This is a genomic window from Pseudomonas sp. AO-1 (assembly GCF_019775695.1).
In the GTDB taxonomy this organism is placed as follows: domain Bacteria; phylum Pseudomonadota; class Gammaproteobacteria; order Pseudomonadales; family Pseudomonadaceae; genus Aquipseudomonas; species Aquipseudomonas parakoreensis.
Genome location: NZ_CP079947.1, coordinates 5,539,658 through 5,651,794, shown reverse-complemented (window position 1 = coordinate 5,651,794; position 112,137 = coordinate 5,539,658). Strand labels below are relative to the sequence as shown.

Genomic DNA, 112,137 nt, shown 5'->3' with positions numbered 1-112,137 from the left:
CTTCGTAGGTGTTGCGCACAATTGGCAACAGGGAAGCGAGGAACAAAGCGAAGATCGCCGGACCACTGCCGATGCCGAGAATCCCCAGGGCAATCGCCAGTACCGCCAGCGGTGGCACGGTGTTGCCGATATTGAAGATCTGCATGAAGCGTTCAGCGCGGCCGACCATGCTCGGGCGGCTGAGAAAGATACCGGCGGGGATGCCCACGACCAGGGCGGCCAGCATTGAAGCGAGGACGAGAATCAGATGAGCTTGCAGGTAAAACAACAAATCGTCGCGGTAGTGTTCGATCGTGTTGATGCCGATCCAGTGAACCAGCAGGGCCAGGAGCGCGATCACCACCGCACCTCCCATCAGCCCTTTGCCATAGCGGATAGCCACAGGCGGACTCCTTTTTTTGTAGTCGGCGAACGCAGCTCCGTGTGGCAAGGCCATTCCTGGCTGCCGAAGTCAGCGTTCGCGAAAAGTAGCCGTTTTTCAGAACCGGCAAAGCGATCTGAAAGCGAGCCATGAGCGCAGCCTCGTCAGGCTAACTTGCTGATTTTTCAGCCCCTGACGAAATGTCGTAACAGGGGATGGACGTCTCCGTGCTTTAAAAGGTTCCCACGTCAGACACTGTTTGGCCACCTGTAGGAGCAACCGCAGGCTGCGATCTTTTGATTTTGTTCTTGAGAGCAAGATCAAAAGATCGCAGCCTGCGGCAGCTCCTACAGGGTTTTGCGCGGCCGAGGGACGGTGGTTCGGCGGTTACTTTTTAAGCTATACTCGCCGCCCTTTTTTGAATCACCGCCAGGCGATTTCCCATGACCAACCAGGCCGCCGAAGTCGCGAAACGCCGCACTTTCGCCATTATTTCCCACCCCGATGCCGGTAAAACCACGATCACCGAAAAGCTCCTGTTGATGGGCAAGGCGATTGCAGTGGCCGGCACGGTGAAATCCCGTAAATCCGACCGCCATGCGACATCCGACTGGATGGAGATGGAGAAGCAGCGGGGTATTTCCATTACCACGTCGGTCATGCAGTTCCCGTATCGCGAACACATGATCAACCTGCTCGACACCCCGGGCCACGAAGACTTCTCCGAAGACACCTACCGCACCCTGACGGCGGTCGACTCGGCATTGATGGTCCTCGACGGCGGTAAAGGCGTTGAGCCACGGACTATCGCCCTGATGGACGTTTGCCGTCTGCGTGACACGCCGATCGTCAGCTTCATCAACAAACTCGACCGTGACATCCGCGACCCGATCGAACTGCTCGACGAAATCGAAGCCGTTCTGAAGATCAAGGCAGCGCCGATCACCTGGCCGATCGGTTGCTACCGCGACTTCAAGGGCGTGTACCACCTGGCCGACGACTACATCATTGTCTACACCGCCGGTCACGGTCACGAACGCACTGAAACCAAGATCATCGAGAAACTCGACTCCGACGAGGCGCGCGCGCACTTGGGCGACGAGTACGAGCGCTTCCTCGAACAGCTGGAACTGGTGCAGGGCGCCTGCCATGAGTTCAACCAGCAGGAGTTCCTCGACGGTCAACTGACTCCGGTGTTCTTCGGTACTGCACTGGGCAACTTCGGTGTCGACCACGTGCTCGACGCCGTTGTGGACTGGGCGCCGCGTCCGCTGGCCCGTGTCGCTAACGAGCGCACCGTCGAGCCGGTGGAAGAGAAGTTCTCGGGCTTCATCTTCAAGATCCAGGCGAACATGGACCCGAAACACCGCGACCGTATCGCTTTCATGCGTATCTGCTCCGGCAAGTACGAGAAAGGCATGAAGATGCGCCACGTGCGTACCGGCAAGGACGTGCGCATCGGCGACGCTTTGACGTTCTTCTCTTCCGAGCGTGAGCAACTGGAAGAGGCGTACGCCGGCGACATTATCGGTCTGCATAACCACGGCACGATCCAGATCGGCGACACCTTCAGCGAAGGCGAAGTCCTCGGTTTCACTGGTATCCCGCACTTCGCCCCGGAGCTGTTCCGTCGCGTACGTCTGCGTGATCCGCTGAAATCCAAGCAATTGCGTCAGGGTCTGCAGCAGTTGGCTGAAGAGGGCGCGACTCAGGTGTTCTTCCCGGAGCGCAGTAACGACATCATTCTTGGCGCCGTCGGTGTGCTGCAGTTCGATGTGGTCGCCAGTCGTTTGAAGGAGGAATACAAGGTTGAGTGCTCTTACGAGCCGATCACTGTGTATTCCGCGCGCTGGATTGAATGCAGCGACAAGAAGAAGCTTGAGGAGTTTTCCAACAAGGCGGTGGAGAACCTCGCGCTGGATGGCGGTGGGCACCTGACCTACCTGGCGCCGACGCGGGTTAACCTGGCGTTGATGGAAGAGCGGTGGCCGGATGTGAAGTTCCGTGCGACGCGTGAGCATCATTAAGCGCTGAGCTGGGTTGTTCGAAAGCCCCTGAGGTGTAGGCCTTGGGGGCTTTTTTTGGGCTTTGTCTTGGCGGCCTTTGGGCCGACCAGGCTTCGGGTGGTTTTGGGTGTATATCCGTTTTTTCGGTGATGGCGGCTTAGGGTTTCGCCCTGACGGCGACTCACTTTTTTTACAAACGCCTAAAAAAAGTAAGCAAAAAAACGCTTGCTCCTGCGTTCGGCCCGCTCGCTAAAGCTCGGGGTCCCTTCGCTCCGGGATTGATCCGGGCGCAGCGCCTACGGTTTGCTTCGCTGCACCTCCTCTCGCTGTGTTTGGCTGCGCCAAACGGTCGCTGCGCTCCCACCCCCGGATCAATCCCTCCACTCAGCCTTCCGATGTCGCCCGTGGATCAAGATCAAAAGCGGTACTCGAGCTAACGCTCATTGTGTTGAGTGGTGAGGAGCGAGAGCGGTGCGCGTTCTGCTCTTGCTCTTGTGTGGGAGCTGGCTTGCCAGCGATGGCGGCCTGCAAGCCGACCAATCGCCCACTGAAGTCACTCAATTTCCCTGTGGGAGCGAGCTTGCTCGCGAAGGCGCCCTGCCAGCCAACCGTTCTCCAAATGAATACCCCAATCCATTGTGGGAGCTGGCTTGCCAGCGATGGCGGCCTGCGAGCCGACCAATCTCCCACTGAAGTCACTCAATTTCCCTGTGGGAGCGAGCCTGCTCGCGAATGCGTCCTGCCAGCCAACCGTTCTCCAAATGAATACCCCAATCCATTGTGGGAGCTGGCTTGCCAGCGATGGCGGCCTGCGAGCCGACCATTTTCTAATCGAACTGAGCGACCGAAGGCTGCGATCTTTTGGACTTGAAGCGCGAAGTCAAAAGATCGCTGCCTACGACAGCTCCCACAGGGTTGTAGGGCGACTCTGTATTTTGAGATATCGATGTTCTTGAGCGCGACAACCGGTGTGCTGGGCGTTAGTGTTTCAGGTCCACGCCAGTCGCTTTGAGAGGTCAATGGAATGACGCGCAACCTCGTCCATCTGCTGCGCCCCAACGGCTATTTCAGCCTGATGGCCTGGGTGCTCGCGGCGCTGCTGTTCATCAATCGCTTGAGCAGCATGGTCAAGTTGTTCATGGCGCTGTATCTGCGCCAGGAGCTGGGGCTGGCGATCGAGACGGTGGGCTGGCTGTTGTCGGCCTACGGTGCCGGGTTGTTGATTGGTTCGATGCTCGGTGGTTTGCTCAGTGATCATGTGCGGACGGCGCGGCTGACCGCCGCGTTGTTCTTTGTTTCCATGTGGGTGTTGATCCTGTTGGGGCTGGTGACGCAGGTGGCGTTGCTGGCCGTGTTGCTGTTGCTCAGTGGTGCCGTCGACGGGGCGATTCGAACGCTGCATCAGCGACTGATCATGGAGTATTGCGAGCCTGCGCAGCGCTCCCGTGCCCAAGCCTTGAGCCGGGTGGCGCGAAACCTTGGCATGGCGGCTGCCGGGGTGGCCGGCGGGGTGTTGGCGCAGACGGATTTCCGTTGGGTGTTTTTTGTCAGTGCGGCGATGACGCTGCTCGCGTTGCTGTGGTTTGTGCGCACCACTTGGCGCCGCGCGGTACTCAAGCCCGATGAGGTGACCGAAGCTGGCACTCGTACACCGTTGCGCGACGCGGCATTCCTCTGGCTGCTCGGTGCGGCCGTGTTGCTGGGGATGGCCTTCGACACGGTTTACAGCACGCTGGGCAACTATCTGCGCGACTACTACCACTTGAGCACCGAGGCCATCGGCTGGCAGTTCGGGCTTAACGCGATGCTGGTGGTGGCGCTGCAGATCCCGCTCACGCACTGGTGCGAGCGGTGGGGCTTGCGTCGGCAATTGCTCGCGGGTTGTGTGTTGTTGGCGGTCGGGTTGGGGATGTTGCCGTTTGGCTCCGGCTTGCTTTACGTGTGTCTGTCGACGGTGATCTGGACCTTGGGTGAAGCTTTTTTCATGCCGCCGCTGAATGTGCTGGTCATGCGGCACGCGCAGGGCGGCAAAAGCGGCCAGTATTTCGGTCTGTTTTTCATGAGCTGGAGCGCCAGTGCATTGTTGTCGCCGGTGTTGAGTGGTCAGCTGTATGGGCACTTCGGCGGCCACAGTGTATGGCTTGCGAGCGCGACACTGGCGTTGTTGACCTTGCCGCTGATCTGCCTGGCGACGCGCTCATCGACCCAGGCCAAAGCGCTGGCCGCCAGCGAACGCACGGCCTCGCTTAGCTGATTCGGTTATAGCGGTTATTCACAAGTGATCTCTCGTCTCAGGGCATTTCCCGGGGTTGGTCAGCGTCCTATCTGGTGAACCGGACTGATCGGAACTAGATTTCATTCAGCGCCGGATCGGCACCCCAGGCTTCAACCACGAAAGGATGGAAATGGCTATGAGCATTTTTCAACGTATTGTGCTGTTGCTTAAGGTTTTGGTGATGTTGACGCTTGGCACTACGGCGGCGTGGGCAAGTTCTGCCACACCATCACAGGGGTTTAACGCAGCCCACGGACAAGCCGGTGTGGTCATGCTGGCCAAGTCTGAATCCGAACCGGGCGATCAGGACCAGGGCGGCAGCAAGGATGATGACGACTCGACCACTGACGAGCCGGACACTGACGATGACGAAGGCGACAGCCAGTCGTAAAGCGCCGGCAAAAGAAAACCCCTTCTTCCCCGACTGATGCGCAATCGGGGGAGAAGAGGTTTGGGTAAACACATTATTTCCGGATAAACACGATTCCTGCAGGAGCTGCGGCACGCTGCGATCTTTTGATCCTGATGCTGAAAATCAACAGATCGCAGCCTCGTTTCACTCGACAGCTCCTACAGGTTTTGTATCGGTCTCCGGTTTTGCTTACGCCGCGCCATCAAGGAACTGTTCGGCGTAGTGGCAAGCCACCTGCCGGTTGTCGAGCTGGCGCAGGGCCGGCTCTTCAGTGCTGCAACGCTCGGTCGCGTACGGGCAACGCTTGTGGAACGCGCAGCCCGGTGGCGGGTTCAGCGGGTTGGGCAGTTCGCCGACAATCTTGATTTTCGGCTTGTCCGGATCCGGGTGGATCGTGGGTGTCGCCGACAACAAGGCCTGAGTGTAAGGGTGCAGAGGTCGGGTGTAGATGTCCTCTTTCGGGCCCATTTCCACCGGACGGCCGAGGTACATCACCAGCACCGAGTCGGCGACGTGACGCACCACCGCCAGGTTGTGCGAGATGAACACGTAGGCGGTGTTGAACTCCTGCTGCAGGTCCATGAACAGGTTCAGCACCTGCGCCTGAATCGATACGTCGAGCGCCGAGGTCGGTTCGTCCGCCACCAGAACTTTCGGTTGCAGCATCATCGCCCGCGCCAAGGCAATACGCTGACGCTGACCGCCGGAGAACATGTGCGGATAGCGCTGGTAGTGCTCGGGACGCAAGCCGACCTGCTTCATCATCGCCTGGACTTTCTCGCGACGCTCGGTAGCACTCAGGTTGGTGTTGATCAGCAGAGGCTCGGCCAATTGATCACCGATTTTCTGCCGTGGGTTCAACGATGCGTACGGGCTCTGAAACACCATTTGCACGTCTTTGCGCAGTTGTTTGCGCTGGGCCTTGTCGGCGCCGGCGACTTCTTGCCCGGCGATTTTCAGCGAGCCGGAAGACGGCTCTTCAATCAGGGTCAGGGCGCGGGCGAGGGTGGATTTGCCGCAACCCGATTCGCCTACGACAGCGAGGGTCTTGCCGGCTTCCAGTTCGAACGACACGCCGTTGAGGGCGCGCACGGTCGCGTGGCCCTTGAACAGGCCACGGGAGACTTCGTAGTGACGGGTCAGGTCGCGGGCGGTAAGTACGACGGCCATTACGCCACCTCCTGGTTCAGCGGGTAGAAGCAACGGGCGAGGCTGTTGGCTTTCGGATCAAGGGCTGGACGCTGCACGCGGCAGCTGTCCTGCACGTACGGGCAGCGCGGCGACAGCAGGCAACCCTGCGGACGGTCGTAGCGGCCTGGAACGATGCCCGGCAGGGTCGACAGGCGCTCGGCGCCCAGACTGTGCTCGGGAATCGCCTTGAGCAGGGCTTCGCTGTAAGGGTGTGCCGGGATGTCGAACAGTTGCGGCACCTGACCGACTTCTACCGCTTGACCTGCGTACATCACACAGACGCGCTGGGCGGTTTCGGCCACGACCGCGAGGTCGTGAGTGATCAGCACCAGGCCCATGTTCTGTTCTTTCTGCAACGCCAGCAGCAGATCCATGATCTGCGCCTGAATCGTCACGTCCAGCGCCGTGGTCGGTTCGTCGGCGATCAGCAGTTTCGGCTCGCCGGCAATCGCCATGGCAATTGCCACACGCTGGCTCATGCCGCCGGACAGTTGGTGCGGGTAGGCGTCCATACGGCTGGCGGCGCCCGGGATTTCCACTTTCTCCAGCAATTCGATGGCGCGTTTGCGCGCTTGCTTGCCGGACATTTTCAGGTGCAGGCGCAGCACTTCTTCGATCTGGAAACCGACGGTGTAGCTCGGGTTGAGCGCGGTCATCGGATCCTGGAACACCATCGACAGGTCTTTGCCGACGATTTGCCGACGCTGACGATTGCTCAGCTTGAGCATGTCTTTGCCGTCGAAGCTGAGCGAGTCGGCAGTGACGATGCCGGGATGCTCGATCAGCCCCATCAGCGCCATCATGGTCACGGATTTACCCGACCCCGACTCGCCAACGATGGCCAGGACTTCGCCCTTGTCGACTTTCAGGTCGAGGCCATCGACCACGGGCGTCGCGTTCTTGTCGCCGAAGCGGACGTTGAGATTCTTGATTTCTAGCAGTGACATAGGAATCTCCTCAGGCGGCGTTCTTGAGTTTCGGGTCCAGCGCATCGCGCAGACCGTCGCCCATCAAGTTGATTGCCAGCACGCTGAGCAAAATGGTCAGACCCGGCAGGCTCACGACCCACCAGGCGCGTTCGATGTAGTCGCGGGCGGAGGCCAGCATGGTGCCCCACTCAGGGGTTGGCGGTTGTACGCCAAGGCCGAGGAAGCCCAGCGCCGCCGCGTCGAGAATCGCCGAAGAGAAACTCAGGGTGGCCTGTACGATCAGCGGTGCCATGCAGTTGGGCAGCACGGTGATGAACATCAGGCGCGGCAGACCGGCACCGGCCAGGCGCGCGGCGGTGACGTAGTCGCGGTTCAGTTCGCCCATCACGGCGGCACGGGTCAGACGCACGTAGGACGGCAGCGAAACCACGGCGATGGCGATCACGGTGTTGATCAGGCCAGGGCCGAGGATGGCGACAATCGCCACAGCCAGCAGCAGGGACGGCAGGGCCAGCATGATGTCCATCAGACGCATGATGGTCGGGCCGATCATCTTCGGGAAGAAACCGGCGAACAGACCCAGCAGGATCCCCGGGATCAACGACATCACCACCGACGACAGACCGATCAGCAGCGACAGGCGCGAACCCTGGATCAGCCGCGACAGCAGGTCGCGGCCCAGTTCATCGGTGCCGAGCAGGAACTGCATTTGCCCGCCTTCGAGCCACGCCGGTGGCGTCAGCAGGAAGTCACGGTATTGCTCGCTCGGGTTATGCGGCGCGACCCACGGCGCGAAGATCGCGCAGAAAATCACCAGCAGCATGAACAGCAGGCCGGCAACCGCGCCCTTGTTCTTCGCGAAGGCTTGCCAGAATTCTTTGTACGGTGACGGATACAGCAGGCTTTGATCCGCGCTTGGGGCGGAAGTGGCTACTGAGGATGTTGGAGTGCTCATGGTATGGACCTCAGCGCTGATGACGGATGCGTGGGTTGGCAAAGCCGTAGAGGATGTCCACTACGAAGTTGACCAGAATCACCAGGCAGGCGATTAACAGGATGCCGTTTTGCACAACCGGGTAGTCCCGGGCGCCGATGGCTTCGATCAGCCATTTACCGATGCCGGGCCAGGAGAAAATGGTTTCGGTCAGGACCGCGCCGGCCAGCAGGGTACCGACTTGCAGGCCGACCACGGTCAGAACCGGAATCAGCGCGTTACGCAGGCCGTGCACGAACACCACGCGCGACGGCGACAGGCCTTTGGCCTTGGCAGTGCGGATGTAGTCTTCACGCAGCACTTCGAGCATCGACGAACGGGTCATCCGCGCGATCACCGCCAGTGGAATGGTGCCGAGCACGATGGCCGGCAGAATCAGGTGATGCAGGGCATCGAAGAACGCGCCCGTGTCATCGGCCAGCAGTGTGTCGATCAGCATGAAACCGGTGCGCGGCTCGATGTCGTAGAGCAGGTCGATCCGCCCGGACACCGGGGTCCAGCCCAGGCTCACCGAGAAGAACATGATCAGGATCAGGCCCCACCAGAAGATCGGCATCGAATACCCCGCCAGGGAGATGCCCATCACCCCATGGTCGAACAGGGATCCTCGTTTGAGGGCCGCGATCACCCCGGCCAGAAGACCGAGAATGCCGGCGAACAGCAGGGCGGCCATGGACAGTTCCAGGGTCGCCGGGAAGAGGGAGGTGAACTCGGTCCATACGCTCTCACGCGTACGCAGGGATTCGCCGAGATCGCCGTGGGCCAGTTTGCCGATGTAGTCCAGGTACTGGGCATACAGCGGTTTGTTCAGACCAAGGCGTTCCATTGCCTGAGCGTGCATTTCGGGGTCGACCCGACGTTCGCCCATCATCACTTCCACGGGGTCGCCGGGAATCATGCGAATCAACGCGAAAGTCAGCAGGGTGATGCCGAAAAACGTGGGGATCAACAACCCCAGTCGGCGGGCAATAAAACTAAACATCTTGTGTGGTACCTCATCAGCCGGTTAGGCGTGCCCGGCGACCCTGGGGTCAGGGAGGCCGGGAGTTTCTTATCTACTTCACCTGGGTGGTGGCGAAGTTATTCGTGGTCAGAGGGCTGATGTGGTAACCCTCTACGTTATTGCGCATTGCGGTAAACATACGGGTGTGGGCCATGCTGATCCACGGTTGGTCCTGATTAAACAGCACCTGAGCCTGTTCGTAGAGCTTCGCGCGTTCGGCCGGATCTACTTTAGCCCGTGCTTCGTCGAGCAGTGCCTGGAATTTCTCGTTGCACCAGCGCGCGTAGTTTTCGCCGTTCTTGGCCGCTTCGCAACTGAGCATAGGCGTCAGGAAGTTATCCGGGTCGCCGTTGTCGCCCGCCCATCCGGCCGACACCATATCGTGTTCGCCGGCCTTGGCGCGCTTGAGCATCTCGCCCCATTCCATCACACGGATGTCGACCTTGATCCCGACTTTCGCCAGATCGGCCTGCATCATCTGTGCGCCGAGCATCGGATTGGGGTTGGTCGGGCCGCCGCCGTTACGGGTAAACAGAGTAAACACGGTGCCTTCCGGGACCCCGGCTTCCTTGAGCAGGGCGCGGGCCTTGTCGAGGTCACGTGGCGGGTTCTTCAGGTCGTGGTTGTAGCCCAGCAGTGTCGGCGGGTAGGGGTTGACCGCTACGGTCGCGTTGCCCTTGCCGAACAGGGCGTTGACGTAGGCTTCCTTGTCGAAAGCGATGTCGATCGCTTTGCGGACCCGCACGTCGCTCATGTATTTGTGCTGAGTGTTCATGGCGATGTACGAGACGGTCATCGCGTCCAGTTCATCGACCTTCAGGTTGCTGTCTTTCTTGATGCTCGGGATGTCATCCGGCTTCGGATACAGTGCGATCTGGCACTCGTTGGCCTTGAGCTTCTGCAGGCGCACGTTGTTGTCGGTGGCGATTGCCAGGATCAACGCATCGGCCGGTGGCTTGCCACGGAAGTAGTCCGGGTTGGCCTTGAAGCGCACCTGCGCATCCTTGGCGTAACGCTGGAAGATGAACGGGCCGGTGCCTACAGGCTTGTTGTTGAGGTCGGCGGTCTTGCCGGACTTGAGCAACTGGTCGGCGTATTCGGCCGGGTAAATCGAGGAAAACGCCATGGCGATGTCGGCCAGGAACGGCGCTTCGCGGCGGGTCAGGGTGAACTTGACCGTGTTGTCGTCGACTTTTTCGACGCTTTTGAGCAGTTCCTTGAAGCCCATGCTTTCAAAGTACGGGAAGCCCACGCTCGACAGTTTGTGCCACGGGTGATTCGGGTCCAGCTGACGCTGGAAGCTCCAGACCACGTCGTCGGCGTTCATGTCACGGGTCGGCTTGAAGTATTCGGTGGTGTGAAACTTGACGCCTTTGCGCAGGTGGAACGTGTACGTCAGGCCGTCTTCACTGATGTCCCAGGATTCGGCCAGTGCCGGAATCACTTCGGTGGTGCCGGGCTTGAAGTCCGCCAGACGGTTGAAGATCGTTTCGGCCACCGCATCGGCAGTGACTGCAGTTGTGTACTGGACCATATCGAAGCCTTCCGGGCTGGCTTCGGTGCAGACCACCAAGGGTTTGGCCGAGACGCCGATGGCGGCGCTCAACAACGCAGCCGCGACGGCCGCACGTAGGGGAAGCATTTTCATCGATAACCCTCTGCAATCGGTTGAAGACAAAAAACCGAACGGCCGACTCGTCATGAGTCAGCCGTCGGTCGGCGTTTTTACAGGATGTTGAACGGGATGGTGGTCACGAGACGGAACTCGTTGATGCTGCCGTCAGCCTGGTTTTCGCTGGCGCGGTGAGCGGTGTAGGTGCCACGGATGGTGGTCGCCTTGAGCGGGCCGCTCTGTACGGCGTAGGTTGCACCAATGCCGTATTCGTAGTGGTGCTCGCCGTCCATGTTGCGTACGTCATAGGCAGTGCCGGTGTAGTGAGTACCGTCGATACCCCAGCCGCGAGCCTGGTAGATGTTGAACTTCAGGCCTGGCACGCCATATTCGGCCATGTTCAGACCATAGGCGACCTGGAAGGATTTCTCGTTCGGGCCGTTGAAGTCGGACAGCAGGGAGTTGGCCAGGTAGATGCCGTTGGTTTCGTGCAGGTAGTCGAAGTACTCGTTACCGTTAATTTCCTGGTACGAGAAGGTCAGGCTATGAGCCTGGTGAGTCAGGCCGAACGACAGCGAGTAGGTGTCGTTGTCGATTTCGCCCATCTCTTTTTTGCCGGTATCGACGGTCTTGTAGTAGTTCAGGCCAGTGGTCAGGCTGACGACATTGCTGTCACCCAGTTCGTGGGTGGCGCCGAAGTAGTACTGGTTCCAGAAGTCTTCAACCTTGGAGGCGTACAGGCTGGTCTTCAGGCTTTTCAGCGGCTGATAGTTCAGGCCGACGATGCTGACGCGATCGGTTTCGGCGTTGTTGTTGGTGTACTCGGAACGGAATTTCGACAGGCTTTCTTCGGTACGTGGCGATACGCGGTCGAAGCTGCCGGCGTCGAACGACAGGTTGTTCAGTTCTTCGCTGTGCAGGCTCACACCTTCAAAGCTCGAAGGCAGCGCACGGTTGCCGATGGTGTCGACGATCGGGGTGCTGAAGTTCTGGCGACCGGCGGTCAGGGTGGTGTTCGACACGCGGAACTTGACGTTGGCCAGACCCAGTTTGCTCCACTGGCCTTCAGCGTCGCCGCCTTCTTTGGTCAGCGTACGGTTGTTGCCCGCGCCTGGACGCGAACCCGGTGCGCCACCGTTGTTGGAGGCCAGGTCCTTGCGATTACGCTCCAGCGCTACCGCGTTGTAAGCAGCGACTTCAGTGCTGACACCCACGGTGCCCTGAGTGAAACCGGAAGTGAAGTTGACGATGGTGCCCTGCACCCAGTTGATACGACGATCAGTCGGGGTGGCAACGCCGTCCTTGCGATAAGTGAACTTGCCGCCGCGCTTGAGTTGCTCGTTGGCGTACCAGTTACGGGTCGTGCCGCTGATGGTGGAACCTTCGAGGAAGCCGGTGGCATCAGCCTGGGCGCTTTTCTCGTTGACGGTCACCGGGGTGAACGCCTGGCTCTGTTCCTCGGCATAGGCCGTGGCGGTGATGCTGCTGATGGCCAAGGCCAGTATCGCGGTGCTGCTCAGTTTCATGGGTGAAGCTCCTTTACTTTCTTTTTATGCCGGCTTTTTTGGGTGGGCCGGTTATTGGTTTAGAACTCATTTCACACATCGCAAACGTTTGCAAAAGGCCGGATCGGCGAATTTCGGCAAAGCGCTTGCGTGAGGGGGATAGACAGCCCCCCTCAGCATTGCGGCTAATCGGTTGGGTTAATCGATACTGACGCCCGAGAACACATTGCGACCGAAGGGGCTGACCTTGAAGCCCTCAACCCGGGCGCTTAACGGCTGGTTGACCGTCGAGTGGGCGACAGGCGTGATCGGCACTTGCTGCTTGAGCAACTGCTGCGCCTGTTTGTAGAGCGTGGTGCGCTGGTCGCGGTCGGTGACGACCTTGGCCTCTTTGATCAGCTTGTCGTAAGCCGGATCGCACCACATGGAGTAGTTGTTGCCGCCGATGGCATCGCAGCTGTACAGGGTGCCCAGCCAGTTGTCCGGATCCCCGTTGTCGCCGGTCCAGCCAATCAGGCTGATGTCGTGCTCGCCATTCTTGGTGCGCTTGATGTACTCGCCCCATTCGTAGCTGACGATCTTCACTTTCAGACCGATTTTCGCCCAGTCAGCCTGGAGCATTTCGGCCATCAGTTTGGCGTTCGGGTTGTACGGACGCTGGACCGGCATCGCCCACAGCGTGATCTCGGTGCCTTCCTTGACGCCGGCGGCCTTGAGCAGCTCTTTGGCTTTTTCCGGGTTGTAGGCGGCATCCTTGATGCTGTCGTCGTAGGACCACTGGGTCGGCGGCATGCCGTTGACCGCCAGTTGTCCGGCACCTTGATAAACAGCGTTGAGAATCCCTTGTTTATTCACTGCCATGTCCAGCGCCTGACGCACTTCGAGCTGGTCGAAGGGCTTGTGACGGACGTTGTAGGCAATGTAACCGAGGTTGAAGCCGGGCTTGGAAATCAGCTGCAGTTTCGGGTCGGCCTTCAGCGCCTCAACGTCGGCAGGGCGCGGATGCAGAGTGATCTGGCATTCGCCGGCCTTGAGCTTCTGCACGCGCACCGAAGCGTCGGTGTTGATCGCGAAGATCAAATTCTTCAGCTTGACCCGGCTCGGGTCCCAGTAATGTTCGTTGCCGGTATAACGGATGTTCGAGTCCTTCTGATAGCTCTTGAACACGAACGGCCCGGTCCCGACCGGTTTCTGGTTGATGTCGCTTGGCTTGCCTTCAGCCAGCAGCTTGTCGGCGTATTCGGCGGACAGGATGGCGGCGAAGCTCATGGCAATGTTCTGGATGAACGCGGCGTCGACGCTGTTGAGCGTGAACTCCACGGTCAGCGGCCCGGTCTTTTCGACCTTGGCGATGTTCTTGTTCAGGCTCATCCCGTTGAAATACGGGAATTCGGTTGGATAAGCCTTACGGAATGGCTGCGCGGGATCGAGCATGCGGTTAAACGTGAACAGCACGTCGTCGGCGTTGAAATCGCGCGTCGGTTTGAAGTACGGCGTTGTATGAAATTTCACACCTTCACGCAGGTGAAAGGTGTACTTGAGTCCATCCTCGGAAATATCCCACTGGGTTGCCAGTCCCGGTACGACGTTGGTCGCGCCTTTTTCGAACTCGACCAGACGGTTGTACAGCGGCTCGGCGGCGTCGTTATCAGTCGCCGTCGTGTATTGCGCGGTATCAAAACCCGCCGGGCTGCCTTCGGAGCAGAACACCAGGCTCTTACTGGCGGCAAAACTGGCGGACGTGGCGGCCAACAGGCCGGCGCCCAGCAATGCGGAAAAAACCAAGGTATGGCGCATGACGCTCCCTCTTTTTGTCGTGTTGTTCAATGCACCGCGATCCCGTCCAGGGAAGTTGAGGTGGCATTGAGCTCAATCCAGTACGTACAGCAAGCCGATGGCCCACGCAGAAACTGGTCAGAACCCGACGGTAGGGGCCGTGGGTCTGGCAGTAAATGCGTAATTGCCTGAATGCTCGTAGGAAAAGTCGACACATCCCCTGCCGTTGCAGTCATCCGCAACGGAATTGGCTGTAGGCAAATTCCTGACTTCCGGCAGCTAAAGCAGCGGCGACGTCATGAACGTCGCCGCTGCGATGGCTTAATTGCTGACGCTGACGCCGTAGAAGGAATTCAAGCCGAATGGGCTGATCTTGAAGTCCTGCACGTTGGCGCGCATGGGTTGGAACACCGTCGAGTGAGCGATAGGTGTGTAGGGAACAGCATCTTTGAGGACGTGTTGCGCCTGTTTGTACAGTTCGGTGCGCTTGGCCTGATCGGTGGTGCGCTTGGCATCTTTGACGAGACCGTCGTACTTCTTGTCGCACCACTTGGAGAAGTTGTTGCCGTTGAGCGAGTCGCAGCCGAACAGCACGTTCAGCCAGTTGTCGGGATCACCATTGTCACCGCTCCAGCCAATCAGCATGGCCTGGTTCTCGCCACCTTTGGAGCGCTTGATGTACTCGCCCCATTCGTAGCTGGTGATCTTCACGTTCAGGCCGATTTTCTTCCAGTCGGACTGGAGCATTTCAGCCATCAGCTTGGCGTTCGGGTTGTACGGACGCTGTACCGGCATCGCCCACAGAACGATTTCGGTCCCTTCCTTGACGCCGGCTTCCTTGAGCAGCTGTTTGGCTTTCTCAGGATCGTATTTGGCGTCCTTGATGGTGGTGTCGTAGGACCACTGGGTCGGCGGCATGGCGTTGACGGCCAGCTGACCGGCGCCTTGGTAAACCGAATCGATGATCTGCGGCTTGTTCACCGCCATGTCCAGCGCCTGGCGCACGCGCAGGTCGGCCAGCGGGTTAGGCTCGTTGCTACCCTTGACCTTGTCCATCACGTTGTAGGCGATGTAGCCCAGGTTGAAACCGGCCTGGTCAGGCATCTTCAGGGTCTTGTCGGCCTTGAGCGCCGCGAGATCCGCCGGACGCGGGAACAGGGTGACCTGGCATTCGTTCTTTTTCAGCTTCTGGATGCGCACCGACGGGTCGGTGGTAATAGCGAAGATCAGGTTGTCGATCTTCACGTCCTCAGGCTTCCAGTAGTCCTTGTTGCCGGTGTAACGGATGTTCGAGTCTTTCTGGTAGCTCTTGAACACGAACGGACCAGTGCCGATCGGCTTCTGGTTGATGTCGGCAGCCTTGCCTTCCTTGAGCAGCTGGGCAGCGTACTCGGCGGACTGGATCGAGGCGAAGCTCATGGCCATGTTCTGGATGAACGCGGCGTCGACTTCTTTCAGCGTGAACTTGACGGTGTGGTCGTCGACTTTATCGATCTTGGTGATGTTGGTGTCCATCCCCATGTCGGTGAAGTACGGGAATTCGGTCGGGTAGGCCTTACGGAACGGGTCATCCTTGTTAATCATGCGATTGAAGGTGAACAGCACGTCGTCGGCGTTGAACTCACGAGTCGGCTTGAAATACGGGGTGGTGTGGAACTTGACGCCTTCACGCAGGTGGAAGGTGTAATTCAGGCCGTCCGGGGAAATGTCCCAGCTGGTGGCCAGGCCCGGGATAACGGCGGTGCCGCCACGCTCGAACTGGCTCAGACGGTTGAACATGGTTTCGGCTGAGGCGTCGAAGTCGGTTCCGGTGGTGTACTGGCCTGGATCAAAACCGGCCGGGCTCCCTTCGGAGCAGAACACCAGGTTAGTCGCAGCGGATGCGAAAGGTGCGGAGGCTAACAAGCCTGCGCCGACTAAAAACGGAATGACCGCGTGTTTAAGCATGTTGGCCTCATGATTTGTTGTCATTTTTTAATATTGAGGTACGACCTCGTGAGTCGTGCCTGCGGATACTTATGCAGGGGCCATACCCAATGCAAGATCCAGAGCGACTGCCGGCCTCAAAGCGTGGCACGAACGTACCTTAATGTCGCATTTGTATAAGAGTTGACGCATTTGACCGTTTGCGGCCGTTTTTTACGGTGCAAACGAGGCCCCAAAACGGTGCATTGGTCACGTTGTGCGCGCCGCCTTGGGGCTCGGTGTTACTTATTTATACCCACGCCGTAGAAGGGTGTAAGGCCAAACGGACTGATCTTGAAGTCGCTCACTTCCTTGCGCAGCGGCTGGAACACCGTGGAGTTGGCAATGGGCGTGATCGGCACCTGCTGTTTAAGGATCAGTTGCGCCTGTTGATACAGTTTTACCCGTTGCGCTTTATCCGTGGACACCTTGGCCTGCTGAATCAATTTGTCGTAGGCCGGATCGCACCACTTGGCGTAGTTGCTACCTTTGACTGCCGCGCAGCTGTAGAGCACGCCGAGCCAGTTGTCCGGGTCGCCGTTGTCTCCTGTCCAACCATAGATCATCGCGTCGTGTTCGCCATTTTTCGCGCGCTTGATGTACTCCCCCCATTCGTAGCTGACGATGTTGGCCTTGATCCCGATCTTGTCCCAATCCTGCTGGATCATCTGCGCCGACATCCGCGCATTCGGGTTGGAGGCGCGCTGCACGGTCATCGCCCAGAGATTGATGGTGGTACCCGGTGCAACCCCGGCTTCCTTGAGTAGCGCCTTGGCTTTCACCGGGTCGTACGGCGCGTCCTTGATGTTCGGGTCATACGACCATTGCGCAGGTGGCAAGGCGTTCTGCGCCAGTTGCCCGGCACTCTGGTAGACGGCTTTGATGATCGCCGGTTTGTCGATGGCCATGTCCAGCGCCTGACGGACCTTGAGCTGGTCCAGCGGCGGATGCGTGGTGTTGTAGGCGAGGAAGCCGAGGTTGAAACCGGCCTGCTTCAATACGCGCAGGTTCGGGTCTTGTTCCATCACTTCGATGTCGGCCGGGCGCGGGTAGCCGCTGACCTGGCATTCGCCGGTCTTGAGTTTCTGCAGGCGGACGGCGGCGTCCGGGGTGATCGAGAACACCAGGTTGTCGATCTTCACGTCCTCGGGTTTCCAGTAGTCCTTGTTTGCGGCGTAGCGGATCTGCGCGTCTTTCTGGTAACGCTTGAACACGAACGGGCCGGTGCCCACCGGTTTCTGATTGAGGTCGGCGGCTTTGCCTTCCTTTAACAGTTGGGCGGCGTATTCGGCCGACTGCACCGAGGCGAAGCTCATGGCGAGGTTTTGCACGAACGCGGCGTCGACGTTGTTCAGATTGAAGCGCACGGTGTTGTCGTCGATTTTATCTACCGATTTGATGGTGGTGTTCAAGCCCATGTCGGTGAAGTACGGGGACTCGGCGGGGTAGGCCTTGCGGAAGGCGTTGTCCGGGGCGAGCAGGCGCTGGAAGGTGAATAGCACGTCGTCGGCGTTGAAGTCGCGCGTAGGGGTGAAGTATTCCGTTGTGTGGAATTTCACGCCTTGGCGCAGGTGGAAGGTGTATTGCAGGCCGTCGTTGGAGACGTCCCATTTTATTGCCAGGCCGGGTTCGATGTCGGTGCCGCCGCGCTGGAATTGGGTGAGGCGGTTGAAGACGGTTTCGGCGGAGGCGTCGAAGTCGGTGCCGCTGGTGTATTGGCTGGGGTCGAAGCCGGCGGGGCTGGCTTCGGAGCAGTAGACCAGGGTTGTTGCTGCGTTTGCGATTGGGGCTATGGCGGTTAGTGCGAGAGTGATCAGGAGTGGTTTCAGGGTGAATCTTTCCATGGAGTCCCCGGGTCGATTGGAAGTGGTTGTGTTTTTAGGGTAGCGGGGATTTGGGGGGCTTCGGAAATATCGTTTTTCCTGTTGAGATGTCTGTCTCGGTATATGTGGCGGCTTTTGTCGGGTACATATCCGTTGCTGCGGTAACGGCTGCTTAGGGTTCCGCCCTGACGGCGGGTCACTTTGGCAAACGCCCCAAAGTAACCAAAGGGCTTTACCCTGACGTTCGGCCCTCGCCTAGGCTCGGGTTCCTTCGCTCCTGGATTCATCCGGGGGCAGCGCCTACGGTTTGCTTCGCTGCACCTCCTCTCGCTGTGTTTGGCTGCGCCAAACGGTCGCTGCGCTCCCACCCCCGGATAACCCCCTCCACTCAGCCTGCCGACGGGCCCTCAGATCAAAAGCGGTACTCGAGCTAACGCTCATCGTGTTGAGTGGTGAAAAGCGGTTGCGGCGACTTGCCAGCGATGGCGGCCTGACAGCCGACCTGACTTTAATTGAATACTTTGAGTTCCCCTGTAGGAGCTGCCGAAGGCTGCGATCTTTTGATCTTGCTTTTGAGTTGTGAGAGCCAAAGTCAAAAGATCGTCCGAACGCGGCCCGAGCCTTCGGCAGCTCCTACAGGGAGTGGAGTTGTGTTTAAAGGTGTGTGGGATAACCAGAACCTTCCCACAAGGTTTTCAGGTTGTCCCTCGGACGTCAGCTCTCTAGCCTTGAGCTGTCGCTGAAAACTCAGCGATCGGGTGTGAGAACCCGCAGGAACTGTTAATCCACAATCAGTACCACCATAATTGCCGCCGGCATTTCTGCTGCTGCAATATTCTATGGCGGCTGTGTGCGGGCGGGCTTCGGTCCGGCCGGGCTTGTTCCTACCGGTTTCTCACCCCGCACATTGCTGCCACCACTCCGCCGCGTGAGAACGGCGAGTGAATGGCTATTGATCAGGAACGCTATCAATGTCCAAACCGGTCCCAGATCCACCGCTCGAACCCACAACCCCACTCGCCGAAGCCCTTCACGCCGAAGACCTCGCAAAAAACCGCGAAGCGATCAAACGTGCCCTCGACTTCTACCTCAGCCCCGAAGCCACAAAACCGCGTCCACCCACTTCGATGTTCCTCGTCCATCCGGGCATCGACACGGAAAGTCTGTTGGCGCACGCCTGTGAGTCCCTGGCCTCGGCCAACACCATGGCCAGCGATTTCGCCGATCAGCTCAGTCGCCCGCAGCGCAATACGGCGTTGGCGATTCAGCAGATCATCATGCTCGCTGAGCTGGCGGTGAATCGGGCGCTGGATCGGGTTGATCCGCAGTCATAGACCTGTCAGGTCTGACAGTAGATATAGCTCGCGAATGGGATGAACATGATTGCAAGCGACTCGTCTGGCTAGTCTTGCCAAGCGAGTTGTATCCAAGCAAAAACTGATTGAGGTGAAACCATGGACATCACGGATGCAAAAAGACGCGGCTATGAAGCCAGGTTGGTCGCCAAGGGAAATCGTGGGTCTTTCTGGCAGGTTTATCTGGCGGGACAGCCAATTGATGATCAGGAGTTTGGAACGGAGACTGACGCGTGGACGCACGCGATAAATTTGATTAATGCAGGCGAATACAACCATTGATCTTCCGTTCAAGGTTGCGGCTGATTTGTAGAAAGAAGCGGTATGCCTGCAATGGCAGTTCATTCACTACAAAACCGGGCACAAAAAAACCGGCGATCATTCTCTGATCGCCGGTTTTTCATTCAGCCCACTTTAATTCACTGCATCAGCACTTCAATCGAGCCGTCCGCCGTCAGGCTGACCTGGCTGGTGCCGGCTTCGACTTCCGGTGTGACCGGTGCCGAATCCGCCATGCCGGCGGCTTTCATCATCATCGGGGCGCGCATGTACGGTTGTGGGTAGCCGTTGCTGTTGAGGTTCAGGTTGACGATTTTGTAGCCCTTGCCGCCCAGTGCGTCGGTGGCCAGTTGCGCGCGGGCCTTGAAGGCGCTGACGGCTTCTTTGAGCAGTTTGTCTTCGCTGGCCTTGCGGGTCGGCTCGGCGATGGCGAAGTCCATGCCGCCCATTTTCAGGTCGGTCAGCAGTTCGCCAGTGAGTTTGGACAGGGCGGCGAAGTCGGCGCTTTCCAGGCGCAGTTCGGCGCGTTCACGCCAGCCGGTGATTTTCTGGCCCTTGGTGTCGTAGATCGGGTAGCTGTTGCGGCTGCCCTGGCGCAGGGTGATGTCTTTGACTTGCTTGGCCTGGGCCAGTGCCTTGTTCATGGTGGTGCTGACGTCGGCGGCGAGTTTGGCCGGGTCGGTGTTTTGCGCTTCGGTGTAGAGCGTCACGATCATCAGGTCGCGGGCCACTTCCTGGCTGACTTCGGCGCGCAGGGAGATCTGGTTGTAGTGCAGCTCATCGGCGGCCAGCGCCGGAAGGCTGGCGATGCTGCCGACGGTCAGGGCGAGAAGGGCGGCGCTGCGGCGAAAGGTGTGCATGAAGGCTCCTTGAATAATGCGCAGGTGTTGGTTCGTCCCTGCGTGAAACCATCAGACTCTAGCTTCTGCGCTGCGGTTCGCCCAGTTACAACTTCTATACAGATGTCCCGGCTCACCGCAGATCCTGAGTCGAGTGCGCTCTTGTGGCGAGGGAGCTTGCTCCCGCTGGACTGCGAAGCAGTCCCAAACCCGGCAATCGTGATCTGCCAGAAATACCGGAGATACCGGATTTACGACTGCTTCGCAGCCGAGCGGGAGCAAGCTCCCTCGCCACAGTCGATCTCGGACAGCCATGCGCTGTAGCCCAATTTACCGCCAGCGCCATGTGGTCATTTGCCGCACTTTCGCCTCTCAAAGGCGCGGCTTGGTTATACTCCGTGCGATCCGCCTGGAGCGCTCATCAGGAGAGCTCATGCTCGCCCCCGTACAACTGACTTCCGCCACTCGCCAGAACCTCTGGCGGCTGACGTTCATCCGCACCCTGGTGCTCGCCGCGCAGGCCGGGTCCGTCGGCCTGGCCTACTGGCTGCAATTGTTGCCGTTGCCGTGGGTGCAACTGGCGATGACCCTCGGCTGCTCGATTCTGCTCTGCGTGTTCACCGCCGTGCGACTGCGTACGTCGTGGCCGGTGACCGAACTCGAATATGCGCTGCAACTGGCCTGCGATCTGGTGATCCACAGTGCGCTGCTGTATTTCTCCGGCGGTTCGACCAACCCGTTCGTTTCCTACTATCTGGTGCCACTGACCATCGCGGCGGTGACGCTGCCGTGGCGTTATTCGGTGATTCTGTCGGGTATTGCGCTGGCGCTGTACACCGTGATGCTCACGCGGTTCTACCCGCTGGAAACCCTGCCGGTGGCCCGCGAGAACCTGCAGATCTACGGCATGTGGCTGAGTTTTGCCCTCGCGGCTGCGGTCATCACGTTTTTCGCTGCGCGCATGGCCGAAGAGCTGCGCCGTCAGGAAGAATTGCGCGCGATTCGCCGCGAAGAAGGCCTGCGCGATCAGCAATTGCTGGCCGTCGCCACCCAGGCCGCTGGCGCCGCGCATGAACTCGGCACGCCGCTGGCGACCATGAGTGTGTTGCTCAAGGAGATGCAGCAGGACCACCCCGACGCGATGTTGCAGGACGATCTGAAGGTGCTGCAGGATCAGGTCAAGCTGTGCAAAGAAACGTTGCAACAACTGGTGCGCGCCGCCGAGGCCAACCGCCGTATGGCGGTGGAGATGCAGGACGTCACCCAATGGCTCGACGAAGCGCTGAACCGTTGGCACCTGATGCGTCCGGAGGCCAGTTATCGCTTCCAGCGTCTCGGCCAGGGCACCGTGCCGCGCATGGCACCGCCGCCTGATCTGACCCAGGCGCTGCTCAATCTGCTGAACAATGCCGCCGACGCCTGCCCGGAAAATCTTCAGGTGACGCTGGACTGGGACGCGGAAACCGTGACCATCAGCATTCGTGACCACGGTGCCGGTGTGCCGCTGGCCATCGCCGAGCAGATCGGCAAACCGTTTTTTACCACCAAGGGCAAAGGTTTCGGCCTGGGCCTGTTTTTGAGCAAGGCCAGCGTGACACGCGCCGGCGGCTCAGTGAAACTCTATAGTCATGAGGAAGGCGGCACGCTCACCGAGCTGCGCCTGCCCCACGGCGCCCGAGGAGACCAACATGAGTGACGAAATCCAAGTCGAAGGCGAAGAACTGCCGCATCTGCTGCTGGTCGACGACGACGCGACCTTCACCCGAGTAATGGCCCGTGCCATGGCCCGCCGTGGCTTTCGCGTGAGTACCGCAGGCTCCGCCGAAGAAGGCTTGACCATCGCCCAGGCCGACCTGCCGGACTACGCCGCGCTGGACCTGAAAATGGACGGCGACTCCGGTTTGGTGCTGCTGCCCAAGCTGCTGGAACTGGACCCGGAAATGCGCGTGGTGATCCTCACCGGTTATTCGAGCATTGCCACGGCGGTCGAAGCGATCAAGCGCGGCGCCTGCAACTACCTGTGCAAACCGGCCGACGCCGACGACGTGCTGGCTGCGCTGCTCTCCGAACACGCCGACCTCGACAGCCTGGTGCCGGAAAAACCGATGTCGGTCGACCGCCTGCAATGGGAGCACATCCAGCGCGTGCTCACCGAGCACGAAGGCAACATCTCCGCCACTGCCCGCGCCCTGGGCATGCACCGGCGCACCCTGCAGCGCAAACTGCAGAAGCGCCCGGTTCGTCGCTGAACCTGCGCTGAACGGCCATCGCCAGCCCTCGCGATAACGCGCACCGATCAACTATGATCGGTGCGTGTCTGTTCTTTTCTTTATCGAGCCTTTTCCATGAATCAGAACGCTGAATATTCCGCGGTCAACGATGCTGTGCGCGGGCAGTTTTTTCGCAAGGTGTGGGGGATCATCACGCCTTATTGGCGCAGCGAAGAGAAGGGCAAGGCCTGGACATTGCTGATTGCGGTGATTGCGCTGTCGTTGCTCAGCGTGGGGATCTCGGTGTGGTTCAACACCTGGTACAAGGATTTCTACAACGCGCTGCAGAAGAAAGATGAAGCGGCGTTCTGGCAGCTGATTCTGTATTTCTGCGCGATTGCAGCGGTGGCGATTGTCGGTGCGGTGTACCGGCTTTATCTGACCCAGATGCTGACGATTCGCTGGCGGGCCTGGCTCACCGAAAAGCATTTCTCCCGTTGGCTCGCCGACAAGAATTACTACCAGCTGGAGCAGGGCGGTTACACCGATAACCCGGACCAGCGGATTTCCGAAGACCTCAATAACTTCACCTCCAATACCCTTGAGCTGGGGATCGGCCTGCTGCGCAATATCGTCAGCCTGGTGTCGTTCTCGATCATTCTGTGGGGCGTGTCGGGCAGCATTGAGGTCTATGGCATCACCATTCCCGGCTACATGTTCTGGTGCGTGCTGGTCTATGCCGTGGTGGGCAGTTGGCTGACGCACTTGATCGGTCGCCGCTTGATCGGCCTGAACAACCAACAACAACGCTTCGAAGCCGACCTGCGTTTTTCCATGGTGCGGATTCGTGAAAATGCCGAGAGTATCGCGTTGTACAACGGCGAGCCGAACGAAAATCGTCGTTTGAGCGGTCGCTTCGGTAATGTCTGGCACAACTTCTGGGACATCATGAAAGTGTCCAAGCGCCTGACGTTCTTCACTGCCGGTTACAGCCAGGCTGCGATCATTTTCCCGTTTATCGTGGCGTCGCCGCGCTACCTCGCCGGCAAGATCGAGCTGGGTGAACTGATGCAGATCAGCTCGGCATTCGGCAACGTCCAGGAGAGTTTCAGCTGGTTCATCAGCGCCTATCAGAGCCTCGCGTCCTGGCGCGCCACCTGTGATCGTCTGCTGAGTTTCCGTCAGGCCATGACCGATAACGAACAGCGCCGCCCGGCCATCGACGTGCAAAACCAAGGCAGCGAATTGCAAGTGCACAACCTCGGCCTGGACCTGGCCGATGGTCGTCACCTGCTGACCAATGCCGACATGACGGTAGAGCCCGGCGAGCGGGTGATGCTCAGCGGTCGCTCCGGCAGCGGCAAGTCCACGCTGTTGCGGGCGATGGGGCACTTGTGGCCCTCGGGCCACGGTGCTATTCGTCTGCCGGCAGCGCGTTATCTGTTCCTGCCGCAGAAGCCGTATCTGCCGATCGGTACCCTGCGCGAAGCCTTGAGTTATCCACAACCGGGCGACACCTACGCGCCAGAGCGTTACGCGCAGGTGCTGGAGACTTGCCGTCTGCCGCATCTGGTCGCACGTCTGGACGAAGCCAATCACTGGCAGCGCATGCTGTCGCCGGGTGAACAGCAACGCCTGGCCTTCGCCCGCGCGATGCTTTACGCACCGCAATGGCTGTACATGGACGAGGCGACGTCGGCGATGGATGAAGAGGATGAGGCAACGTTGTATCAGGCGCTGATTGATCAGTTGCCGGGCCTGAGCATCGTCAGCGTCGGCCACCGCAGCAGCCTCAAGCGCTTCCACCCACGGCATGTACGGATCGACAGCGGGCATCTGGTGGAACAGGCCGTGACCGCCTGACCCACAGAAATCCCCCTGTAGGAGCTGCCGCAGGCTGCGATCTTTTGATGTTGTTTTTCAAGATCAAAAGATCGCAGCCTGCGGCAGCTCCTACAGGGGAAGTCTGTGACGAGTGATCGTACAACCCGCCTGCGCTATGATGCCCACCAAGCCGATTTTTCGAGACCAGACGTTGACCATGGAAAACCCGATCGACACCCCACGCCTCCCGCGCAAGCGCCGCAGCCTGGCCCAGGAGCTGGTGACGGTGCTGACCGAGCAGATCCGCGACGGTCTGCTCAAGCGCGGCGACAAACTGCCTACCGAGTCGGCGATCATGCAGGAGCATGGCGTCAGCCGCACGGTGGTGCGCGAGGCGATCTCCCGCTTGCAGGCTGCCGGCCAGGTGGAAACCCGCCACGGCATCGGCACCTTCGTGCTCGACACGCCGAGCCCCAGCGGTTTCCGCATCGACCCGGCGACCGTCGTCACTTTGCGTGACGTGCTGGCGATTCTGGAGTTGCGCATCAGCCTGGAAGTGGAGTCCGCCGGCCTCGCCGCGCAACGTCGCAGTCCCGAACAACTGGCGACCATGCGCGCCGCCCTCGATGCACTGAACGACAGCGTGGCCCACGCCAGCGATGCGGTAGCGTCGGACTTCGCCTTCCACCTGGAAATCGCACTGTCCACCGGCAACCGTTACTTCACCGACATCATGACCCACCTGGGCACCAGCATCATTCCGCGTACGCGGTTGAACTCGGCACGCCTGGCGCATGATGATCAGCAGCACTACATGAATCGCCTGAGCCGTGAGCACGAGGAAATCTACGAGGCGATTGCTCGCCAGGATGCCGATGCGGCGCGGGCGGCGATGCGCCTGCATTTGACCAACAGCCGTGAAAGGCTGCGCCAGGCCCATGAAGAGGCACAGGCGCAGCGCGGATGAGTGTCTGGCAGTTTATGTGCGCCTGACATACCGCTATCGCTGGCAAGCCAGCTCCCACAGGTTCCTATGTTGAAGCGGATCCCGTGTACGACATCGATCGCTGAGGGGAGCAGGCAAGCCAGCTCCCACAGGTTCCTATGTTGCAGCGGATTCCGTGTACGACATCAGTCACTGTGGGAGCTGGCTTGCCAGCGATGAGGCCGGTGAATTCAGCGCGGCAATATCGAGCGATCCACCCTCACTGCCAGTTTCGCGTTACCAGGCTTGGCAGCAAACGCCACCTCTCCCGATTTATCCACAACCCCCCGCGCAATCGGCTTGCCGTCCGCCAGCAGCTCCAGCGGCGCGCCCTGCAGCGACTGCCCCGACGTCAGTTCCAGTTTCAATGTGATCGTCATTGCTCATTCTCCTTGATTGACGTTGCCCGTCGGGTGGTAGTCCTTGAGCAGCAAGTAAGTGCTCCAGCCCCACCAGTCATCGATGGTGGCGGTGTCGTTGAGGTTGTTCACATCTTTGCGCCGCAGCACCTTGCCGCCCTCTACGCGGAACAGCGGCGAGAAGTTGCTGGAAAGATTCAGCACCGCCGTCAGATCCGGCAGGCATTGCAACGCGGCAAACGTTGAAGGGGCGGGCACGTTGCCGCTGAGGTAGGCGGCGAAGATTTCATCCGCCGAAGCCTGCACCGCCAGATTGACCTGGGTTCGGTTGTCCGCGTCGCTGGCGTCGAAGTAACGTTTGTCGCCGTAGGCGCGCCATTGATCGCCATGGGCGTTGCGCACCTTGAGGCCGAATTTGCTGTCCTCGTCGTGCATGAAACGGGTGACCAGCGAGCCGAGATCGCTCGGCGTGACCACCGCCGCCATCTCTTTGCGTGGCACACGCAGGTGGCCGGCAGAGAACAGGTCGGTGAGGAAGTGGTCGGCAAACGCGTTCATCGCGTAGGCCCGTTCCAGTTGCTGCTCATCGTGATTGGCGCGGGCTGCGACGGCGGTTTGCAGGGCGGCGGTGTGGCCGGCGATGTAGGCCAGTCTGGCCCATTCGCCAAAGTGGTCGGCGTTGTTCGCCGCCAGTTTCAGATAGCGCCCAAGCGGGAATAGCGCGGAGACGAAACTGCCGCCGCCGGTGAGCTTGTTCCACTCTTCGGACAACGTATCTCCGAGCGCGTCGTAGGCTTCGTGCGGTGATTTACCGTCCTTGATCGCCTGTTTGACCGCGTCGATCTCCTTTTGCATGACCGCGAGAATCTGCGTGGCCTCGGCGCGTGAGGCCGGCAGCACGGCGAGAGAATCAAATGCAGCGTGGAAGCGATTCAGGCGATCAGCCGGGGTCGCGCCTTCGTTGATCGGTCGATCGACCACGCCGTAGAAATCTCCAGCCAGCGCCACTACCTGGCCGTAGGTCAGCGCAAGGCCATTGGGCAAGTGCAAGGGCTTGTTTTGCGCGCGAATCGGCTCGGCGTTTTCACTGAAGCGCAGCAGGGTGTTATCGCCGATGGCCGTGTGTTCAGCGCCTTCGAAGCGCAGTGGCGGTCGAATGTTCAAGGCGTTGCCGGGGAGGGCGGCGGCCGGTACGACATCGCTATGGGCGTCGGCGATGTGCAGCAGCAGATGCGGATTGTCGGCGTTGAAGCGGATGCCTTTTACAGTGAAAAGATCATCGAGTCGAGCGACGACCGGGTTGGGTCGTTCCTGTGGTTTTGCATGCAGTCCGGACATTTCTGGCTCCTTGATATGTCGTCGGTGGATTTATTTTTAACTGTATGGATATACAGTTTAGTCGAGCCTAGACCAGATTTTTCCTACGTCAAGATCGAATCTTGTCCGACAAAAAGTGTGAGGCGACGATGAAATGCAGTTGACGGTTATCTTTTAAGTTGTACGATGACCTACAACTTCAGCGCTGGCTGAACCATAAAACTCACAAAAAATGTTGCTACCCAGGGTGTTCGAATAATGAATCCACAAGAACTGAAGTCCATCCTCTCCGCCGGTCTGCTGTCGTTCCCGGTGACCGATTTCAACGCGCAGGGCGATTTCAACCGCGCCGGCTACATCAAGCGTCTGGAATGGCTGGCTCCGTATGGCGCTTCAGCCTTGTTCGCCGCCGGCGGCACCGGTGAGTTCTTCTCCCTGGCCGCCAGCGAATACTCGGAAATCATCAAGACTGCCGTCGACACCTGCGCCAGCAGCGTGCCGATTCTGGCCGGTGTCGGCGGCTCGACCCGTCAAGCCATCGAGTACGCCCAGGAAGCTGAGCGTCTGGGCGCCAAAGGCCTGTTGCTGCTACCGCACTATCTGACCGAGGCCAGCCAGGACGGCGTCGCCGCCCACGTTGAAGCGGTGTGCAAATCGGTGAACATCGGCGTGGTGGTCTACAACCGCAACGTCTGCCGCCTGACCGCGCCACTTCTGGAACGTCTGGCCGAGCGCTGCCCGAACCTGATCGGCTACAAGGACGGTCTGGGCGATATCGAGTTGATGGTGTCGATCCGTCGCCGCCTCGGTGATCGCTTCAGCTATCTCGGCGGCCTGCCGACTGCGGAAGTCTACGCCGCTGCCTACAAGGCACTGGGCGTGCCGGTTTACTCCTCGGCAGTGTTCAACTTCATCCCGAAAACCGCGATGGACTTCTACCACGCGATTGCCCGCGACGATTACGCCACCGTCGCCAGGATCATCGACGACTTCTTCCTGCCGTACCTGGACATCCGCAACCGCAAGGCCGGTTACGCCGTGAGCATCGTCAAGGCAGGCGCGAAAATCGCCGGCTATGACGCAGGCCCGGTGCGTGCACCGCTGACCGACCTGACCGGCGAAGAATTCGAAATGCTCGCCGCGCTGATCGACAAGCAAGGCGCGCAATAAACACCGACCCACAAGGCCGCTGAGCAATCAGCGGCTTTTGCGTAGAGAGGAGAATTTTCTGTGGCTGATTCCAAGCGTTACGACAACTACATCAACGGTGAATGGGTCGCCGGTGCCGATTACTCGGCGAACATCAACCCGTCCGAGCTGAGCGACACCATCGGCGACTACGCCAAGGCTGACCTGACTCAGGTTAACGCCGCCATCGATGCGGCCCGCGCCGCGTTCCCGGCGTGGTCGACTTCGGGCATTCAGGCCCGTCACGATGCGCTGGATAAAGTCGGCACGGAAATCCTCGCCCGTCGCGAAGAACTCGGCACCCTGCTGGCCCGGGAAGAGGGCAAGACCCTGCCCGAAGCCATCGGCGAAGTGACCCGCGCCGGCAACATCTTCAAGTTCTTCGCCGGTGAATGCCTGCGTCTGTCCGGCGACTACGTGCCGTCGGTGCGCCCGGGCGTCAACGTTGAAGTGACCCGCGAAGCCCTCGGCGTGGTCGGTCTGATCACCCCATGGAACTTCCCGATTGCCATTCCGGCATGGAAGATTGCTCCGGCGCTGGCCTACGGCAACTGCGTGGTGCTGAAACCGGCGGATCTGGTGCCGGGTTGTGCCTGGGCGCTGGCGGAAATCATCTCCCGCGCAGGCTTCCCGGCCGGCGTGTTCAACCTGGTGATGGGCAGCGGTCGGGTGGTCGGCGAAGCGCTGGTCAACAGCCCGAAAGTCGATGGCATCAGCTTTACCGGTTCGGTGGGCGTGGGTCGGCAGATCGCTGTTAATTGCGTGTCGCGCCAGGCCAAGGTGCAGCTGGAAATGGGCGGCAAGAACCCGCAGATCATTCTCGACGACGCCGACCTCAAACAAGCGGTCGAGCTCTCGGTGCAGAGCGCGTTCTATTCCACCGGCCAGCGTTGCACGGCGTCGAGCCGCCTGATCGTCACCGCCGGGATTCACGACAAATTCGTCGAGGCCATGGCCGAGCGCATGCAGTCGATCAAGGTCGGCCACGCGCTGAAATCCGGCACCGACATCGGTCCGGTGGTTTCCCAGGCGCAGCTGGAACAGGACATGAAGTACATCGACATCGGCCAGTCCGAAGGTGCACGCCTGGTCAGCGGCGGTGGTCTGGTGACCTGCGACACCGAAGGCTACTTCCTCGCGCCAACGCTGTTTGCCGACAGCGCAGCGTCGATGCGCATCAGCCGTGAAGAGATTTTCGGCCCGGTGGCCAACGTCGTTCGCGTGGCCGATTACGAGGCGGCGCTGGCGATGGCCAACGACACCGAGTTCGGTCTGTCTGCCGGCATCGCCACCACGTCGCTGAAGTACGCCAACCACTTCAAGCGCCATTCGCAGGCCGGGATGGTGATGGTCAACCTGCCGACCGCCGGTGTCGATTACCACGTTCCGTTCGGGGGCCGTAAGGGTTCATCCTATGGCTCACGTGAGCAAGGCCGCTATGCGCAAGAGTTCTACACGGTCGTGAAGACCAGCTACATCGGCTCCTGAAGCAATACCCCTGTAGGAGCTGCCGAAGGCTGCGATCTTTTGATTTGTTTGAAGATCAAGATCAAAAGATCGCAGCCTTCGGCAGCTCCTACAGGGAATACATGCAGCACAACAGATTCACCCGCGCATAAAAATAATCAGTGGGAGTACATCTACATGCAATCGTCCAAGCCGACTCACGTCCGCTATTTGATCCTGCTCATGCTGTTTCTGGTGACTACGATCAACTACGCCGACCGCGCGACCATCGCCATCGCCGGTTCCAGCCTGCAAAAAGACCTCGGCATCGACGCGGTCACCCTCGGTTATATCTTCTCCGCTTTCGGGTGGGCCTACGTTGCCGGACAGATTCCCGGTGGCTGGCTGCTCGATCGCTTCGGCTCGAAAAAAGTCTACGCCCTGAGCATTTTCACCTGGTCGCTGTTCACCGTGCTGCAAGGCTTTGTCGGTGAATTCGGCATGTCCACGGCGATCGTTGCGCTGTTCATGCTGCGCTTTCTGGTCGGTCTGGCGGAGGCGCCATCCTTTCCCGGTAACGCACGGATTGTCGCGGCCTGGTTCCCGACCGCTGAACGCGGTACGGCCTCGGCGATCTTCAACTCGGCGCAATATTTCGCCACTGTGCTGTTCGCGCCGCTGATGGGCTGGATCGTGTATCGCTTCGGCTGGGAGCACGTGTTCATTGTCATGGGTATCCTTGGCATCATCTTCTCGCTGGTCTGGCTCAAGGTTATCCACAGCCCGCGTCAGCATCCGCTGGCCAACGAAGCCGAAGTGCAGTTCATCGCCGACAACGGCGGCATGGTCGACATGGACGTCAAGCAAGGCAAAAAATCCGACGGGCCGAAGTGGGATTACATCCGTCAGTTGCTGACCAACCGCATGATGCTCGGCGTGTATCTGGGCCAGTATTGCATCAACGGCATCACTTATTTCTTCCTGACCTGGTTCCCGGTGTACCTGGTGCAGGAGCGCGGCATGACCATCCTCAAGGCCGGTTTCATCGCCTCGTTGCCGGCGATCTGCGGTTTCATCGGTGGCGTGCTTGGCGGGGTGATTTCCGATTACCTGCTGCGCAAAGGGCATTCGCTGACCTTCGCCCGCAAGGCGCCGATCATTGCCGGCTTGCTGGTCTCGAGCAGTATCGTGGCCTGCAACTATGTTGACGTGGAATGGATGGTCGTTGGTTTCATGGCATTGGCCTTCTTCGGCAAAGGCGTAGGCGCGCTGGGTTGGGCGGTGGTGTCCGACACTTCGCCAAAACAGATCGCTGGCCTGAGCGGCGGGTTGTTCAACACCTTCGGCAACCTCGCTTCGATTACCACGCCGATCGTGATCGGCTACATCATCAGCTCCACCGGTTCGTTCAAGTGGGCGCTAGTGTTCGTCGGTGCCAACGCACTGGTCGCGGTGTTCAGCTACCTGGTGATCGTCGGCCCGATCAAACGTGTGGTGCTCAAAGAGCCGCCAACCAACGGTGGTTCTGAAATCACCGGCAAATTGTCTCAAGCGCATTCCTGAGGAGCGGCGTCATGCAGTTGATTGAACATTCCGACTCGCCGCGCTACATCCGCCTGCACGAGCGGGACAACGTAGTGATTGTGGTCAACGACCAGGGCGTGCCGGCCGGTACCGAGTTCCCGGACGGTCTGGTGACCGTGGACTTTGTGCCGCAGAGCCACAAGGTCACCCTCGAGGACATTCCCGAGGGCGGCCAGGTGATTCGCTACGGCCAGACCATCGGCTACGCGTTGCAGCCGATCCCGCGGGGCAGCTGGGTCAAGGAAGATCAACTGCGCATGCCGACCGCGCCGCCGCTGGACAGCCTGCCGCTGTCCACCGAAGTACCGGCCGCGCAGTCGCCGCTGGAAGGCTTCACGTTCGAGGGTTATCGCAACGCCGACGGCACCGTCGGCACGCGCAACATTCTCGGGATCACCACCACGGTGCAGTGCGTCACCGGCGTGCTCGATCACGCGGTGAAACGCATCAAGGACGAGTTGCTGCCGAAGTATCCGCACGTTGATGACGTGGTGGCGCTGACCCACAGTTACGGCTGCGGCGTGGCGATCACCGCCACTGACGCCTATATACCGATCCGCACCGTGCGCAACCTGGCGCGCAACCCGAACCTGGGTGGCGAAGCGCTGGTGATCAGTCTGGGCTGCGAGAAATTGCAGGCCGGGCAGGTGATGCACGAGGACGATGCCTCGGTCGATCTCAGTGAGCCATGGCTGTATCGCCTGCAGGATTCCAGTCACGGTTTCACCGAGATGATCGAGCAGATCATGGCGCTGGCCGAAGTGCGTTTGAAGAAGCTCGACCAGCGCCGCCGCGAAACCGTGCCGGCCTCCGAGCTGATCCTCGGCATGCAGTGCGGCGGCAGCGATGCGTTCTCCGGCATCACCGCCAACCCGGCGCTGGGTTATGCCTCGGACTTGCTGCTGCGCGCAGGGGCGACGGTGATGTTTTCCGAAGTCACCGAAGTGCGCGATGCGATTTATCTGCTGACTTCGCGTGCCGAAACCAAGACCGTGGCGCAGGAGCTGGTGCGCGAAATGGACTGGTACGATCGCTATCTGGCCAAGGGCGAAGCGGATCGCAGCGCCAATACCACGCCGGGCAACAAGAAAGGCGGGTTGTCGAACATTGTCGAGAAATCGCTGGGCTCGATCGTCAAATCCGGCAGCAGCGCGATCAATGGCGTGCTCGGCCCGGGCGAGCGGTTCAAGCAGAAGGGTTTGATCTTCTGCGCGACCCCGGCCAGTGATTTTGTCTGCGGCACCTTGCAGTTGGCCGCGGGGATGAACCTGCATGTGTTCACCACCGGGCGGGGCACGCCTTATGGCTTGGCCATGGCGCCGGTGGTCAAGGTCTCGACCCGGACCGAGCTGGCGCAACGCTGGCCGGATCTGATCGATATCGATGCCGGGCGGATTGCTACCGGTCGTGCGTCCATCGAGGAGTTGGGCTGGGAGTTGTTCCACTATTACCTGGATGTGGCGAGCGGCAAGCAGCAGACGTGGGCGGAGAAGCACAAGCTGCATAACGACATCACCCTGTTCAATCCGGCGCCGATTACCTGACCCTGTGGCGAGGGAGCTTGCTCCCGCTGGACTGCGTAGCAGTCCCATTTTTTGGGGCCGCTTCGCGACCCAGCGGGAGCAAGCTCCCTCGCCACAGGTGTGACCGCTCCCACATTGGATGTGTAGTGTTTCTGTGGGAGCGAGCCTGCTCGCGAAAGCGATCCAACAGACGCCAAAGGATCGGGTGGCTTATCATTAAGCCCTGACGACGCTCACCCAAAGGCTCCCCCGGCATGCTGGCAATCTTCCTCGAAACCCTGAATATCACCGCGCCGGTGTTCGCCATGCTGTTCCTCGGGGTGTTGCTCAAGCGCATCGACTGGATCAACGACAACTTCATCCACACCGCCTCGGCGCTGGTGTTCAACGTCAGCATGCCGGCGCTGTTGTTTCTCGGGATTCTGCATGCGGACCTGCATGCCGCGCTGCAACCGGCGCTGCTGATCTATTTTGCGATCGCGACGCTGGTGAGTTTTGCCCTGGCCTGGGGCTGGGCGATCATCAAGTGCCCGCGTGAAGATCGCGGCATCTACACCCAGGGCGCGTTTCGCGGCAACAACGGGGTGATTGGTCTGGCGCTGGCGGCGAGCATGTACGGCGACTACGGGATTTCCCTCGGGGCAATTCTCGCGGCGCTGGTGATCCTGTTCTATAACACGCTGTCGACCATCGTGCTTGCGGTGTACAGCCCGGTGATCAAGTCCGATCCGTGGAGCATCTGCAAAAGCGTTTTCAGCAATCCGCTGATCATCAGCGTGATTGCCGCCGCACCGTTCGCGTATTTCCAGATCAGCCTGCCAGGCTGGCTGGAAACCTCCGGCCAGTACCTGGCGCAAACCACCTTGCCGCTGGCGCTGATCTGCATTGGCGGCACGCTATCACTGGCGGCGCTGCGCAAGAGCGGGAGCATGGCGCTCAGTTCGAGTCTGGTGAAGATGATCGGTTTGCCGGTGCTGGCGACGCTCGGTGCGTGGCTGTGGGGCTTTCGCGGAGCGGAACTGGGGATTCTGTTTCTGTACTTCGGCAGCCCGACGGCGGCGGCGAGTTTCGTCATGGCCCGGGCAGCGCAGGGCAATCATGAGCTGGCAGCGGCGATCATTGTGCTGACCACGCTGATGGCGGCGGTGACCACCAATATCGGGATCTTTCTGTTGCAGTGGGGTGGGTGGATCTGAAGGGCAAGATCAAAAGATCGCAGCCTGCGGCAGCTCCTACATTGGAATGCGTTCTCCTGTAGGAGCTGCCGAAGGCTGCGATCTTTTAGTTTTTCTGATAACTGTCGATCACTTCCTGCGCCGCGCGAAACGCATCAATCGCCGCCGGCACCCCGGCATACACCGCGCAATGCAGCAGCGCCTCACGAATCTCCTCGACCGTGCAGCCATTGTTCAGCGCACCGCGCACGTGGCCCTTCAATTCCTGCGGGCACTTCAATGCGGTCAGCGCTGCAAGGGTAATCAGGCTGCGGGTTTTCAGCGGCAGACCTTCGCGATTCCACACGCCGCCCCAGGCGTGTTCATTGACGAAATCCTGCAGCGGCTGGGTGAACTCGGTGGCGTTGCCCAGCGCGCGATCAACGAACGCATCGCCCATTACCTGACGGCGGATTTCAACCCCGGTTTTCTGCGAATCGGTCATGGCACATCCCTCTTGTGGTGTTGGCGGCGCCAGGCGCGTACGGACGTGAACAACAGAAACGCCAGCAGCGTTGGCAGCACGTAAAACAGCATCAGCTTTTCCAGTTTGCCGGCCAGTGGCATGCCGGTGGTGAACGACACCACGTGCAGCCCGTAAACCGCGTACAACCCGAGCAACAACAAACCTTCAGCGCGGGTCACGCGATAGCCGGAATAGAACACCGGCAGGCACAGCGCGGCGACGCCGAGCATCACCGGCAGGTCGAAATCCAGTGCGTTGGGCGAGACCGACAACGGTGTCGGTGCGATCAGTGCGGTAACGCCGAGCACCCCGAGCAGGTTGAACAGATTGGCGCCGATCACGTTGCCCACGGCGATATCGCGCTGCCCGCGCAGTGCGGCGATCAGCGAGGTCGCGAGCTCCGGCAGCGAGGTGCCGACCGCGACCACGGTCAGGCCGATTACTCGTTCGGAGAAGCCCAGATCCGTCGCCACCGCCACCGCTGCGCCGAGCAGCAAATGCCCGGCGAACACCAGCAGCGCCAGACCGACGACGATCATCAACAGACTGCTGAACCACGGCACCTGCGGGGCTTGCGGCAATTGCGAATGCGGACGCGCCGAGTGCCGCGACTGGCGCAGCAACAAACTGAGGTACAACGCCAATGCCGCGAGCAGCAGCACGCCGTCGAAGCGACCGATCTGTTCGTTCCAGGCGAGGACAAACACCAGCAGGCTGGCGCCGATCATCAGAGGAATATCCAGGCGCACCAGTTGCCGCGAGACCCGCAGCGGAATAATCAGCGCCGACAGACCGAGGGTCACGAGGATGTTGAAGATGCTGCTGCCGATCACGCTGCCGACGGCGATGTCGGGGTTGTGCGTCAGGGTCGCTTGCAGGCTGACCACCATCTGCGGGGCGCTGCTGCCAAGGGCGACGATGGTCAGGCCGATGATCAGCGGGCGCACATGCAGGCGGGCGGCCAGACGCACCGCGGCGCGCACCATCAGTTCGGCGCCGAGGATCAACAGGATCAGGCCGCTGAGCAACTCGATCACGTTGATCAGCGGTAAATCGGCCAGAGCAAAAATGGTCAGCGCTCCATCAGTCGTCGAGGGCCTGTATGCGCACGCGTGCCGTGCCGCTGCCGAGCATGCCGAGGCGTTCGGCGGCTTCACGGGAGACATCGATCAAGCGGCCACGGGTGTGCGGGCCGCGATCGTTGATGCGCACAACGCAGGATTTGTCGTTTTTCAGGTTGGTGACCTTCACCCGCGTGCCGAACGGCAGTTGGCGATGGGCGGCGGTCAGGGAATTCTGGTTGAACGCTTCGCCGCTGGCGGTGCGTTTACCGTGGTGCTTGGCACCGTAATAGGAAGCGACGCCAGTCTGGTCGTAACCGTGCGGGTCGATGATGTCGTTGCTGGCGCAACCGGCGAGCAAGGAGAGCAGGGCGCAGGCGCCGAGCAGGCGTTTCATTCGAAAGCTCCCAGAATAATTGTGGCGAGGGAGCTTGCTCCCGCTCGGCCGCGAAGCGGTCGCAAAACCAGCAACCGCATTCTTTCCGAAAGAGTGCGATTGCCGACTTGGGTCTGCTGCGCAGACCAGCGGGAGCAAGCTCCCTCGCCACAGGGGATCAGAGCCAGTAACAAATGCTGGCTCCATTGTGGTCAGCCTTCGAGCTTGCTTTTCAGCAGTTCGTTCACTTGCTGCGGGTTGGCCTTGCCTTTCGAAGCCTTCATGGCCTGACCGACAAAGAAGCCGAACATCTTGCCGCGTTTCGCTTCGTCTGCCGCGCGGTATTGTTCGACCTGCTCGGCGTTGGCCGCGAGCATTTCGTCCAGAACCGCCGAGATCGCGCCGCTGTCGGTCACTTGCTTGAGGCCACGCTTGTCGATGATCTCGTCCGCCGAGCCTTCGCCGTTGGCCATCGCTTCGAACACCACTTTGGCGATCTTGCCGGAGATGGTGTTGTCCTTGATGCGCTGCAGCATGCCGCCCAATAGCTCGGCGGAGACCGGCGAGTCCTCGATGTCCAGGCCTTGCTTGTTGAGCAGGCTGCCCAACTCGACCATCACCCAGTTCGCCGCCAGTTTGGCGTCGCCACCGATGGCCGCGACTTTTTCGAAGTAGTCCGCTTGCTCACGGCTGGTGGCCAGCACGTTGGCGTCGTAGGCCGACAGACCGAACTGGCTCTGGAAGCGCTCGCGCTTTTGCGGTGGCAGTTCCGGCAGAGTGGCGCGCACCTCGCCGAGGAACGACTCTTCGATGACCACCGGCAGCAGGTCCGGATCGGGGAAGTAACGGTAGTCGTTGGCTTCCTCTTTGGAACGCATCGGACGGGTCTCGTCCTTGTTCGGATCGTACAGACGGGTCTGCTGGATCACTTTGCCGCCGTCTTCGATCAGCTCGATCTGCCGCTGGATCTCGGAGTTGATCGCCTTCTCGATGAAGCGGAACGAGTTGACGTTCTTGATCTCGCAGCGGGTGCCGAACTCGACCTGGCCTTTCGGGCGGACCGAGACGTTGCAGTCGCAACGCAGCGAGCCTTCGGCCATGTTGCCGTCGCAGATGCCCAGGTAACGCACCAGCGCGTGGATCGCCTTGACGTAAGCCACGGCTTCCTTGGCGCTGCGCATGTCCGGCTCGGAAACGATTTCCAGCAGCGGCGTGCCGGCACGGTTCAGGTCGATGCCGGTGGCACCGTTGAATTCTTCGTGCAGGCTCTTGCCAGCGTCTTCTTCCAGGTGCGCGCGGGTGATGCCGACGCGTTTGACGGTGCCGTCTTCCAGGGCGATGTCCAGGTGGCCCTTGCCGACGATCGGCAATTCCATCTGGCTGATCTGGTAGCCCTTCGGCAGGTCCGGGTAGAAGTAGTTTTTGCGGGCGAACACGTTGTGCTGACCGATCTCGGCGTCAATCGCCAGACCGAACATCACCGCCATGCGCACCGCTTCCTGGTTCAGCACCGGCAATACGCCGGGCATGCCCAGGTCGATCAGGCTGGCCTGGGTGTTCGGCTCGGAGCCGAACTGGGTGGAACTACCGGAAAAGATTTTCGACCGGGTAGTGAGCTGAGTGTGAATCTCCAGCCCGATCACGACTTCCCATTGCATGTGTGTCTCCTCAGAAGCCGGTTGGGGTGCGGGTGTGCCAGTCAGTGTTCAACTGATACTGGTGCGCAACGTTGAGCAAACGGCCTTCCTGGAAATACGGCGCAAGCAACTGCACGCCCACCGGCAGACCGTCGACAAAACCGGCCGGCATCGACAGGCCCGGCAGGCCCGCGAGGTTGGCGGTGATGGTGTAGACGTCTTCCAGATAGGCAGCGACCGGATCGCTGTTCTTTGCGCCGAGCTTCCAGGCCGGGTTCGGCGTAGTCGGGCCGAGGATGATGTCGACTTCATTAAAGGCCGCCATGAAGTCGTTTTTCACCAGGCGACGGATCTTCTGCGCTTTCAGGTAGTAGGCGTCGTAGTAACCGGCGGACAGCGCGTAGGCGCCGACCATGATCCGGCGCTGCACTTCAGGCCCGAAGCCTTCGCCACGCGAGCGCTTGTACAGGTCGATCAGGTTTTCCGGGTTCTCGCAGCGATGGCCGAAGCGCACGCCGTCGAAACGCGACAGGTTCGAAGAGGCTTCGGCCGGGGCGATCACGTAGTACGCAGGAATCGCGTGTTGCATGTTCGGCAGGCTGATTTCCTTGATCACGGCGCCGAGCTTCTGCAGCTCTTTGATACTGTTCTGGATCAGTTCGGCGATGCGCGGGTCGAGACCGGCGCTGAAGTATTCCTTCGGCACGCCGATGCGCAGGCCTTGCAGCGAAGTGTTGAGACCCGCGGAGTACTCCGGAACCGGCTCATCGATGCTGGTCGAATCGTTCTGATCGAACCCGGCCATACCTTGCAACAAAATCGCGCAGTCTTCGGCCGTGCGCGCCAATGGGCCGCCCTGATCGAGGCTGGAGGCGTAAGCGATCATGCCCCAGCGCGAAACACGACCGTACGTCGGTTTCAGGCCGGTGAGGTTGGTGAATGCAGCGGGTTGACGGATCGAACCACCGGTGTCGGTGGCCGTGGCCGCCGGTAACAGACGCGCGGCAACCGCGGCGGCCGAACCACCGGACGAACCGCCCGGTACGTGTTCCAGGTTCCACGGGTTTTTCACCGCGCCGTACCAACTCGACTCGTTGGCCGAACCCATGGCGAATTCGTCCATGTTGGTCTTGCCCAGGGTCACGGCGCCGGCAGCCGCGAGTTTCGCAACCACGGTGGCGTCGTACGGGGCCTTGAAGTTGTCGAGCATCTTCGAGCCGCAACTGGTGCGGATGCCCTGGGTGCAGAACAGGTCCTTGTGGGCGATCGGCGCACCGAGCAGGGCGCCGCTCTCACCGTTGGCCCGGCGCGCGTCGGCGGCTTTCGCCTGCGCAAGCGCCAGCTCTTCGGTGAGGCTGATGAAGCTGTTGAGCTGCGGATCGAGCTGGGTAATACGCGCCAGCAGGACTTTGGTCAGCTCTTCGGAGGAAAACTTTTTATCGGCGAGACCGCGGGCGATCTCGGCCAGAGTCATTTGATGCATTGCAGGCTCTTTCCCTTTAGTCGATGACTTTCGGAACCAGATACAGGCCGTTTTCGACCGCTGGTGCGATGGACTGGTAAGCCTCGCGGTGATTGGTCTCGGTCACGACGTCGGCGCGCAGGCGCTGACTGGCTTCCAGCGGGTGGGCCAAAGGCTCGATACCGTCGGTATCGACGGCCTGCATTTCGTCGACCAGCCCGAGAATGCTGTTGAGGGCGGAAGTAATGTGCGGAAGATCGGCATCATTCAGGCCAAGGCAGGCCAGATGCGCGATTTTTTCCACGTCGGAGCGTTCTAGCGCCATCGGGATTCTCCAGTGGAAAACAGAACGGACGGCGTCCGTGTGTTAGATTGTCGGAACACTACCGCACTTCTACGGTCATAAGGCCGCGATTGTGGGGCTTGGTGCACAGAAAAGCGGCCAATTTAACATATTGGCGCCTTGCCCAAAATCCCTGTCGTTGTTAGAGTTTGCCGCACTTTTTTACCCACGCGTTGCCTAGGGTCCCTTTCCCATGTTCAAGAAACTGCGTGGCATGTTTTCCAGCGATCTCTCCATTGACCTGGGCACTGCCAACACCCTTATTTACGTGCGCGAGCGCGGTATCGTCCTGAATGAGCCATCGGTTGTGGCCATTCGGACACACGGTAACCAGAAAAGTGTCGTCGCTGTCGGCACCGAAGCCAAGCGCATGCTCGGCCGTACGCCGGGCAACATTGCTGCCATTCGTCCGATGAAGGACGGCGTCATTGCCGACTTCAGCGTCTGCGAAAAGATGCTGCAATACTTTATCAACAAGGTTCACGAAAACAGCTTTCTGCAGCCCAGCCCTCGTGTGCTGATCTGCGTTCCATGCAAATCCACCCAGGTTGAGCGTCGTGCCATCCGTGAATCGGCCCTTGGTGCCGGTGCCCGTGAAGTGTTCCTGATCGAAGAGCCGATGGCCGCTGCGATCGGTGCCGGCCTGCCGGTTGAAGAAGCCCGTGGCTCGATGGTCGTCGATATCGGCGGTGGTACCACCGAAATCGCGCTGATCTCCCTGAACGGTGTGGTCTATGCCGAATCCGTCCGCGTGGGCGGCGACCGCTTCGACGAAGCGATCATCACCTACGTGCGCCGTAACTACGGCAGCCTGATCGGTGAATCGACTGCCGAGCGCATCAAGCAGGAAATCGGTACGGCCTACCCGGGCGGCGAAGTTCGCGAAGTCGACGTTCGCGGTCGCAACCTGGCCGAAGGCGTTCCACGCGCATTCACCCTGAACTCCAACGAAGTGCTGGAAGCTCTGCAAGAGTCTCTGGCAACCATCGTTCAGGCCGTGAAAAGCGCCCTGGAGCAATCGCCGCCGGAACTGGCTTCCGACATCGCCGAGCGTGGTCTGGTGCTGACCGGTGGTGGCGCGCTGCTGCGTGACCTCGACAAGTTGCTGGCCCAGGAAACCGGTCTGCCGGTGATCGTTGCCGAAGACCCGCTGACCTGCGTTGCTCGCGGCGGTGGCCGTGCATTGGAAATGATGGACAAGCACACCATGGACCTGCTCTCCAGCGAATAAGCGCTGGGTTGCAATACGTGGGTGAGCGCACAGGCAGCACTTTGCAGTGCTGCCTGTTGGCGTTTATCTTCTGTCAGTCTTCATCCAGGCCGGTTTGATGCCGTATGAATAAACAGAACATTTGCCTGGGAGGAGCGGCTTATTAAACCGCTTTTCGCCAAGGGCCCTTCGTTGGGCGTGCGCCTGTTGGTGCTGGCCGTGCTGTCGGTCGCGCTGATGGTGGTCGATGCCCGCTTCAGTCTGCTCAAACCTGCACGCAGCCAGATGTCGCTGGTGCTGATGGACGCCTACTGGATCACCGACCTGCCCGGCCGGTTGTGGGACGGTGTCGCCAGTCAGTTTGGCAGTCGCACCGAGCTGGTCGCCGAAAACGAAAAACTCAAGACCGAGAACCTGCTGTTGCAGGGCCGCATGCAAAAGCTCGCCGCTCTCACCGAGCAGAACGTGCGGCTGCGCGAGTTGCTCAATTCCTCCGCACTGGTCAACGAAAAGGTCGAAGTGGCCGAGTTGATTGGCATGGACCCCAATCCCTTCACCCATCGCATCATCATCAATAAGGGTGAGCGCGATGGCGTGGTGCTCGGTCAGCCGGTGCTCGATGCGCGCGGTCTGATGGGCCAGGTGGTCGAGTTGATGCCGTACACCTCCCGTGTGCTGCTGCTGACCGACACCACGCACAGCATTCCTGTCCAGGTGAACCGTAACGGTCTGCGGGCGATTGCCAGCGGTACCGGCAACCCGGAACGTCTGGAACTGCGGCACGTCGCCGATACCGCTGACATCAAGGAAGGCGATCTGCTGGTCAGCTCCGGCCTCGGGCAGCGCTTCCCGGCCGGTTATCCGGTGGCAACGGTCAAGGAAGTCATCCACGACTCCGGTCAGCCTTTCGCGATTGTCCGTGCGGTGCCGACCGCTGCGTTGAACCGCAGCCGTTATCTGCTGCTGGTATTCAGCGACAACCGCACCGCCGAAGAGCGCGCCAACGATGCGGCGCAGGCTCAGGAAAATCTTGATGCGCAGGGCGGTGGACCGGTGATTCCGGCCACGGTGCCGAAAACCGTGACACCGCCTGCAGCGGTGCCTGCGCCGGCCGCGACCGCCACGCCGGCAGTCAGTGCTACGCCGGCCAAACCGGTCGCCAGCAAGCCCCCTGCCAAACCAACTGCAGCCACGCCCGCGAATAGCCGGCCTGCAGCGTCCCAGCCGGCGGTTCGACCAGCGGCCAAACCGCCTGTCACCACGCCGGCCAACACCGGGAGACAAGAATAATGGTCGGGGCTACCGCTTCGCGTAACGGTTGGATGGTCTGGCTGACGTTTCTCATCGGCCTGCTGCTCAGTGTGTCGCCGATGCCGCAATTCATGGAGATCCTGCGCCCGCTGTGGCTGGCGCTGCTTCTGGCGTTCTGGGCTCTGGCCCTGCCGCAAACGGTCGGCATGGTGACCGCGTTTTGCCTGGGACTGGCCGAAGACGTGCTGTACGGCACGCTGCTTGGGCAGAACGCGTTGATCCTGACGCTGATCACCTTCCTGGTGCTGTCGTTGCAGCAGCGTCTGCGGATGTTCCCGATGTGGCAGCAATGCCTGGTGATCCTGGTGATCTTCGGCCTCGCTCAGCTGGTTCAACTGTGGCTCAGCGCGCTGACCGGCAACCGCCAGCCAACGCTGGCACTGGTGCTGCCGGCATTGACCAGCGCGTTGCTCTGGCCCTGGGTCAGCTTCGCTTTGCGTGGATTGCGCCGGCGCTACAAAATCAACTGATTCGGTCAGGCATGTGCCCGCACCTCGACAAGGGAGATGTCTTGATGAAGTCGCTTTACCTCGCCTCTGGTTCGCCGCGCCGGCGTGAATTGCTCACGCAGATCGGCGTGCCGTTCTCCGCCATCAGCGCGGATATCGACGAAACCCCGCTTGCCGAAGAATCGCCTTCGGCCTATGTCGAGCGCCTGGCGCGTGGCAAGGCCGAGGCCGGTCGACGCGCGCTCGCCTGCGACGCGGCGTTTTGCGTACTGGGGGCGGACACTGCCGTGGTCCTCGACGGTAAAATTCTTGGCAAACCGGTGGACGAAGTCGACGCATGCGCCATGCTGATGATGTTGTCCGGCAAAGAGCATGAAGTGCTGACCGCCATCGCTGTGCTGGAAGGCCAGCGTTGCGAGTCGCGCGTGGTGCGCAGTCTGGTGCGCTTCCGCCCGATCAGCCGCGAAGAGGCGGCGGCCTACTGGGCCAGTGGCGAACCTCGGGACAAGGCTGGCGGTTATGGCATTCAGGGCCTCGGCGCGGTGTTTGTCGCCGGGCTCAATGGCAGCTATTCGGCGGTGGTCGGGCTGCCGGTTTGCGAAACCGCAGAACTGTTGGGCCATTTCGGCATACCCTGTTGGCAAAACCTGAACGCGCAATGAGCGTCGTATGGATCAAGATGCGGCCATTATCGTGAACATGCCTGAACGAGACCCTGCCATGAGTGAAGAGATTCTGATCAACATCACGCCGATGGAATCGCGCGTGGCGGTGGTCGAAAACGGTGTGCTGCAAGAAGTCCACGTCGAGCGCACGCAAAAACGCGGGATCGTCGGCAACATCTATAAAGGCAAGATCGTCAGGGTGCTGCCGGGCATGCAGGCGGCATTTGTCGATATCGGTCTGGACCGTGCGGCATTCATTCACGCCTCGGAAATTTCCCTGCGCGAAGGCCCGGCGGTGGAAAGCATCAGCGCGCTGGTGCATGAAGGCCAGAGCCTGGTGGTGCAAGTCACCAAGGATCCGATCGGTTCGAAAGGCGCACGTTTGACCACCCAGCTGTCGATCCCGTCGCGCTATCTGGTGTACATGCCGCGCACCGCCCATGTCGGCATTTCCCTGAAGATCGAAGACGAAGCCGAGCGCGAGCGCCTCAAGCAGGTGGTCAGCGATTGCGTGGCCAAGGAAGGAATCAAGGAGGCCGGTGGCTTCATCCTGCGTACCGCCGCCGAAGGCGCCGGGGCCGATGAAATCCTCATGGACATCCGCTACCTGCGGCGCCTGTGGGACCAGATCAACGCGCAGATCCAGACCATCGGCGCACCGAGCGTGATCTACGAAGACCTCGGTCTGGCGCTGCGTACCCTGCGCGATCTGGTCAGCCCGAAGATCGAGAAGATCCGCATCGACTCCCGGGAAACCTTCCAGAAAACCACGCAGTTTGTCGCCGAACTGATGCCGGAAATCGCCGATCGTCTGGAACACTACCCGGGCGAGCGACCGATTTTCGACCTGTATGGCGTCGAAGACGAAATCCAGAAAGCCCTTGAGCGCAAAGTGCCGCTCAAGTCCGGTGGTTATCTGGTGGTCGATCCGGCGGAAGCCATGACCACCATCGACGTCAACACCGGGGCCTTCGTCGGTCATCGCAACCTTGAAGAAACCATCTTCAAGACCAACCTCGAAGCCGCCACCGCGATTGCCCGGCAGATGCGCCTGCGCAATCTGGGCGGGATCATCATCATCGACTTCATCGACATGGAAGATGAAGAGCACCAGCGCCAGGTGCTGCGTACCCTGGAAAAACAGCTGGAGCGCGATCACGCCAAGACCAACATCATCGGCATTACCGAGTTGGGCCTGGTGCAGATGACCCGCAAACGTACCCGCGAAAGTCTCGAGCAAGTGCTGTGCGAGCCGTGCAGCAGCTGTCAGGGGCGCGGCAAGCTGAAGACTCCGGAAACCATCTGTTACGAGATCTTCCGCGAAATTCTGCGCGAGGCCCGCGCCTATCAGGCCGAAGGGTACCGGGTGTTGGCGAACCAGAAAGTGGTGGATCGCCTGCTCGATGAAGAATCCGGTAACGTCGCCGAGCTTGAAGGTTTCATCGGTCGAACCATACGCTTTCAGGTCGAAACCATGTATTCCCAGGAACAATATGATGTGGTGCTGCTCTGATCCCCTGCAGCACATTTAATCCACAACGGCTGGCCTCAGCTTTTCGCAGTTTTTTCGCCATGGGAGCCAACTGACATGGAGCGTCTGACACGCATTTTGGCCGCACTCACCCGCTGGGGACTGGGCCTGTGCGCGTTGCTTCTGGTGTTGTTGGCGTTGTACGTCAGCCTCGGTCGGGAATTGACGCCGCTGGTGGCGGAGTACCGCACCGACATCGAAGACAAGGCCAGTGCCGCGCTCGGCATGCCGTTGCAGATCGGCGAACTGGAAGGTGACTGGAGTGGATTTGCACCGATCCTGCTGGCCCATGACGTGATGGTCGGTGACGGCGCGAATGCCTTGCGTCTGGACCGCGTACGTGTGGTGCCGGATCTCTGGGGCAGCCTGCTGGCGCGCGAAGTGCGTATCGCCCATCTGGAATTGAACGGTCTGAAAATCAGCGTCAAGGAAGCGCAGGACGGCACATGGTCGCTGGAAGGCCTGCCGGTGCAGAACGACCAGCCGCTGGATCCCGAACAACTGTTCAAGCGCTCGCAGATCGTTCAGCAATTGTCGGTGCTCGACAGTCAGGTGACCGTGCAGCCGCTGGACCATGCGCCGATGACCTTCACCTACGTCGGCCTCAATCTGAAAACCGGCAGCAGCCGGCAGCGCCTCGACGCTCGTCTGACTTTGCCCGACGGGCAGCCGATGGCGATGAGCCTGCGTACACGGATTCGCCCCTCCCGACTGCCGGACAGCTCGGTGGAAGGCTATGTCAGCCTGCCGCAAAGCGACTGGTCGAAGTGGTTGCCCGAGCGTTTGACCCAGCAATGGAATTTTTCCGAGATCAAGGCGGGCGGCGAGTTGTGGGTGAACTGGAACGACGGCGCCCTGCAAAGCGCCGCTGTCCGTTTGAACGCACCGCAGGTGACCGGCGCTTATGACGAGCGCAAGCCGATCAAGATCAGCAATCTGGCGCTCAATGGCTATTACCAGCGCGACGATGACGGCGCCACCGTTACGCTTGATTCGCTGGCGATGAGTTTTGGCGAAACCCGCTGGGAAACCCACGTGCAGCTCAAGCAGACGGCAGCCACTGATACAGTCGACGAGCTGTGGCATCTGCAGGCTGACCGCCTCGATTTGCAGCCGATCACCCCGTTGCTGAATGCACTGGGGCCGCTGCCTGAAGGCTTCGCCACGGTTGTCGACCACCTGAAAGTGACCGGCGGGTTGCGCAACGTGTTGCTGGATTTTCGCCCCAACGCTACCGATGGCTCGAAATTCGGCTTCGCGGCCAATCTGGATAAAGTCGGGTTCGACGCCTATCACGGCGCCCCGGCGGCCCGAAACGTCAGTGGCAGCCTCAGCGGCAACCTCGACGGCGGCGAGCTGCGCCTGGACAGCAAGGATTTCGTCCTGCACCTCGACCCGATCTTCGCCAAGCCATGGCAATACATTCAGGCCAATGCCCGACTGACCTGGAAGCTCGATAAAGAAGGTTTCACCCTGATCGCGCCTTACCTGAAAGTGCTGGGCGAGGAGGGCAAGATTGCCGGCGATTTCCTGATCCGCCTGCACTTTGACCATAGCCAGGAAGACTACATGGATCTGCGCGTCGGGCTGGTCGATGGCGACGGTCGCTACACCGCCAAATACCTGCCCGAAGTCTTGAGTCCGGCCCTCGACGAGTGGCTGCGCACGGCGATCCTCAAAGGCGCGGTGGACCAGGGTTTTTTCCAGTATCAGGGTTCGCTGAGCAAAAATGCCAAGGATGTCGATCGCAGCATCAGCCTGTTCTTCAAGGTGCATGACGCCGAGCTGGCGTTCCAGCCAGGCTGGCCGCACGTGAGCAAGGTCAGTGGCGACGTGTTCATCGAGGACAGCGGCGTGCGCATCGTGGCCGACAAGGGGCAGTTGCTCGACACTCAGGTCAGCGACGTTTTCGTCAACATTCCCCATGTCCCGGCGGGGCAGCATACGCATCTGTTCCTCGATGGCGGGTTTGCCGGTGGGTTGGGTGATGGCCTGAAAATTCTCCAGACTGCACCGATCGGCACTGGCGAAACGTTTGCCGGCTGGGAAGGCGAGGGAGATCTGCAGGGCAAGGTCAAACTCGATATCCCGCTGGAAAAGGGCGATTTGCCGAAGATCCTCGTCGACTTCAAGACTGCCAATGCGCGCTTGAAACTGGCGGAGCCGAAACTTGAGCTGAGCCAGCTTAAAGGCGATTTCCGTTTCGACAGCGCCAAGGGGTTGAGTGGGCAGAACATCGCCGCCAAGGCTTTTGACAAGCCGGTGACCGCGCAGATTTTCGCGGATGGCAGCCCGGGCAAGCTCAAGACGCGGGTCTCGGCTTCCGGACAGGTCGAGGTCAAGAAACTCACTGACTGGCTGGGCGTGACTCAACCGTTGCCGGTGTCTGGGACCCTTCCCTATCAGTTGCAGGTCAACCTCGACGGCACTGACAGTCAACTGACGGTCAGTTCCAGCATGAGAGGCGTCGCGGTGGATCTGCCGGCGCCGTTCGGCATGTCGGCCCAGCAAGGGCGTGACACGGTGTTCCGCATGAGCTTGCAAGGTCCGGAGCGACGTTTTTGGGTCAGTTACGATCAACTGGCCAGCTTCACCTTCGCCGCACCGCCGAGCAATTTCGCCGATGGTCGTGGCGAGCTGTTTCTCGGTACTGGCGACGCAGTCCTGCCGGACGCCAAAGGCCTGCGTATACGCGGTGTGCTGTCGGAGCTGGACGTCGCGCCGTGGCAGAACCTGGTCAATAAATACGCCGGTAACGACCCGGGTGGCAGCGCCAAGCAATTACTCAACAGTGCCGACTTCAAGGTGGGCAAGCTCACCGCATTCGGCACCACCCTCGATCAGGCGGCAGTTCAGGTCAATCGCAAACCGTGGGCGTGGAATCTGGCGCTCGACAGCCAGCAGGCCAAAGGCTCGGCCAGTCTTCCCGATGCCAAGGGCGCACCGATCGCGGTCAATCTGCAATACGTGCGGCTGCCGGCACCGGATCCGACGGTGCAGGCCGACGAGAACTCGCCTGATCCGCTGGTTTCCGTCGACCCGACGAAGATTCCTGCGCTGGACATCACCATCAATCAATTGTTTCTCGGCGCGGATCTGGTGGGCGGCTGGTCGCTCAAGGTACGGCCCACGGCCAAAGGCATCGCCCTGAACAATATGGACATGGGCCTCAAGGGCATCCTGTTGCAAGGCAATGGCGGCTGGGAAGGTACCCCGGGTTCGACCAACAGCTGGTTCAAGGGCCGGATCAGCGGCAAGAACCTTGCCGATGTGCTTAAGGGCTGGGGCTTCGCGCCGAGCGTAACCAGTGAAGAATTCCACATGGACGTCGATGGCCGCTGGCCGGGATCGCCGGCGTGGCTGGCGACCAAGCGTTTCTCCGGCACGCTGGATGCCTCGCTGAATAAAGGTCAGTTCGTTGAAGTGGAGGGCGGCGCGCAGGCGTTGCGGGTGTTCGGTCTGCTCAACTTCAACTCCATTGGGCGCCGTCTGCGTCTGGACTTCTCCGACTTGTTCGGCAAAGGCTTGAGCTACGACCGGGTCAAGGGCTTGTTGGTGGCCAATAGCGGCGTGTATGTCACCCGCGAGCCGATTCGGCTGACCGGTCCTTCAAGCAATCTTGAGCTGGACGGTACGCTGGATCTGGTTGGCGATCAGGTCGATGCAAAATTGCTGGTGACCTTGCCGGTGACCAACAATCTGCCGATCGCCGCGCTGATTGTCGGCGCGCCAGCGGTCGGCGGGGCATTGTTCCTTATCGACAAGCTGATCGGTGACCGCGTGGCACGCTTCGCCAGCGTCAAATACAGCGTCAAGGGCCCGTGGAAAGAGCCGAAAATCACCTTCGACAAGCCTTTTTGAGTAGCATGAGGCTTTTCCCCGTGTAGGAGCTGCCGCAGGCTGCGATCTTTTGATCTGGTTTTCAAAAGCACAATCAAAAAATCGCAGCCTGCGGCAGCTCCTGCAGTGATAAGTGGACTCCCTGTCAGGAAGCGGCCATGTCTTTAGCGGTGATTCAAATGGTCAGCCAGAGCGATGTGCTGGCTAATCTGGCGCAGGCCCGACGCCTGCTCGAGCAGGCGGCAATCGGTGGCGCGAAGCTGGCAGTGCTGCCGGAAAACTTCGCCGCCATGGGTCGTCGCGACATCGCCGACATTGGCCGTGCCGAAGCGCTCGGTGAAGGCCCGATCCTGCCATGGTTGAAACAGACTGCTCGCGACCTCAAGTTATGGATAGTCGCCGGCACCTTGCCGTTGCCGCCGCTCGGGCAACCGGACGCCAAGTCTCACGCCTGCTCGCTGCTGGTCAATGATCAGGGTGAAACCGTTGCACGGTATGACAAGTTGCACCTGTTCGATGTCGATGTGGCGGACAATCGCGGGCGGTATCGCGAATCCGATGACTATGCTTATGGCAGTGGCGTGGTGGTGGCGGACACACCGGTTGGCCGAGTCGGCCTGACCGTGTGTTACGACCTGCGCTTTCCGGAGCTGTACAGCGAATTGCGCGCCGCCGGTGCCGAGTTGATCACCGCCCCGTCGGCCTTCACCGCTGTGACCGGTGCGGCGCACTGGGAGGTGCTGATTCGCGCCCGGGCCATCGAGACGCAGTGTTATGTATTGGCGGCAGCGCAGGGCGGGACTCACCCGGGACCGCGTGAAACCTTCGGTCATGCGGCGATTGTCGACCCGTGGGGCCGGGTGCTGGCGCATCAGGATCAAGGCGAGGCGGTATTGTTGGCCGCACGCGACAGTGACGAACAAGCGTCTATCAGGGCGCGAATGCCGGTGACCCGTCATCGGCGGTTTTTCTCGCAGGGCGCCCAGCGGCCTGCTTCAGAACATGAATTTAAGGCGTAAACCTATGAGCGAGTTGTTGTCCTCAGTCAGTGATCACCTGTTGGCGCCCGGCGGCGTGACCATCGAGAGCCTGCAAGGCGTGCTCGGCGATCTGGCCGGCCCGGGCATCGATGCTGCCGATCTGTATTTCCAGGGCCAGATCTCTGAGTCGTGGTCGCTGGAAGACGGTATCGTCAAGGAAGGCAGCTTCAACCTCGACCAGGGTGTTGGCGTGCGTGCGCAGTCCGGCGAGAAAACCGGTTTTGCCTACAGCAACGCGATCACCCTCGAAGCCCTGGGCGCTGCGGCCCGTGCCGCCCGCTCGATCTCCCGCGCCGGGCAGAACGGCACGGTGCAGGCATTCAGCACTCAGGATGTCGCGCAGTTGTATGCGCCGGACAATCCGCTGGAAGTGCTGAGCCGCGCCGAGAAAGTCGAGCTGCTCAAGCGCATCGACGTCGCCACCCGCGCCCTCGATCCACGGATTCAGCAGGTCAGCGTGAGCATGGCCGGGGTCTGGGAACGGATTCTGGTGGCGTCCACCGACGGTGGCCTGGCCGCTGATGTGCGTCCACTGGTACGTTTCAACGTCAGCGTGATCGTCGAGCAGAATGGCCGTCGCGAGCGCGGCGGGCATGGCGGTGGCGGACGTACCGATTACCGCTATTTCCTCGCCGAAGACCGCGCCATGGGCTATGCCCGTGAGGCGCTGCGTCAGGCGCTGGTGAATCTGGAAGCGATTCCGGCACCGGCCGGCACTTTGCCTGTCGTCCTCGGTTCGGGCTGGTCCGGCGTGCTCCTGCACGAAGCGGTCGGCCACGGTCTGGAGGGGGATTTCAACCGCAAGGGCAGTTCGGCCTACAGCGGGCGAATGGGCGAAATGGTTGCCTCCAAACTGTGCACCATCGTCGATGATGGCACCTTGAGCGGCCGTCGCGGTTCGCTGAGCGTCGATGACGAAGGCACTCCGACCGAGTGCACCACGCTGATCGAGAACGGTGTGCTCAAGGGTTACATGCAGGACAAGCTCAACGCGCGCCTGATGGGTGTAGCCCGTACCGGCAACGGTCGTCGTGAGTCATACGCGCATCTGCCGATGCCGCGCATGACCAACACCTACATGCTCGGTGGCGAGAGCGATCCGGCGGAAATCATCGCATCGGTAAAGAAAGGTATCTACTGCGCCAACCTCGGCGGCGGTCAGGTCGACATTACCAGCGGCAAGTTCGTGTTCTCCACCAGCGAGGCGTACCTGATCGAGGACGGCAAGATCACCGCACCGGTCAAGGGCGCGACGTTGATCGGCAACGGCCCCGAGGCGATGAGCCGGGTGTCGATGGTCGGTAACGATCTGGCACTGGACAGCGGTGTGGGCACGTGCGGCAAGGACGGGCAGTCGGTACCGGTGGGTGTCGGTCAGCCGACGCTGAAGATCGATGCGATTACCGTGGGTGGCACGGGCGCATAAAAGAACCATCTGTAGGAGCTGCCGGAGGCTGCGATCTTTGTTTTTACAAGATCAAAAGATCGCAGCCTTCGGCAGCTCCTACAGGAGCGAGATATCAACGCAGACCGCGTTGCGTATCGTCCAGCTCACGGATGTACTTGAAGATCTTGCGGCTGGAAGCAGGAGGTTTGTTGTGTGCAACCTCGTGCTGAGCCTGACGGATCAGCGAACGCAGTTGCTGGCGATCGGCGTCCGGGTATTCGACGACGAATTTCTCCAGCACGGCATCGTCACCGGCGATCAGCCGGTCACGCCAGCGTTCGAGGTTGTGGAAACGCTCGTTGTACTGACGGGTGGAGGCATCGAGTTGATCGAGCAGGACCAGAATCGCGTCAGTGTCCTGATCGCGCATCAGTTTGCCGATGAACTGCAGGTGCCGTTTACGCGCGATGTTCGCGGTGTGCTTCGGCGCATCGGCCAGGGCCCGGCGCAGAGCGTCGGTCAATGGCAGTTTTGCCTGCAAGTCGGGCTTGAGTGTTGTAAGGCGCTCGCCAAGGTCAACCAGAGCATGCAGCTCGCGTTTGACCTGAGATTTGCTTTTTTCTCCCGTATCGAGGGAGTCGTCGTAAGAATCAACCATGGTGGCAGTCCGCAAAGAAACGCCGCCATGATAACCAGTCGGGGGCCGCTTGTCCGGCCCGGTCGCTCGATGACCCCAGCCGAAAGCAGAATTTGAGTGGAGATGAGCATGAGTGCAGTTCAAAGCGTCGGTCCGCAAGCATTGCCGGCACTGCAGGAACAGGTCGAGCAGATCATCGCCGAAGCCAAGCGTCAGGGCGCCAGTGCCTGCGAAGTCGCGGTGTCGCTGGAGCAGGGTTTGTCGACCTCGGTGCGTCAGCGTGAGGTCGAGACGGTCGAGTTCAATCGCGACCAGGGCTTTGGCATCACCCTGTACGTCGGCCAGCGCAAAGGCTCAGCCAGCACCTCCGCCACCGGGCCGGATGCGATTCGTGAAACCGTTGCTGCCGCACTGGCGATCGCCAAACACACCTCTGAAGACGAAGCCTCGGGCCTCGCCGATGCCGCGTTGATGGCCAGGGATGTGCAGGATTTCGACCTGTTCCACGAATGGGACATCACCCCGGAGCAGGCGATCGAGAAGGCGTTGCTCTGTGAAGCCGCCGCATTCGACGCCGATGCGCGAATCAAGAACGCCGACGGCACCACCCTCAGCACCCATCAGGGCTGCCGCGTGTATGGCAACAGCCACGGTTTCATCGGCGGTTACGCGTCGACCCGGCACAGCCTGAGCTGCGTGATGATCGCCGAAGCCGATGGTCAGATGCAGCGCGATTATTGGTATGACGTCAACCGTCAGGGCAGCCTGCTGGCGGATCCGGTGAGCATCGGCCAGCGTGCCGCGCAACGCGCCGCGAGTCGTCTGGGCGCGCGTCCGGTGCCGACCTGCGAAGTGCCGGTGCTGTTTTCTGCCGAGCTGGCGGGCGGGTTGTTCGGCAGCTTTCTGTCAGCGGTCTCCGGCGGCAGTCTGTATCGCAAATCGTCGTTCCTCGAAGGCACGCTGGGGCAGAAGCTGTTTCCGGAATGGCTGACCATCGATGAGCGTCCACATCTGATGCGCGCCATGGGCAGTGCGTCTTACGACGGTGATGGCTTGGCCACCTACGCCAAACCGTTCGTCGAAAAGGGCGAATTGGTGTCGTACATCCTCGGCACGTACTCCGGGCGCAAACTCGGCATGCCAAGCACCGCCAACGCGGGTGGCGTGCATAACCTGTTCGTGACGCATGGTGATGAAGATCAGGCGGCACTGTTGAAACGCATGGGTCGTGGCTTGTTGGTTACCGAATTGATGGGTCATGGTTTGAACATGGTCACCGGCGATTATTCGCGCGGAGCGGCGGGGTTCTGGGTCGAGAATGGCGAAATCCAGTTCGCGGTGCAGGAAGTGACCATCGCCGGCAACATGCGCGACATGTTCAAGCAGATCGTCGCCGTCGGTAATGATCTGGAACTGCGTAGCAACATTCGCACAGGCTCGGTATTGATCGAGCGGATGACTGTGGCGGGCAGCTAAGCCCCAGCGGTCAGACAAGAAAGGCGCGCCACCTCATCGGGTGGCGCGCCTTTTTTCTTGGCTCCACACAAAACCTAGTGGGAGCGAGCCTGCTCGCGAAAGCGATAGCAGCCGACCGCAGCGGCGACTGACACGACGCCTTCGCGAGCAGGCTCGCTCCCACAATGGAGTTTGTGTAACCAAGCGCTCTTGTTTTGGTTCTCATTATCATCTAATAATGAATCTCATCTCCGCACGAGTCCCGGATCATGAGTTCTGCCTTGCACGAGCAGCCATACCTCGAAAGCTGGCGCTGGATGAGTCGCCAGATCCGTTGCGCGATGGACCCCGACGAACCGCGCCTGATCGAACAGTACCTGGCCGAAGGCCGTTATCTGGCCTGCTGCACGGCGACTTCCCCGTGGACCATCGCTGAAACCTCCTTCCGTTTGCTGTTCGACACAGCCTGCGACATCGCGTTGCCATGGCACTGGCGCAGCTTGTGTCTCGATCAAGCCTGGCGCCCGCTGCGTGAAATGGAGCGCCTGTCGCTGTGCAACTGCCGACTCCAGCGTTGGCAGCGCTACACCTGGCAACTGGCGACCTGCGAGTTGCAACCCTCGATTCCTCTCATTGAATCAGTCCAAGGATTTTCAGATGACCAAGACTCGTATTGAGCGCGACAGCATGGGCGAACTGCAGGTGCCGGTGGACGCTCTCTACGGCGCGCAGACCCAGCGCGCAGTGGATAACTTCCCGATTAGCGGCAAACCGATGCCAACGCAATTCATCCGTGCGCTGATCCTCGCCAAAGCCGCCGCCGCGCGGGCCAACGTCGAACTCAACCAGCTCAGCGCCTCGCAAGGCAAGGCCATCAGCGACGCCGCGCAAGGCCTGCTCGAAGGCGATTTCATGCAGCATTTCCCGGTGGATATCTTCCAGACCGGTTCCGGCACCAGCTCCAACATGAACGCCAACGAAGTGATCGCGACCCTCGCCAGTCGCCTGCTTGGCGAGCCGGTCAACCCGAACGATCACGTCAACTGCGGCCAGAGCAGCAACGACATCATCCCGACCACCATTCACGTCAGCGCCGCCCTGGCGTTGCACGAACAACTCCTGCCGGCGTTGCTGCACCTGGTGCAGGTCATCGAAAACAAAGCCGTGCAAGTGCATCACCACGTCAAAACCGGTCGCACCCATTTGATGGATGCGATGCCGGTGCGCATGAGTCAGGTGCTCAACGGTTGGGCGCAGCAACTCAAGGCCAACATCGCCCACCTGCAGGATCTTCTGCCGAGCCTGCAATCGTTGGCGCAGGGTGGCACGGCCGTCGGCACCGGGATCAATGCGCACCCGGAATTCGCCGCGCGTTTCAGCCGCCAATTAAGCCAGCTGACCCATGTGCAATTCACTCCAGGCAAGGATCTGTTCGCCCTGATCGGCTCGCAGGACACCGCCGTCGCCGTCTCCGGCCAGCTCAAGGCCATTGCCGTGTCGCTGATGAAAATCGCCAACGACCTGCGCTGGATGAACTCCGGCCCGCTCGCCGGTCTCGGTGAAATCGAGCTGGAAGCTTTGCAGCCGGGGTCGTCGATCATGCCGGGCAAGGTCAATCCGGTGATCCCGGAAGCCACCGCGATGGTCGCCGCGCAGGTGATCGGTAACGACTCGGTGATCACTATCGCCGGCCAGTCGGGCAACTTCGAGCTGAACGTGATGCTGCCGATCATCGCCCAGAACCTGTTGAGCAGCATCGAACTGCTGGCCAACGCCAGCCGTCTGCTCGGCGACAAAGCCATCGCCAGCTTCAAGGTCAACGAGTCGCGGCTCAAGGAAGCGCTGTCGCGCAACCCGATTCTGGTCACCGCGCTCAACCCGATCATCGGTTACCAGAAAGCCGCGGAAATCGCCAAGCAGGCCTACAAACAGGGGCGCCCGGTGATTGACGTCGCGCTGGAGCACACCGATCTGTCGCGCAGCCAACTGGAAGAGTTACTCAACCCCGAGAAACTCACCGCCGGCGGCGTATAAACCCCGCAACCGCTTTGGAGGCTCACCATGGAGCACTGGAAACGCACGATCGAACGGGCCAATCGCTGCTTCATGCTCGGCGAGCTGATTGATGCCCGCGAGGCTTATCTGCAAGCCCTGGCGCTGGCTCAGGTGCTGTTCGAACGCTGGACGGATGCCGACGAAGCGGTGGCGGCCTGCGTTATCTCCCACCACAACCTGGCGGACCTGCACCTGCGCCTGAACCAGCCGGAGGAGAGCGCCGAGTACCTCTGCGCGATTCATCAACGGCTGTTGCAAACCATGCAGGACGAGCGCCTGCGCCCGGCCCTGCGTGAGGCAGCGTTGCGTCAGAGCAGCAAGACCTACGTCGAACTGCTGAATTTCATCAGCGAACACGGCGAATACCCGCGCACCCAGCGCCTGCTGCACCCGGACACCGGCAATGCACGCCGCGCGTCAGCCTCACATCACCATGGAGTCCACTGAAATGGCTTTTACCTTGCCTGCCTTGCCGTACGCCTACGACGCCCTGGAACCGCACATCGATGCGCAAACCATGGAGATTCACTACACCAAGCACCACCAGACCTACATCAACAACCTCAACGCCGCCGTCGAAGGCACTGAGTACGCCGAGTGGCCGGTGGAAAAACTGGTCGCCAGCGTTCAGCAGTTACCGGAAAAACTCCGTGCGGCCGTGATCAATCAGGGTGGCGGTCACGCCAACCATTCGTTGTTCTGGGAAGTCATGGTGCCCAACGGTGGCGGCAAGCCTGACGGTGCACTGGCCAAGGCGATCGAGGAGCAACTGGGCGGTCTCGACAGCTTCAAGGAAGCCTTCACCAAAGCCGCGCTGACCCGTTTCGGCAGTGGCTGGGCCTGGCTCAGCGTCACTCCAGAGAAGACATTGATCGTGGAAAGCAGCGGCAACCAGGACAGTCCGCTGATGAAGGGTAATACGCCGATTCTCGGTCTGGATGTCTGGGAACACGCCTACTACCTGCGCTATCAGAACCGCCGTCCGGAATACATCAACGCGTTCTACAACGTGATCAATTGGCCTGAAGTGGCCGCGCGTTATCAGGCTGCGCTGGTTTAAGTCATCTATAAAAACAATCCAGGGCTGACTATGGGCACTGAAACACTGGCGATTGGTGGTGGGCGCATGTTTCGTTATGCGGTCGGGTCGCTGTTGCTGCTGGCGGGCATGACTTTACTGGCGGCGCATGGGCTGGAATGGCTGAATCTGCAGCCGAAACTGTCGCGGGCCTTGCAGGGTGGCGCGATTTGCGCCCTCGGCACGGCGCTCGGCGCGGTGCCGGTGCTGGTGATCCGGCGCATGCCGCAGAGGCTCAGCGATACGCTGTTGGGGTTCGGCGCCGGCGTGATGCTGGCGGCGACTGCGTTTTCGCTGATCGTGCCGGGCATCGCTGCTGCCGAAAGTCTGGGCCTGACATCCTGGGGCGCCAGCGGGCTGATCTGTTTCGGCATCATGCTCGGTGCATTCGGTCTGTATCTGGTGGACCTGAAACTGTCCGGCGCCTCACCGGAAATGCTCGTCGGTACCTCTGAGCGCCCGGTGATCCCGCCAAGGATCTGGTTGTTCGTCTTCGCCATCATTGCTCACAACATCCCGGAAGGCATGGCGGTGGGGGTGTCTGCTGGCGGCGGCATGCCGGATGCCGACAGTCTGGCGATGGGCATCGCCTTGCAGGATGTGCCGGAGGGGTTAGTGATTGCGTTGGTGTTGGCCGGGGCCGGGATGTCGCGGGTCAAGGCGTTTTTGATCGGTGCGGCGTCGGGGCTGGTCGAGCCGGTGTTTGCACTGCTCTGTGCGTGGCTGGTCAGCCTGGCAGAGTTATTGTTGCCGTTGGGGCTGGCGCTGGCCGCGGGAGCGATGTTGCTGGTGGTGACGCATGAGGTGATCCCCGAGTCGCGACGCAATGGTCATGACAAGCTGGCCAGTCTTGGCTTGCTGATCGGGTTTTGTCTAATGATGGTGATGGATACGGCGTTGGGTTGAATATCAAAAGATCGCAGCCTGCGGCAGCTCCTACATTGGAATGCGTTCACTGTAGGAGCTGCCGCAGGCTGCGATCTTTTGATCTTTAAACGATCAACCACCCTCATCGAAGTAGTTGTTGATCAACTCCACCAGCGCATCCAGCGCTTCCTGTTCCTGATGGCCTTCAGTACTCAGATAGATCTTCGTGCCCTTGCCGGCAGCCAGCATCATCATCGCCATGATGCTTTTACCGTCCACGGTTGTTTCTGGTGTACGACCCACTCTGATCGTGCAATCCGAGAACTTGCCCGCCACCCCGACGAACTTGGCCGAAGCTCGGGCATGCAGGCCCAGTTTATTGATGATTTCGATTTCCAGAGCAGGCATCGCGGTGTGAATCCTTTAAGTGAGGTCGCGGTGGCGAACCTGGACGTTCTTCAGGGTTTTCTGCAGGGCCTGACCCAGGCGTTCGGTCAGGTAAACGGAGCGGTGATGCCCACCAGTGCAGCCAATGGCAATGGTGACGTAGGCGCGGTTGCTCGCAGCAAAGCGTGGCAGCCATTTATTCAGATAGCCGAAGATATCCTGATACATCTCCTCGACTTCCGGTTGCGCCGCCAGGTATTCGGCGACCGGTGCATCGAGACCCGACTGGGCGCGTAGCTCCGGCTTCCAGTACGGGTTGGGCAGGCAGCGCACGTCGAATACCAGATCCGCATCCACCGGCATGCCGCGCTTGAAGCCGAACGACTCGACCAGAAACGCCGTGCCCGGCTCCGGCTGGTTCAGCAGGCGTAACTTGATGGTGTCACGCAGTTGGTACAGATTCAGGTTGGTGGTATTGACCTTGAGGTCGGCCAGGTCCGCAATCGGGCCGAGCAGGGCCGTCTCGTCTTGAATCGCTTCGGCCAGCGAACGATTGGCAGTGCTCAGCGGATGGCGCCGGCGGGTTTCCGAGAAGCGCTTGAGCAGGGTTTCTTCGTCGGCATCCAGATACAACACATCGCACTGGATGTGCCGGGCACGGACTTCTTCAAGCAGTTCGGGGAAACGCGACAGGTGGCTCGGCAGATTGCGTGCATCGATCGACACGGCCACCAGCGGCTGGGCCAGCTCGGTATGAATCAGGGCGCGTTCGGCGAGTTCCGGCAGCAGGCCGGCCGGCAGGTTGTCGATGCAGTAGTAGCCATTGTCCTCAAGGACATCCAGGGCAGTACTTTTACCCGAGCCGGAGCGGCCGCTGACGATGATCAAACGCATGATTAATGACCGTTCTGCTCGCTCAGGACGACCTGATACAAGGCTTCGTTACTTGGTGCGCTGCGCAGTTTTTCGCGCACTTCCTTGCGATCGAGCATGCTGGCGATCTGGCGCAGTAATTCCAGGTGAGCATCGGTGGCCGCTTCCGGGACCAGCAGGACAAACAGCAAGTCAACCGGAGCGCCGTCGATGGCATCGAAATCAATGGGGGCATCAAGGTGCATCAATGCGCTGATAGGCGCTTCGCAGCCTTTGAGGCGACAGTGGGGAATGGCGATGCCGTTGCCGAAACCGGTGGAACCGAGTTTCTCACGGGCGATCAGCGCATCGAACACATCCTGCATGGCCAGATCCGGCACTTCTTTATGGATGAGGTTGGCAATCTGTTCGAGGGCTTTCTTTTTACTGCCGCCCGGCACGTTCACCAGGGAACGGCCGGGGGTCAGGATACTTTCAAGTCGGATCATGGGTTGGGGGTGTTAACGACCGGTTGCGCCCTGGAGGAGGCTCTGGGTCTTTTCCTTATGCTTTTTGAGTTGGCGATCCAGCTTGTCGGTCAGTGAGTCGATCGCAGCGTACATGTCGGTATCTTCTGCGTTGGCGACCACTTCGCTGCCGGGAATATGCAAGGTGGCTTCGATTTTCTGCTTGAGCTTTTCGACGCACATCGTGACCTGCACGTTGGTGATCTTGTCGAAATGGCGCTCCAATCGTTCGAGTTTCTCGTTGATGTAGGTGCGCAGAGGTTCGGTCACTTCCAGTTGGTGTCCACTGATGTTGACTTGCATACAGCTTCTCCTTCGTTGCCAGTGCATAAAGCGGCAGGCCGGATAGCCTGCCACTGGAACGCTGTAACGTGGCTTACATCAACCGCTTGCGTTCGCTCGAAGGCGCGATCCCGAGGGATTCGCGGTACTTGGCGACGGTGCGGCGAGCCACCTGAATGCCTTGTGCCTCCAGTAAACCAGCGATCTTGCTGTCACTCAATGGCTTTTTCTGATTTTCCGCCGCGACCAGTTTTTTGATGATCGCGCGGATCGCCGTGGATGAGCATTCACCGCCTTCAGAGGTGCTGACGTGGCTGGAGAAAAAGTATTTCAGTTCATAAATGCCCCGAGGGGTATGCATGAATTTCTGCGTGGTGACCCGGGAAATCGTCGATTCGTGCATGCCGACCGCCTCGGCGATGTCATGCAGGACCAACGGTTTCATGGCTTCATCGCCGTATTCCAGGAAGCCGCGCTGATGCTCGACGATCTGGGTGGCCACCTTCATCAGGGTTTCGTTGCGGCTTTGCAGGCTCTTGATGAACCAGCGTGCCTCTTGCAACTGGTTGCGCATGAAGGTGTTGTCGGCGCTGGTGTCGGCGCGTCGCACGAAGCCGGCATACTGCGCATTGACCCGCAGACGAGGCACCGACTCCTGATTCAGCTCGACCAGCCAGCGTTCGTTGTCCTTGCGCACAATCACGTCAGGCACCACGTACTCGGCTTCGGTGGATTCGATCTGTGAACCCGGGCGCGGATTGAGGCTCTGCACCAGTTCGATGACCTGACGCAGCTCGTCTTCCTTGAGCTTCATGCGTCGCATCAGCTGGCTGTAGTCGCGACTGCCAAGCAGATCGATGTAATCGCTGACCAGACGCTTGGCCTCGTTCAGCCAAGGACTCTTGGCCGGGAGCTGACGCAGTTGCAGCAACAGGCATTCGCCGAGGTTGCGTGCGCCGATGCCGGCGGGTTCGAACTGCTGGATGCGATGCAGGACGGCTTCGATCTCGTCCAGCTCGATGTCGAGTTCCGGATCAAAGGCGTCGAGAATTTCTTCGAGGGTTTCGTCGAGGTAGCCCTGATTGTTGATGCAATCGATCAGGGTCACGGCGATCAGGCGGTCGGTGTCGGACATCGGCGCCAGGTTCAGTTGCCACAGCAGATGGCTTTGCAGGCTTTCCCCGGCGGAGGTGCGGGTGGTGAAGTCCCACTCATCGTCATCGCTGCTGGGCAGGCTGCTGGCGCTGGTCTGGTAGACGTCTTCCCAGGCGGTGTCGACGGGCAATTCGTTAGGAATGCGCTCGTTCCATTCGCCTTCCTCCAAGTTGTCCACCGTCGGGGCGGTTTCCTGATAGGAGGGTTCCTGAATCTCGGTGTTGGGTTTTTGTTCGGCGTTGTCGGCCAATGGATCGGAGTTGTCGAAGTCGTCGCCTTCTTCCTGGCGCTCGAGCATCGGATTGGATTCCAGGGCCTCCTGGATTTCCTGTTGCAGGTCCAGGGTCGACAATTGGAGCAGGCGGATGGCCTGTTGCAGCTGCGGTGTCATCGTCAGCTGCTGGCCCATTCTCAAGACTAGCGATGGTTTCATGGCAGGGGCTTAACACCTTATTCGCCGGCGCGCATGCGCCATCCACTACAGGGCGCCGAAGCGCCAAACTTAAGCAAATTATATGCCTGAAACTGTCGTGTTTGCCTAGAGCGCTGTAACAATAAAGCGTATAAAAAAAGCGCTTCAACGTTACAGCACCCGGACGGCTGGCCGAATGCGCTCGCGCTTTAAAGGCGGAACTCGTGGCCCAGGTACACTTCCTTCACCAGATCGTTGGCAAGGATGGTTGCCGCATCGCCTTCAGCGATCAGTTGACCGTCGTTGACGATGTAGGCGGTCTCGCAGATATCCAGCGTCTCACGCACGTTGTGGTCGGTGATCAGCACACCGATGCCCTTGGCCTTGAGGTGATGGATGATCTGCTTGATGTCGCCGACCGAGATCGGGTCGACACCGGCGAAGGGTTCGTCGAGCAGGATGAATTTCGGGGCGGTCGCCAGGGCGCGGGCGATTTCCACCCGACGGCGTTCACCACCGGACAGGCTCATGCCGAGGTTGTCGCGGATGTGGCTGATATGGAATTCCTGCAGCAGGCTTTCCAGCTCCTTGCGACGGCCGGCCTTGTCGAGCTCCTGGCGGGTCTCGAGGATGGCCATGATGTTGTCAGCCACCGACAGTTTGCGGAAGATAGACGCTTCTTGTGGCAGATAGCCGATACCGGCCTTGGCGCGACCGTGCATCGGCTGGTGGCTGACGTCCAGATCGTCGATCAGTACGCGGCCCTGATCGGCCTGCACCAGGCCGACGATCATGTAGAAGCAGGTGGTCTTGCCGGCACCGTTCGGGCCGAGCAGGCCGACGATCTGGCCGCTGTCGATCGACAGGCTGACGTCACGCACGACCTGGCGGCTTTTATAGGCCTTGGCCAGGTGCTGAGCTTTCAGAGTTGCCATTACTGGGTTTTCTCGTCGGTTTTCTTCTTCGGCTGGATCACCATGTCGATGCGCGGACGCGTCTCGGTGACCTTGTTGCCGGTAGCGCGACCGGCGCTGGCCAGTTTTCTCACCGTGTCATAGACGATTTTCTCGCCTTGGGTGGTGTTGTTGTCCTTGTCGACAACTTTGGCCTTGTCGATCAGCACGACGCGGTTTTGCGCGGCGTGATACTGGATCGTCACGCCCCAGCCCTGTACAGGCTTGGTGTCACCCTGGGTTTGCAACTGCTCGAAGTAGGCAAGGTTGCCCACCGAGGTCACCACGTCGATATCGCCGGTCGGAGTACGGGTGATGGTCACCGTATTGCCCTTAACGATCATCGAACCCTGGGTGATGATCACATCACCTTTATAGGTGGCGACGCCGTTCTTGTCGTCCAGTTGGGCGTCGTCGGCCTGAATGCGGATAGGTTGCTGCTGATCGTTCGGCAGAGCCCAGGCGCTCACGCTTCCCAGTGCTGCGCCCAGACTGAGCAAAATAGGGAGGGTTTTAACGAGCCTCATACTGTCCTCTTACGTTCGATTGCAGGTGTATCCTGCTTTCCTTCAAATACGCCTTCATTCCCACGCCAGTCGATACACCGCCAGCGCCGTCGATTCTAACGGGTTGCTCGGTCTGCGCATATTGCTGCTGAGGGAACACCGTCATGCGGGTGCTGGTGATCAGGGTGTCGCGGTTCTTTTCATCGGTGCGCTTGATGCGTACCGAGTCGATCAGTTCCACCTGGGTTCCGTCCGGATTCACTTCGCCACGCTCGCTGGTCACGTGCCACGGAAAGTCTGTGCCGCGGAACATGTTGAGGTCGGGTTTGGTGACCAGCGTCACGTCCGTCGCTTTCAGATGCTCGGCCTTGTCCGATGTCATTTCGTACTGCACCTTGCCGTCCGGAAGGTATTGCAGGGTATGCGTGTTCGTGGCGTACCAGTCGATGGCGGTGTCTTCGACCTTGGTCACAGGTTTGTCGAGGAACCGTTCAGGGCTGATGTTCCAGTAGCCGACCGCTGCAAACAGGGCAGCGATACAGCCGAACAACAGGAAGTTGCGAAATTTTTTGCTAAACATGGTTTGGCTCACAGGTACGCGGCGTTGGCCGCATCGAGGCGGCCCTGGGCGCGCAGGATTAATTCGCAGAATTCGCGGGCGGCACCTTCGCCACCGCGGGCCCGAGTGACGCCATGGGCGTGTTCGCGCACGAAGTCGGCAGCATTGGCCACGGCCATGCCCAAGCCTACGCGGCGGATCACCGGCAGGTCAGGCAGGTCGTCACCGAGGTAGGCGACCTGTTCATAGCTTAGGCCCAGTTGCGCCAATAGGCCGTCCAGAACTACCAATTTGTCTTCGCGGCCCTGAAACAGATGCGGGATGCCGAGGTTCTTCGCCCGGCGCTCGACCACCGGCGTCTTGCGGCCACTGATGATGGCGGTTTCTACGCCGGCATTCATCAGCATCTTGATGCCCTGGCCGTCGAGGGTGTTGAAGGTCTTGAATTCGCTGCCGTCTTCGAGGAAGTACAGGCGCCCGTCGGTGAGGACACCATCGACGTCGAACACCGCCAGTTTGATCGCTTTGCCGCGTTGCAGCAGATCGGTTGTCATTACATCACTCCTGCACGCAGCAGATCGGAGAGGTTGAAGGCGCCGATCGGGCGATCTTCTTCGTCCACGACCACCAGTGCGTTGATTCGGTGGTCTTCCATGATTTTCAGCGCTTCGGCGGCGAGCATCTCGGGCCGTGCGGTCTTGCCGTGTGCGGTCATGACCTGGTCGATGGTGGCGCTGCGGATGTCGATGCTGCGGTCCAGCGTGCGGCGCAAATCGCCGTCGGTGAAGATTCCGGCCAGTTTGCCATCGGCTTCAACGATCGCGGTCATGCCCAGGCCCTTGCGGGTCATTTCCATGAGCGCGTCCTTGAGCAGGGTACCGCGTTGCACTTGCGGCAGCTCCTGGCCGGCGTGCATGACGTTTTCCACTTTCAGCAACAGGCGTCGACCCAGGGCGCCGCCCGGGTGGGAGAAAGCAAAATCTTCGGCGGTAAAACCCCGGGCTTCCAGCAGCGCCACGGCCAGGGCGTCGCCCATGACCAGCGCAGCGGTGGTCGAGGAAGTCGGTGCCAGGTTCAGCGGGCAGGCTTCGTGCTCGACGTGAACGTTGAGATTGACTTCGGCGGCCTTGGCCAGTGGCGACTGCGGGTTGCCGGTGAGGCTGATCAGCTGGATGCCGAGGCGCTTGATCAGTGGCAGCAGGGTGACGATTTCGTTGGTCGAGCCGGAGTTGGAGAGGGCGAGGATCACGTCATCGCGGGTGATCATGCCCATGTCACCGTGGCTGGCTTCGGCTGGATGAACAAAAAAGGCCGGGGTGCCGGTGCTGGCCAGGGTCGCGGCAATCTTGTTGCCGACGTGCCCGGATTTGCCCATGCCGACCACGACCACACGGCCCTTGCTGGCCAGAATCATCTCGCAAGCGCGTACGAAATCGGCGTCGATATGGGGCAACAAGCCTTGTACGGCTTCCACTTCGAGGCGGATGGTGCGTTGTGCCGATTGAATCAGGTCGCTGGATTGGCTCATGTCAGAAATCGTATAGCCCGATGAAAAGGCGGCGATTATAGCGGTTATGTTGAAAAGCCTCACGCAAGTTCGTCGAGCTTTGTCATTCCTGGCAACCAAAACCCCGAAAAAGTGCCGTCGGGCCTGTCATATCGTTGAACGCGGAGGGGCATGGGCCTTGGGCGCTTGGCGTTTGCAGTGATATAGTTCGCCGCCAGTTCGGCCTGCCCGGGAGGTATGTGCTTTCTGCGGAAAGCCAGGCGTCCGAGTGAGAGGCTGCATCGCAAGGAGTTTAGATGAGTGCCGATAACGCCTACGCGGTCGAGCTGAAGGGAGTCTCCTTCAAGCGCGGTGCGCGCAGCATTTTCAATAACGTCGATATTCGCATCCCGCGTGGCAAGGTTACCGGCATCATGGGGCCTTCCGGGTGTGGCAAGACCACGCTGCTGCGACTGATGGGCGCGCAATTGCGTCCCTCCAGCGGGGAAGTCTGGGTCAACGGTCAGAACCTGCCGACGCTGTCGCGCAGTGATCTGTTCGATGCGCGAAAGCACATGGGTGTGCTGTTTCAGAGTGGCGCGCTGTTTACCGATCTCGATGTCTTCGAGAACGTCGCTTTCCCCTTGCGGGTTCATACCCAATTACCGGACGAGATGATCCGCGACATCGTCCTGCTCAAATTGCAGGCGGTTGGACTGCGCGGCGCGATCGAGCTGATGCCGGACGAGCTGTCGGGCGGCATGAAACGTCGCGTGGCGCTGGCGCGGGCGATCGCACTCGATCCGCAGATTCTCATGTATGACGAGCCTTTCGTTGGTCAGGATCCGATCGCCATGGGCGTGCTGGTGCGCCTGATCCGTCTGCTCAATGATGCGCTGGGCATTACCAGCATTGTGGTTTCCCACGACCTGGCCGAAACCGCGAGCATCGCTGACTACATTTATGTAGTGGGTGATGGTCAGGTGCTGGGGCAGGGTACGCCGGACGAATTGATGAACTCGGATGAACCGCGTATTCGCCAGTTCATGACCGGCAACCCCGATGGCCCGGTGCCGTACCATTTTCCAGCGACGGATTACCGCGCAGATCTTCTGGGGAAGCGCTGATGCGCAGAATTTCATTGATAGAACGCGTACGCCGCTTTGGCGAGACGGCGATCGACGCCGTGGCGGTGTTTGGCCGCGCGACCCTGTTCCTGTTTCACGCCCTGCTCGGTCGTGGCGGCATCAGTGGCGGTTTTGGTCTGCTGGTCAAGCAACTGCATTCGGTTGGCGTGATGTCGCTGGTGATCATCGTCGTCTCCGGGATTTTCATCGGCATGGTGCTGGCGCTGCAGGGCTTCAGTATTCTGTCGAGCTACGGTTCGGAGCAGGCAGTGGGGCAGATGGTTGCCCTGACCTTGTTGCGAGAGTTGGGTCCGGTGGTGACGGCGCTGCTGTTTGCCGGGCGTGCCGGTTCGGCGCTGACGGCCGAAATCGGCAACATGAAGTCCACCGAACAGCTTTCCAGCCTGGAAATGATCGGTGTCGACCCGCTCAAGTACATCATTGCTCCGCGCCTGTGGGCCGGTTTCATTTCCCTGCCGGTGCTGGCGATGATTTTCAGCGTGGTAGGCATCTGGGGTGGATCGTGGGTGGCTGTCGACTGGCTGGGTGTGTATGAAGGCTCTTATTGGGCGAACATGCAGAACAGCGTGAATTTCACCAGTGACGTGCTCAACGGCGTGATCAAAAGTATTGTTTTCGCCTTTGTAGTGACCTGGATTGCCGTATTCCAAGGCTATGACTGTGAGCCCACTTCCGAGGGTATCAGTCGTGCCACCACCAAGACCGTGGTGTTTGCCTCGCTGGCAGTGCTCGGCCTGGACTTTATTCTGACCGCTTTGATGTTTGGAGATTTCTGATGCAAAACCGCACCCTGGAAATCGGTGTCGGCCTGTTCCTGCTGGCAGGGATACTGGCCTTGTTGCTGCTGGCGCTGCGGGTCAGTGGCCTGTCTCCGACCTCGACCACCGACACCTATAAGCTGTATGCCTACTTCGACAATATCGCCGGTTTGACGGTCAGAGCCAAAGTGACCATGGCCGGTGTAACCATCGGCAAGGTCACGGCCATCGATCTGGATCGCGACAGCTTCACCGGTCGGGTCACCCTGCAAGTGGATAAAAAGGTCGACAACCTGCCGACCGACTCCACAGCGTCTATCCTGACCGCTGGCCTGTTGGGCGAGAAGTACATCGGTATCAGCGTGGGCGGGGAAGACACCCGTCTGAAGGATGGTGGAACCATCCACGACACGCAGTCGTCTCTGGTACTGGAAGACCTGATCGGTAAATTCCTGCTCAATACCGTTAGCAAAGACGCCAAATGAGGAGCTTTTGAATGATCTCTACCTTGCGACGTGGCCTGTTGGTGTTGCTCGCGACACTGCCACTGCTGGCTAACGCTGCGCCCGGGCAATCGGCGCACGATCTGGTTCAGGACACCACGAACCGGATGCTGGCCGACCTGTCGGCCAACAAAGCGAAATACAAGCAGGATCCGGCTGATTTCTATGCCGCGTTGAACAACATCGTCGGCCCGGTAGTGGATGCCGAGGGCATTTCCAAGAGCATCATGACGGTCAAGTATTCGCGCAAGGCCACGCCTGCGCAGATGCAGACCTTCCAGGAAAACTTCAAGAAAGGCCTGTTCCAGTTCTACGGCAATGCCTTGCTCGAATACAACAATCAGGGCATCACGGTTGATCCGGCCAAGGATGAATCGGGCGATCGCACCAGCGTCGGCATGACCGTCAAGGGCAGCAACGGCGCGATCTATCCGGTGCAGTACACGCTGGAGAAGATCAACGGCGAGTGGAAGCTGCGCAACGTGATCATCAACGGCATCAACATCGGCAAGCTGTTCCGTGATCAGTTCGCGGACGCGATGCAGCGCAATGGCAACGATCTGGACAAGACCATCAACAATTGGGCTGGCGAAGTGGCCAAGGCCAAGGAAACCACCGAGAAAGCTGCCGAGAAGCCAGCGCAATGAATGAGGCGGCAGTTCGTATGAGTGATGTCGACGAGCTATTGCTCAGCGGAGTGCTGGACTATCGCACAGGCCCCGACCTGCGCAAGGAAGGCCAGGCGCTGATCAAGTCCAGCAAGGCGGCATCGCTGGTGATTGATTGTTCGGCAGTGAAGAAGTCCAGCAGCGTCGGCTTGTCCTTGCTGCTGTGCTTCATGCGCGATGCCCGGGCGGCCGGCAAGGCCGTCAGCATCCGCGCGATGCCGGAAGACATGCGCGAAATCGCTCAGGTCAGCGAACTGACCGAGTTGCTGGCGCACCCCTGAACCCGCATCGACAAACAAGCCCCCCGTCAGAGTCCTGCCAATGCGGGGTTCGCAGGCGCGGGGCTTTTTTGTATGATGTCCGACCCGTGCGCACAGGGCGCCGATTGAGGTTGAGCATGCAGGCCGTAGAAGTGAAGAGCTTCCTTGAAGGAAAGCTGCCAGGAACGCAGGTGGAAGTTGAAGGCGAAGGCTGCAACTTCCAGCTGAACGTGATTAGTGATGAACTGGCGGCGTTGAGCCCGGTCAAGCGTCAGCAAAGCATCTATGCCCATTTGAACCCTTGGATCGCTGATGGCAGCATCCACGCGGTCACTATGAAATTTTTCAGCAGCGCGGCCTGGGCCGAGCGCACCTGAGCCCTAGGGCGTCGAGATTCTTATGGATAAATTGATTATTACCGGTGGCGTTCGTCTTGATGGCGAAATCCGTATCTCCGGGGCGAAGAACTCCGCCCTGCCGATTCTGGCCGCCACCCTGCTGTGCGATGGCCCGGTGACCGTTGGCAACCTGCCGCACCTGCACGACATCACCACCATGATCGAGCTGTTCGGTCGCATGGGCATCGAGCCTGTGATCGACGAGAAACTCAGCGTTGAAATCGACCCACGCACCATCAAGACCCTGATCGCGCCATACGAACTGGTGAAAACCATGCGTGCCTCGATCCTGGTTCTGGGGCCGATGGTTGCCCGTTTCGGTGAAGCCGAAGTCGCCCTGCCTGGCGGTTGCGCCATCGGTTCGCGTCCGGTTGACCTGCACATCCGTGGTCTCGAAGCCATGGGCGCGGTGATCGACGTCGAAGGCGGCTACATCAAGGCCAAGGCGCCTGAAGGCGGTCTGCGCGGTGCGCACTTCTTCTTCGATACCGTCAGCGTGACCGGTACCGAAAACATCATGATGGCGGCTGCCCTGGCCAAGGGTCGCAGCGTGCTGCAGAACGCTGCGCGCGAGCCGGAAGTCGTCGACCTGGCGAATTTCCTCAACGCCATGGGCGCCAAGGTTTCCGGTGCCGGTACCGACACCATCACCATCGATGGCGTCGAGCGCCTGGGTTCGTGTTTCTACAAGGTCATGCCTGACCGTATCGAAACCGGCACCTACCTGGTGGCCGCTGCGGTCACCGGTGGCCGCGTCAAGGTCAAGGACACTGATCCGACCATTCTTGAAGCAGTCCTGGAAAAGCTCCGTGAGTCCGGTGCGGAAATCACCTGCGGTGAAGACTGGATCGAGCTGAACATGCACGGCAAGCGCCCGAAAGCGGTCAACGTGCGCACGGCACCGTACCCGGCGTTCCCGACCGACATGCAGGCACAGTTCATCTCGCTCAACGCCATTGCCGAAGGCACCGGTGCGGTAATCGAGACGATCTTCGAAAACCGTTTCATGCACGTGTACGAACTGCACCGCATGGGCGCCAGAATCCAGGTCGAAGGCAACACTGCGATCGTCACCGGTACTGAAGTGCTGAAGGGCGCGCCAGTGATGGCCACCGACCTGCGTGCTTCGGCGAGCCTGGTCATCTCGGCCCTGGTGGCCGAAGGCGATACCCTGATCGACCGCATCTACCACATCGACCGTGGTTACGAGTGCATCGAAGAAAAACTGCAGATGCTGGGCGCCAAGATCCGTCGCGTTCCGGGCTAGTCGCTGCACTGGGCACAGGGAGGTGTCCACTGAATTTGTTTCGAGTCGAGCCGGTATCCGGCTCGATGTGTGTCCGGCGCCGATTGCGACCGGACATGAGTACCTTGATAAGGACTGACGTTTCCCATGTTGACCATCGCACTGTCCAAGGGCCGCATCCTTGACGACACCCTGCCGCTTCTCGCCGAAGCGGGCATCGTGCCGACCGAGAATCCGGACAAGAGCCGCAAACTGATCATCCCCACCACTCAGGATGACGTACGTCTGTTGATCGTGCGTGCCACCGACGTGCCGACCTATGTCGAGCATGGCGCGGCCGACCTCGGCGTCGCCGGTAAAGACGTGCTGATGGAATACACCGGCCAGGGCCTCTACGAGCCGCTGGATCTGCAGATTGCCCAGTGCAAGCTGATGACGGCCGGCAAGATCGGCGCAGCCGAGCCCAAGGGCCGTCTGCGCGTGGCGACCAAGTTCGTCAACGTTGCCAAACGCTACTACGCCGAGCAGGGCCGTCAGGTCGACATCATCAAGCTCTACGGCTCGATGGAGCTGGCGCCGCTGATCGGTCTGGCCGACAAGATCATCGACGTGGTCGACACCGGCAATACACTGCGCGCCAACGGCCTGGAACCTCAGGAACTGATCGCCACGATCAGCTCGCGCCTGGTGGTCAACAAGGCTTCGATGAAGATGCAACACGCCCGAATCCAGGCGTTGATCGATACCCTGCGCACGGCAGTGGAATCGCGACACCGCGGCTGATGTACCTGCGCGACCTTGAGTCGCGCCCGTCTATCCGCCTCATAGCCAGAATCTCAGGTGCCCAAGCGGAAACGACTGCTAAGTTAGGGCGCCTGAGTTTTTGCCATTCCTATGAGGCTCTCGCTATGACCGCACCGACTGCAATTCGCCGACTCAACGCTGCTGACCCGGATTTCGCGCATCATCTGGATCATCTGCTGAGCTGGGAAAGTGTGTCTGACGACTCGGTCAATCAGCGCGTGCTGGACATCATCAAGGCGGTGCGCGAGCGCGGCGACGCGGCGCTGGTCGAGTTCACCCAGAAGTTCGACGGCCTCGAAGTGGCGTCGATGGCCGACCTGATCCTGCCGCGCGAGCGTCTGGAACTGGCCCTGACCCGCATCACCGTGGCACAGCGCGAAGCGCTGGAAAAAGCCGCGGCGCGGGTGCGCAGCTATCACGAAAAACAGAAACAGGATTCCTGGAGCTACACCGAGGCCGACGGCACCGTACTCGGGCAGAAGGTCACGCCGCTGGATCGCGCCGGCCTATACGTGCCGGGCGGCAAGGCGTCATACCCGTCGTCGGTGTTGATGAACGCGATTCCGGCCAAGGTTGCCGGCGTGGCCGAAGTGGTCATGGTGGTGCCGACCCCTCGCGGTGAAATCAATGAGCTGGTGCTGGCGGCGGCGTGCATTGCCGGCGTTGACCGGGTGTTCACCATCGGCGGCGCGCAAGCGGTTGCTGCGCTGGCTTACGGTACCGAAAGCGTTCCGCAGGTGGACAAAGTGGTCGGCCCGGGCAACATTTATGTCGCTACTGCCAAACGCCACGTGTTCGGTCAGGTCGGCATCGACATGATCGCCGGCCCGTCGGAAATCCTCGTGGTGTGCGACGGCCAGACCGATCCGGACTGGATCGCCATGGACCTGTTCTCCCAGGCCGAGCACGACGAAGACGCTCAGGCAATTCTGGTCAGTCCCGACGCCGAGTTCCTCGACAAGGTCGCGGCGAGCATCGACAAACTGCTGCCGACCATGGACCGTGCGACCATCATCGAAACCTCGATCAATGGTCGCGGTGCGCTGATTCACGTGCGCGACATGGCGCAAGCCATCGAAGTCGCCAACCGCATCGCCCCGGAACACCTGGAGCTGTCGGTCGCTGACCCACAAGCATGGTTGCCGCAGATCCGTCACGCCGGCGCGATCTTCATGGGCCGCCACACCTCGGAAGCGCTGGGTGATTACTGTGCCGGCCCGAACCACGTGCTGCCAACGTCCGGCACTGCGCGTTTCTCCTCGCCACTGGGTGTGTACGACTTCCAGAAACGTTCGTCGATCATCTTCTGCTCCGAGGCCGGTGCTTCCGAGCTGGGCAAGACCGCTTCGGTGCTGGCCCGTGGCGAATCCCTGAGCGCGCACGCACGCAGCGCCGAATACCGTATCAAAGACGAAGTGAAGGGGAATTGAACATGAGTAAATTCTGGAGCCCGTTCGTCAAGGATCTGGTGCCCTATGTGCCGGGCGAACAGCCGAAGCTGACCAGACTGGTCAAGCTCAACACCAACGAAAACCCTTACGGCCCGTCGCCCAAAGCCTTGGCGGCGATGCAAACCGAGCTCAACGACAACCTGCGCCTGTACCCGGATCCGAACAGCGATGTGCTGAAAACCGCCGTCGCCCACTACTACGGCGTGCAGAGCAATCAGGTGTTCCTTGGCAACGGTTCGGACGAAGTGCTGGCGCACATCTTCCACGGTCTGCTGCAACACGAGCAGCCGCTGCTGTTCCCGGACATCAGCTACAGCTTCTATCCGGTGTATTGCGGTCTGTACGGCATCCAGTTCGACGCCGTGCCGCTGGACGCACAGTTCCAGATCAACCCGGCGGACTACGCCAAACCCAACGGCGGGATCATTTTCCCCAACCCGAACGCACCCACCGGTTGCCTGTTGGCGCTGGAGGCGGTCGAGCAGATCCTCAAGGCCAGCCCGGATTCGGTGGTCGTGGTGGATGAAGCGTACATCGACTTCGGCGGCGAAACCGCGATCAGCCTGGTGGATCGTTATCCGAACCTGCTGGTGACCCAGACCCTGTCCAAGTCGCGCTCGCTGGCCGGCCTGCGCGTCGGCCTGGCGGTGGGGCATCCGGATCTGATCGAAGCGCTGGAGCGAATCAAGAACAGCTTCAACTCCTATCCGCTGGATCGCCTGGCGATTGTCGGCGCGGCGGCCGCGTTCGAGGATCGCGAGTATTTCGACAAGACGTGCCGTCTGGTCATCGAAAGTCGCGAGTGGGTCATCGCGCAATTGCAGGCCAAGGGGTTTGAGGTGCTGCCGTCGGCGGCGAACTTCATCTTCGCCCGGCACCCGCAACACGATGCAGCGGGGCTGGCAGCCAGGCTGCGCGAGCAGGGCGTGATTGTGCGCCACTTCAAGCAGGAGCGGATTGCCCAGTTCCTGCGGATCTCGATCGGTACGCCGGAGCAGAATCAGGCGCTGATCGACGGTCTCGGCGACCTGTAGGACACCGGTGAACCTGTGGGAGCGAGCTTGCTCGCGAAAGCGCTTGGCCATTCAATAACGATGTTGAATGTGCCGGCCTCTTCGCGAGCAAGCTCGCTCCCACAGTGTTTTTGGTTGGTGTTTACTCTTCTTCCTTGACCGGCGCCGGCGGTGGACGCAGGCCGATTTCCGCGGTCAGCTTCAGCTCCTTGCCATTGCGCATCACTTGAATCGTGACCTTGTCAGTCGGCTTGATCCGCGCCACCTGGTTCATTGACTTGCGGCCATCACCCGCCGGTTCGCCGTCGATACTCAGAATCACGTCACCCAGCTGCAGGCCGGCCTTCTGTGCCGGGCCATCGCGGAAGATTCCCGCCACGACAATTCCCGGACGCCCGGACAGGCCAAACGACTCGGCCAGTTCCTGGGTCAGCGGCTGCACTTCAATACCGAGCCAGCCACGAATCACCTGACCGTGCTCGATGATCGACTTCATCACCTCCATCGCCAGTTTTACCGGAATCGCAAAACCGATGCCTTGCGAGCCGCCGGACTTGGAGAAGATCGCGGTGTTGATGCCGGTGAGGTTGCCGTTGGCATCGACCAGTGCGCCGCCGGAGTTGCCCGGGTTGATCGCCGCGTCGGTCTGGATGAAGTCTTCGTAGTTGTTCAGGCCCAACTGGTTGCGCCCGGTGGCGCTGATGATGCCCATGGTCACGGTCTGGCCAACGCCGAACGGGTTGCCGATGGCCAGCGCGACGTCGCCGATACGGATGTTGTCGGAGCGGCCGACGGTGATCGCCGGGAGGTTTTTCAGGTCAATCTTCAACACCGCGAGGTCGGTTTCCGGGTCGCTACCGATGACGCGGGCGAGGGTTTCGCGCCCATCCTTGAGTGCCACCACGATCTGATCGGCGCCGGTGGTTACATGGTTGTTGGTCAGGATGTAGCCTTCCGGGCTCATGATCACGCCGGAACCGAGGCTCGATTCCATGCGTTTCTGCTTCGGCGAGTTGTCACCGAAGAAGCGCCGGAACTGCGGATCCTCAAACAGCGGGTGCGCCGGTTTGTTGATGACTTTGGTGGTGTAGAGGTTGACCACCGACGGTGCGGCGATGGTCACCGCGTCGGCATAGGACACCGGGCCCTGCTGCACACTGGTGGTTTGCGGGGCCTGTTGCAGGTTGACGTCGAGGCTCGGAAGCCCGACCCACTGCGGGTAACGCTGAATAATCAACAGAGCGATAAGCACGCCGGCCAACAGCGGCCAGCCAAAAAAACGCAGCGCCTTGAGCATTAAGCACGTCCTGGAAAAGTTGCAGGCGGGGGCAGACCGCCGATAATGTCGCGCATTATACGAGGCCGCGCGCGCCTCTGAACGGGATATTTAGGAGTCTTTCATGGCCGTCGCCCTCAGCACCCTGGTCGAAGAAGCCGACCGTTACCTCGGCAGTGCGAAAATCGCCGATTACTGCCCCAACGGTTTGCAGGTCGAAGGCCGACCGCAAGTGATGCGCATCGTCAGTGGCGTCACCGCCAGTCAGGCGCTGCTCGACGCGGCGGTGGAGGCCGAGGCCGATCTGATACTGGTGCATCACGGCTATTTCTGGAAAGGCGAGAACCCGTGCATCACCGGCATGAAGCAGCGGCGCTTGAAGACTTTGCTCAAGCACGACATCAGTCTGCTCGCCTATCACTTGCCGCTGGATCTGCATCCGGAGGTCGGCAACAACGTGCAACTGGCGCGTCAGCTGGACATTACCGTTGAAGGGCCACTGGACCCGGAGAATCTGAAAGTTGTCGGGCTGGTCGGTTCGCTGAACGAGCCAATGACTGCGCGAGACTTCGCCCGCAAGGTCAAAGACGTCATGGGCCGCGAGCCGCTGCTGGTCGAGGGCAGTGGGATGATTCGTCGAGTTGGCTGGTGCACCGGTGGCGGGCAGGGTTATATCGATCAGGGCGTGGCGGCGGGCGTTGATCTGTTCCTCAGTGGCGAAGCCTCCGAACAGACCTTCCACAGCGCTCGGGAAAACGACATCAGCTTCATCGCCGCCGGCCACCATGCCACCGAGCGCTATGGTGTGCAGGCGCTGGGTGACTACCTGGCCAAACGTTTTGCCCTGGAACACATCTTCATCGACTGCCCGAACCCGATCTGAATCCACCATGAATACCTGTGGGAGCGAGCCTGCTCGCGAATGCGTCAGACCTTCAATGCAAAGGTGTCTGGCATATCGCTTTCGCGAGCAGGCTCGCTCCCACACGGGAACTGCTCGGCCGAACCGGTGGGCATATTCATATGCCCTTTCGATCTAGTTGGCGTCCTGATTAGAAGAGGGCGCTGTGCTAGGATTCCCCGCTCGAACACGGCCCGCTGGCCGTTCATAAGAAAGCTTTCGTGAGTAGCCATGGTCGACAAACTGACGCATCTGAAACAGCTGGAGGCGGAAAGCATCCACATCATCCGCGAGGTGGCCGCCGAGTTCGACAACCCGGTGATGCTGTACTCCATCGGTAAAGACTCCGCCGTGATGCTGCACCTGGCACGCAAGGCGTTCTTCCCGGGCAAACTGCCGTTTCCGGTGATGCACGTCGACACTCGCTGGAAATTCCAGGAGATGTACAAGTTCCGCGACAAGATGGTCGAAGAGCTGGGCCTGGACCTGATCACCCACATCAACCCCGATGGCGTGGCGCAGAACATCAACCCGTTCACCCACGGCAGCGCCAAGCACACCGACATCATGAAGACCGAGGGCCTGAAGCAGGCACTCGACAAGCATGGTTTCGACGCCGCGTTCGGTGGTGCCCGTCGTGACGAAGAGAAGTCCCGCGCCAAGGAGCGTGTGTACTCGTTCCGCGACAGCAAGCACCGCTGGGACCCGAAGAATCAGCGTCCGGAGCTGTGGAACGTCTACAACGGCAAGGTCAACAAGGGCGAATCCATTCGTGTGTTCCCGTTGTCGAACTGGACCGAACTGGACATCTGGCAGTACATCTACCTCGAAGGCATCCCGATCGTGCCGCTGTACTTCGCCGCCGAACGCGAAGTGATCGAGAAGAACGGCACCCTGATCATGATCGATGACGAGCGCATCCTTGAGCATCTGTCCGACGAGGACAAGGCGCGCATCGTCAAAAAGAAAGTGCGTTTCCGTACCCTTGGCTGCTACCCGTTGACGGGCGCGGTGGAGTCCGAGGCCGAAAGCCTCACGGACATCATTCAGGAAATGCTCCTGACGCGAACTTCCGAGCGCCAGGGCCGGGTCATCGACCACGATGGCGCCGGCTCGATGGAAGATAAAAAACGTCAAGGCTATTTCTAAGGGGTTGTCATGTCGCACGCATCTGATTTGATCAGCGAGGACATCCTCGCCTACCTGGGCCAGCACGAACGTAAAGAGCTGCTGCGCTTTTTGACCTGCGGTAACGTCGACGACGGCAAAAGCACCCTGATCGGGCGCCTGCTGCACGACTCCAAGATGATCTACGAAGATCATCTGGAAGCCATCACCCGCGATTCGAAGAAAGTCGGCACCACCGGTGACGACATCGACCTGGCATTGCTGGTCGACGGCCTGCAGGCCGAGCGTGAGCAGGGCATCACCATCGATGTCGCCTACCGCTACTTCTCCACCGCCAAGCGCAAATTCATCATCGCCGACACCCCCGGCCATGAGCAGTACACCCGCAACATGGCCACCGGTGCATCCACCTGTGACCTGGCGATCATCCTGGTCGATGCCCGTTACGGCGTGCAGACCCAGACCCGTCGCCACAGCTTCATCGCCTCGTTGCTCGGCATCAAGCACATCGTTGTCGCCATCAACAAGATGGACTTGAAAGACTTTGATGAAGGTGTGTTCGAGTCGATCAAGGCCGACTACCTGAAGTTCGCCGAAGGCTTGAAGATGAAGCCGACCAGCATGCACTTCGTGCCGATGTCTGCTCTCAAGGGCGACAACGTGGTGAACAAGTCCGAGCGCTCGCCTTGGTACAAAGGTCAGTCGCTGATGGAAATTCTCGAGACCGTGGAAGTGGCGGGTGATCGCAACTTCACCGATCTGCGCTTCCCGGTGCAATACGTCAACCGTCCGAACCTGAACTTCCGCGGCTTCGCCGGCACCCTCGCCAGCGGGATCGTGCACAAGGGCGACGAAGTGGTGGTGCTGCCGTCGGGCAAGAGCAGCCGCGTCAAATCCATCGTCACCTTCGAAGGTGAACTGGAGCAGGCCGGTCCTGGTCAAGCGGTGACGCTGACCATGGAAGACGAAATCGACATCTCCCGTGGCGACTTGCTGGTGCATGCCGACAACGTGCCGCCGGTCACCGACAGCTTCGAAGCGATGCTGGTGTGGATGGCTGAAGAGCCGATGCTGCCGGGCAAGAAATACGACATCAAACGCGCCACCAGTTACGTGCCGGGCTCGATTGCCAGCATCGTCAACAAGGTCGACGTCAACACCCTCGAAGAAGGTTCGGCGAGCGCGTTGCAGCTCAACGAAATCGGCAAGGTGAAGATCGCGCTCGACGCGCCGATCGCCCTCGACGGTTACGACAGCAACCGCACCACCGGTGCGTTCATCGTCATCGACCGTTTGACCAACGGCACCGTTGGCGCCGGCATGATCGTCGCTCAGCCACTGAGCCACGGCACGGCCACCCACCACGGCAAACTGGCCCACGTTGCTACCGAAGAACGTGCTCAGCGCTTTGGCCAGCAACCGGCGACCGTGCTGTTCAGCGGCCTGTCGGGCGCGGGCAAGAGCACGCTGGCCTATGCGGTCGAGCGCAAGTTGTTCGACATGGGCCGTGCGGTGTTTGTGCTGGATGGTCAGAATCTGCGTCACGACCTCAACAAGGGCTTGCCACATGACCGTGCCGGTCGCACCGAGAACTGGCGGCGTGCTGCGCACGTGGCGCGTCAGTTCAACGAGGCTGGTCTGTTGACCCTGGCGGCGTTTGTTGCGCCGAGTGCTGAAGGTCGCGAGCAGGCCAAGGAGCTGATCGGCAAGGAGCGTCTGCTGACGGTTTATGTGCAGGCCTCGCCGGCGGTGTGTGCCGAGCGTGATCCGCAGGGCTTGTATGCTGCGGGTGGCGATAATATTCCGGGTGAGTCCTTCCCGTATGACGTGCCGCTGAATGCTGATCTGGTGATCGACACGCAGTCGCTGTCGCTGGAAGAGAGCGTCAAGCAGGTGTTGGATCTGCTGCGCAAGCGTGGCGCGATTTAAGCGTTAGCCGGAAATGAAAGGCCCGCGGATGAGTGATCATCGGCGGGTTTTTTGTTGGCTGCGATTTTTGCGCGAGCTCATTCCACTGTGGGAGCTGGCTTGCCAGCGATGGCGCCCTTATAGGCGACCATGCTCTGTCTGGCTGAGTGAATATCCGTTTCTTCGGGTGCTGCGGCTGACGGTTTCGCCCTTACGGCGACTCACTTTTTTTACAAACGCCTAAAAAAAGTAAGCAAAAAAAGGCTTGCTCCTGCGTGCGGCCCACTCGCTGAGGCTCGGGGTCCCTTCGCTCCGGGTTTGATCCGGGGGCAGCGCCTACGGTTTGCTTCGCTGCACCTCCTCTCGCTGTGTTTGGCTGCGCCAAACGGTCGCTGCGCTCCCACCCCCGGATCAATCCCTCCGCTCAGCCTTCCGACGTCGCCCGTAGATCAAGATCAAAAGCTGCAGCCGAGCTTGCGCTCATCCTGGAGTGGGGCGGCTGCGCCGCGTGCGGGTTGTACTTATCTTCCCTGTAGGAGCTGCCGCAGGCTGCGATCTTTTGATCTATTGTGGGAGCTGGCTTGCCAGCGATGGCGGTGTGTCATTCACCAATGTTGCTTGCTGATCTCCGCCATCGCCGGCATGTCGGCTCCCACCAGATTCACTGTCGGTTCGGGAGTTCGCGGTGCATCTGTTCCAGCAGCGCATCCTTGTCCTGCCACAGCTGATTGATCCAGCCCTGAAACTGCAGACGGTATTCGCCGTCCTGGTCGTAGTTCTTGCCGATGAAGGCCGGCGGGATTTTCAGTTCTTCAAAGTGCACCACCACGTCGCGCACATTGCCGCACAGCAGATCCCAGAAACCCGGCCGTCCGCCCGGATAGTGGATGGTCACGTTGACGATCGATTCCAGCTGTTCTCCCATTGCGTCCAGCACAAAGGCGATGCCGCCAGCCTTGGGCTTGAGCAGGTACTTGAACGGTGATTGCTGCTGAGCGTGCTTGCCTTCGGTGAAGCGTGTGCCTTCGACGAAGTTGAAAATCCCCACCGGGTTGTCGCGAAACTTCGCGCAGGTCTTGCGCGTGGTTTCCAGGTCTTTGCCTTTCTTCTCCGGGTGTTTTTCCAGATAGGCCTTGGAGTAGCGTTTCATGAACGGAAATCCCAGCGCCCACCACGCCAGGCCAATCACCGGGACCCAGATCAGCTCCTGCTTGAGGAAGAATTTCAGCGGCTGGATGCGCCGGTTGAGCACGTATTGCAGCACTAGGATGTCGACCCAGCTCTGGTGGTTGCTGGTGATCAAATACGAGTGTTTGTAATCCAGGCCTTGCAAGCCGCTGATGTGCCAGCGGGTGCGGCGTACCAGGTTCATCCAGCCCTTGTTGTTACTGATCCAGGCTTCGTGGGTGTGGCTCATCAGCCACCGTGAGGCGCGGCGGGCGAGGTCGAAGGGCAGCACTTTGATCAACGCCACGCAGAACAGGAACGAGCACAGCAGAATCGTATTGAGCGCCAACAGCAGCGCGGCGATCACGCCGCGAATCGGGGCGGGCAGGAAGTCCAGCATTTACACATCCATAGGTCGGTTGGCGGCTTGAATCGCGGTCAGGGCGATGGTGTAGACGATGTCGTCGACCTGCGCGCCGCGCGGCAGGTCGTTCACCGGTTTGCGCAGACCTTGCAGCATCGGGCCGAGGCTGACGCAGTCGGCACTGCGCTGCACGGCTTTGTGGGTGGTGTTGCCGGTGTTCAGGTCGGGGAACACGAACACCGTGGCGCGGCCAGCCACCTGGCTGTTGGGCGCCAGTTGCCGGGCCACATCGGCGTTGGCAGCGGCGTCGTATTGCAGCGGCCCGTCGATCAGCAGCGAGTGCTGTTGCTCGTGGGCGAGCAGGGTGGCTTCGCGGACTTTCTCGACTTCTTCGCCGCTGGCCGACTCGCCGCTGGAGTAACTGATCATCGCCACGCGCGGGGTGATGCCGAAGGCCGCTGCCGAGTCGGCGCTTTGCAGGGCGATCTCGGCCAGCTCAGTTGCGCTTGGGTGCGGATTCATCACGCAGTCGCCGTAGACCAGCACTTCTTCGGGGAACAGCATGAAGAACACTGAAGACACCAGCGTGCAGCCCGGCGCGGTCTTGATCAGTTGCAGCGCTGGGCGGATGGTGTTGGCGGTGGTGTTGATCACTCCCGACACCAGACCGTCGACTTCATCCAGCGCAAGCATCATGGTGCCAATGACCACGGTGTCTTCCAGTTGCTGTTCGGCCATCGGCGCGTTGAGGCTTTTGCTTTTGCGCAGGGCGACCATCGGTTCGATATAACGCTCGCGGATCAGATCCGGATCGAGAATCTCCAGCCCCGGCGGCAGCTCGATGCCCTGAGCGCGGGCCACGGCTTCAACGTCCGCCGGTTTGGCCAGCAACACGCAACGGGCGATACCGCGCTCCTGACAGATCGCCGCCGCTTGCACGGTGAGCGGCTCGCTGCCTTCGGGCAGGACGATGCGCTTGTTCGCCGACTGCGCTCGTTGAATCAGTTGATAGCGGAATACTGCGGGTGACAGGCGCATTTCCCGTGGGGTGCCGCAACGCTGGTGCAGCCACTTGGCGTCGAGATGGCTGGCGACGAAGTCGGTGATGATCTCCGCGCGCTCGCGGTCATCAATGGGGATTTCCTTGTTCAGGCCATTGAGCAGGTTGGCGGTGTCGTAGGAGCCGGTGCTCACCGACAATACCGGCAGACCGGCCTGCAACGCGCCACGGCACAAGTCCATGATGCGTGGATCGGGCAGGGTGTCACTGGTCAGCAACAGCCCGGCCAATGGCACGCCGTTGAGCGCCGCAAGGCTGACCGCAAGAATGATGTCGTCGCGGTCGCCCGGGGTTACCACCAGCACGCCGGGTTTGAGCAGCTCCACGGTGTTGCGCATGGTGCGCGCGCAGATGATGATTTTGGTCATGCGCCGGGTTTCATAGTCGCCGGCGTTGAGCACCTGTGCGCCCATCAGGTCAGCGACGTCGCGGGTGCGCGGTGCGTTGAGCTCGGGCTGGAACGGAATGCAGCCGAGCAGGCGGAAGTCACCGCTGCGCAGCAACGGCGAATGCTCCTTCAAGCGCGTGGCGAAGGCCTCCATGCTCTCGTCGGTCTTGACCTTGTTGAGGATCACGCCGAGGACTTTCGGGTCTTTCGGACCGCCGAACAATTGCGCCTGCAATTCCACGCGGCCGGAGAGTTCGGCGAGCACTTCGTTTTCCGGGGCCGAGACCAGAATTACCTCGGCATCAAGGCTTTTGGCCAGGTGCAAATTGACCCGCGCCGCATAACTGGCGCTGCGGGTCGGCACCATGCCTTCGACCACCAGCACGTCCTTGCCGACAGCCGCTTGCTGATACAGGGCGATGATTTCTTCGAGCAGCTCATCGAGCTGACCGTCGCCGAGCATTCGCTCGACGTGGGCCAGGCCCAGTGGTTGCGGCGGTTTCAGGCCGTGGGTGCGCGCCACCAGTTCGGTGGAACGCTCGGGGCCGGTGTCGCCCGGGTGCGGCTGGGCAATCGGTTTGAAGAAGCCGACTTTCAGTCCGGCCCGCTCCAGGGTACGCACCAGCCCTAGGCTGATGGAGGTCAGACCCACGCCAAAATCGGTGGGCGCGATAAAAAAAGTTTGCATGCGGATTCTCTAAGGGTGCATGGCAAGGGTGGCGATCTATACGTGACCGCCTACCGAAATTCAGTCGCCAAGGTTATCGCTAACCGAGCCTTGTGCGCACCAACCGCAGGCAAAGGGTTGGCCTATTTTTTCAATACGTTGCGCCGGGTCAAGGACCCAGGCGCGCGATTGCCATGGCGGCTGATGACGCAAGTGCTGGGTGTGGCCACAGGAAAGCTCGACGACCCAATGAGTGTCCTCGTCCTGATGGAAGCCGGTGATCGTCGAAACCCGTTTGTCCGGGTTGTGTTCGCTTTCGCGCGATTGCTTCGCTAAACTTGGCCTTTCTATATTCTTATGCAAAAGGTCTCGCCCCATGCTGATCGCCGCCAATAAGGCTGTCTCCATCGACTATACCCTGACCAACGACGCTGGTGAGGTCATCGACAGCTCCGCCGGCGGCGCTCCGCTGGTCTACCTGCAAGGCGCAGGCAACATCATCCCGGGCCTGGAAAAAGCGCTGGAAGGCAAGGCTGTTGGTGACGAGCTGGAAGTTTCCGTTGAGCCGGAAGACGCTTACGGCGAATACGCTGCCGAACTGGTCAGCACCCTGAGCCGCAGCATGTTCGAAGGCGTTGACGAGCTGGAAGTCGGCATGCAGTTCCACGCTTCGGCGCCGGACGGCCAGATGCAGATCGTGACCATCCGTGACCTGGACGGCGACGACGTCACCGTTGACGGTAACCACCCACTGGCCGGTCAGCGTCTGAACTTCAAAGTGAAGGTCGTTGCTATCCGTGACGCCAGCCAGGAAGAAGTCGCTCATGGTCACGTCCATGGCGAAGGTGGCCATCACCACTGATTTTCTGCGCTAAGCTTCGAGTACTGGAGAGGCGCCTGCGGGCGCCTTTTTAGTCCGCGGCTGTCCTTGGTGGCCTCGCCAAGTGGCTGTTTCGAGTAGAACACGGGAATCTGGAGTCCGTCATGAGTGCTTTTCACGACCTTAAGTTGACAGCCCTGGATGGTCAGGAGCTACCGTTGGCGCCTTTCAAGGGCCAAGTCGTGCTGGTGGTCAACGTCGCCTCCAAATGCGGCTTGACCCCACAGTACGCGGCACTGGAAAACCTCTACCAGCAATTCAAGGGCAAAGGCTTCAGTGTGCTGGGCCTGCCGTGCAACCAGTTTGCCGGCCAGGAACCAGGCACGGAGCAGGAAATCCAGGAATTCTGCAGCCTGAACTATGGCGTGACGTTCCCGTTGTCGAGCAAGCTTGAAGTCAACGGTCACGAGCGGCACCAGCTGTACCGCTTGCTGGCGGGCGAGGGCGCGGAGTTTCCCGGGGATATCACCTGGAACTTCGAGAAGTTTCTGCTCGGCAAGGACGGCCGGGTGCTGGCGCGGTTCTTGCCGCGTACGGCGCCGGATGATCCGACCATCGTTCACGCGATTGAAAAAGCGCTGGGCTGAACCAGCAAGATCAAAAGATCGCAGCCTGCGGCAGCTCCTACACGTCATCGAGTTATCGAATAATTGTAGGAGCTGCCGCAGGCTGCGATCTTTTGCTTTGTGTCTTTTGATCCTTGATCACTCAAATCAATAATGCTGTTCAAGGCTTGCAACTCTCCATATTATCGCCGTCATAAAGTCATTCCCTGTGGAGCCTTCCAATGCCGGTGCAAGCCCTGTTCAAACCGTTCCATCTCGGTGCCCTCGAACTGCCGACCCGCGTGGTCATGGCGCCAATGACCCGCTCATTTTCCCCGGGTGGCGTGCCCAATTCCAAAGTGATCGAGTACTACCGTCGCCGCGCTGCGGCTGGTGTCGGTCTGATCATCACCGAAGGCACCACGGTCGGTCACGTCGCCTCCAACGGCTATCCGAACGTGCCGCAGTTCTTCGGTGAAGCGCCACTGGCCGGCTGGAAAAAAGTGGTCGACGCGGTGCATGCCGAGGGCGGCAAGATTGTTCCGCAACTGTGGCATGTCGGCAGCGTGCGCCGTATCGGCACCGAGCCGGACGCCAGCGTGCCGGGTTACGGCCCGACGGAAAAACTCAAGGACGGTCAGGTCGTGGTGCACGGCATGACCAAACAGGACATTCAAGACGTGATCGCCGCATTCGCCCAGGCCGCCAAAGATGCCAAAAGCATCGGCATGGACGGCGTGGAAATCCACGGTGCCCACGGTTACCTGATCGACCAGTTCTTCTGGGAAGGCAGCAATCAGCGCAGCGACGAATACGGCGGCAGCCTCGCCAACCGCTCGCGTTTCGCCATCGAATTGATTCAAGCGGTGCGCGCCGCCGTCGGCGAAGGCTTCCCGATCATCTTCCGATTCTCGCAGTGGAAGCAGCAGGATTACACCGCGCGTCTGGTACAAACGCCCGAGGCGCTGGGCGAGTTCCTCAAGCCGTTGGCAGACGCTGGCGTGGATATTTTCCACTGCTCGACGCGGCGTTTCTGGGAGCCCGAGTTCGACGGTTCCGAGCTGAACCTGGCCGGCTGGACACGCAAGCTGACCGGCAAACCGACCATTACCGTCGGCAGCGTCGGCCTGGACGGCGAGTTCCTGCAGTTCATGGTCAACACCGACAAGGTCGCGCAACCGGCCAGTCTGGAAAAACTGCTGGAGCGTCTGAACAACGACGAGTTCGACTTGGTGGCGGTGGGCCGTGCGCTGCTGGTGGATCCGGACTGGGCACTGAAAGTCCGTGAAGGGCGTGAGCAGGACATTCTGCCGTTCAGCCGTGAGGCGTTGATGACGCTGGTTTAAGCGGCGCTCAAACTGATGCTATCGCTGGCAAGCCAGCTCCCACAGGTATTGCGGGTGTTCACAAAAATTGTGTTCACCGCAGCCCCTTGTGGGAGCTGGCTTGCCAGCGATGGCGGCTTCAAAATCAGCAAAGATCTAAGGCAATGTCTGCGCATTCGGCAGCACCTGCTCCCGCAGACACGCCCCACGCAAATGCTTTTCAAATTGCTCGATGATCGCCGCCCAGCCTTGGCGACTGGCATGCTGACGCGCATTCAGGCGCACGCAGCGCAACCGCTCATCTTCTTCCAGCAGCCAAGCCGCCGCATCGCAAAACGCCTCTTCATCACCCGGCATCGCCAGCACACCGTTGTAGCCGTGGCGAATATGCTGCGCTGCCGCTGCCTGATCGTACGCCACCACCCCCAGTCCTGAAGCCAATGCTTCGAGCACCACATTACCGAAGGTTTCGGTCATGCTCGGGAACAGAAAAATATCCCCCGAGGCATAGTGCGCCGCCAGCGCTTCGCCGCGCTGTGAACCACAGAAAATCGCCTCAGGCAGCTCTTTTTCCAGCGCAAGCCGTTGTGGGCCGTCGCCGACCACAATCAGCTTCAGGTTGCGCTGTGGATAAGTGCTGCGGAGTTTATCGAAGCAGCGCTTGAGCAGGCCCAGGTTCTTCTCCGTGGCCAGACGTCCTACGTGAATCACCGCGATGTCCTGCTCGCTCAGGCCCCATTGCTCACGCAACCCGTTCAGGCGCCTGGCCGGGTGAAACAACTGGCTGTCCACGCCTCTGGAGAGCAGGGCGAGGCGGTCGAAATGCCGGCGCTCCAGTTCCAGACGCTGACTGACGCTCGGCACCAGGGTCATCGACGAGCGATTGTGGAACCAGCGCAGATAATGCGTCAGCAAGCGCGTCAGCAAACCCAGCCCGTACTGATGGGTGTACTGCTGGAAATTGGTATGAAAACCGCTGACCACCGAGATCCCCAGGCGCCGCGCCGCCCGCAAGGCTGACAAGCCGAGCGGACCTTCTGTGGCGATGTACAGCACGTCCGGGCGATGACGCTGCCAGCGCCGCAGCAGCTTGTGCATCGACGACTGACCCCATTGCAACCCCGGATAACCCGGCAACGGCCAGCCCCGGCACAACAGCAAGGCATCGTCCTCGACACGCTGTGGATCGCCCGCCTGGCGCGGTCGTACCAGTTCCACTTGATGCCCACGCGCGCGCAAGCCATCGCACAAGCGACCAAGGGTATTGGCCACCCCGTTGATTTCCGGTGGGAAGGTTTCGCTGATCAAAGTGATATGCAGAGCTGTCGTCATGACCTCAGTGTCGGCTGAGGCCATGTCGTGCCTGTGACGTTCGGATGATGGATTTGTGACTGGCGGTCTGTGAGCGGCTCAGCGCTGTGCGACAAGGTTCTCCGCGCCGCGCTCACGTACCCAGAACAAGGTCGCGCCGGCAACGGCGGCCGGCATCATCAGGATGTTGACCACCGGAATCAGCAGCGCCAGGTAGACGATTCCGCCAAAACTCATGCTCTGCCAGCGCTTCTGGCGCAGCCAGGCGAGCATTTCGTTCCAGCCCAGTTTGTGGTTGTCCGCCGGGTAGTCGATGTACTGGATCGCCATCATCCACACGCCGAACAGCAGCCACAGCGGTGCGGCGACGATATTGACCACCGGGATGAACGAGAGAATGAACAGGCCGATTGCTCGCGGCAGGAAGTAGCCGAGTTTGCGCATTTCCCGGGCGAGGGTGCGCGGGATCATCGCGATCAGTTCGCCCCAGCTGAAGGCCGGGAAATCATCGGTGCCGCGCACCACCACTTCGACTTTTTCCGCGAGGAAGCCGTTGAACGGCGCCGCGATCACGTTGGCCAGCATGGTAAAGGTGAAGAACACCATCAACGCCACCAGCACCACGAACAGCGGCCACAGGATGTAGCTGAGAAAACTCAGCCAGTCGGGTAGCGACGGCATCAGGCTGTCGACCCACAGGCTGAACTGATGGCCGGCCAGATAGATCAATCCGACGAACAGCACCAGATTGATCGCCAGCGGCAGCAGCACGAACAGGCGCAGGCCCGGGCTGAGAACCAGTTTGAGGCCTTCGCGCAGGTATTGCGGGCCGGACAGAACGGGGGCGGGCATAAGGGGCTCCGAGCAAGGGAAAACGCGCCGACCTTACCGACTTTGCAACGGGTGCGAAAGCGCGGCAGAGCGATCGACATTCACTGTAACAAAGACGTCGATCCGGTCGGAGTCTGCGCATAGAGACCACCTATGAGCTGGATTGTTAATCCGTATTTCCTTAATCTTGCCCCCCTCGATACGCTGCACCCAACTTTTTACAGGACTGTCGAGCTCATGCCTTCCCCAAGGTTATCCACAGTCCTTTTTTATTCCCGCCGGCAGTCCGGCGTTCCGCGCCAGTGTTTCGGCCCGGTCAACAGGAGCAGGTCATGTCTGAAGTCCGTCATTCGCGAGTGATTATTCTCGGTTCCGGCCCTGCCGGTTACAGCGCTGCGGTCTACGCCGCCCGTGCCAACCTCAAGCCACTGCTGATCACCGGCATGCAGGCTGGCGGTCAGCTGACCACCACCACTGAAGTCGATAACTGGCCGGGCGACGTCCACGGCCTGACTGGTCCGGCGCTGATGGAGCGCATGCGCGAGCACGCCGAGCGGTTTGAAACCGAGATCGTTTTCGATCACATCAACGCCGTGGACTTCGCCGCCAAGCCGTACACCCTGACCGGTGACAGCGCGACCTACACCTGCGACGCGCTGATCATTGCTACCGGTGCCAGCGCACGTTACCTGGGCCTGCCGTCGGAAGAAGCGTTCATGGGCAAAGGCGTTTCGGCCTGCGCGACCTGCGACGGTTTCTTCTACCGCAACAAGCCAGTGGCTGTGGTCGGCGGCGGCAACACCGCTGTTGAAGAAGCACTGTACCTGGCGAACATCGCCAGCACCGTGACCCTGATCCACCGTCGCGAAACCTTCCGCGCCGAGAAGATCCTGATCGACAAGCTCAACGCCCGTGTGGCCGAAGGCAAGATCATCCTCAAGTTGAACGCCAACCTCGACGAAGTGCTGGGCGACAACATGGGTGTGACCGGTGCGCGCCTGAAAAACAACGACGGCAGCTTCGACGAAATCAAGGTCGACGGCGTGTTTATCGCGATCGGCCACACTCCGAACACTTCGCTGTTCGAAGGCCAGTTGACCCTCAAGGACGGTTACCTGGTGGTGCAGGGCGGCCGTGACGGCAACGCCACTGCTACCAGCGTCGAAGGCATCTTCGCTGCCGGCGACGTGGCTGACCACGTTTACCGTCAGGCCATCACTTCGGCCGGCGCCGGCTGCATGGCGGCACTGGACACCGAGCGTTACCTGGACGGTCTGCAGAACGCTTCGTTCTAAGACCGCAGGTACAAAAAAACCGGCTTCGGCCGGTTTTTTTATGAGAGTCAAAAGATCGCAGCCTGCGGCAGCTCCTACAGGGATCAGTGTAGGAGCTGCCGCAGGCTGCGATCTTTTGATCTTGAATCAGCGGCGGGTCAGCGGCTGTGCTTCGAACTTCACACCGGCCAGGCCGTGCTTGATCAGTGCACGGATATTGCCGTGGTCACTGCCTCCAGGCGTCGCCAGCACCGAGCGGTAATGCTCGCCGAATGCCAGCAGCGCTTCTTCATCGCTCAAGCCTTCCAGCAGTGCCAGACCCAGGGTCTTGCACGAACCTTCGTTCTGCCCGGCAGCGTTTTCCACGCCACCATTGTTGAACGCTTGCGGCTGGTAGTCATAACCGGCAGCGATGAACGCCAGGGTATCGGCGAAAGCGTGTTCGCCGCTGTTGAGGCTGGCGCGCAGGGTGTTCAGATCACTCATTGGGTTTTCCTTTGGCGAACGCCGCCTGTTGTTCGGCGCTGGCTTCTTGCTGGTATTGGGCTTTCCATTCGGCGTACGGCATGCCGTAAACCACTTCGCGGGCGTCATCGAGGCTGACCTCGATCTGACGGTCATCGGCGGCGGCCTTGTACCACTTGGACAGGCAGTTGCGGCAGAACCCGGCAAGGTTCATCAGGTCGATGTTCTGCACGTCCTTGCGGCTGTCCAGATGGGCGACCAGCCGGCGGAAGGCGGCGGCTTCGAGTTCGAGGCGTTGTTGCTCGGTCATGATGGGCTCTGTGCAGTCTATTCGTGGCGCGGATGATAAAAGTCTGGCGCGCGATGCGCCAGACGCGCTCAGCGGCTTGCCGCGAGAGTGATCGACACCGACTCGGCAAATCGCAGGGCATGCGGCTTGTCGACTTCGACTTCGGCGTAAAGCACGGCGGTATTGCTCATCACCAGATCCAGCAGTTCCTGGGTCAGGCGTTCGAGCAGCGCAAAGCGGTTGCCCTCGACGTGGGCGATGATCGCCTTGGTGATGGTGCGGTAGTTCAGCGCGTGATCGATGTCGTTGTCGCGCACCGCTTCCTGCGCGGCGTACTGGATGGTCAGGTTGATCAGCACATCCTGTTTGTTGAGGATCTCGTCCTCGTTGATCCCGATAAAGGTGCGCAAGCGCAGATCCTTGACCCGGATGCGCGCCATTCCCGGTTGAAGTTGTGACATTTACTTGCTCCGTCCAATCAATTGCAGGAACTCCTGGCGGGTGTTGCTCGAGTCGCGAAAGGCGCCGAGCATGACCGAGGTGTTCATGGTCGAATTCTGTTTCTCGACACCGCGCATCATCATGCACATGTGCCGGGCCTCGATGACCACCGCGACGCCAGCGGCATCGGTGACCTGTTGCACTGCGTCGGCAATCTGCCGGGTAAGGTTTTCCTGAATCTGCAGGCGCCGGGCGAACATGTCCACCAGCCGCGCAATCTTCGACAGTCCCAGCACCTTGCCGGTCGGAATATATGCCACATGGGCCTTGCCGATGAAGGGCAGCAGGTGATGTTCGCACAACGAGTAGAGCTCGATGTCGGCGACGATAATCATCTCGTCGCTGTCGGAAGCAAACAGCGCGCCGTTGACGATCTCCTCCACACGCTGTTCGTAGCCGTGACACAGGTATTGCATGGCCTTGGCCGCGCGCAGCGGAGTGTCGAGCAGGCCTTCGCGGTCGGGGTCTTCACCGAGGCCGATGAGGATCTCGCGGTAATTCTCGGGCAGGGTACGGCTCATGGGAGATCCTCGCGCAGCAGCTTATTTGACGTGCCGTCCGCCGTTGACGGTCAGGGTCGTGCCGGTGACATAGGGGTTGTCGAGCAGATAGCGCAGGCTCTGGTAGATCACTTCGCTGCCGGGTTCGATGCCCAGCGCGGATTTGGCCAGCGCCTTGGCGCGGTACGCCGCGTCGTCGTCGGGATTGAACAATAGCAGGGCTGGCGCGATGCCGTTGACCTTGATTGCCGGCGCATAGCGCGCGGCGAAGGACAGGGTCAGGCTGTCGAGCCCGGCCTTGCTGGCGCAATAGCCGATGTGTTTGCTGCTGCCTTTGCGCGTGACGTCGTCACTGATGTGGATGATGTCGGCCGGTGTCGAGCGCTTGAGCAGGTCGGCGCAGTGCAGGTTGATCAGGTACGGCGCGAGCAGGTGCACGTTGAGCATGCGTTGGAAGGCTTCGGCTTCGTTGCCCGGGGTTTCCGCCAGCCATTCGGAGGCGTTGTGGACGATGGCGCGCAGGCGGTCGGTATGGGTTTTCAGTTCATCGATGAAGGCGAGAATGGCCGCTTCGCTGGAGAAGTCGGCGAACACTCCGATCGCGCCCAGATCCTGCAGCGCTTGCACGCCTGGACGTTCGCGGCGGTAGGTGAAAATGACCTGATGGCCGTCTTCAAGCAAACGCTGCGCGCAGTGCAGACCGACACGCTGGCCGGCACCGGTGATGAGAATCGGGGCGGAGGAAATGGTCATGTACGGCTCGCGTCGCGGCTGGAGCAAAAACTATAACAGCGACGCTGTCGAAAAGATCGCAGCCTTCGGCAGCTCCTACAGGGGCGCCTTCATCTGTAGGAGCTGACGAGTGCAACGAGGCTGCGATTTTTAGCGATTCTGCGTAGAGGGTGTTGCAGGCAAAGGTCGCGCCGGCACAGCGTTCAACCAGTTGGCCAGCAACCGCGTCGACAGCGGAATAAAGAAATACACCATCAACGGCGTCAGGCACGCCGTGCTGATCAACACCCGCGGCAGCAGGCTCATGTCGCCGAGCAACGGCCCGAGAACAAAGTTGAACAGCAGCGACACCGGAAAGAACGCCAGCCAGATGGCCACGGCCTGTTTCCAGCGCGGTGGCCGCTGACCGGCCGCTCCGAACCAGCCTTCGATACCACTGACCCGATGTTCTTTGGGATGCGCGAACAGATCGCTGCCTCGCGCGAGCCACGCGGTACGCGAGACCGAGTGCTCCCAGGCATGCAGGGTCTGTTCGTTGACAAAGCGGAAAATGATCTGGAATTCGTTGTCACCGGGTGGCGGAGCGAGCACGCCGGAGCCCAGGTAACCGGGAAAGTCAGTGGCCAGTTGTTCGCCTTCGCGCAGCCAGGCAATCAGGTCCTGATAGCGGCCGTCGGCGACGCGACGCGCAACCATCAGCGTGACGGGGGAAGTAGACATTATGTATCTCCGTATTCCGAGTGCGTCGCTCCGGGTAGGAGTTTCGCAATACGCAGGCGGGGGTAGGAGCCTGCGCTTTTTGACAAGCAAGGATTATTCCTGATTTTAATGACAGTTTCAGAGACTTTCGTCTCTATTCATGGGTTGAACCGATAGAGGGCATCGGAGGTAGAATGGGATCCAAATCTACCGAGTGGATGCACCTGCACAATGGCTGTTATCACGGACGCTGACCCTGCTTCGCAGGCCTCTGTCGCACTTGAGCGCGAAGAGTTGTTCCCTATTCGTGAGGTGTCGCGCCTGACCGGCGTCAACCCGGTAACGCTGCGTGCATGGGAGCGTCGCTACGGTTTGATTCAGCCGACGCGCACCGAAAGCGGGCATCGGCTGTATTCGATGACCGAAATCGAGCGCGTGCGCAGCATCGTCGACTGGATCGACCGCGGCGTGGCGGTGAGCAAGGTCGGCAAGATCCTCGCCAAGACCGAGCCGCTGAAAGTGCTGGCGCATATCATTCCTGATGATCTGGTGCAGGCTGATTACGCGCAGTGGCAACAACAGGTGCAGGTTGCAGTCAGCGCGTTCGATGACCGCGCGCTGGATCAGGTCTACAACCAGATTTTCTCTTCATATTCGCTGTCAGTGGTGTTCCAGGACATTCTCATGCCGTTGTGGCTGCAGATGCTGCAGCGTCAGGATGCCTTCGGCCAGACCAGCGAATGGTTGTTTTTCGACGGGTTCCTGCGGGCGCGAGTCCTGCAGCGGATTGTCGCGCTGCGCGGGGCGCAACCGCGCAAAGTGATTGTCAGTGCGCTCGCCGGTCAGTGTCGTGAACTCGAATTACTGGTTGCCGCGTTGTTTCTGAGTGGTAATGACGCCGGGGTGCGGGTGCTCACCACTGGTCAGCCATTCGATGAGTTGGCGCTGGTGTGCGAGCGGATCAAGCCGCAGGCGCTGGTGCTGTTTTCCAATCACGCCCCGACAGCCGATTTGCCGCGACGGTTGAACCGTCTGGCGTTAAGTCTGGACTGTCAGGTGATGCTGGCCGGCGACACCGCCGATCTGGCACAGGACAGCCTGGCGGGATCGTCGATCGGCTGTCTGGGCAATGAAGGGGCGACGATGCGTCAGCGCATGACGCAGTTTCTCGCGGGGACGCTGGATACCTGAATATCAGGTGTGCAGGGCGGGGTGGGTCAGACGGTGTTGTTGCAGGATGAACTGGCGCAGGCGTTCGGTTTCATCGGCATCGGTCTGGCTCAGCTCGTAAGCGTAGAAGCCATGCTCGGTTTCCCGCTCGAAATTGCCGCGCAGGGAGATCCGCTCATACCCTGAAGGGCTGAACCACAGGGCGAAATGCTTGGGCGGTTTGGTCTTGTTGCGCATTTCCAGCAGCACGCCTTTGTGCGACACCTCGTGCACCCACATCATCCCCGGTTGCCCTTTGGCATTTTCCAGCGCGACCGGCTCTTCGAGAGTCAGGCGCCATGGGCGAACCATCGGCCCGTCTTCGTAAATGCTTGGTACGCCCAGACGCAGGTGCAACGCGTGAAATTCGTCTTCCACCAGGTGCAACGGGAAGGTCATCTGCTGATTTTCGAAGTTGGCCTGGATGGTCACTTGCTCATGAGCCGCCAGGCGCGTGAGCAGGTCACGGATCTGCGAGCCACCATTGACCAACAGGCTCGACGTCGCATCCCGCACATTGAGTTGCGGGTTGTGCTGCATGGTCTGGATGAAATCCAGCTCATCCTGGGTCAGGAGGGCGTCGCGTTGCATGGCCTGGCTCGAAAGAATTAGTTACAAAGTCATTGGTGATTGTAGTTACTGACACTTAGTTCGCCGTTTTGTTTGCGCCGTTCGTCGCTTTCAGGGCAGAGAGTTCGGCTTGCAAGGCGGCAACCTGTGCTTCCAGTTGCGCGACGCGTTGCTGCGCCTTGACCTGCACCGTGACGTCCTTCTGCACGCCGACGAAATAAGTCTGGCCGTCCTTGTCGTTTTTCACTGTCGACAGCGACAGTTCGTTCCAGAATGGCGTGCCGTCCTTGCGGTAGTTACGCAGGATTTCCCGGCACGCCCCGCCATTGCGCAAGGTGTCACGAATCCGCGTCAGATTGGCCTGATCGCGGTCGCCGGACTGCAGAAAACGGCAATCCTGGTAGAGAATTTCTTCGCTGCTGTAACCGGTCAGGCGCTCGAAGGCCGGGTTTACGTAAATCAGGATGTTGTCCTGTTCGCCTTCCTTTTCTGCAACCACGATCCCGTCGTTCGAAGCGTTGATCACCATTTGCAGCAGATTGGCGTTGATCATCAATGAATCCTTTCAGTGTCGATATTGGCTGGCATTCTAGAAGTTCCAGCCAGTCTGTCTACTGGCCATCACGGCTATTCGGGCCTGGATCGCGGCTTTTACGTCGGACTGCTACTATCGCCGCTCTTTTTTTCAGCTTCAGGATCAGATTGATGAAAGTCGCCATCCTCTCCGGCTCGGTTTACGGCGCGGCCGAAGAAGTCGCCCGTCACGCGCAGAACCTGCTGAAAGACGCCGGTTTTGAAACCTTCTACAACTCGCGCGCCAGCCTGGCGGATATACAGGCGTTCGGCCCTGAAGCGATTCTCGCGGTGACCTCGACCACCGGCATGGGCGAATTGCCGGATAACCTGCAGCCGCTGTATTTCAGCCTTCGCGATCAATTGCCAATGGCCTGGCGCGGCTTGCCCGGTGCGGTGATCGGTTTGGGCGATGCCAGTTACGGCGATACGTTCTGCGGTGGCGGCGAGCTGATGCGTGAGTTGTTCGCCGAGCTGGGCCTGCGCGAAGTGCAGGAGATGCTGCGTCTGGACGCCAGCGAAAGCGTGACCCCGGAAACCGATGCCGAGCCTTGGCTGGCGCAGTTGATCGCCACGCTCAAGGGCTGATCGCGCGCTCGCGCAGCAGGGCCAGCCAGGCCTGCGCGGCTTTCGACAGGTAGGCGCCGCGACGCCAGATGAACGCGATATCCCAACGCAGATAATCTGGCGCGCGCAAGGTCAGGCGCACCACGCCCGGACGCTCCAGTGCCCGGGCGACCACGCTCGGCAACAGCACCACGCCTTGCCCGGCCGCCACCAGCGCCACGAGAAAATCCGCCTGGCCACTGCGCCCGCCTTCTTTCGGGGTAAAGCCCAGTTGCTGGCACGCCTGCAATAACCGGTCATTGAGCACGAAGCTGCGCTGATACAGCAGGAACGGTGTCTCGGCCAACTCCTCCAGAGCAATTTCACCGTGCGCCGCCAGCGGATGATCCACCGGCAGCAACGCGTCGAGCTTCTCATCGCAGAACGGTTGAAAATCGAACTGCGGATCCTTGGGCAGCAAGCTGCCACCTAACTCCAGTTCACCGCTGAGCACCGCCTGCTCGACGTTACGGCTGCCGCCCTCAAGCAATTGAATGCTGATGTTCGGATAGCGCCGTCGATATTCGGCGAACAAACCGGCGAACAACGCATCGCTGCCCAGCAGCGGCAGACCGAGGCGCAATTCGCCGCGCGCCAGTTGGCTCAGATCATCCAGTTCGCTGAGCAACTCCTGACGCAAGCGCAGCATGCCCTCGGCGTGGGACAGCACCACGCTGCCCGCAGCGGTCAGGTGCAACTGGGAGCCGAGCCGTTCGAGCAACGGCGTGCCGAGACTCTGCTCCAGTTGCGCGACTTGTTTGCTCACCGCCGACTGACTGACGTGCAGGGTTTTCGCCGCTTGGGTAAAGCCGCCTTGACGCATGACTTCGACAAAACTGCGCAACTGTTTGAATTCCATGGTCCGATTCCGTTTTGGAATAGCCATGAGTCTAACAATTCGCTTCTGGGATGGCAGGCCGCTTCGTAAAATAAGCCCCTGTAAGGAGCCCATCATGAACGCTGCATCCCTCACCTATGTTTCCCGTCTGATAGCAGAACTGGCCGCGTTGCTCGGTCTCTATCTGCTCGGCTGTCAGATCGCCGCGTGGCTGACCTGGCCAATTCCCGGCGGCGTCATCGGCATGGCCCTGTTGCTGCTGGCGTTCGCGTTTGGCTGGGTCAAACCGGCGGCGCTGCAATTGGGGGCCGGATTGCTGATGGCCGAGATGCTGCTGTTCTTTATTCCGGCACTGATGAGTCTGCTCGACTACGGCGCACTGCTGCGTGATGACGGTTGGCGGATTTTGCTGGTGATTGGCGCCAGCACCCTGATGGTGATGCTGGTGACGGCCTTTACCGTGGAGTTGGCTGTGCGTCTGAGGCGGTCCCATGAAGCTTGAATGGATGCCGATGTTCTGGCTCGCTTTCACCCTGTTGGCGTACCTGTTCAGTCGCTGGATTTACCGGCGTACCGGGCGCTATCTGCTGTCGCCGCTGATTCTGGTGCCGGCGCTGCTGCTGGCGCTCGCCATACCGTTGCACACGGCCTATGCCGAATACTCAAGCAACACCCATTGGCTGATGCTGGTTCTCGGGCCGGTGACGGTCGCTTTCGCGGTGCCGATCTGGCAGCAGCGACGTCTGCTGGTGCGGCACTGGTCAGCGCTGTTGCTGGGCATGCTCGCCGGCAGCGCGGCATCGATCGCTACCTCGTTTGGCCTGGCCAGGGCGCTGGCGCTGGATACCTCGGTCACGATGTCGCTGGTGCCGCGTTCGATCACCACGCCGTTCGCCATGCCGCTGGCGCAGAATCTGGGTGGCGTACCGGAACTGACGGCCGTGTTCGTGATGTTCACCGGCGTGTTCGGTGCGATGCTCGGCGGCGTGCTGCTCAAGTGGCTGCCGCTGCGCAGTGCCTTGGCGCGCGGTGCGTTGTTTGGGGTTGGCGCGCACGGTGCCGGCGTCAGTCGGGCGCATGAAGTGGGCGGTGAAGAAGGCTCGGTGGCCGGGCTGGTGATGGTGCTGACAGGACTGCTCAATCTGTTCGCTGCGCCTTTGTTGGCGTCGTTGCTTTGACATGGATCCAAGCTGTTTGCATGGCTGACCCGCTCAGTCATCAAGCTGGCTGGCAATGCAACTACGTGAGCCCCGGGAGCTGACTAGACTGCTGACACGTGCAAAACAATAAGAACGCAGAGGTGCATACAGTGAGCGTAGCCCCCGTCCAGTCGCCCGTTAATGTCAAAGACCAGGTCAGTGCTGCGGAGTGGCAGACCCGGGTCGATCTCGCCGCCTGTTATCGACTGGTCGCCCTGCATGGCTGGGACGACCTGATCTTCACCCACATTTCCGCCAAGGTCCCGGGCACCGAAGACTTCCTGATCAATCCGTTCGGGTTGATGTTTCATGAGATTACCGCGTCCAGCCTGGTCAAAGTCGACCAGGCCGGCAACAAGCTGATGGACAGTCCCTACGAAATCAATCCCGCCGGTTACACCATCCACAGCGCCGTGCACGAAGTGCGGCACGACGTGGTGTGTGTACTGCACACGCACACTGCGTCCGGCGTGGCCGTTTCAGCGCAGAAGCAGGGCGTGTTGCCGATCAGCCAGCAGTCGCTGTTCGTGTTGTCGAGCCTGGCCTATCACGGCTACGAAGGCGTGGCGCTGAATCACGAAGAGAAAGCGCGCTTGCAGGCCGACCTGGGCGAGAACAATTTCCTGATGCTGCACAACCACGGTCTGTTGACCTGTGGCGGCACCATCGCCGACACCTTTCTGATGATGTTCACCTTCCAGCGCGCCTGCGACATTCAGGTCATGGCGCAGACCGGTGGTGCTGAGCTGATCGCCATCGAACCGCAGATCCTCGCGGGCGCCAAGGCGATGATCGCCGGCGTCACCAAGAGTGCTCAAGGCATGGGCGGCGCACTGGCCTGGCCGGCGTTGCTGCGCAAACTCGATAAACAAGACCCCGGATATAAACTCTGATGCCTCTTGCCGAGATTCCTCTGTGTGTCTGGCGCAAACGCAGCCGGACATTTGTCTTTCGCGGCCAGTCGATCCGTTACTGGACGGCGGGGCAGGGTGAGCCGCTGTTGCTGATCCATGGCTTTCCGACGGCCAGTTGGGACTGGCATTACCTGTGGCAGCCGCTGGCCCAGCGCTATCGGGTGATCGCCTGTGACATGCTCGGTTTCGGTGATTCGGCCAAACCGTTGCATCACAGCTACAGCTTGCTGGAACAGGCTGATTTGCAACAGGCGCTGCTGGCCCATCTGCAGGTCGAGCAACCTCTGCATATTCTGGCTCACGATTACGGCGACAGCGTCGCCCAGGAATTGCTCGCGCGGCATTACGAAAACCGGCTCGCCGTCGCCAGTTGCGTGTTCCTCAACGGCGGGCTGTTCCCGGAAACCCATCGCCCGGTGCTGATGCAAAAGTTGCTGCTCAGCCCTTTGGGCTGGATGATTGGCCGGGCCTTCAGCCGTGATGCATTGGTGAAAAGCTTTCGGCAGATTTTCGGCCCGCAGACCGGCCCCAGCGAAAGCGAACTGGATGATTTCTGGAGCCTGATCGAGACCCACCGCGGTCCGCGCATCCTGCACAAACTGATTGGCTACATCCCCGAGCGCCGGGCGCAACGCGACCGCTGGGTAGCGGCCATGCAGCATGATGACATCCCGTTGCGGGTGATCGACGGCGAAGTCGATCCGGTCTCGGGTGCGCACATGGTCGAGCGTTACCGCCAGTTGATTGCCGGCGCCGACACGGTGTTGTTGCCGGGCATCGGCCACTATCCGCAGATCGAGGCGCCGGTGCAGGTGCTCAAACATTATCTGGCGTTTCGTGACCGCCTGGAGTTGCCGCCGCGCAAGGTCGCGTGCTCCTGAGAGATCAAAAGATCGCAGCCTGCGGCAGCTCCTGCACAAATTAATGCAGGAGCTGCCGCAGGCTGCGATCTTTTGATCTTTTGACGCCCTCATCATCCCCCACCGTTATCGCGCACCATTCAGCCTCAGCCGTATTTGTTGTGACCCAAAGCCCTGTGCCTGACACTCGGACTCAATACTGGCCTGCTGGAGTTCCTGCGATGAATGAGTCCGTACGTTTCGAAGATAAAGTCGTAATCGTCACCGGAGCCGGTGGTGGCCTGGGCCGGGCGCATGCTTTGCTGTTCGCCCGGCACGGCGCCAGAGTGCTGGTCAACGACCTCGGCGGCTCGACCCAGGGCGAGGGCGCCAATGCCTCCGCCGCCGACCGTGTGGTGGCGGAAATTCGCGAAGCCGGCGGCATTGCCGAGGCCAACCACGACTCGGTCACCGACGGCGACAAACTGGTGCAGAACGCCCTTGACGCCTTTGGCCGTGTCGACGTGGTGGTGAACAACGCCGGGATCCTGCGCGACAAGACCTTTCACAAAATGGACGACGCCGACTGGGATCTGGTCTATCGCGTTCACGTCGAAGGCGCCTACAAAGTCACCCGCGCCGCCTGGCCGCACCTGCGCGAGCAAAACTACGGCCGGGTGATCTTCACGGCATCCACTTCGGGCATCTACGGCAACTTCGGTCAGTCCAACTACGGCATGGCCAAACTCGGCCTCTACGGATTGACCCGTACCCTGGCCATCGAAGGGCGCAAGAACAACATTCTGGTCAACGCCATCGCGCCCACTGGCGGTACGCGCATGACTGAGGGGCTGATCCCGCCGCAAGTGTTCGAACAGCTGAAACCGGAACTGGTCAGCCCGCTGGTGGTGTACCTGGCCAGTGAGCAGTGCCAGGAAACGTCCGGTCTGTTTGAAGTCGGTGGTGGCTGGATGGGCAAAGTGCGCTGGGAGCGCAGCCTCGGCGCCGGATTCGATCCACGCAGCGGTTTCTCCCCGCAAGACGTCGCGGCGCATTGGCAGCAGATCTGCGATTTCGAAGGGGCGGCGCATCCCAAGGACAACATTGAAGCGCTGAAGGAAATGATGGCGAATCTGCAGAAGTATTCGCTTTGACATCTGCCATGACCATCAAGCGACCTGTCCCACCGGCATGAATCTCGCCCATAAAAAAGGCCGCTGCAAACGCAGCGGCCAAGGTAAGACGTTGGATCAAGGAGCTACAAATCAACGTCAGTGAACACCGGGGCGATCAATCGAAGCATCGATTCATCTGAAATCGGTCAGCGCTGGCGCGAGTTGCTCGGCAGCCAAGGCTGGTTGCTTTGCGGCGTGTGCCGTGAAAGCCCGCTCAGAATAAGCACTTGAGATCGAAGGAAACAGAGCGATTCCGGACATGCACTGTTACGGGGCATGCAACAGTCGTGTCCGGCTACGCTATTGGGTCACTGAAGGGATTGTGGCTGTTGTTTCAAGGGCGCAGGTCGTCGGCCTGATAGCCCATGCGCCAACTGACGGCGCGTGCCGCCGCCAGCAATCGCCGGGCGGCCGGGCCGTTTTCATCCGCGTGGAACAATGAAGTCGGGCCGACAATCGTCAGTACCGCTGCGATCTGCCCGACGGCGTTGAACACTGGCGCCGACAACGCATCCACGCCCGGCATCAACAAACCGTGCACATGATGCAAGCCGCGTTCGCGGATCTGTTCACACAGGCTGGCGTAGTTTGTTTCATCGGCCAGCGGATGGTCGGCGATGGCGGTTTCCAGTACGCGCAGTTCATCGGTTTCGCGATGCGGCAGGTAGGCGCTGAATACCAAGCCAGTGGATGAACTGAGCAGCGGCAATACCGAACCCAATTGCGTGACCACCGTCACCGCGCGCACCGCCGGCTCGATGTGCACCACGGTCGCGCCCTGATTGCCCCACACCGCCAGAAAGCAGGTTTCATTCAGTTCATCGCGCAACTCGGAGAGCGGCAGGGCGGCGACTTTCAGCACGTCCATACTGTTCAGGGCTGCCAGGCCCACGCGCAACGCTTCACGGCCGAGGCCGTAGTGGTTGGTGGCGGCGTTCTGCTCGGCGAAACCACTGGCGATCAGAGCCTGAAGATAACGGTGCACCTTGCTCGCGGGCATCTGCACATGTTCGGCCAGACGCGACAGTGAGGTGGAGGGCGATAACTCGGCCAACGCCTTGAGGATGTCGGTGCCGACCTCGGCGGAGCGGACTTTCTGTTTGCCGTTGCTGTCGCTGGTTTTTTCCATGGTGCGGCCGGGATCCGAAAACGAATGGGCGTCTTTATAGCTTGACGCTGGATAGCGAGCAAATTACGTTATGCGTAATCGAATTACGATAATAACAACCCCGGCGTGCGCAAACCTCTGAGCCAGAGCGATGGGCCACTGCCGACTCCCTGTTCAGGAGGCTCCATGAACCTCGATTCAAACGCGTCGGCGCTGGCGTACCAGTCCGGTTTCGGCAACGAATTCAGCAGTGAAGCGTTGCCCGGCGCCTTGCCCATCGGCCAGAACTCCCCGCAAAAAGCGCCCTACGGCCTCTACACCGAATTGCTCTCCGGCACGGCGTTCACCATGACCCGCAGTGAAGCCCGGCGTACGTGGCTGTACCGGATTCAACCGTCGGCCAATCACCCGGCGTTCGTCAAACTGGAGCGGCAACTGGCCGGCGGCCCGCTGGGTGACGTAACCCCGAATCGTCTGCGCTGGAATCCCCTGCAGATGCCCGCCGAGCCAACCGACTTCATCGACGGCCTGGTTGGCATGGTCGCCAACTCGGCGGCGGAGAAGCCTGCCGGCATTAGCATCTATAACTATTGCGCCAACCGCTCGATGGAGCGGGTGTTCTACAACGCCGACGGCGAGCTGCTGCTGGTGCCGCAACTCGGACGACTGCGCATTGCCACCGAACTCGGTGTACTCGAAGTCGCGCCGCTGGAAATCGCCGTGTTGCCACGCGGTCTGAAATTCCGCGTCGAACTGCTTGATCCGCAGGCGCGCGGTTACGTTGCCGAGAACCACGGCGCGCCGCTGCGCCTGCCGGATCTGGGGCCGATCGGCAGCAACGGTCTGGCCAATCCACGGGACTTCCTCGCGCCGGTCGCTGCCTACGAAAACCTGCAGCAGCCGACGACGCTGGTGCAGAAATTCCTCGGCCAGTTGTGGGGCACCCAACTCGATCATTCGCCGCTGAACGTGGTCGCCTGGCACGGCAACAACGTGCCGTACAAATACGATCTGCGCCGTTTCAACACCATTGGCACCGTGAGTTTCGATCATCCTGATCCGTCGATTTTCACTGTGCTGACCTCGCCGACCAGCGTGCATGGCATGGCCAACCTCGACTTCGTGATCTTCCCGCCACGCTGGATGGTCGCCGAGAACACCTTCCGTCCACCGTGGTTCCATCGCAACCTGATGAACGAATTCATGGGCCTGATCCACGGCGAATACGACGCCAAGGCTGAAGGCTTTGTGCCCGGCGGTGCATCCCTGCACAGCTGCATGAGCGCCCACGGCCCGGACGGCGAAACCTGCAGCAAAGCAATCAACGCCGAGCTCAAGCCGACGAAGATCGACAACACCATGGCCTTCATGTTCGAGACCAGTCAGGTGCTGCGTCCAAGCCGTTTCGCCCTCGACTGCCCGCAACTGCAATCCAATTACGACGCCTGCTGGGCCACGCTGCCCGCTACGTTCGACCCGACCCGGAGATAACCCATGACTCAGACTTCCATCACCCGCAGCTGGGTTGCTTCGGCCAACGGCCACGCGGATTTCCCGTTGCAGAACCTGCCGCTGGGCGTATTCAGCATCAACGGCTCGGCGCCGCGTGCGGGCGTGGCGATTGGCGAGCACATTTTCGATCTGCAAGTGGCGCTTGAAGCCGGTCTGTTTGACGGCGCCGCACGCAGTGCGGTCGAGGCCATGCACGGCGGCCTGTTGAACGCCTTCTTCGACCTCGGTCGCGAAGCCCGTGTCGCCTTGCGTACGCGCTTGCTGGAACTGTTCAGCGAGGGCAGCAGCCATCGCGGCGCCATCGAAGCCCAAGGCGCAAAACTGCTGCCCTTGGCTGCCGATTGCCAAATGCACCTGCCGGCCCGCATCAGCGATTACACCGACTTCTACGTCGGCATCGAACACGCGCAAAACGTCGGCAAACTGTTCCGCCCGGACAACCCGTTGTTGCCGAACTACAAGCATGTGCCGATCGGTTATCACGGTCGCGCCTCCACTGTGCGCGCCTCCGGTACCGACGTGCGCCGCCCGAAAGGCCAGACCCTGCCGGCCGGTGCCAGCGAGCCGACCTTCGGCCCTTGCGCCCGTCTGGACTACGAGCTGGAGCTGGGCATCTGGATCGGTCAGGGCAACGACATGGGCGAGCCGATCGCCATCGGTGACGCCGCCGAGCACATCGCCGGTTTCTGCCTGCTCAACGACTGGTCGGCCCGCGATATCCAGGCCTGGGAATACCAGCCACTGGGCCCGTTCCTGTCCAAGAGTTTTATCACCAGCGTCTCACCATGGGTGGTGACGGCCGAAGCGCTGGAGCCGTTCCGTATGGCACAACCTGCGCGCCCTGAAGGTGATCCGCAGCCGCTGCCTTACCTGTTCGACAAGCGCGATCAGGAGGTCGGTGCCTTTGACATCGAACTGGAAGTGCTGCTGCTCACCGAAGCCATGCGCGAGCAGAATCTGCCGGCCCATCGCCTGACCCTGAGCAACACGCGCTACATGTACTGGACCGTCGCACAAATGGTCGCGCATCACAGCGTCAACGGCTGCCAGTTGCAGGCCGGCGACCTGTTCGGTTCGGGCACTTTGTCCGGTCCGGAAAACGGTCAGTTCGGCAGCCTGCTGGAAATCACCGAGGGCGGTAAAAAGCCGATCGAACTGGCGTCCGGCGAAGTGCGCAAATTCCTCGAAGACGGCGACGAAATCATCCTGCGCGCGCGTTGCGCCCGAGAGGGTTTTGCCTCGATCGGCTTCGGCGAATGCCGCGGCACAGTGCTGGCGGCGCGCTGACAGGAGCGGCTCATGGATCTCTACACCTATTACCGTTCCACCTCGTCGTACCGGGTGCGTATCGCTCTGGCGCTGAAGGGGCTCGACTACAACGCGCTACCGGTCAATCTGATTGCGCCGTCCGGGGGCGAGCATCGGCAGGCGGCGTATCTGGCGATCAATCCGCAGGGCCGGGTGCCGGCTTTGCGTACTGATGACGGCGAGTTGCTGATTCAGTCGCCGGCGATCATCGAGTACCTGGAAGAGCGTTATCCACAGCAGCCGCTGCTGCCGGAAGACCTCGCCGCCCGCGCCCATGTGCGTGGCGTCGCGGCGGTGATTGGCTGCGACGTGCATCCGCTGCACAACGTCAGCGTGCTCAATCGTCTGCGCCAGCTGGGCCACGAAGAGCCGCAGGTGGTGGAGTGGATTGCGCACTGGATCAGTCAGGGGCTGGCGACCGTCGAGCAGTTGATCGGCGACAGCGGTTTCTGTTTCGGCGAGTGGCCGTGTGTGGCTGACGTTTATCTGATTCCACAGTTGTACGCGGCGGAGCGCTTCGGTGTTTCGCTGCAGGCCTATCCACGGATTTGTCGCGTAGCCGCATTGGCGGCCGAGCATCCGGCGTTCATCAAGGCGCATCCGGCCAACCAGCCCGATACACCGTAATACCCTGTGGGCGCGAGCCTGCTCGCGAAGAGGTTGTATCAGCGGACATTCTTTTAGCTGGCACACCGCTTTCGCGTGCAGGCTCGCTCCACATGGGGTCCGTGTTGCCCCTAAAAATCATAAAAACAAAACAGGTACCTTGCGATGCACAACCAGATTGCCAGCTTCCGGGCGGCACTCGACGCCCGTCCTGTGTCCCGCTATCAGTGGTTGCTCTTGATCCTGCTCGCCTTGTTGCTGGTCACCGACGGCTACGACGCCCAGGTGCTCGGTTACGTGGTGCCGGCCCTGGCGCAGGACTGGGGCCTGGAGAAAGCCGCCTTCGGGCCGGTTTTCAGTGCCAACCTGTTGGGCCTGACCCTTGGTTCGCTCGCGGTGACGCCGCTGGCTGATCGCTTCGGCGTGCGGCGGATTCTGCTGGCGTGCGTGCTGATCTACGCCACCCTCACGGTGCTGATGGTGTTCGCCGATTCCCTGAATACCCTGATGATCGCGCGCTTTATCTGCGGCATCGGCATGGGCGGAGCGATGCCCAGTGCCATGGCCCTGATGTCGGAGTATTCGCCGCCGCGCTTGCGCACCTTGATGGTCACGCTGGCCGCTTGTGGGTTTTCGTTTGGCGGTGCGGCGGGTGGTTTCGTTGCGGCGGGCTTCATTGATCGCTTTGGCTGGCAAGCGGTGTTCCTCGCCGGTGGTGTCACGCCGTTGCTGTTGTTCCCGTTCCTGTGGTGGATGCTCCCGGAATCGCTGCCGCGTCTGCTGCGTGACGCACCGCCTTATGCGCGCTTGCGCCAAGTCACCGCGCGAATGCTGCCGGACTGGCAGCCACCGGCTGCCTCGGTCGAGCAGAACGAGCGCGAGCAGGGCAGCAAACTGACCGTGGTCGAGCTGTTCCGCAACGGATATGCACGACCGACCCTGCTGATCTGGGCGACGTTTTTTGTCAGCCTGATTCTGTTGTATTTCATGATCAGCTGGCTGCCGACGCTGTTGCTGGAAAGCGGTCTGCAACTCAATGAAGCTAATCTGGTGACCTCGATGTTCCTGTTCGCCGGCACCTTGGGCGCGGTGTGCATGGCGTGGTTCGCCGACCGGCTCAAGCGCAAGGTGCGGCTGCTCTGCGCGGTGTTGGCTGGGGCGGCTGTGTGCACGGTTCTGCTGGGCCTGAATCACGACAATCCGCGCTATCTGGTGGCCTACGTGTTTGCTGCCGGGTTTTGCATCATTGGTGGGCAACTGACGTTGAACGCCTTCGCCAGTAACTTCTATCCGGCGCAGGTGCGCGCCACGGGCACTGGCTGGGCGCTGGGCGTAGGGCGCTTCGGTTCGATCCTCGGGCCGCTGTTTGGCAGCCTGCTGCTGGCGATGCACATTCCGGTGGCGCAGATATTTTTCTTCTGCGCGATTCCGGCGGTTATTGCGGCACTGCTGATCATCCAGGTGCGTTCGCCCTCAGATATCCCGCAATCCAATGTAGGGGCGAGCTTGCTCGCGAAGAACGATAACGCGGTCTAAAGGATAAACCGAGGCGCCTGCTTCGCGAGCAGGCTCGCTCCCACACAGGGATTAGTGGACCACGGAATTCGGAGGCAGGTGCCCGAGCCGTTCGGTCAGGCGCAGGCGCTGGATCGGATCGTCGCTGAGCAGCAACGCATGTTCCAGATCGAAGCGTTCGGCGTTAGGGCAGTCGAGGCGCTGATACAGGCTGGCGCGGGCCAGATAATCGGCAGCGCTGGCACCGCCCAGTTCCAGCACGCGTTCGGCATCGATCAACGCAGCGATGTAATCCTCGTGCGCCAGATGCAACTGGCGCAGGTTGCGTGACAGGCGCTGCAGCATTTGGACCGGGGTGGCGACCAATAGATGCTCGGCATTGAGTTTCATGTGCGCGCCGTACTGACGCTGCAACAACTCGCGACAATCATTGGGATACAGCCGCCGACCACCGCAGGGATCCAGCAGGTGATCTGCACCGGGCACCCGCAGCAGGAAATGCCCGGGGAAGTTCACCCCGACCAGCGGAATCTCCAGACCACGGGCCAGTTCCAGAGCAATCAGGGACAGGGTCAGCGGCTGGCCGCGACGGGTCTGCAACACTTTGTGCAACAACGCGACCTGTGGGCGTAGCGGCAGAAAATCGTCCTGAGAGAAGCCCAGATCATTCAACCGCCGCAGCAACGGTTGCGCCAGTTCGCTGACTGGCAGCATCGGCAAGCCGTAGCTGACGCGCTGTTGCAGCTCCTTGAAGTCCTGTTGCAGCGCTTCGACATCGAGGCCTTTTTCGTGCTCGGCAGCCATCCACAGCGCCGCTTCGAACAGTGCGGGCGGTGAACGGTGCAGACACTCGAAAAAACGTTGGCGCGGACTCATCGAAATCTCCGGGGCATGCCTCGTTTTAGCCCCGTCCGTGCCATTCGTCCAGTACCGGCCGGGTTATGCCGCAAAGTCGCCGTTGGCGCCGACGCTTATTCCGGTGCGCTTCAGCAATTTTTGGGCGCAAGCCTATACTGGCGACTACCAGAAGTGATTCGGGAGCCTGCCGATGTTTGCTCTCATGCAAAGCACTCGCCTGGAATCGCTGCACCTCAGCGTTGACCCGGTCACCGGGTTGAAGGCGGTCATTGCCATTCATAACAGTCGCCTCGGGCCTGCCCTGGGCGGTTGCCGTTATCTTGCCTATCCCAACGACGAATCCGCAGTCGAGGACGCCATTCGCCTCGCGCAGGGCATGAGCTACAAAGCGGCGCTGGCCGGACTGGCCCAGGGCGGCGGGGTGGCAGTGATCGTACGCCCGGCGCATGTGGAAAACCGCGGTGCGTTGTTCGAGGCTTTCGGGCGCTGCATCGAGCAGCTCGACGGTCGCTACATCACCGCCATCGACAGCGGCACGTCGGTGGCGGACATGGATTGCATCGCCCAGCAGACCCTGCATGTCACCAGCACCACCTCGGCCGGTGACCCGGCACCGCACGCGGCGATGGGGGTGTTCACCGGAATTCGCGCCACCGCCATGGCGAGGCTGGGCAGCGACAATCTCGAAGGATTGCGCATAGCGATTCAGGGGCTGGGGAATGTGGGTTATGCACTGGCGGAACAACTGCATGCGGCGGGCGCCGAATTGCTGGTCAGCGACATTGATCACGGCAAGGTGCAACTGGCGATGGAGCAACTCAACGCGCATCCGATCGCCAACGATGCGTTGCTCAGCACACCGTGCGACATCCTTGCACCGTGCGGCCTCGGCGGGGTACTCAACAGCCACACAGTGACGCAACTGCGTTGCTCGGCGGTGGCGGGTTCGGCGAACAATCAACTGACGCATCTGGACGTGGCTGATCAACTGGAGCGTCGGGGGATTCTGTATGCGCCGGATTACGTGATCAACGCGGGCGGGTTGATTTATGTTTCGCTCAAGCATCGCGGTGAAGAGCTGGGGACGATCACTGCGCATCTGTCGAAGATTTCCTCGCGACTGACCGAAGTGTTTGCCCATGCGCAGGCCGAGAAACGCTCGCCGGCGCGGGTGGCGGATGAGTTGGCGGAGAAAGTCTTGTATCGCTGAAAAGCAAAAGATCGCAGCCTGCGCCAGCTCCTCCATATGGAATGCGTATTCCCTGTAGGAGCTGCCGCAGGCTGCGATCTTTTCGATTCAAACGTTGTTATTTGGCAGCTTTCGCCGCTTTGACCGGCTTCACGGGAGCCTCTTCCGGCTCGGCCGTTTCGGCTATTTCAACGACGTCTGCCGGTGCATTGATCAGCTCCGACAGCGCATCAGGCTGGCTCTTGAACGCCTTGGCGAACACATCGCGGTTCTTCGCCATGTAGATCCCGACTTCTTCAACCTGTTGCTCGTTCAGCGACGGCACGGCTTTTTGCAACACTTCGGACAGCATCTCGGCCAGTTCGAGCATTTTGTCATGACGGTCAGCTTCGGCTTTATCCATGAACAAGCGCTCCAGATCTCGGCTGCTGCGGTATACCACTTCGACGGCCATTCACCACCTCACATGCCTTCACATTTAGTTGTCTTAGCGACTACTGTATTTATATACAGCGAAAGGATAAGCGAATCCCTGCGCTTTGGGTAGTGGCTTTTCAATGTAGACCGGATTCGGCGATTTTCCTGATTTACGCCCCTCAAACGAAACGACCCGCACACGGCGGGTCGTTGGTTTATTTGATTTCAGAACTTGCCGCTGGCGTAACCCCCATCGATGGGCATGATCACACCCGTGACGTAAGCAGACTGATCGCTGAGCAGCCAGAGCACCGCGTTGGCCACTTCGTCCGCCGTGCCGAAGCGTTTCATCGACGTCACGTTGATTTTGCGCTGGGTGTTTTCCGGTGCGGCTTTCAGGCGTGCCTCGCTATTCATGCCGCCTAGGATCGGCCCGGGGGCGACCGCATTGACGCGAATGCAGCCACCGTCTTCCAGCCGCGCATTTTCGATCGACGCCACCTGGGTCATGCCATTGATCGCCTGCTTGCTGGCGACATAGGCCACCTGGCCGCCAATCGGTACCACGCCGGCGCAGGACGAGGTATTGACGATGGCCCCGGTGCCGCGGTCGAGCATCAGTTGCAGTTCATGACGCATGCAGTGGTAAGTGCCGTTGACGTTGATGTTCATCACCTTCATCCAGTCATCCGGGCACGATTGCGCGAGCGCTCCGTACTTGGCGGTCACGCCGGCATTGTTGAACGCGCAATCGAGGCGGCCGTAGAGCGAACGAATGGTCGCGAACGCCTGCTCGACCTGCGCCGGATCACCGACATCGCAGGCGATGAAGCGGCAGTGTTCACCCAGCCGATCGGCCAGCGCCGCACCTTTTTCCTCGTCCCGGCCGAACACGATCACATCGGCGCCGGCTTTGATCAGGCGTTCGCTGACGGTCTCGCCAATGCCGCTGGTGCCGCCGGTGACCAGGCATACTTTTCCCAGAAAATCGTACATATGTCGCATCTCCTTATGCCAACGCGGGGCGTAAATATTTCGGGTTTACGCAGCAATACACCCGATCCAGTCGCGGATTGCTTTTGTCACTGAAACACTGGCTGTCCCATCGGCATTTGTGGATGTCGGCGGAGCGGCCCTGCAGGGTTTTGTTGATCAGGTCGTTGTCGGCAAACAGCGCCCGCGACATGCCCACCCAATCGCATACGCCGTCGGCCAGCAACTGCTCGGCCTTGTCCAGACCGTCAATGAAACCGGCGTAACCCACCGGCACTGTCGCCACGGACTTGATCGCCCGCACGCCGGCTTGCAGGTAGGCGTCCATGGTCTCGGAATGCACGATCAACTGGCCGAAGGTCGCGCCCATGCACATCGAACATTCCAGCGCGGCAACGCCGGCCTGACAGAGCGCTTGAACGGTTTCCTTGATGTCCGGATATTGCAGCCCTTCCGCGCCAAGGCGGTCGTCGATGCCCAGACGAATGGTGACGATCAATTGGCCCTGGGTACGCTCGCGAATGGCCCTGACCACGTCAAGCAACAGCCGCGCGCGGTTCTCTTCGCTGCCGCCATAGCGGTCGGTGCGCTTGTTGGTGTGCGGTGAAAGAAAGCTGCTCAGCAGGTAGCCGTTGGACGCCTGTAACTGCACCAGGCGTGCGCCGTTGGTCCAGGCCAGCCAGGCGGAGTGGGCGAACTGCTCGATCACCAGGGCGATGTCGGTTTCGTCCATGATCCGCACGCGATAATCCGGATCAAGTTTGGACACGCGCGGGCAGGGCACGCCGCTCGGGGTCAACACGGCAACGCCGGTGTGCGTGGTGGTGCCTTGACCACCGTAATGCTGCAGTTGCACACCCACCGGCGTGTTGACCTGCTCGGCCATGGCGAACATCGCCCTGAGCGATTCGCCCTGATGCGCTTCGAACAGGCCGAGCCCGGTGCTCTGTAGACGCGACTGCGGCGAGACCGTGGCGTTGCACAGAAACGCCATGGAGCAGCCGCCCTCCATGATGCCCTGATAAAACTCGATCATGGCGGGCGTCACGCACCCGCTGTGATCAGCCAGGTCCACGCCCATCGACGCGAAGAACAGCCGATTGCGCAACTCCAGCCCGCCGGCCAGCCGCAGCGGCTCCAGCACGTGGGGATAGCGCGTCATCATGCTTCCTTCCTGTGTTCGGGCATTGCGGTGGTCTGATCGAAGGTCATCCACACCGGTTGTCCGAGAGCGGGCGCCGGGGCCGGGGCGGTTTCTTCGTGGGAGAAGTAAGCGAACTGTTTGAGCACTTCGCGCCACTTGAAGCGCAACGGCGAATCCAGCTCTGCCAGGTGCAGTTTGAGCGTGCCGGCCTTTGTCGCGTCGCTGGCGTGCAGCGATTGCAGCGGCAGACTGAGCATCCCTTCGTTTTCCAGGTACAGGTAAACGTGGCCGCGCTCGGAGGCGTCGAGCGGGCTGTCGCATTGCACTTGCAGCCCGGCCATCGACAACAGCTCCAGACGGGCGGAGAGGTGACGACCGGAATCCAGGCGCACCAGCACTTCATGGCGTATGCCCTTGAGCGGGCGGAACCAGCAGGCCGGGTCGATGTTGATATTCCGCATGCGCTTGAACACCGGCATCTTGATCACTTCGCCATGCAGGCGAATGTCGGCCACCAGTTCGCCGCGCTGGAAGAAGCGCGCACGCTTGTCGACCTTGCGTGCCCGTGGCTGGGCCATGCTTTTGTAGTCGCCAACCAGCACATCCACCTGAAACGAAGACTCGGTGTAACGGGGAAAACTCGACATCAGATCAACGATGGAAATCGACACCTCGCCGCGGGCGTAACCGCTGTGCTCGTAGAACTGTGCATACATCGCTTGGCGTGCCGCTTCGATCAGCATCAAGCCAGGCACGTGCTCGTGGTGCTTGCGGTAGAAAAAGTAATTGGCGGTGTCGTTGAACAGGGTGAAATACAGCAGACCCTGCTGCGGGCAGCCGTCCAGGTTTTTCAGGACATCATGCACCTGCCGACGCTGATCGAGGCTCAGGCCGTTGTCGCAACCGGGCAGTCGAGCCAGTTTGGCTTCCGTGCTTTCCAGCACCCAGACGCCGCTGAGGATCAGGTGGTCGGTGGTCTTTTCGTAATTCGTCAGCAGCTCCGACAGACAGTCCGACAGGCCCGCCTCTTCGAGCGCCTGCAGGTCGATGATGGTTGGCAGTGAACGCAGCACCAGACGCTCGCTGTCCAGCCGATAGGCCTGATTGATAACCTCCAGATCCATCGGATCAAGGTTCGCCCGTTGCACGATGGCGGCAGGCAACCAGGCCGGCAGCAAGTGGTGAGCGTCGTAAATCAGCACATCGTCGTCGTGGCCCTTGTGGACGATGTCTTTGGCAACTTTCCTGTGCATGTCGATCATGATCATCCCTCTGTGTTGAACGTTGGTTGTAAGGCAGTTGCTATCCATGGCGTGAAATCGACCCACACCGAAAGGTGCTGCTCGACGCGTGTCGGCAGCTTCAGTTGATGTGTTTTTTGTTATCGCGTGTCGGGCAGTTTTACTGCACCGTGATGTAGCAGGCGCCGAGGGTTCGGTTGTCCAGGACCTGTGGCGGCGCCAGCCATTTGTAGTCAATGCCGCCGCGTTTGAGCAGGCGGCCGATGGCAATCGGGGACACCGACACCAGATGTGAAACGCCGCAGGTTCGGGCGTACTCGAGCGTGGCCATGAACAGGCCGACGGTATTTTCGTCGGACATCACTTGTTCGTTTTTGCCGCCCTCGGCATCGAGGTCCAGTGAGGTGAAGCGCGACAGCTCCCAGATGTCATCACCGCACGGTGCAGGCTGGTCACCGAGCAACGCGGTGAACACCTCACTCAGCAAATACGGCTGCGTGGTCGGCAACAGGCGTGCGCAACCTTTGATATTGCCGTCTTCTTCTTGCGCGACGATGTAATGGGTGCCGCTGTGGTCGAACTGATCAAACTCGAAATCGTCCGGTGTTGATAATTGCCAGCCGAGGCGTTCGACAAAGACCTGATAGCGATATTGAGCCAAGCGTTGACGCTTTACTGTCGTCAACTGGTCATAACGTCCTGACAAGTAATCCATCACAGATTCCGTTTAGTGATTGGTTGGGTGGCGATTAAAGTGCACACTGCGCTCGCAGACTACCTGTCACCCTTGACAGCTAGCGGAAACATTTGGAAATATGCTAGGCATGTTGGCAAGAGGCCGACAGCAATAACTGTGGGAAAGGAATCTCTATGTCATATTGGCAGGCTGAACTGTTGGAAAACGCCATGTCTGCAACGGATGTCGAGTTGTTGTTCGACAATATCAAGACCGTTGCCAGGCAGTTGGAGTTTGATTATGTGGCCTATGGTTCACGCAGGCTTTTCCCCATCACCAAACCTTGCCTGTTTCTCGCCAATAACTATTCGCCGGCCTGGCAAGCTGCCTATTCCGCCAATCGTTACCTGGACATCGACCCTTACGTGATGCGCGCAATGCGCAGCGTGAAACCGGTGCTGTGGGACTCTGAACTCAAGGCTCAGGCGCCCGAATTCTGGCAGGAAGCGCATGCTCATGGAATCTGCGAAGGTTGGGGGCAGACGCTGCTGAACAGCGAAACTCAAGGGCTGGTGACGTTTGCCCGGGGCAGCGAAGCGATCACTGCACTGGAACTCGAAACCAAGCAGGCAGAGCTTTCATGGCTGGCCCAGATCACCCATCTGGGCCTGACGCGCCTGCAAATGCGCGGCGCCGATTCGGTAATCCCGGTACCGATAGAACTGTCGCAAAGGGAAAAGGAAATTCTGCAATGGACCGCTGACGGAAAGTCATCGGACGATGTTTCGGTGATCCTCGGCATCAGCAAAAGGACCGTAAACTTCCATATAAACCATTGCCTGAAGAAACTCGGTTGCCAAAACAAAATCGCCGCGGCCGTTAAAGCTTCGCTGATGGGCCTGCTCTGGAAATAATTACACGAGTCATTTATTCGATAACTAACTGGTGAATTACCGGGGGAGTGTGCGCGAGTTCACAGAATGACCCGGTCAATAATATTTCATTTATAAGCTAATGCCTTTTCAGCGTAACGAACTTATCAAGAAACTTTAGTTGGATCGTCACAATCATTCCTGTCGACGGTGTCTGTTCAACGGTGCGACCAAACGCCACGGCGCAGGTTTCATGCCGTCTCGCCATGATGCGTGGCCTCGTTTCTGCATGGCGCACAGCGCATACGGAAAACCGTCACGTCCAACCGGCATCATCCGCTCGCATCGGGC

The 112,137-nt window shown here is 60.4% G+C and carries 109 protein-coding genes and 1 pseudogene (1 of these 110 running past the window's edge); 58 read left to right on the top strand and 52 right to left on the bottom strand.

Annotation, left to right across the window (positions count from 1 at the left end; all coding sequences use genetic code 11):
• A protein-coding gene (locus KVQ82_RS25855) for an ABC transporter permease (RefSeq protein WP_222019444.1) crosses the window boundary here: on the bottom strand, positions 1-355 show its 5' portion. 335 nt of this gene lie to the left of the window's left edge; only the first 355 of its 690 coding nucleotides appear in the window; it begins with the start codon at positions 353-355; its stop codon lies beyond the left edge, outside the window.
• Between the two features lie 449 nt (positions 356-804).
• Here KVQ82_RS25855 and KVQ82_RS25850 point away from each other — a divergent pair, with 449 nt between their 5' ends.
• The 3 genes from KVQ82_RS25850 to KVQ82_RS25840 all read left to right on the top strand — a co-directional run bounded on the left by KVQ82_RS25850 (position 805) and on the right by KVQ82_RS25840 (position 5,033).
• A complete protein-coding gene (locus KVQ82_RS25850) occupies positions 805-2,388 on the top strand; it encodes a peptide chain release factor 3 (protein WP_007965665.1) in 1,584 nt (527 codons plus the stop codon).
• Positions 2,389-3,391: 1,003 nt separating this feature from the next.
• Positions 3,392-4,621 (top strand): MFS transporter, encoded by a 1,230-nt coding sequence (locus KVQ82_RS25845; RefSeq protein ID WP_222016569.1) that lies wholly within the window; start codon positions 3,392-3,394, stop codon positions 4,619-4,621.
• Between the two features lie 157 nt (positions 4,622-4,778).
• Complete coding sequence (locus KVQ82_RS25840) at positions 4,779-5,033, top strand: hypothetical protein (protein WP_047291237.1); 255 nt, start codon at positions 4,779-4,781, stop codon at positions 5,031-5,033.
• 210 nt (positions 5,034-5,243) lie between these two features.
• On the opposite strand, the gene KVQ82_RS25835 is transcribed toward KVQ82_RS25840, so the two are convergent.
• The 9 genes from KVQ82_RS25835 to KVQ82_RS25795 all read right to left on the bottom strand — a co-directional run bounded on the left by KVQ82_RS25835 (position 5,244) and on the right by KVQ82_RS25795 (position 17,873).
• Positions 5,244-6,224: a peptide ABC transporter ATP-binding protein gene (locus KVQ82_RS25835; RefSeq protein ID WP_047291239.1), complete on the bottom strand. Its 981-nt coding sequence runs from the start codon at positions 6,222-6,224 to the stop codon at positions 5,244-5,246.
• On the bottom strand, positions 6,224-7,192 hold the full coding sequence (locus KVQ82_RS25830) for an ABC transporter ATP-binding protein (protein ID WP_041072769.1): 969 nt from the start codon (positions 7,190-7,192) through the stop codon (positions 6,224-6,226). The genes KVQ82_RS25835 and KVQ82_RS25830 overlap by 1 nt, the downstream gene beginning before the upstream one ends.
• Before the next feature lie 10 nt (positions 7,193-7,202).
• The gene (locus KVQ82_RS25825; protein WP_041072771.1) at positions 7,203-8,129 is read right to left on the bottom strand and encodes an ABC transporter permease subunit; all 927 of its coding nucleotides are present in this window, start codon (positions 8,127-8,129) and stop codon (positions 7,203-7,205) included.
• Between the two features lie 10 nt (positions 8,130-8,139).
• Entirely contained in the window at positions 8,140-9,150 is a 1,011-nt protein-coding gene (locus KVQ82_RS25820) for an ABC transporter permease subunit (RefSeq protein ID WP_047291242.1), read from the bottom strand.
• Between the two features lie 73 nt (positions 9,151-9,223).
• The gene (locus tag KVQ82_RS25815) at positions 9,224-10,819 is read right to left on the bottom strand and encodes an ABC transporter substrate-binding protein (RefSeq protein ID WP_145597320.1); all 1,596 of its coding nucleotides are present in this window, start codon (positions 10,817-10,819) and stop codon (positions 9,224-9,226) included.
• 77 nt (positions 10,820-10,896) lie between these two features.
• Positions 10,897-12,309: an OprD family porin gene (locus tag KVQ82_RS25810; protein WP_041072777.1), complete on the bottom strand. Its 1,413-nt coding sequence runs from the start codon at positions 12,307-12,309 to the stop codon at positions 10,897-10,899.
• Between the two features lie 177 nt (positions 12,310-12,486).
• Positions 12,487-14,085, bottom strand: a complete 1,599-nt coding sequence (locus KVQ82_RS25805; protein WP_108181665.1) for an ABC transporter substrate-binding protein — start codon at positions 14,083-14,085, stop codon at positions 12,487-12,489.
• Positions 14,086-14,385: 300 nt separating this feature from the next.
• A complete protein-coding gene (locus tag KVQ82_RS25800; RefSeq protein ID WP_041072781.1) occupies positions 14,386-16,011 on the bottom strand; it encodes an ABC transporter substrate-binding protein in 1,626 nt (541 codons plus the stop codon).
• A gap of 260 nt (positions 16,012-16,271) precedes the next feature.
• The gene (locus KVQ82_RS25795) at positions 16,272-17,873 is read right to left on the bottom strand and encodes an ABC transporter substrate-binding protein (protein WP_222016568.1); all 1,602 of its coding nucleotides are present in this window, start codon (positions 17,871-17,873) and stop codon (positions 16,272-16,274) included.
• Positions 17,874-18,823: 950 nt separating this feature from the next.
• On the opposite strand from KVQ82_RS25795, the gene KVQ82_RS25790 reads away from it, so the two are divergent.
• A complete protein-coding gene (locus KVQ82_RS25790) occupies positions 18,824-19,186 on the top strand; it encodes a DUF6124 family protein (RefSeq protein ID WP_222016567.1) in 363 nt (120 codons plus the stop codon).
• A 120-nt stretch (positions 19,187-19,306) separates the two neighbouring features.
• Entirely contained in the window at positions 19,307-19,489 is a 183-nt protein-coding gene (locus KVQ82_RS25785) for a hypothetical protein (protein ID WP_222016566.1), read from the top strand.
• A gap of 137 nt (positions 19,490-19,626) precedes the next feature.
• On the opposite strand, the gene KVQ82_RS25780 is transcribed toward KVQ82_RS25785, so the two are convergent.
• A complete protein-coding gene (locus tag KVQ82_RS25780) occupies positions 19,627-20,346 on the bottom strand; it encodes an SIMPL domain-containing protein (RefSeq protein WP_027610819.1) in 720 nt (239 codons plus the stop codon).
• Between the two features lie 412 nt (positions 20,347-20,758).
• On the opposite strand from KVQ82_RS25780, the gene KVQ82_RS25775 reads away from it, so the two are divergent.
• From KVQ82_RS25775 to KVQ82_RS25760, 4 genes are all read left to right on the top strand, one after another.
• On the top strand, positions 20,759-22,021 hold the full coding sequence (locus tag KVQ82_RS25775; RefSeq protein ID WP_027610820.1) for an ATP-binding protein: 1,263 nt from the start codon (positions 20,759-20,761) through the stop codon (positions 22,019-22,021).
• The gene (locus KVQ82_RS25770) at positions 22,014-22,574 is read left to right on the top strand and encodes a response regulator transcription factor (RefSeq protein WP_222016565.1); all 561 of its coding nucleotides are present in this window, start codon (positions 22,014-22,016) and stop codon (positions 22,572-22,574) included. Before KVQ82_RS25775 ends, KVQ82_RS25770 begins: the two co-directional genes overlap by 8 nt.
• Positions 22,575-22,670: 96 nt before the next feature.
• Positions 22,671-24,398, top strand: coding sequence for an ABC transporter ATP-binding protein/permease (locus tag KVQ82_RS25765; RefSeq protein WP_222016563.1), 1,728 nt, complete (start codon positions 22,671-22,673; stop codon positions 24,396-24,398).
• 178 nt (positions 24,399-24,576) lie between these two features.
• The gene (locus tag KVQ82_RS25760; RefSeq protein ID WP_041072876.1) at positions 24,577-25,326 is read left to right on the top strand and encodes a FadR/GntR family transcriptional regulator; all 750 of its coding nucleotides are present in this window, start codon (positions 24,577-24,579) and stop codon (positions 25,324-25,326) included.
• 209 nt (positions 25,327-25,535) lie between these two features.
• Here KVQ82_RS25760 and KVQ82_RS25755 read toward each other — a convergent pair whose 3' ends face one another.
• The gene (locus KVQ82_RS25755) at positions 25,536-25,724 is read right to left on the bottom strand and encodes a hypothetical protein (protein ID WP_145597338.1); all 189 of its coding nucleotides are present in this window, start codon (positions 25,722-25,724) and stop codon (positions 25,536-25,538) included.
• 3 nt (positions 25,725-25,727) lie between these two features.
• Positions 25,728-27,041 (bottom strand): phospholipase, encoded by a 1,314-nt coding sequence (locus tag KVQ82_RS25750; RefSeq protein WP_222016560.1) that lies wholly within the window; start codon positions 27,039-27,041, stop codon positions 25,728-25,730.
• A 237-nt stretch (positions 27,042-27,278) separates the two neighbouring features.
• Between KVQ82_RS25750 and kdgD the strand changes: the two genes are divergently transcribed.
• From kdgD to KVQ82_RS25725, 5 genes are all read left to right on the top strand, one after another.
• Complete coding sequence (kdgD, locus tag KVQ82_RS25745; protein WP_222016558.1) at positions 27,279-28,190, top strand: 5-dehydro-4-deoxyglucarate dehydratase; 912 nt, start codon at positions 27,279-27,281, stop codon at positions 28,188-28,190.
• 60 nt (positions 28,191-28,250) lie between these two features.
• The gene (locus KVQ82_RS25740; protein ID WP_086793764.1) at positions 28,251-29,696 is read left to right on the top strand and encodes an aldehyde dehydrogenase family protein; all 1,446 of its coding nucleotides are present in this window, start codon (positions 28,251-28,253) and stop codon (positions 29,694-29,696) included.
• Between the two features lie 156 nt (positions 29,697-29,852).
• Positions 29,853-31,217 (top strand): MFS transporter, encoded by a 1,365-nt coding sequence (locus tag KVQ82_RS25735; RefSeq protein WP_041072807.1) that lies wholly within the window; start codon positions 29,853-29,855, stop codon positions 31,215-31,217.
• A gap of 11 nt (positions 31,218-31,228) precedes the next feature.
• Complete coding sequence (gene garD / locus KVQ82_RS25730; RefSeq protein WP_222016557.1) at positions 31,229-32,782, top strand: galactarate dehydratase; 1,554 nt, start codon at positions 31,229-31,231, stop codon at positions 32,780-32,782.
• Positions 32,783-33,015: 233 nt separating this feature from the next.
• The gene (locus KVQ82_RS25725; protein WP_134785438.1) at positions 33,016-33,957 is read left to right on the top strand and encodes an AEC family transporter; all 942 of its coding nucleotides are present in this window, start codon (positions 33,016-33,018) and stop codon (positions 33,955-33,957) included.
• An 85-nt stretch (positions 33,958-34,042) separates the two neighbouring features.
• Here the strand turns inward: KVQ82_RS25725 and KVQ82_RS25720 are convergent, their stop codons facing one another.
• From KVQ82_RS25720 to gatC, 6 genes are all read right to left on the bottom strand, one after another.
• Entirely contained in the window at positions 34,043-34,420 is a 378-nt protein-coding gene (locus KVQ82_RS25720) for a carboxymuconolactone decarboxylase family protein (protein ID WP_007966091.1), read from the bottom strand.
• Entirely contained in the window at positions 34,417-35,478 is a 1,062-nt protein-coding gene (locus KVQ82_RS25715; RefSeq protein WP_222019443.1) for a calcium/sodium antiporter, read from the bottom strand. Before KVQ82_RS25715 ends, KVQ82_RS25720 begins: the two co-directional genes overlap by 4 nt.
• A gap of 46 nt (positions 35,479-35,524) precedes the next feature.
• Positions 35,525-35,899, bottom strand: a complete 375-nt coding sequence (locus KVQ82_RS25710) for a septal ring lytic transglycosylase RlpA family protein (RefSeq protein ID WP_041072815.1) — start codon at positions 35,897-35,899, stop codon at positions 35,525-35,527.
• 191 nt (positions 35,900-36,090) lie between these two features.
• Positions 36,091-37,536, bottom strand: coding sequence for an Asp-tRNA(Asn)/Glu-tRNA(Gln) amidotransferase subunit GatB (gatB, locus tag KVQ82_RS25705; protein ID WP_222016554.1), 1,446 nt, complete (start codon positions 37,534-37,536; stop codon positions 36,091-36,093).
• Positions 37,537-37,546: 10 nt separating this feature from the next.
• Positions 37,547-38,998, bottom strand: a complete 1,452-nt coding sequence (gene gatA, locus KVQ82_RS25700; RefSeq protein WP_222016551.1) for an Asp-tRNA(Asn)/Glu-tRNA(Gln) amidotransferase subunit GatA — start codon at positions 38,996-38,998, stop codon at positions 37,547-37,549.
• Between the two features lie 16 nt (positions 38,999-39,014).
• Complete coding sequence (gene gatC, locus KVQ82_RS25695) at positions 39,015-39,302, bottom strand: Asp-tRNA(Asn)/Glu-tRNA(Gln) amidotransferase subunit GatC (RefSeq protein ID WP_003221657.1); 288 nt, start codon at positions 39,300-39,302, stop codon at positions 39,015-39,017.
• Between the two features lie 211 nt (positions 39,303-39,513).
• Here gatC and mreB point away from each other — a divergent pair, with 211 nt between their 5' ends.
• From mreB to tldD, 8 genes are all read left to right on the top strand, one after another.
• A complete protein-coding gene (gene mreB, locus KVQ82_RS25690) occupies positions 39,514-40,551 on the top strand; it encodes a rod shape-determining protein MreB (protein ID WP_002555108.1) in 1,038 nt (345 codons plus the stop codon).
• A 177-nt stretch (positions 40,552-40,728) separates the two neighbouring features.
• Positions 40,729-41,820 (top strand): rod shape-determining protein MreC, encoded by a 1,092-nt coding sequence (gene mreC, locus KVQ82_RS25685; protein WP_260688128.1) that lies wholly within the window; start codon positions 40,729-40,731, stop codon positions 41,818-41,820.
• Positions 41,820-42,311 (top strand): rod shape-determining protein MreD, encoded by a 492-nt coding sequence (gene mreD, locus KVQ82_RS25680; protein ID WP_003221660.1) that lies wholly within the window; start codon positions 41,820-41,822, stop codon positions 42,309-42,311. The genes mreC and mreD overlap by 1 nt, the downstream gene beginning before the upstream one ends.
• Before the next feature lie 44 nt (positions 42,312-42,355).
• Entirely contained in the window at positions 42,356-42,952 is a 597-nt protein-coding gene (locus tag KVQ82_RS25675) for a nucleoside triphosphate pyrophosphatase (protein ID WP_222016548.1), read from the top strand.
• Positions 42,953-43,010: 58 nt separating this feature from the next.
• Entirely contained in the window at positions 43,011-44,468 is a 1,458-nt protein-coding gene (gene rng, locus KVQ82_RS25670; RefSeq protein ID WP_007961585.1) for a ribonuclease G, read from the top strand.
• 75 nt (positions 44,469-44,543) lie between these two features.
• Positions 44,544-48,347 carry a YhdP family protein gene (locus tag KVQ82_RS25665; protein ID WP_222016544.1) on the top strand — a complete coding sequence of 1,268 codons (3,804 nt, stop codon included), beginning with the start codon at positions 44,544-44,546 and terminating at the stop codon, positions 48,345-48,347.
• A gap of 137 nt (positions 48,348-48,484) precedes the next feature.
• Positions 48,485-49,345 carry a carbon-nitrogen hydrolase family protein gene (locus tag KVQ82_RS25660; RefSeq protein WP_222016541.1) on the top strand — a complete coding sequence of 287 codons (861 nt, stop codon included), beginning with the start codon at positions 48,485-48,487 and terminating at the stop codon, positions 49,343-49,345.
• A gap of 4 nt (positions 49,346-49,349) precedes the next feature.
• Complete coding sequence (gene tldD / locus KVQ82_RS25655) at positions 49,350-50,792, top strand: metalloprotease TldD (protein ID WP_007961588.1); 1,443 nt, start codon at positions 49,350-49,352, stop codon at positions 50,790-50,792.
• Between the two features lie 94 nt (positions 50,793-50,886).
• On the opposite strand, the gene yjgA is transcribed toward tldD, so the two are convergent.
• The gene (yjgA, locus tag KVQ82_RS25650; RefSeq protein ID WP_007961589.1) at positions 50,887-51,411 is read right to left on the bottom strand and encodes a ribosome biogenesis factor YjgA; all 525 of its coding nucleotides are present in this window, start codon (positions 51,409-51,411) and stop codon (positions 50,887-50,889) included.
• A gap of 102 nt (positions 51,412-51,513) precedes the next feature.
• On the opposite strand from yjgA, the gene pmbA reads away from it, so the two are divergent.
• From pmbA to KVQ82_RS25620, 6 genes are all read left to right on the top strand, one after another.
• On the top strand, positions 51,514-52,866 hold the full coding sequence (pmbA, locus tag KVQ82_RS25645) for a metalloprotease PmbA (RefSeq protein WP_177325603.1): 1,353 nt from the start codon (positions 51,514-51,516) through the stop codon (positions 52,864-52,866).
• A gap of 248 nt (positions 52,867-53,114) precedes the next feature.
• The gene (locus tag KVQ82_RS25640; RefSeq protein WP_222016539.1) at positions 53,115-53,522 is read left to right on the top strand and encodes a FagA protein; all 408 of its coding nucleotides are present in this window, start codon (positions 53,115-53,117) and stop codon (positions 53,520-53,522) included.
• Positions 53,503-54,879, top strand: a complete 1,377-nt coding sequence (locus tag KVQ82_RS25635) for an aspartate ammonia-lyase (RefSeq protein ID WP_182403856.1) — start codon at positions 53,503-53,505, stop codon at positions 54,877-54,879. Before KVQ82_RS25640 ends, KVQ82_RS25635 begins: the two co-directional genes overlap by 20 nt.
• Before the next feature lie 27 nt (positions 54,880-54,906).
• Positions 54,907-55,347: a hypothetical protein gene (locus tag KVQ82_RS25630; protein WP_222016537.1), complete on the top strand. Its 441-nt coding sequence runs from the start codon at positions 54,907-54,909 to the stop codon at positions 55,345-55,347.
• Between the two features lies 1 nt (position 55,348).
• On the top strand, positions 55,349-55,960 hold the full coding sequence (locus KVQ82_RS25625) for a superoxide dismutase (protein ID WP_222016535.1): 612 nt from the start codon (positions 55,349-55,351) through the stop codon (positions 55,958-55,960).
• 30 nt (positions 55,961-55,990) lie between these two features.
• The gene (locus tag KVQ82_RS25620; protein ID WP_222016534.1) at positions 55,991-56,884 is read left to right on the top strand and encodes a ZIP family metal transporter; all 894 of its coding nucleotides are present in this window, start codon (positions 55,991-55,993) and stop codon (positions 56,882-56,884) included.
• Between the two features lie 93 nt (positions 56,885-56,977).
• Here the strand turns inward: KVQ82_RS25620 and KVQ82_RS25615 are convergent, their stop codons facing one another.
• The 10 genes from KVQ82_RS25615 to KVQ82_RS25570 form a co-directional block, all read right to left on the bottom strand.
• Positions 56,978-57,253: an HPr family phosphocarrier protein gene (locus KVQ82_RS25615; RefSeq protein WP_145597376.1), complete on the bottom strand. Its 276-nt coding sequence runs from the start codon at positions 57,251-57,253 to the stop codon at positions 56,978-56,980.
• A 15-nt stretch (positions 57,254-57,268) separates the two neighbouring features.
• A complete protein-coding gene (rapZ, locus tag KVQ82_RS25610) occupies positions 57,269-58,126 on the bottom strand; it encodes an RNase adapter RapZ (protein WP_041072843.1) in 858 nt (285 codons plus the stop codon).
• A 2-nt stretch (positions 58,127-58,128) separates the two neighbouring features.
• On the bottom strand, positions 58,129-58,593 hold the full coding sequence (gene ptsN / locus KVQ82_RS25605) for a PTS IIA-like nitrogen regulatory protein PtsN (protein ID WP_041072845.1): 465 nt from the start codon (positions 58,591-58,593) through the stop codon (positions 58,129-58,131).
• A 12-nt stretch (positions 58,594-58,605) separates the two neighbouring features.
• Complete coding sequence (raiA, locus tag KVQ82_RS25600) at positions 58,606-58,914, bottom strand: ribosome-associated translation inhibitor RaiA (RefSeq protein WP_025109458.1); 309 nt, start codon at positions 58,912-58,914, stop codon at positions 58,606-58,608.
• 73 nt (positions 58,915-58,987) lie between these two features.
• The gene (locus tag KVQ82_RS25595) at positions 58,988-60,481 is read right to left on the bottom strand and encodes an RNA polymerase factor sigma-54 (RefSeq protein WP_222016533.1); all 1,494 of its coding nucleotides are present in this window, start codon (positions 60,479-60,481) and stop codon (positions 58,988-58,990) included.
• Between the two features lie 188 nt (positions 60,482-60,669).
• The gene (gene lptB, locus KVQ82_RS25590) at positions 60,670-61,395 is read right to left on the bottom strand and encodes an LPS export ABC transporter ATP-binding protein (RefSeq protein WP_041072850.1); all 726 of its coding nucleotides are present in this window, start codon (positions 61,393-61,395) and stop codon (positions 60,670-60,672) included.
• Positions 61,395-61,940, bottom strand: coding sequence for a lipopolysaccharide transport periplasmic protein LptA (lptA, locus tag KVQ82_RS25585; RefSeq protein ID WP_222016530.1), 546 nt, complete (start codon positions 61,938-61,940; stop codon positions 61,395-61,397). The genes lptB and lptA overlap by 1 nt, the downstream gene beginning before the upstream one ends.
• Positions 61,927-62,499, bottom strand: coding sequence for an LPS export ABC transporter periplasmic protein LptC (lptC, locus tag KVQ82_RS25580; protein ID WP_041072852.1), 573 nt, complete (start codon positions 62,497-62,499; stop codon positions 61,927-61,929). The genes lptA and lptC overlap by 14 nt, the downstream gene beginning before the upstream one ends.
• A gap of 8 nt (positions 62,500-62,507) precedes the next feature.
• Complete coding sequence (locus KVQ82_RS25575; RefSeq protein WP_007967216.1) at positions 62,508-63,032, bottom strand: HAD family hydrolase; 525 nt, start codon at positions 63,030-63,032, stop codon at positions 62,508-62,510.
• Positions 63,032-64,006 (bottom strand): KpsF/GutQ family sugar-phosphate isomerase, encoded by a 975-nt coding sequence (locus KVQ82_RS25570; protein WP_027610849.1) that lies wholly within the window; start codon positions 64,004-64,006, stop codon positions 63,032-63,034. The genes KVQ82_RS25575 and KVQ82_RS25570 overlap by 1 nt, the downstream gene beginning before the upstream one ends.
• Before the next feature lie 275 nt (positions 64,007-64,281).
• Here KVQ82_RS25570 and KVQ82_RS25565 point away from each other — a divergent pair, with 275 nt between their 5' ends.
• From KVQ82_RS25565 to hisC, 10 genes are all read left to right on the top strand, one after another.
• Positions 64,282-65,091, top strand: coding sequence for an ATP-binding cassette domain-containing protein (locus tag KVQ82_RS25565; RefSeq protein WP_003221703.1), 810 nt, complete (start codon positions 64,282-64,284; stop codon positions 65,089-65,091).
• On the top strand, positions 65,091-65,888 hold the full coding sequence (mlaE, locus tag KVQ82_RS25560; RefSeq protein WP_025109452.1) for a lipid asymmetry maintenance ABC transporter permease subunit MlaE: 798 nt from the start codon (positions 65,091-65,093) through the stop codon (positions 65,886-65,888). The genes KVQ82_RS25565 and mlaE overlap by 1 nt, the downstream gene beginning before the upstream one ends.
• Positions 65,888-66,355: an outer membrane lipid asymmetry maintenance protein MlaD gene (mlaD, locus tag KVQ82_RS25555; protein WP_007967220.1), complete on the top strand. Its 468-nt coding sequence runs from the start codon at positions 65,888-65,890 to the stop codon at positions 66,353-66,355. The genes mlaE and mlaD overlap by 1 nt, the downstream gene beginning before the upstream one ends.
• Positions 66,356-66,366: 11 nt before the next feature.
• Positions 66,367-67,020 carry a phospholipid-binding protein MlaC gene (locus KVQ82_RS25550; RefSeq protein WP_041072855.1) on the top strand — a complete coding sequence of 218 codons (654 nt, stop codon included), beginning with the start codon at positions 66,367-66,369 and terminating at the stop codon, positions 67,018-67,020.
• On the top strand, positions 67,017-67,322 hold the full coding sequence (locus KVQ82_RS25545) for a lipid asymmetry maintenance protein MlaB (protein WP_041072857.1): 306 nt from the start codon (positions 67,017-67,019) through the stop codon (positions 67,320-67,322). The genes KVQ82_RS25550 and KVQ82_RS25545 overlap by 4 nt, the downstream gene beginning before the upstream one ends.
• 116 nt (positions 67,323-67,438) lie before the next feature.
• Positions 67,439-67,678 (top strand): BolA family protein, encoded by a 240-nt coding sequence (locus KVQ82_RS25540; protein ID WP_007953556.1) that lies wholly within the window; start codon positions 67,439-67,441, stop codon positions 67,676-67,678.
• Between the two features lie 22 nt (positions 67,679-67,700).
• Entirely contained in the window at positions 67,701-68,966 is a 1,266-nt protein-coding gene (gene murA / locus KVQ82_RS25535; protein WP_027610854.1) for a UDP-N-acetylglucosamine 1-carboxyvinyltransferase, read from the top strand.
• A 126-nt stretch (positions 68,967-69,092) separates the two neighbouring features.
• A complete protein-coding gene (hisG, locus tag KVQ82_RS25530; RefSeq protein WP_041072861.1) occupies positions 69,093-69,728 on the top strand; it encodes an ATP phosphoribosyltransferase in 636 nt (211 codons plus the stop codon).
• Between the two features lie 125 nt (positions 69,729-69,853).
• A complete protein-coding gene (gene hisD, locus KVQ82_RS25525; protein WP_222016528.1) occupies positions 69,854-71,179 on the top strand; it encodes a histidinol dehydrogenase in 1,326 nt (441 codons plus the stop codon).
• A gap of 2 nt (positions 71,180-71,181) precedes the next feature.
• Positions 71,182-72,234: a histidinol-phosphate transaminase gene (hisC, locus tag KVQ82_RS25520; RefSeq protein WP_222016526.1), complete on the top strand. Its 1,053-nt coding sequence runs from the start codon at positions 71,182-71,184 to the stop codon at positions 72,232-72,234.
• A 121-nt stretch (positions 72,235-72,355) separates the two neighbouring features.
• Here hisC and algW read toward each other — a convergent pair whose 3' ends face one another.
• Positions 72,356-73,510 carry a Do family serine endopeptidase AlgW gene (gene algW, locus KVQ82_RS25515; RefSeq protein WP_041072868.1) on the bottom strand — a complete coding sequence of 385 codons (1,155 nt, stop codon included), beginning with the start codon at positions 73,508-73,510 and terminating at the stop codon, positions 72,356-72,358.
• A 103-nt stretch (positions 73,511-73,613) separates the two neighbouring features.
• Here algW and KVQ82_RS25510 point away from each other — a divergent pair, with 103 nt between their 5' ends.
• The 3 genes from KVQ82_RS25510 (at position 73,614) to cysN (ending at position 77,447) form a co-directional block, all read left to right on the top strand.
• Positions 73,614-74,372 (top strand): Nif3-like dinuclear metal center hexameric protein, encoded by a 759-nt coding sequence (locus tag KVQ82_RS25510; protein ID WP_222016524.1) that lies wholly within the window; start codon positions 73,614-73,616, stop codon positions 74,370-74,372.
• 249 nt (positions 74,373-74,621) lie between these two features.
• Positions 74,622-75,539 carry a sulfate adenylyltransferase subunit CysD gene (cysD, locus tag KVQ82_RS25505; RefSeq protein ID WP_007912374.1) on the top strand — a complete coding sequence of 306 codons (918 nt, stop codon included), beginning with the start codon at positions 74,622-74,624 and terminating at the stop codon, positions 75,537-75,539.
• Positions 75,540-75,548: 9 nt separating this feature from the next.
• Positions 75,549-77,447 carry a sulfate adenylyltransferase subunit CysN gene (gene cysN / locus KVQ82_RS25500; protein ID WP_145597394.1) on the top strand — a complete coding sequence of 633 codons (1,899 nt, stop codon included), beginning with the start codon at positions 75,549-75,551 and terminating at the stop codon, positions 77,445-77,447.
• Positions 77,448-78,087: 640 nt separating this feature from the next.
• Here cysN and KVQ82_RS25495 read toward each other — a convergent pair.
• The 3 genes from KVQ82_RS25495 to KVQ82_RS25485 are packed head-to-tail and all read right to left on the bottom strand — an operon-like array spanning position 78,088 to position 81,480.
• Positions 78,088-78,993: an acyltransferase gene (locus tag KVQ82_RS25495; protein ID WP_222016522.1), complete on the bottom strand. Its 906-nt coding sequence runs from the start codon at positions 78,991-78,993 to the stop codon at positions 78,088-78,090.
• Entirely contained in the window at positions 78,994-81,093 is a 2,100-nt protein-coding gene (gene pta, locus KVQ82_RS25490) for a phosphate acetyltransferase (RefSeq protein WP_041073921.1), read from the bottom strand.
• A 60-nt stretch (positions 81,094-81,153) separates the two neighbouring features.
• On the bottom strand, positions 81,154-81,480 hold the full coding sequence (locus tag KVQ82_RS25485) for a DUF3565 domain-containing protein (protein ID WP_198758924.1): 327 nt from the start codon (positions 81,478-81,480) through the stop codon (positions 81,154-81,156).
• On the opposite strand from KVQ82_RS25485, the gene KVQ82_RS25480 reads away from it, so the two are divergent.
• The 3 genes from KVQ82_RS25480 (at position 81,449) to KVQ82_RS25470 (ending at position 83,843) form a co-directional block, all read left to right on the top strand.
• Positions 81,449-81,934: a peptidylprolyl isomerase gene (locus tag KVQ82_RS25480; protein WP_007968032.1), complete on the top strand. Its 486-nt coding sequence runs from the start codon at positions 81,449-81,451 to the stop codon at positions 81,932-81,934. The genes KVQ82_RS25485 and KVQ82_RS25480 overlap by 32 nt on opposite strands.
• 122 nt (positions 81,935-82,056) lie before the next feature.
• Positions 82,057-82,539 (top strand): glutathione peroxidase, encoded by a 483-nt coding sequence (locus KVQ82_RS25475; protein ID WP_108181693.1) that lies wholly within the window; start codon positions 82,057-82,059, stop codon positions 82,537-82,539.
• A gap of 200 nt (positions 82,540-82,739) precedes the next feature.
• Positions 82,740-83,843 (top strand): NADH:flavin oxidoreductase, encoded by a 1,104-nt coding sequence (locus KVQ82_RS25470; protein WP_222016519.1) that lies wholly within the window; start codon positions 82,740-82,742, stop codon positions 83,841-83,843.
• A 135-nt stretch (positions 83,844-83,978) separates the two neighbouring features.
• Here KVQ82_RS25470 and KVQ82_RS25465 read toward each other — a convergent pair whose 3' ends face one another.
• On the bottom strand, positions 83,979-85,178 hold the full coding sequence (locus KVQ82_RS25465) for a glycosyltransferase family 1 protein (protein ID WP_086793799.1): 1,200 nt from the start codon (positions 85,176-85,178) through the stop codon (positions 83,979-83,981).
• A 54-nt stretch (positions 85,179-85,232) separates the two neighbouring features.
• Entirely contained in the window at positions 85,233-85,985 is a 753-nt protein-coding gene (cysZ, locus tag KVQ82_RS25460) for a sulfate transporter CysZ (protein WP_108181696.1), read from the bottom strand.
• Between the two features lie 311 nt (positions 85,986-86,296).
• Between cysZ and trxB the strand changes: the two genes are divergently transcribed.
• Entirely contained in the window at positions 86,297-87,259 is a 963-nt protein-coding gene (gene trxB / locus KVQ82_RS25455) for a thioredoxin-disulfide reductase (RefSeq protein ID WP_003221727.1), read from the top strand.
• A 126-nt stretch (positions 87,260-87,385) separates the two neighbouring features.
• On the opposite strand, the gene KVQ82_RS25450 is transcribed toward trxB, so the two are convergent.
• From KVQ82_RS25450 to KVQ82_RS25425, 6 genes are all read right to left on the bottom strand, one after another.
• Positions 87,386-87,724, bottom strand: a complete 339-nt coding sequence (locus tag KVQ82_RS25450) for a HopJ type III effector protein (protein WP_222016517.1) — start codon at positions 87,722-87,724, stop codon at positions 87,386-87,388.
• Positions 87,717-88,013, bottom strand: a complete 297-nt coding sequence (locus KVQ82_RS25445; RefSeq protein WP_007968038.1) for a DUF1244 domain-containing protein — start codon at positions 88,011-88,013, stop codon at positions 87,717-87,719. The genes KVQ82_RS25450 and KVQ82_RS25445 overlap by 8 nt, the downstream gene beginning before the upstream one ends.
• A 68-nt stretch (positions 88,014-88,081) precedes the next feature.
• Positions 88,082-88,453, bottom strand: a complete 372-nt coding sequence (gene folX / locus KVQ82_RS25440) for a dihydroneopterin triphosphate 2'-epimerase (RefSeq protein ID WP_041073935.1) — start codon at positions 88,451-88,453, stop codon at positions 88,082-88,084.
• The gene (gene folE, locus KVQ82_RS25435; RefSeq protein ID WP_222016514.1) at positions 88,454-89,014 is read right to left on the bottom strand and encodes a GTP cyclohydrolase I FolE; all 561 of its coding nucleotides are present in this window, start codon (positions 89,012-89,014) and stop codon (positions 88,454-88,456) included.
• A 21-nt stretch (positions 89,015-89,035) separates the two neighbouring features.
• Positions 89,036-89,746: a dihydromonapterin reductase gene (gene folM / locus KVQ82_RS25430; RefSeq protein WP_222016512.1), complete on the bottom strand. Its 711-nt coding sequence runs from the start codon at positions 89,744-89,746 to the stop codon at positions 89,036-89,038.
• Between the two features lie 129 nt (positions 89,747-89,875).
• Positions 89,876-90,445 carry an antibiotic biosynthesis monooxygenase gene (locus tag KVQ82_RS25425; protein WP_041073941.1) on the bottom strand — a complete coding sequence of 190 codons (570 nt, stop codon included), beginning with the start codon at positions 90,443-90,445 and terminating at the stop codon, positions 89,876-89,878.
• 210 nt (positions 90,446-90,655) lie between these two features.
• Here KVQ82_RS25425 and KVQ82_RS25420 point away from each other — a divergent pair, with 210 nt between their 5' ends.
• Positions 90,656-91,615 carry a MerR family transcriptional regulator gene (locus KVQ82_RS25420; RefSeq protein WP_142579860.1) on the top strand — a complete coding sequence of 320 codons (960 nt, stop codon included), beginning with the start codon at positions 90,656-90,658 and terminating at the stop codon, positions 91,613-91,615.
• 3 nt (positions 91,616-91,618) lie between these two features.
• Here KVQ82_RS25420 and KVQ82_RS25415 read toward each other — a convergent pair whose 3' ends face one another.
• Both KVQ82_RS25415 and KVQ82_RS25410 read right to left on the bottom strand, forming a co-directional pair.
• Positions 91,619-92,224, bottom strand: coding sequence for a hypothetical protein (locus KVQ82_RS25415; RefSeq protein ID WP_025109427.1), 606 nt, complete (start codon positions 92,222-92,224; stop codon positions 91,619-91,621).
• 55 nt (positions 92,225-92,279) lie between these two features.
• Positions 92,280-92,756 carry a PAS domain-containing protein gene (locus KVQ82_RS25410; protein ID WP_041073945.1) on the bottom strand — a complete coding sequence of 159 codons (477 nt, stop codon included), beginning with the start codon at positions 92,754-92,756 and terminating at the stop codon, positions 92,280-92,282.
• A gap of 152 nt (positions 92,757-92,908) precedes the next feature.
• Between KVQ82_RS25410 and KVQ82_RS25405 the strand changes: the two genes are divergently transcribed.
• Positions 92,909-93,364, top strand: a complete 456-nt coding sequence (locus tag KVQ82_RS25405; protein WP_041073948.1) for a flavodoxin — start codon at positions 92,909-92,911, stop codon at positions 93,362-93,364.
• Here KVQ82_RS25405 and KVQ82_RS25400 read toward each other — a convergent pair.
• Complete coding sequence (locus tag KVQ82_RS25400) at positions 93,354-94,241, bottom strand: LysR family transcriptional regulator (RefSeq protein WP_222016509.1); 888 nt, start codon at positions 94,239-94,241, stop codon at positions 93,354-93,356. The two genes, KVQ82_RS25405 and KVQ82_RS25400, sit on opposite strands and share 11 nt — an antisense overlap.
• A gap of 94 nt (positions 94,242-94,335) precedes the next feature.
• Here KVQ82_RS25400 and KVQ82_RS25395 point away from each other — a divergent pair, with 94 nt between their 5' ends.
• The 5 genes from KVQ82_RS25395 (at position 94,336) to KVQ82_RS25375 (ending at position 98,326) form a co-directional block, all read left to right on the top strand.
• Positions 94,336-94,722 carry a CidA/LrgA family protein gene (locus KVQ82_RS25395; protein ID WP_222016507.1) on the top strand — a complete coding sequence of 129 codons (387 nt, stop codon included), beginning with the start codon at positions 94,336-94,338 and terminating at the stop codon, positions 94,720-94,722.
• On the top strand, positions 94,712-95,398 hold the full coding sequence (locus KVQ82_RS25390) for an LrgB family protein (RefSeq protein ID WP_108181704.1): 687 nt from the start codon (positions 94,712-94,714) through the stop codon (positions 95,396-95,398). Before KVQ82_RS25395 ends, KVQ82_RS25390 begins: the two co-directional genes overlap by 11 nt.
• Before the next feature lie 131 nt (positions 95,399-95,529).
• Entirely contained in the window at positions 95,530-96,312 is a 783-nt protein-coding gene (locus KVQ82_RS25385) for a class II aldolase/adducin family protein (protein WP_222016505.1), read from the top strand.
• Positions 96,312-97,214, top strand: a complete 903-nt coding sequence (locus KVQ82_RS25380; protein WP_222016503.1) for an alpha/beta fold hydrolase — start codon at positions 96,312-96,314, stop codon at positions 97,212-97,214. The genes KVQ82_RS25385 and KVQ82_RS25380 overlap by 1 nt, the downstream gene beginning before the upstream one ends.
• Before the next feature lie 200 nt (positions 97,215-97,414).
• Positions 97,415-98,326, top strand: a complete 912-nt coding sequence (locus KVQ82_RS25375) for an SDR family oxidoreductase (protein ID WP_086793807.1) — start codon at positions 97,415-97,417, stop codon at positions 98,324-98,326.
• A gap of 355 nt (positions 98,327-98,681) precedes the next feature.
• Here the strand turns inward: KVQ82_RS25375 and KVQ82_RS25370 are convergent, their stop codons facing one another.
• Positions 98,682-99,476: an IclR family transcriptional regulator gene (locus tag KVQ82_RS25370; protein ID WP_222016501.1), complete on the bottom strand. Its 795-nt coding sequence runs from the start codon at positions 99,474-99,476 to the stop codon at positions 98,682-98,684.
• Positions 99,477-99,641: 165 nt separating this feature from the next.
• Between KVQ82_RS25370 and hmgA the strand changes: the two genes are divergently transcribed.
• From hmgA to KVQ82_RS25350, 4 genes are all read left to right on the top strand, one after another.
• Entirely contained in the window at positions 99,642-100,946 is a 1,305-nt protein-coding gene (hmgA, locus tag KVQ82_RS25365; protein ID WP_222016499.1) for a homogentisate 1,2-dioxygenase, read from the top strand.
• A 3-nt stretch (positions 100,947-100,949) separates the two neighbouring features.
• Entirely contained in the window at positions 100,950-102,254 is a 1,305-nt protein-coding gene (gene fahA, locus KVQ82_RS25360) for a fumarylacetoacetase (protein ID WP_222016497.1), read from the top strand.
• A gap of 12 nt (positions 102,255-102,266) precedes the next feature.
• The gene (maiA, locus tag KVQ82_RS25355; RefSeq protein ID WP_041073963.1) at positions 102,267-102,902 is read left to right on the top strand and encodes a maleylacetoacetate isomerase; all 636 of its coding nucleotides are present in this window, start codon (positions 102,267-102,269) and stop codon (positions 102,900-102,902) included.
• A gap of 144 nt (positions 102,903-103,046) precedes the next feature.
• Positions 103,047-104,417, top strand: coding sequence for an aromatic acid/H+ symport family MFS transporter (locus KVQ82_RS25350; protein WP_222016495.1), 1,371 nt, complete (start codon positions 103,047-103,049; stop codon positions 104,415-104,417).
• Between the two features lie 51 nt (positions 104,418-104,468).
• Here the strand turns inward: KVQ82_RS25350 and KVQ82_RS25345 are convergent, their stop codons facing one another.
• The gene (locus KVQ82_RS25345) at positions 104,469-105,272 is read right to left on the bottom strand and encodes a SirB1 family protein (RefSeq protein ID WP_222016492.1); all 804 of its coding nucleotides are present in this window, start codon (positions 105,270-105,272) and stop codon (positions 104,469-104,471) included.
• A gap of 172 nt (positions 105,273-105,444) precedes the next feature.
• Here KVQ82_RS25345 and KVQ82_RS25340 point away from each other — a divergent pair, with 172 nt between their 5' ends.
• Positions 105,445-106,464: a Glu/Leu/Phe/Val dehydrogenase dimerization domain-containing protein gene (locus tag KVQ82_RS25340; protein ID WP_095667469.1), complete on the top strand. Its 1,020-nt coding sequence runs from the start codon at positions 105,445-105,447 to the stop codon at positions 106,462-106,464.
• A 193-nt stretch (positions 106,465-106,657) separates the two neighbouring features.
• On the opposite strand, the pseudogene KVQ82_RS25335 reads toward KVQ82_RS25340, so the two are convergent.
• The 5 genes and pseudogenes from KVQ82_RS25335 to KVQ82_RS25315 all read right to left on the bottom strand — a co-directional run.
• Positions 106,658-106,897: pseudogene (locus tag KVQ82_RS25335) on the bottom strand (YebG family protein); the annotation flags it as partial.
• A gap of 188 nt (positions 106,898-107,085) precedes the next feature.
• Complete coding sequence (locus KVQ82_RS25330; RefSeq protein ID WP_222016487.1) at positions 107,086-107,856, bottom strand: SDR family NAD(P)-dependent oxidoreductase; 771 nt, start codon at positions 107,854-107,856, stop codon at positions 107,086-107,088.
• Positions 107,857-107,869: 13 nt separating this feature from the next.
• Positions 107,870-109,018: an NADH:flavin oxidoreductase gene (locus KVQ82_RS25325; protein WP_222016484.1), complete on the bottom strand. Its 1,149-nt coding sequence runs from the start codon at positions 109,016-109,018 to the stop codon at positions 107,870-107,872.
• The gene (locus KVQ82_RS25320; RefSeq protein ID WP_222016481.1) at positions 109,015-110,259 is read right to left on the bottom strand and encodes an AfsA-related hotdog domain-containing protein; all 1,245 of its coding nucleotides are present in this window, start codon (positions 110,257-110,259) and stop codon (positions 109,015-109,017) included. The genes KVQ82_RS25325 and KVQ82_RS25320 overlap by 4 nt, the downstream gene beginning before the upstream one ends.
• A 139-nt stretch (positions 110,260-110,398) precedes the next feature.
• Positions 110,399-110,953, bottom strand: a complete 555-nt coding sequence (locus KVQ82_RS25315; protein WP_041073971.1) for an acyl-homoserine-lactone synthase — start codon at positions 110,951-110,953, stop codon at positions 110,399-110,401.
• 155 nt (positions 110,954-111,108) lie between these two features.
• Here KVQ82_RS25315 and KVQ82_RS25310 point away from each other — a divergent pair, with 155 nt between their 5' ends.
• On the top strand, positions 111,109-111,828 hold the full coding sequence (locus KVQ82_RS25310) for an autoinducer binding domain-containing protein (RefSeq protein ID WP_041073972.1): 720 nt from the start codon (positions 111,109-111,111) through the stop codon (positions 111,826-111,828).
• Positions 111,829-112,137 lie beyond the last annotated feature (309 nt).

Coding starts and splice junctions, on each gene's coding strand:
- KVQ82_RS25850 (WP_007965665.1), top strand. CDS start 805: ATGACCAACCAGGCCGCCGAAGTCGCGAAACGCCGCACTTTCGCCATT.
- KVQ82_RS25845 (WP_222016569.1), top strand. CDS start 3,392: ATGACGCGCAACCTCGTCCATCTGCTGCGCCCCAACGGCTATTTCAGC.
- KVQ82_RS25840 (WP_047291237.1), top strand. CDS start 4,779: ATGAGCATTTTTCAACGTATTGTGCTGTTGCTTAAGGTTTTGGTGATG.
- KVQ82_RS25835 (WP_047291239.1), bottom strand. CDS start 6,224: ATGGCCGTCGTACTTACCGCCCGCGACCTGACCCGTCACTACGAAGTC.
- KVQ82_RS25830 (WP_041072769.1), bottom strand. CDS start 7,192: ATGTCACTGCTAGAAATCAAGAATCTCAACGTCCGCTTCGGCGACAAG.
- KVQ82_RS25825 (WP_041072771.1), bottom strand. CDS start 8,129: ATGAGCACTCCAACATCCTCAGTAGCCACTTCCGCCCCAAGCGCGGAT.
- KVQ82_RS25820 (WP_047291242.1), bottom strand. CDS start 9,150: ATGTTTAGTTTTATTGCCCGCCGACTGGGGTTGTTGATCCCCACGTTT.
- KVQ82_RS25815 (WP_145597320.1), bottom strand. CDS start 10,819: ATGAAAATGCTTCCCCTACGTGCGGCCGTCGCGGCTGCGTTGTTGAGC.
- KVQ82_RS25810 (WP_041072777.1), bottom strand. CDS start 12,309: ATGAAACTGAGCAGCACCGCGATACTGGCCTTGGCCATCAGCAGCATC.
- KVQ82_RS25805 (WP_108181665.1), bottom strand. CDS start 14,085: ATGCGCCATACCTTGGTTTTTTCCGCATTGCTGGGCGCCGGCCTGTTG.
- KVQ82_RS25800 (WP_041072781.1), bottom strand. CDS start 16,011: ATGCTTAAACACGCGGTCATTCCGTTTTTAGTCGGCGCAGGCTTGTTA.
- KVQ82_RS25795 (WP_222016568.1), bottom strand. CDS start 17,873: ATGGAAAGATTCACCCTGAAACCACTCCTGATCACTCTCGCACTAACC.
- KVQ82_RS25790 (WP_222016567.1), top strand. CDS start 18,824: ATGTCCAAACCGGTCCCAGATCCACCGCTCGAACCCACAACCCCACTC.
- KVQ82_RS25785 (WP_222016566.1), top strand. CDS start 19,307: ATGGACATCACGGATGCAAAAAGACGCGGCTATGAAGCCAGGTTGGTC.
- KVQ82_RS25780 (WP_027610819.1), bottom strand. CDS start 20,346: ATGCACACCTTTCGCCGCAGCGCCGCCCTTCTCGCCCTGACCGTCGGC.
- KVQ82_RS25775 (WP_027610820.1), top strand. CDS start 20,759: ATGCTCGCCCCCGTACAACTGACTTCCGCCACTCGCCAGAACCTCTGG.
- KVQ82_RS25770 (WP_222016565.1), top strand. CDS start 22,014: ATGAGTGACGAAATCCAAGTCGAAGGCGAAGAACTGCCGCATCTGCTG.
- KVQ82_RS25765 (WP_222016563.1), top strand. CDS start 22,671: ATGAATCAGAACGCTGAATATTCCGCGGTCAACGATGCTGTGCGCGGG.
- KVQ82_RS25760 (WP_041072876.1), top strand. CDS start 24,577: ATGGAAAACCCGATCGACACCCCACGCCTCCCGCGCAAGCGCCGCAGC.
- KVQ82_RS25755 (WP_145597338.1), bottom strand. CDS start 25,724: ATGACGATCACATTGAAACTGGAACTGACGTCGGGGCAGTCGCTGCAG.
- KVQ82_RS25750 (WP_222016560.1), bottom strand. CDS start 27,041: ATGTCCGGACTGCATGCAAAACCACAGGAACGACCCAACCCGGTCGTC.
- kdgD (WP_222016558.1), top strand. CDS start 27,279: ATGAATCCACAAGAACTGAAGTCCATCCTCTCCGCCGGTCTGCTGTCG.
- KVQ82_RS25735 (WP_041072807.1), top strand. CDS start 29,853: ATGCAATCGTCCAAGCCGACTCACGTCCGCTATTTGATCCTGCTCATG.
- garD (WP_222016557.1), top strand. CDS start 31,229: ATGCAGTTGATTGAACATTCCGACTCGCCGCGCTACATCCGCCTGCAC.
- KVQ82_RS25725 (WP_134785438.1), top strand. CDS start 33,016: ATGCTGGCAATCTTCCTCGAAACCCTGAATATCACCGCGCCGGTGTTC.
- KVQ82_RS25720 (WP_007966091.1), bottom strand. CDS start 34,420: ATGACCGATTCGCAGAAAACCGGGGTTGAAATCCGCCGTCAGGTAATG.
- KVQ82_RS25710 (WP_041072815.1), bottom strand. CDS start 35,899: ATGAAACGCCTGCTCGGCGCCTGCGCCCTGCTCTCCTTGCTCGCCGGT.
- gatB (WP_222016554.1), bottom strand. CDS start 37,536: ATGCAATGGGAAGTCGTGATCGGGCTGGAGATTCACACTCAGCTCACT.
- gatA (WP_222016551.1), bottom strand. CDS start 38,998: ATGCATCAAATGACTCTGGCCGAGATCGCCCGCGGTCTCGCCGATAAA.
- gatC (WP_003221657.1), bottom strand. CDS start 39,302: ATGGCGCTAGAACGCTCCGACGTGGAAAAAATCGCGCATCTGGCCTGC.
- mreB (WP_002555108.1), top strand. CDS start 39,514: ATGTTCAAGAAACTGCGTGGCATGTTTTCCAGCGATCTCTCCATTGAC.
- mreD (WP_003221660.1), top strand. CDS start 41,820: ATGGTCGGGGCTACCGCTTCGCGTAACGGTTGGATGGTCTGGCTGACG.
- KVQ82_RS25675 (WP_222016548.1), top strand. CDS start 42,356: ATGAAGTCGCTTTACCTCGCCTCTGGTTCGCCGCGCCGGCGTGAATTG.
- rng (WP_007961585.1), top strand. CDS start 43,011: ATGAGTGAAGAGATTCTGATCAACATCACGCCGATGGAATCGCGCGTG.
- KVQ82_RS25665 (WP_222016544.1), top strand. CDS start 44,544: ATGGAGCGTCTGACACGCATTTTGGCCGCACTCACCCGCTGGGGACTG.
- KVQ82_RS25660 (WP_222016541.1), top strand. CDS start 48,485: ATGTCTTTAGCGGTGATTCAAATGGTCAGCCAGAGCGATGTGCTGGCT.
- tldD (WP_007961588.1), top strand. CDS start 49,350: ATGAGCGAGTTGTTGTCCTCAGTCAGTGATCACCTGTTGGCGCCCGGC.
- yjgA (WP_007961589.1), bottom strand. CDS start 51,411: ATGGTTGATTCTTACGACGACTCCCTCGATACGGGAGAAAAAAGCAAA.
- pmbA (WP_177325603.1), top strand. CDS start 51,514: ATGAGCATGAGTGCAGTTCAAAGCGTCGGTCCGCAAGCATTGCCGGCA.
- KVQ82_RS25640 (WP_222016539.1), top strand. CDS start 53,115: ATGAGTTCTGCCTTGCACGAGCAGCCATACCTCGAAAGCTGGCGCTGG.
- KVQ82_RS25635 (WP_182403856.1), top strand. CDS start 53,503: ATGACCAAGACTCGTATTGAGCGCGACAGCATGGGCGAACTGCAGGTG.
- KVQ82_RS25630 (WP_222016537.1), top strand. CDS start 54,907: ATGGAGCACTGGAAACGCACGATCGAACGGGCCAATCGCTGCTTCATG.
- KVQ82_RS25625 (WP_222016535.1), top strand. CDS start 55,349: ATGGCTTTTACCTTGCCTGCCTTGCCGTACGCCTACGACGCCCTGGAA.
- KVQ82_RS25620 (WP_222016534.1), top strand. CDS start 55,991: ATGGGCACTGAAACACTGGCGATTGGTGGTGGGCGCATGTTTCGTTAT.
- KVQ82_RS25615 (WP_145597376.1), bottom strand. CDS start 57,253: ATGCCTGCTCTGGAAATCGAAATCATCAATAAACTGGGCCTGCATGCC.
- rapZ (WP_041072843.1), bottom strand. CDS start 58,126: ATGCGTTTGATCATCGTCAGCGGCCGCTCCGGCTCGGGTAAAAGTACT.
- ptsN (WP_041072845.1), bottom strand. CDS start 58,593: ATGATCCGACTTGAAAGTATCCTGACCCCCGGCCGTTCCCTGGTGAAC.
- raiA (WP_025109458.1), bottom strand. CDS start 58,914: ATGCAAGTCAACATCAGTGGACACCAACTGGAAGTGACCGAACCTCTG.
- KVQ82_RS25595 (WP_222016533.1), bottom strand. CDS start 60,481: ATGAAACCATCGCTAGTCTTGAGAATGGGCCAGCAGCTGACGATGACA.
- lptB (WP_041072850.1), bottom strand. CDS start 61,395: ATGGCAACTCTGAAAGCTCAGCACCTGGCCAAGGCCTATAAAAGCCGC.
- lptA (WP_222016530.1), bottom strand. CDS start 61,940: ATGAGGCTCGTTAAAACCCTCCCTATTTTGCTCAGTCTGGGCGCAGCA.
- lptC (WP_041072852.1), bottom strand. CDS start 62,499: ATGTTTAGCAAAAAATTTCGCAACTTCCTGTTGTTCGGCTGTATCGCT.
- KVQ82_RS25575 (WP_007967216.1), bottom strand. CDS start 63,032: ATGACAACCGATCTGCTGCAACGCGGCAAAGCGATCAAACTGGCGGTG.
- KVQ82_RS25570 (WP_027610849.1), bottom strand. CDS start 64,006: ATGAGCCAATCCAGCGACCTGATTCAATCGGCACAACGCACCATCCGC.
- KVQ82_RS25565 (WP_003221703.1), top strand. CDS start 64,282: ATGAGTGCCGATAACGCCTACGCGGTCGAGCTGAAGGGAGTCTCCTTC.
- mlaE (WP_025109452.1), top strand. CDS start 65,091: ATGCGCAGAATTTCATTGATAGAACGCGTACGCCGCTTTGGCGAGACG.
- mlaD (WP_007967220.1), top strand. CDS start 65,888: ATGCAAAACCGCACCCTGGAAATCGGTGTCGGCCTGTTCCTGCTGGCA.
- KVQ82_RS25550 (WP_041072855.1), top strand. CDS start 66,367: ATGATCTCTACCTTGCGACGTGGCCTGTTGGTGTTGCTCGCGACACTG.
- KVQ82_RS25545 (WP_041072857.1), top strand. CDS start 67,017: ATGAATGAGGCGGCAGTTCGTATGAGTGATGTCGACGAGCTATTGCTC.
- KVQ82_RS25540 (WP_007953556.1), top strand. CDS start 67,439: ATGCAGGCCGTAGAAGTGAAGAGCTTCCTTGAAGGAAAGCTGCCAGGA.
- murA (WP_027610854.1), top strand. CDS start 67,701: ATGGATAAATTGATTATTACCGGTGGCGTTCGTCTTGATGGCGAAATC.
- hisG (WP_041072861.1), top strand. CDS start 69,093: ATGTTGACCATCGCACTGTCCAAGGGCCGCATCCTTGACGACACCCTG.
- hisD (WP_222016528.1), top strand. CDS start 69,854: ATGACCGCACCGACTGCAATTCGCCGACTCAACGCTGCTGACCCGGAT.
- hisC (WP_222016526.1), top strand. CDS start 71,182: ATGAGTAAATTCTGGAGCCCGTTCGTCAAGGATCTGGTGCCCTATGTG.
- algW (WP_041072868.1), bottom strand. CDS start 73,510: ATGCTCAAGGCGCTGCGTTTTTTTGGCTGGCCGCTGTTGGCCGGCGTG.
- KVQ82_RS25510 (WP_222016524.1), top strand. CDS start 73,614: ATGGCCGTCGCCCTCAGCACCCTGGTCGAAGAAGCCGACCGTTACCTC.
- cysD (WP_007912374.1), top strand. CDS start 74,622: ATGGTCGACAAACTGACGCATCTGAAACAGCTGGAGGCGGAAAGCATC.
- cysN (WP_145597394.1), top strand. CDS start 75,549: ATGTCGCACGCATCTGATTTGATCAGCGAGGACATCCTCGCCTACCTG.
- KVQ82_RS25495 (WP_222016522.1), bottom strand. CDS start 78,993: ATGCTGGACTTCCTGCCCGCCCCGATTCGCGGCGTGATCGCCGCGCTG.
- pta (WP_041073921.1), bottom strand. CDS start 81,093: ATGCAAACTTTTTTTATCGCGCCCACCGATTTTGGCGTGGGTCTGACC.
- KVQ82_RS25480 (WP_007968032.1), top strand. CDS start 81,449: ATGCTGATCGCCGCCAATAAGGCTGTCTCCATCGACTATACCCTGACC.
- KVQ82_RS25485 (WP_198758924.1), bottom strand. CDS start 81,480: ATGGAGACAGCCTTATTGGCGGCGATCAGCATGGGGCGAGACCTTTTG.
- KVQ82_RS25475 (WP_108181693.1), top strand. CDS start 82,057: ATGAGTGCTTTTCACGACCTTAAGTTGACAGCCCTGGATGGTCAGGAG.
- KVQ82_RS25470 (WP_222016519.1), top strand. CDS start 82,740: ATGCCGGTGCAAGCCCTGTTCAAACCGTTCCATCTCGGTGCCCTCGAA.
- KVQ82_RS25465 (WP_086793799.1), bottom strand. CDS start 85,178: ATGGCCTCAGCCGACACTGAGGTCATGACGACAGCTCTGCATATCACT.
- cysZ (WP_108181696.1), bottom strand. CDS start 85,985: ATGCCCGCCCCCGTTCTGTCCGGCCCGCAATACCTGCGCGAAGGCCTC.
- trxB (WP_003221727.1), top strand. CDS start 86,297: ATGTCTGAAGTCCGTCATTCGCGAGTGATTATTCTCGGTTCCGGCCCT.
- KVQ82_RS25450 (WP_222016517.1), bottom strand. CDS start 87,724: ATGAGTGATCTGAACACCCTGCGCGCCAGCCTCAACAGCGGCGAACAC.
- KVQ82_RS25445 (WP_007968038.1), bottom strand. CDS start 88,013: ATGACCGAGCAACAACGCCTCGAACTCGAAGCCGCCGCCTTCCGCCGG.
- folX (WP_041073935.1), bottom strand. CDS start 88,453: ATGTCACAACTTCAACCGGGAATGGCGCGCATCCGGGTCAAGGATCTG.
- folE (WP_222016514.1), bottom strand. CDS start 89,014: ATGAGCCGTACCCTGCCCGAGAATTACCGCGAGATCCTCATCGGCCTC.
- folM (WP_222016512.1), bottom strand. CDS start 89,746: ATGACCATTTCCTCCGCCCCGATTCTCATCACCGGTGCCGGCCAGCGT.
- KVQ82_RS25425 (WP_041073941.1), bottom strand. CDS start 90,445: ATGTCTACTTCCCCCGTCACGCTGATGGTTGCGCGTCGCGTCGCCGAC.
- KVQ82_RS25420 (WP_142579860.1), top strand. CDS start 90,656: ATGGCTGTTATCACGGACGCTGACCCTGCTTCGCAGGCCTCTGTCGCA.
- KVQ82_RS25415 (WP_025109427.1), bottom strand. CDS start 92,224: ATGCAACGCGACGCCCTCCTGACCCAGGATGAGCTGGATTTCATCCAG.
- KVQ82_RS25410 (WP_041073945.1), bottom strand. CDS start 92,756: ATGATCAACGCCAATCTGCTGCAAATGGTGATCAACGCTTCGAACGAC.
- KVQ82_RS25405 (WP_041073948.1), top strand. CDS start 92,909: ATGAAAGTCGCCATCCTCTCCGGCTCGGTTTACGGCGCGGCCGAAGAA.
- KVQ82_RS25400 (WP_222016509.1), bottom strand. CDS start 94,241: ATGGAATTCAAACAGTTGCGCAGTTTTGTCGAAGTCATGCGTCAAGGC.
- KVQ82_RS25395 (WP_222016507.1), top strand. CDS start 94,336: ATGAACGCTGCATCCCTCACCTATGTTTCCCGTCTGATAGCAGAACTG.
- KVQ82_RS25390 (WP_108181704.1), top strand. CDS start 94,712: ATGAAGCTTGAATGGATGCCGATGTTCTGGCTCGCTTTCACCCTGTTG.
- KVQ82_RS25380 (WP_222016503.1), top strand. CDS start 96,312: ATGCCTCTTGCCGAGATTCCTCTGTGTGTCTGGCGCAAACGCAGCCGG.
- KVQ82_RS25375 (WP_086793807.1), top strand. CDS start 97,415: ATGAATGAGTCCGTACGTTTCGAAGATAAAGTCGTAATCGTCACCGGA.
- KVQ82_RS25370 (WP_222016501.1), bottom strand. CDS start 99,476: ATGGAAAAAACCAGCGACAGCAACGGCAAACAGAAAGTCCGCTCCGCC.
- hmgA (WP_222016499.1), top strand. CDS start 99,642: ATGAACCTCGATTCAAACGCGTCGGCGCTGGCGTACCAGTCCGGTTTC.
- fahA (WP_222016497.1), top strand. CDS start 100,950: ATGACTCAGACTTCCATCACCCGCAGCTGGGTTGCTTCGGCCAACGGC.
- maiA (WP_041073963.1), top strand. CDS start 102,267: ATGGATCTCTACACCTATTACCGTTCCACCTCGTCGTACCGGGTGCGT.
- KVQ82_RS25350 (WP_222016495.1), top strand. CDS start 103,047: ATGCACAACCAGATTGCCAGCTTCCGGGCGGCACTCGACGCCCGTCCT.
- KVQ82_RS25345 (WP_222016492.1), bottom strand. CDS start 105,272: ATGAGTCCGCGCCAACGTTTTTTCGAGTGTCTGCACCGTTCACCGCCC.
- KVQ82_RS25340 (WP_095667469.1), top strand. CDS start 105,445: ATGTTTGCTCTCATGCAAAGCACTCGCCTGGAATCGCTGCACCTCAGC.
- KVQ82_RS25330 (WP_222016487.1), bottom strand. CDS start 107,856: ATGTACGATTTTCTGGGAAAAGTATGCCTGGTCACCGGCGGCACCAGC.
- KVQ82_RS25325 (WP_222016484.1), bottom strand. CDS start 109,018: ATGATGACGCGCTATCCCCACGTGCTGGAGCCGCTGCGGCTGGCCGGC.
- KVQ82_RS25320 (WP_222016481.1), bottom strand. CDS start 110,259: ATGATCGACATGCACAGGAAAGTTGCCAAAGACATCGTCCACAAGGGC.
- KVQ82_RS25315 (WP_041073971.1), bottom strand. CDS start 110,953: ATGGATTACTTGTCAGGACGTTATGACCAGTTGACGACAGTAAAGCGT.
- KVQ82_RS25310 (WP_041073972.1), top strand. CDS start 111,109: ATGTCATATTGGCAGGCTGAACTGTTGGAAAACGCCATGTCTGCAACG.